The organism is Aromatoleum aromaticum EbN1, assembly GCF_000025965.1.
Taxonomy (GTDB): Bacteria; Pseudomonadota; Gammaproteobacteria; order Burkholderiales; family Rhodocyclaceae; genus Aromatoleum; species Aromatoleum aromaticum.
In genome coordinates, this window is the sequence record NC_006513.1 from 797,010 (window position 1) to 909,236 (window position 112,227).

The 112,227-nt window shown below is 64.3% G+C and carries 106 protein-coding genes, 2 tRNA genes, 1 other RNA gene and 4 pseudogenes (2 of these 113 running past the window's edge); 54 read left to right on the forward strand and 59 right to left on the reverse strand.

Annotated elements, in window-relative coordinates; translation table 11 throughout:
* The 9 genes from EBN1_RS03785 to EBN1_RS03825 form a co-directional block, all read right to left on the reverse strand.
* A protein-coding gene (locus EBN1_RS03785; RefSeq protein WP_041645691.1) for a helix-turn-helix domain-containing protein crosses the window boundary here: on the reverse strand, positions 1–58 show its 5' portion. The gene continues 170 nt to the left of window position 1, outside the view; 58 of the gene's 228 nt are visible here — the first part of the coding sequence; its start codon is at positions 56–58; its stop codon lies beyond the left edge, outside the window.
* A 487-nt stretch (positions 59–545) separates the two neighbouring features.
* A complete protein-coding gene (gene istB, locus EBN1_RS03790; protein WP_011235973.1) occupies positions 546–1,280 on the reverse strand; it encodes an IS21-like element ISAzo4 family helper ATPase IstB in 735 nt (244 codons plus the stop codon).
* Positions 1,281–1,302: 22 nt separating this feature from the next.
* Entirely contained in the window at positions 1,303–2,871 is a 1,569-nt protein-coding gene (gene istA, locus EBN1_RS03795) for an IS21 family transposase (RefSeq protein WP_011236587.1), read from the reverse strand.
* Between the two features lie 205 nt (positions 2,872–3,076).
* Positions 3,077–3,649: a hypothetical protein gene (locus tag EBN1_RS03800; RefSeq protein ID WP_041645694.1), complete on the reverse strand. Its 573-nt coding sequence runs from the start codon at positions 3,647–3,649 to the stop codon at positions 3,077–3,079.
* 134 nt (positions 3,650–3,783) lie between these two features.
* On the reverse strand, positions 3,784–4,014 hold the full coding sequence (locus tag EBN1_RS03805; protein WP_041645696.1) for a type II toxin-antitoxin system MqsA family antitoxin: 231 nt from the start codon (positions 4,012–4,014) through the stop codon (positions 3,784–3,786).
* The gene (locus EBN1_RS03810) at positions 4,011–4,289 is read right to left on the reverse strand and encodes a DUF4258 domain-containing protein (protein ID WP_041645698.1); all 279 of its coding nucleotides are present in this window, start codon (positions 4,287–4,289) and stop codon (positions 4,011–4,013) included. Before EBN1_RS03810 ends, EBN1_RS03805 begins: the two co-directional genes overlap by 4 nt.
* The gene (locus tag EBN1_RS03815; RefSeq protein ID WP_011236590.1) at positions 4,286–5,521 is read right to left on the reverse strand and encodes a tyrosine-type recombinase/integrase; all 1,236 of its coding nucleotides are present in this window, start codon (positions 5,519–5,521) and stop codon (positions 4,286–4,288) included. Before EBN1_RS03815 ends, EBN1_RS03810 begins: the two co-directional genes overlap by 4 nt.
* 814 nt (positions 5,522–6,335) lie before the next feature.
* Entirely contained in the window at positions 6,336–6,683 is a 348-nt protein-coding gene (locus EBN1_RS03820; RefSeq protein WP_157866569.1) for a hypothetical protein, read from the reverse strand.
* A 318-nt stretch (positions 6,684–7,001) separates the two neighbouring features.
* Entirely contained in the window at positions 7,002–7,280 is a 279-nt protein-coding gene (locus EBN1_RS03825; protein WP_041645703.1) for a hypothetical protein, read from the reverse strand.
* Positions 7,281–7,415: 135 nt separating this feature from the next.
* Here EBN1_RS03825 and EBN1_RS03830 point away from each other — a divergent pair, with 135 nt between their 5' ends.
* Positions 7,416–8,330: a LysR family transcriptional regulator gene (locus tag EBN1_RS03830; protein ID WP_011236594.1), complete on the forward strand. Its 915-nt coding sequence runs from the start codon at positions 7,416–7,418 to the stop codon at positions 8,328–8,330.
* On the opposite strand, the gene rnk is transcribed toward EBN1_RS03830, so the two are convergent.
* Together rnk and EBN1_RS03840 are read right to left on the reverse strand one after the other, a co-directional pair.
* Positions 8,331–8,708 carry a nucleoside diphosphate kinase regulator gene (gene rnk / locus EBN1_RS03835; protein ID WP_041645705.1) on the reverse strand — a complete coding sequence of 126 codons (378 nt, stop codon included), beginning with the start codon at positions 8,706–8,708 and terminating at the stop codon, positions 8,331–8,333.
* Between the two features lie 179 nt (positions 8,709–8,887).
* Positions 8,888–9,796 (reverse strand): LysR family transcriptional regulator, encoded by a 909-nt coding sequence (locus EBN1_RS03840; RefSeq protein WP_241762801.1) that lies wholly within the window; start codon positions 9,794–9,796, stop codon positions 8,888–8,890.
* A 152-nt stretch (positions 9,797–9,948) separates the two neighbouring features.
* On the opposite strand from EBN1_RS03840, the gene EBN1_RS03845 reads away from it, so the two are divergent.
* The 4 genes from EBN1_RS03845 to maiA all read left to right on the forward strand — a co-directional run bounded on the left by EBN1_RS03845 (position 9,949) and on the right by maiA (position 13,700).
* Entirely contained in the window at positions 9,949–10,986 is a 1,038-nt protein-coding gene (locus tag EBN1_RS03845; RefSeq protein WP_011236597.1) for a cupin domain-containing protein, read from the forward strand.
* Between the two features lie 25 nt (positions 10,987–11,011).
* Positions 11,012–11,722, forward strand: a complete 711-nt coding sequence (locus tag EBN1_RS03850) for a fumarylacetoacetate hydrolase family protein (RefSeq protein WP_011236598.1) — start codon at positions 11,012–11,014, stop codon at positions 11,720–11,722.
* Between the two features lie 107 nt (positions 11,723–11,829).
* Entirely contained in the window at positions 11,830–13,026 is a 1,197-nt protein-coding gene (locus EBN1_RS03855) for a 3-hydroxybenzoate 6-monooxygenase (protein WP_011236599.1), read from the forward strand.
* An 11-nt stretch (positions 13,027–13,037) separates the two neighbouring features.
* Positions 13,038–13,700 carry a maleylacetoacetate isomerase gene (gene maiA / locus EBN1_RS03860; protein ID WP_011236600.1) on the forward strand — a complete coding sequence of 221 codons (663 nt, stop codon included), beginning with the start codon at positions 13,038–13,040 and terminating at the stop codon, positions 13,698–13,700.
* Positions 13,701–13,794: 94 nt separating this feature from the next.
* On the opposite strand, the pseudogene EBN1_RS03865 reads toward maiA, so the two are convergent.
* Together EBN1_RS03865 and EBN1_RS03870 are read right to left on the reverse strand one after the other, a co-directional pair.
* Positions 13,795–14,028 (reverse strand): annotated as a pseudogene (locus EBN1_RS03865) (LysR substrate-binding domain-containing protein); the annotation flags it as partial.
* 145 nt (positions 14,029–14,173) lie between these two features.
* Positions 14,174–14,773 (reverse strand): annotated as a pseudogene (locus EBN1_RS03870) (LysR family transcriptional regulator); the annotation flags it as partial.
* On the opposite strand from EBN1_RS03870, the gene EBN1_RS03875 reads away from it, so the two are divergent.
* A complete protein-coding gene (locus EBN1_RS03875; RefSeq protein WP_011236602.1) occupies positions 14,730–15,926 on the forward strand; it encodes a YbfB/YjiJ family MFS transporter in 1,197 nt (398 codons plus the stop codon). The pseudogene EBN1_RS03870 and the gene EBN1_RS03875 sit on opposite strands and share 44 nt — an antisense overlap.
* A gap of 40 nt (positions 15,927–15,966) precedes the next feature.
* Here EBN1_RS03875 and ftsX read toward each other — a convergent pair whose 3' ends face one another.
* The 3 genes from ftsX to ftsY are packed head-to-tail and all read right to left on the reverse strand — an operon-like array spanning position 15,967 to position 18,685.
* Positions 15,967–16,869 carry a permease-like cell division protein FtsX gene (gene ftsX, locus EBN1_RS03880; protein ID WP_011236603.1) on the reverse strand — a complete coding sequence of 301 codons (903 nt, stop codon included), beginning with the start codon at positions 16,867–16,869 and terminating at the stop codon, positions 15,967–15,969.
* Positions 16,866–17,528, reverse strand: coding sequence for an ATP-binding cassette domain-containing protein (locus EBN1_RS03885; protein WP_011236604.1), 663 nt, complete (start codon positions 17,526–17,528; stop codon positions 16,866–16,868). The genes ftsX and EBN1_RS03885 overlap by 4 nt, the downstream gene beginning before the upstream one ends.
* A complete protein-coding gene (ftsY, locus tag EBN1_RS03890) occupies positions 17,525–18,685 on the reverse strand; it encodes a signal recognition particle-docking protein FtsY (protein ID WP_011236605.1) in 1,161 nt (386 codons plus the stop codon). Before ftsY ends, EBN1_RS03885 begins: the two co-directional genes overlap by 4 nt.
* Before the next feature lie 140 nt (positions 18,686–18,825).
* On the opposite strand from ftsY, the gene EBN1_RS03895 reads away from it, so the two are divergent.
* From EBN1_RS03895 to EBN1_RS03915, 5 genes are read left to right on the forward strand one after another with little or no spacing between them, the layout of a single operon-like run.
* The gene (locus EBN1_RS03895) at positions 18,826–20,199 is read left to right on the forward strand and encodes a M16 family metallopeptidase (protein WP_011236606.1); all 1,374 of its coding nucleotides are present in this window, start codon (positions 18,826–18,828) and stop codon (positions 20,197–20,199) included.
* A gap of 1 nt (position 20,200) precedes the next feature.
* Complete coding sequence (locus EBN1_RS03900) at positions 20,201–21,583, forward strand: M16 family metallopeptidase (RefSeq protein WP_011236607.1); 1,383 nt, start codon at positions 20,201–20,203, stop codon at positions 21,581–21,583.
* Positions 21,580–22,119 carry a 16S rRNA (guanine(966)-N(2))-methyltransferase RsmD gene (gene rsmD, locus EBN1_RS03905; protein ID WP_011236608.1) on the forward strand — a complete coding sequence of 180 codons (540 nt, stop codon included), beginning with the start codon at positions 21,580–21,582 and terminating at the stop codon, positions 22,117–22,119. Before EBN1_RS03900 ends, rsmD begins: the two co-directional genes overlap by 4 nt.
* Positions 22,116–22,607: a pantetheine-phosphate adenylyltransferase gene (coaD, locus tag EBN1_RS03910; RefSeq protein ID WP_011236609.1), complete on the forward strand. Its 492-nt coding sequence runs from the start codon at positions 22,116–22,118 to the stop codon at positions 22,605–22,607. The genes rsmD and coaD overlap by 4 nt, the downstream gene beginning before the upstream one ends.
* Before the next feature lie 14 nt (positions 22,608–22,621).
* The gene (locus tag EBN1_RS03915; protein WP_041645708.1) at positions 22,622–22,876 is read left to right on the forward strand and encodes a YfhL family 4Fe-4S dicluster ferredoxin; all 255 of its coding nucleotides are present in this window, start codon (positions 22,622–22,624) and stop codon (positions 22,874–22,876) included.
* Positions 22,877–22,954: 78 nt separating this feature from the next.
* On the opposite strand, the gene EBN1_RS03920 is transcribed toward EBN1_RS03915, so the two are convergent.
* Both EBN1_RS03920 and mutM read right to left on the reverse strand, forming a co-directional pair.
* Positions 22,955–24,931, reverse strand: a complete 1,977-nt coding sequence (locus tag EBN1_RS03920; protein WP_011236610.1) for a dynamin family protein — start codon at positions 24,929–24,931, stop codon at positions 22,955–22,957.
* Positions 24,932–25,087: 156 nt separating this feature from the next.
* Entirely contained in the window at positions 25,088–25,903 is an 816-nt protein-coding gene (gene mutM, locus EBN1_RS03925; RefSeq protein ID WP_011236611.1) for a bifunctional DNA-formamidopyrimidine glycosylase/DNA-(apurinic or apyrimidinic site) lyase, read from the reverse strand.
* 194 nt (positions 25,904–26,097) lie between these two features.
* On the opposite strand from mutM, the gene EBN1_RS03930 reads away from it, so the two are divergent.
* The 7 genes from EBN1_RS03930 to pth all read left to right on the forward strand — a co-directional run bounded on the left by EBN1_RS03930 (position 26,098) and on the right by pth (position 31,684).
* Complete coding sequence (locus tag EBN1_RS03930) at positions 26,098–27,819, forward strand: tetratricopeptide repeat protein (RefSeq protein ID WP_011236612.1); 1,722 nt, start codon at positions 26,098–26,100, stop codon at positions 27,817–27,819.
* Entirely contained in the window at positions 27,816–28,400 is a 585-nt protein-coding gene (locus EBN1_RS03935; RefSeq protein ID WP_041646900.1) for an outer membrane lipoprotein LolB, read from the forward strand. Before EBN1_RS03930 ends, EBN1_RS03935 begins: the two co-directional genes overlap by 4 nt.
* Positions 28,382–29,236, forward strand: coding sequence for a 4-(cytidine 5'-diphospho)-2-C-methyl-D-erythritol kinase (ispE, locus tag EBN1_RS03940; RefSeq protein WP_011236614.1), 855 nt, complete (start codon positions 28,382–28,384; stop codon positions 29,234–29,236). The genes EBN1_RS03935 and ispE overlap by 19 nt, the downstream gene beginning before the upstream one ends.
* A gap of 19 nt (positions 29,237–29,255) precedes the next feature.
* Positions 29,256–29,332 (forward strand) — tRNA-Gln (locus tag EBN1_RS03945).
* Positions 29,333–29,407: 75 nt separating this feature from the next.
* Positions 29,408–30,358 (forward strand): ribose-phosphate pyrophosphokinase, encoded by a 951-nt coding sequence (locus EBN1_RS03950; protein ID WP_011236615.1) that lies wholly within the window; start codon positions 29,408–29,410, stop codon positions 30,356–30,358.
* Positions 30,359–30,437: 79 nt separating this feature from the next.
* Complete coding sequence (locus tag EBN1_RS03955; protein WP_011236616.1) at positions 30,438–31,043, forward strand: 50S ribosomal protein L25/general stress protein Ctc; 606 nt, start codon at positions 30,438–30,440, stop codon at positions 31,041–31,043.
* Positions 31,044–31,093: 50 nt separating this feature from the next.
* The gene (gene pth, locus EBN1_RS03960) at positions 31,094–31,684 is read left to right on the forward strand and encodes an aminoacyl-tRNA hydrolase (protein ID WP_011236617.1); all 591 of its coding nucleotides are present in this window, start codon (positions 31,094–31,096) and stop codon (positions 31,682–31,684) included.
* 133 nt (positions 31,685–31,817) lie between these two features.
* On the opposite strand, the gene EBN1_RS03965 is transcribed toward pth, so the two are convergent.
* A tRNA-Leu gene (locus EBN1_RS03965) sits at positions 31,818–31,904 on the reverse strand.
* A gap of 47 nt (positions 31,905–31,951) precedes the next feature.
* Here EBN1_RS03965 and queA point away from each other — a divergent pair.
* The 5 genes from queA (at position 31,952) to secF (ending at position 37,466) form a co-directional block, all read left to right on the forward strand.
* The gene (gene queA, locus EBN1_RS03970; RefSeq protein ID WP_041646901.1) at positions 31,952–32,989 is read left to right on the forward strand and encodes a tRNA preQ1(34) S-adenosylmethionine ribosyltransferase-isomerase QueA; all 1,038 of its coding nucleotides are present in this window, start codon (positions 31,952–31,954) and stop codon (positions 32,987–32,989) included.
* Positions 32,979–34,091 (forward strand): tRNA guanosine(34) transglycosylase Tgt, encoded by a 1,113-nt coding sequence (gene tgt / locus EBN1_RS03975; RefSeq protein ID WP_011236619.1) that lies wholly within the window; start codon positions 32,979–32,981, stop codon positions 34,089–34,091. The genes queA and tgt overlap by 11 nt, the downstream gene beginning before the upstream one ends.
* A 98-nt stretch (positions 34,092–34,189) precedes the next feature.
* A complete protein-coding gene (gene yajC / locus EBN1_RS03980; RefSeq protein ID WP_011236620.1) occupies positions 34,190–34,516 on the forward strand; it encodes a preprotein translocase subunit YajC in 327 nt (108 codons plus the stop codon).
* Positions 34,517–34,595: 79 nt separating this feature from the next.
* Positions 34,596–36,461, forward strand: a complete 1,866-nt coding sequence (gene secD / locus EBN1_RS03985) for a protein translocase subunit SecD (protein WP_011236621.1) — start codon at positions 34,596–34,598, stop codon at positions 36,459–36,461.
* 72 nt (positions 36,462–36,533) lie between these two features.
* Complete coding sequence (gene secF, locus EBN1_RS03990) at positions 36,534–37,466, forward strand: protein translocase subunit SecF (protein WP_011236622.1); 933 nt, start codon at positions 36,534–36,536, stop codon at positions 37,464–37,466.
* A gap of 95 nt (positions 37,467–37,561) precedes the next feature.
* Here secF and EBN1_RS03995 read toward each other — a convergent pair whose 3' ends face one another.
* Both EBN1_RS03995 and purB read right to left on the reverse strand, forming a co-directional pair.
* Positions 37,562–37,879: a DUF2322 family protein gene (locus EBN1_RS03995; RefSeq protein ID WP_011236623.1), complete on the reverse strand. Its 318-nt coding sequence runs from the start codon at positions 37,877–37,879 to the stop codon at positions 37,562–37,564.
* 78 nt (positions 37,880–37,957) lie between these two features.
* Positions 37,958–39,325 (reverse strand): adenylosuccinate lyase, encoded by a 1,368-nt coding sequence (gene purB / locus EBN1_RS04000; RefSeq protein ID WP_011236624.1) that lies wholly within the window; start codon positions 39,323–39,325, stop codon positions 37,958–37,960.
* A gap of 132 nt (positions 39,326–39,457) precedes the next feature.
* Between purB and apaG the strand changes: the two genes are divergently transcribed.
* Positions 39,458–39,841: a Co2+/Mg2+ efflux protein ApaG gene (gene apaG / locus EBN1_RS04005; RefSeq protein ID WP_011236625.1), complete on the forward strand. Its 384-nt coding sequence runs from the start codon at positions 39,458–39,460 to the stop codon at positions 39,839–39,841.
* A gap of 49 nt (positions 39,842–39,890) precedes the next feature.
* On the opposite strand, the gene EBN1_RS04010 is transcribed toward apaG, so the two are convergent.
* The 7 genes from EBN1_RS04010 to secA form a co-directional block, all read right to left on the reverse strand.
* The gene (locus EBN1_RS04010) at positions 39,891–42,962 is read right to left on the reverse strand and encodes an EAL domain-containing protein (RefSeq protein ID WP_049780170.1); all 3,072 of its coding nucleotides are present in this window, start codon (positions 42,960–42,962) and stop codon (positions 39,891–39,893) included.
* Positions 42,963–43,655: 693 nt separating this feature from the next.
* Positions 43,656–44,156: a hypothetical protein gene (locus EBN1_RS04015; RefSeq protein ID WP_011236628.1), complete on the reverse strand. Its 501-nt coding sequence runs from the start codon at positions 44,154–44,156 to the stop codon at positions 43,656–43,658.
* A gap of 271 nt (positions 44,157–44,427) precedes the next feature.
* The gene (locus EBN1_RS04020; RefSeq protein WP_041645714.1) at positions 44,428–44,835 is read right to left on the reverse strand and encodes a hypothetical protein; all 408 of its coding nucleotides are present in this window, start codon (positions 44,833–44,835) and stop codon (positions 44,428–44,430) included.
* 122 nt (positions 44,836–44,957) lie between these two features.
* Positions 44,958–45,413, reverse strand: a complete 456-nt coding sequence (locus EBN1_RS04025) for a hypothetical protein (RefSeq protein WP_157866571.1) — start codon at positions 45,411–45,413, stop codon at positions 44,958–44,960.
* On the reverse strand, positions 45,373–46,620 hold the full coding sequence (locus EBN1_RS04030) for a tyrosine-type recombinase/integrase (RefSeq protein ID WP_011236632.1): 1,248 nt from the start codon (positions 46,618–46,620) through the stop codon (positions 45,373–45,375). The genes EBN1_RS04025 and EBN1_RS04030 overlap by 41 nt, the downstream gene beginning before the upstream one ends.
* A gap of 195 nt (positions 46,621–46,815) precedes the next feature.
* Positions 46,816–48,054: a bifunctional glutamate N-acetyltransferase/amino-acid acetyltransferase ArgJ gene (gene argJ / locus EBN1_RS04035; protein WP_011236633.1), complete on the reverse strand. Its 1,239-nt coding sequence runs from the start codon at positions 48,052–48,054 to the stop codon at positions 46,816–46,818.
* A 155-nt stretch (positions 48,055–48,209) separates the two neighbouring features.
* Entirely contained in the window at positions 48,210–50,933 is a 2,724-nt protein-coding gene (gene secA, locus EBN1_RS04040) for a preprotein translocase subunit SecA (RefSeq protein ID WP_011236634.1), read from the reverse strand.
* Positions 50,934–51,104: 171 nt separating this feature from the next.
* On the opposite strand from secA, the gene EBN1_RS04045 reads away from it, so the two are divergent.
* Positions 51,105–51,539, forward strand: a complete 435-nt coding sequence (locus EBN1_RS04045) for a DciA family protein (protein ID WP_041646905.1) — start codon at positions 51,105–51,107, stop codon at positions 51,537–51,539.
* 82 nt (positions 51,540–51,621) lie between these two features.
* On the opposite strand, the gene EBN1_RS04050 is transcribed toward EBN1_RS04045, so the two are convergent.
* The 20 genes from EBN1_RS04050 to rsmI all read right to left on the reverse strand — a co-directional run bounded on the left by EBN1_RS04050 (position 51,622) and on the right by rsmI (position 72,627).
* Positions 51,622–51,810 (reverse strand): hypothetical protein, encoded by a 189-nt coding sequence (locus EBN1_RS04050; protein ID WP_041645719.1) that lies wholly within the window; start codon positions 51,808–51,810, stop codon positions 51,622–51,624.
* 8 nt (positions 51,811–51,818) lie between these two features.
* Positions 51,819–52,739, reverse strand: coding sequence for a UDP-3-O-acyl-N-acetylglucosamine deacetylase (gene lpxC, locus EBN1_RS04055; protein WP_011236637.1), 921 nt, complete (start codon positions 52,737–52,739; stop codon positions 51,819–51,821).
* Positions 52,740–52,976: 237 nt separating this feature from the next.
* Positions 52,977–54,116, reverse strand: coding sequence for a cell division protein FtsZ (ftsZ, locus tag EBN1_RS04060; protein WP_011236638.1), 1,140 nt, complete (start codon positions 54,114–54,116; stop codon positions 52,977–52,979).
* 139 nt (positions 54,117–54,255) lie between these two features.
* Positions 54,256–55,485, reverse strand: a complete 1,230-nt coding sequence (gene ftsA, locus EBN1_RS04065; RefSeq protein WP_011236639.1) for a cell division protein FtsA — start codon at positions 55,483–55,485, stop codon at positions 54,256–54,258.
* Positions 55,482–56,318, reverse strand: coding sequence for a cell division protein FtsQ/DivIB (locus tag EBN1_RS04070; protein WP_041645720.1), 837 nt, complete (start codon positions 56,316–56,318; stop codon positions 55,482–55,484). The genes ftsA and EBN1_RS04070 overlap by 4 nt, the downstream gene beginning before the upstream one ends.
* The gene (locus EBN1_RS04075) at positions 56,311–57,225 is read right to left on the reverse strand and encodes a D-alanine--D-alanine ligase (protein WP_041646906.1); all 915 of its coding nucleotides are present in this window, start codon (positions 57,223–57,225) and stop codon (positions 56,311–56,313) included. Before EBN1_RS04075 ends, EBN1_RS04070 begins: the two co-directional genes overlap by 8 nt.
* 11 nt (positions 57,226–57,236) lie before the next feature.
* Complete coding sequence (gene murC, locus EBN1_RS04080; RefSeq protein ID WP_011236642.1) at positions 57,237–58,652, reverse strand: UDP-N-acetylmuramate--L-alanine ligase; 1,416 nt, start codon at positions 58,650–58,652, stop codon at positions 57,237–57,239.
* A complete protein-coding gene (gene murG, locus EBN1_RS04085; protein ID WP_011236643.1) occupies positions 58,649–59,722 on the reverse strand; it encodes an undecaprenyldiphospho-muramoylpentapeptide beta-N-acetylglucosaminyltransferase in 1,074 nt (357 codons plus the stop codon). The genes murC and murG overlap by 4 nt, the downstream gene beginning before the upstream one ends.
* Positions 59,719–60,951, reverse strand: a complete 1,233-nt coding sequence (gene ftsW, locus EBN1_RS04090) for a putative lipid II flippase FtsW (protein ID WP_011236644.1) — start codon at positions 60,949–60,951, stop codon at positions 59,719–59,721. Before ftsW ends, murG begins: the two co-directional genes overlap by 4 nt.
* Entirely contained in the window at positions 60,948–62,348 is a 1,401-nt protein-coding gene (gene murD / locus EBN1_RS04095) for a UDP-N-acetylmuramoyl-L-alanine--D-glutamate ligase (protein WP_011236645.1), read from the reverse strand. The genes ftsW and murD overlap by 4 nt, the downstream gene beginning before the upstream one ends.
* Positions 62,345–63,433, reverse strand: coding sequence for a phospho-N-acetylmuramoyl-pentapeptide-transferase (gene mraY, locus EBN1_RS04100; protein WP_011236646.1), 1,089 nt, complete (start codon positions 63,431–63,433; stop codon positions 62,345–62,347). The genes murD and mraY overlap by 4 nt, the downstream gene beginning before the upstream one ends.
* 3 nt (positions 63,434–63,436) lie before the next feature.
* A complete protein-coding gene (locus EBN1_RS04105) occupies positions 63,437–64,840 on the reverse strand; it encodes a UDP-N-acetylmuramoyl-tripeptide--D-alanyl-D-alanine ligase (protein WP_041645722.1) in 1,404 nt (467 codons plus the stop codon).
* On the reverse strand, positions 64,837–66,345 hold the full coding sequence (locus EBN1_RS04110) for a UDP-N-acetylmuramoyl-L-alanyl-D-glutamate--2,6-diaminopimelate ligase (RefSeq protein ID WP_011236648.1): 1,509 nt from the start codon (positions 66,343–66,345) through the stop codon (positions 64,837–64,839). The genes EBN1_RS04105 and EBN1_RS04110 overlap by 4 nt, the downstream gene beginning before the upstream one ends.
* Positions 66,342–68,096 carry a peptidoglycan D,D-transpeptidase FtsI family protein gene (locus tag EBN1_RS04115; RefSeq protein ID WP_011236649.1) on the reverse strand — a complete coding sequence of 585 codons (1,755 nt, stop codon included), beginning with the start codon at positions 68,094–68,096 and terminating at the stop codon, positions 66,342–66,344. The genes EBN1_RS04110 and EBN1_RS04115 overlap by 4 nt, the downstream gene beginning before the upstream one ends.
* A 10-nt stretch (positions 68,097–68,106) precedes the next feature.
* Positions 68,107–68,400 (reverse strand): cell division protein FtsL, encoded by a 294-nt coding sequence (gene ftsL, locus EBN1_RS04120; protein WP_049780171.1) that lies wholly within the window; start codon positions 68,398–68,400, stop codon positions 68,107–68,109.
* Positions 68,397–69,335 carry a 16S rRNA (cytosine(1402)-N(4))-methyltransferase RsmH gene (rsmH, locus tag EBN1_RS04125; protein ID WP_011236650.1) on the reverse strand — a complete coding sequence of 313 codons (939 nt, stop codon included), beginning with the start codon at positions 69,333–69,335 and terminating at the stop codon, positions 68,397–68,399. Before rsmH ends, ftsL begins: the two co-directional genes overlap by 4 nt.
* Complete coding sequence (mraZ, locus tag EBN1_RS04130) at positions 69,332–69,775, reverse strand: division/cell wall cluster transcriptional repressor MraZ (protein WP_011236651.1); 444 nt, start codon at positions 69,773–69,775, stop codon at positions 69,332–69,334. Before mraZ ends, rsmH begins: the two co-directional genes overlap by 4 nt.
* Before the next feature lie 282 nt (positions 69,776–70,057).
* Positions 70,058–70,485, reverse strand: an RNA gene (gene rnpB / locus EBN1_RS04135) — RNase P RNA component class A.
* Between the two features lie 152 nt (positions 70,486–70,637).
* A complete protein-coding gene (gene pyrC, locus EBN1_RS04140) occupies positions 70,638–71,672 on the reverse strand; it encodes a dihydroorotase (protein ID WP_011236652.1) in 1,035 nt (344 codons plus the stop codon).
* A 94-nt stretch (positions 71,673–71,766) separates the two neighbouring features.
* Entirely contained in the window at positions 71,767–72,627 is an 861-nt protein-coding gene (gene rsmI, locus EBN1_RS04145) for a 16S rRNA (cytidine(1402)-2'-O)-methyltransferase (RefSeq protein ID WP_083782930.1), read from the reverse strand.
* Between rsmI and EBN1_RS04150 the strand changes: the two genes are divergently transcribed.
* The 3 genes from EBN1_RS04150 to EBN1_RS04160 all read left to right on the forward strand — a co-directional run bounded on the left by EBN1_RS04150 (position 72,626) and on the right by EBN1_RS04160 (position 74,379).
* On the forward strand, positions 72,626–73,045 hold the full coding sequence (locus EBN1_RS04150; protein ID WP_041645727.1) for a YraN family protein: 420 nt from the start codon (positions 72,626–72,628) through the stop codon (positions 73,043–73,045). The genes rsmI and EBN1_RS04150 overlap by 2 nt on opposite strands.
* 99 nt (positions 73,046–73,144) lie before the next feature.
* Entirely contained in the window at positions 73,145–73,741 is a 597-nt protein-coding gene (locus EBN1_RS04155; RefSeq protein ID WP_011236654.1) for a phosphoheptose isomerase, read from the forward strand.
* Positions 73,738–74,379, forward strand: coding sequence for a BON domain-containing protein (locus tag EBN1_RS04160; RefSeq protein WP_011236655.1), 642 nt, complete (start codon positions 73,738–73,740; stop codon positions 74,377–74,379). The genes EBN1_RS04155 and EBN1_RS04160 overlap by 4 nt, the downstream gene beginning before the upstream one ends.
* A 43-nt stretch (positions 74,380–74,422) precedes the next feature.
* Here the strand turns inward: EBN1_RS04160 and mpl are convergent, their stop codons facing one another.
* A complete protein-coding gene (gene mpl, locus EBN1_RS04165; RefSeq protein ID WP_011236656.1) occupies positions 74,423–75,778 on the reverse strand; it encodes a UDP-N-acetylmuramate:L-alanyl-gamma-D-glutamyl-meso-diaminopimelate ligase in 1,356 nt (451 codons plus the stop codon).
* A 97-nt stretch (positions 75,779–75,875) separates the two neighbouring features.
* Here mpl and EBN1_RS04170 point away from each other — a divergent pair, with 97 nt between their 5' ends.
* The 9 genes from EBN1_RS04170 to EBN1_RS04210 all read left to right on the forward strand — a co-directional run bounded on the left by EBN1_RS04170 (position 75,876) and on the right by EBN1_RS04210 (position 83,320).
* Positions 75,876–76,478 (forward strand): hypothetical protein, encoded by a 603-nt coding sequence (locus EBN1_RS04170; RefSeq protein WP_041645730.1) that lies wholly within the window; start codon positions 75,876–75,878, stop codon positions 76,476–76,478.
* Positions 76,475–77,023, forward strand: a complete 549-nt coding sequence (locus EBN1_RS04175) for a TlpA family protein disulfide reductase (protein WP_011236658.1) — start codon at positions 76,475–76,477, stop codon at positions 77,021–77,023. Before EBN1_RS04170 ends, EBN1_RS04175 begins: the two co-directional genes overlap by 4 nt.
* A gap of 62 nt (positions 77,024–77,085) precedes the next feature.
* Positions 77,086–77,577, forward strand: coding sequence for a type II 3-dehydroquinate dehydratase (gene aroQ / locus EBN1_RS04180; RefSeq protein WP_011236659.1), 492 nt, complete (start codon positions 77,086–77,088; stop codon positions 77,575–77,577).
* Between the two features lie 49 nt (positions 77,578–77,626).
* Complete coding sequence (accB, locus tag EBN1_RS04185) at positions 77,627–78,079, forward strand: acetyl-CoA carboxylase biotin carboxyl carrier protein (protein ID WP_011236660.1); 453 nt, start codon at positions 77,627–77,629, stop codon at positions 78,077–78,079.
* A 129-nt stretch (positions 78,080–78,208) separates the two neighbouring features.
* Complete coding sequence (gene accC / locus EBN1_RS04190; RefSeq protein WP_011236661.1) at positions 78,209–79,573, forward strand: acetyl-CoA carboxylase biotin carboxylase subunit; 1,365 nt, start codon at positions 78,209–78,211, stop codon at positions 79,571–79,573.
* A 22-nt stretch (positions 79,574–79,595) separates the two neighbouring features.
* Positions 79,596–80,501: a 50S ribosomal protein L11 methyltransferase gene (prmA, locus tag EBN1_RS04195; protein WP_011236662.1), complete on the forward strand. Its 906-nt coding sequence runs from the start codon at positions 79,596–79,598 to the stop codon at positions 80,499–80,501.
* Complete coding sequence (locus EBN1_RS04200) at positions 80,501–81,580, forward strand: DUF3426 domain-containing protein (protein ID WP_041645732.1); 1,080 nt, start codon at positions 80,501–80,503, stop codon at positions 81,578–81,580. Before prmA ends, EBN1_RS04200 begins: the two co-directional genes overlap by 1 nt.
* Before the next feature lie 62 nt (positions 81,581–81,642).
* Positions 81,643–82,035, forward strand: a complete 393-nt coding sequence (locus EBN1_RS04205) for a diacylglycerol kinase (protein WP_011236664.1) — start codon at positions 81,643–81,645, stop codon at positions 82,033–82,035.
* A gap of 256 nt (positions 82,036–82,291) precedes the next feature.
* Positions 82,292–83,320: a nucleotidyltransferase family protein gene (locus EBN1_RS04210; RefSeq protein WP_011236665.1), complete on the forward strand. Its 1,029-nt coding sequence runs from the start codon at positions 82,292–82,294 to the stop codon at positions 83,318–83,320.
* 302 nt (positions 83,321–83,622) lie between these two features.
* On the opposite strand, the gene EBN1_RS04215 is transcribed toward EBN1_RS04210, so the two are convergent.
* From EBN1_RS04215 to EBN1_RS04225, 3 genes are all read right to left on the reverse strand, one after another.
* Complete coding sequence (locus EBN1_RS04215; protein ID WP_049780347.1) at positions 83,623–84,105, reverse strand: outer membrane lipoprotein; 483 nt, start codon at positions 84,103–84,105, stop codon at positions 83,623–83,625.
* A gap of 5 nt (positions 84,106–84,110) precedes the next feature.
* Positions 84,111–85,046: a carbohydrate kinase family protein gene (locus EBN1_RS04220; RefSeq protein WP_011236667.1), complete on the reverse strand. Its 936-nt coding sequence runs from the start codon at positions 85,044–85,046 to the stop codon at positions 84,111–84,113.
* Positions 85,047–85,147: 101 nt separating this feature from the next.
* Entirely contained in the window at positions 85,148–85,558 is a 411-nt protein-coding gene (locus EBN1_RS04225) for an HIT family protein (RefSeq protein ID WP_011236668.1), read from the reverse strand.
* Positions 85,559–85,668: 110 nt separating this feature from the next.
* On the opposite strand from EBN1_RS04225, the gene EBN1_RS04230 reads away from it, so the two are divergent.
* Positions 85,669–86,172, forward strand: coding sequence for a hypothetical protein (locus tag EBN1_RS04230; RefSeq protein ID WP_011236669.1), 504 nt, complete (start codon positions 85,669–85,671; stop codon positions 86,170–86,172).
* Here EBN1_RS04230 and EBN1_RS04235 read toward each other — a convergent pair.
* The 3 genes from EBN1_RS04235 to EBN1_RS04245 form a co-directional block, all read right to left on the reverse strand.
* The gene (locus EBN1_RS04235) at positions 86,169–87,401 is read right to left on the reverse strand and encodes a type II toxin-antitoxin system HipA family toxin (protein WP_011236670.1); all 1,233 of its coding nucleotides are present in this window, start codon (positions 87,399–87,401) and stop codon (positions 86,169–86,171) included. The genes EBN1_RS04230 and EBN1_RS04235 overlap by 4 nt on opposite strands.
* On the reverse strand, positions 87,401–87,652 hold the full coding sequence (locus EBN1_RS04240) for a helix-turn-helix domain-containing protein (protein ID WP_041645734.1): 252 nt from the start codon (positions 87,650–87,652) through the stop codon (positions 87,401–87,403). The genes EBN1_RS04235 and EBN1_RS04240 overlap by 1 nt, the downstream gene beginning before the upstream one ends.
* A gap of 342 nt (positions 87,653–87,994) precedes the next feature.
* The gene (locus EBN1_RS04245; protein WP_157866573.1) at positions 87,995–89,257 is read right to left on the reverse strand and encodes a lipopolysaccharide biosynthesis protein; all 1,263 of its coding nucleotides are present in this window, start codon (positions 89,255–89,257) and stop codon (positions 87,995–87,997) included.
* 73 nt (positions 89,258–89,330) lie between these two features.
* Here EBN1_RS04245 and EBN1_RS04250 point away from each other — a divergent pair, with 73 nt between their 5' ends.
* The 16 genes and pseudogenes from EBN1_RS04250 to EBN1_RS04325 all read left to right on the forward strand — a co-directional run bounded on the left by EBN1_RS04250 (position 89,331) and on the right by EBN1_RS04325 (position 109,309).
* Positions 89,331–90,521, forward strand: coding sequence for a Wzz/FepE/Etk N-terminal domain-containing protein (locus EBN1_RS04250; RefSeq protein ID WP_011236674.1), 1,191 nt, complete (start codon positions 89,331–89,333; stop codon positions 90,519–90,521).
* A 166-nt stretch (positions 90,522–90,687) separates the two neighbouring features.
* Positions 90,688–92,178, forward strand: a complete 1,491-nt coding sequence (locus EBN1_RS04255; RefSeq protein WP_011236675.1) for an ATP-binding protein — start codon at positions 90,688–90,690, stop codon at positions 92,176–92,178.
* Between the two features lie 37 nt (positions 92,179–92,215).
* Positions 92,216–93,988 carry an ImmA/IrrE family metallo-endopeptidase gene (locus EBN1_RS04260; RefSeq protein ID WP_241762802.1) on the forward strand — a complete coding sequence of 591 codons (1,773 nt, stop codon included), beginning with the start codon at positions 92,216–92,218 and terminating at the stop codon, positions 93,986–93,988.
* Between the two features lie 202 nt (positions 93,989–94,190).
* Positions 94,191–95,444 (forward strand): polysaccharide pyruvyl transferase family protein, encoded by a 1,254-nt coding sequence (locus EBN1_RS04265; RefSeq protein WP_041645739.1) that lies wholly within the window; start codon positions 94,191–94,193, stop codon positions 95,442–95,444.
* A 10-nt stretch (positions 95,445–95,454) separates the two neighbouring features.
* The gene (locus tag EBN1_RS04270) at positions 95,455–96,666 is read left to right on the forward strand and encodes a hypothetical protein (RefSeq protein ID WP_241762803.1); all 1,212 of its coding nucleotides are present in this window, start codon (positions 95,455–95,457) and stop codon (positions 96,664–96,666) included.
* Between the two features lie 10 nt (positions 96,667–96,676).
* Entirely contained in the window at positions 96,677–98,059 is a 1,383-nt protein-coding gene (locus tag EBN1_RS04275) for a Coenzyme F420 hydrogenase/dehydrogenase, beta subunit C-terminal domain (protein ID WP_011236679.1), read from the forward strand.
* A 21-nt stretch (positions 98,060–98,080) separates the two neighbouring features.
* Complete coding sequence (locus tag EBN1_RS04280; protein ID WP_011236680.1) at positions 98,081–99,355, forward strand: hypothetical protein; 1,275 nt, start codon at positions 98,081–98,083, stop codon at positions 99,353–99,355.
* Complete coding sequence (locus tag EBN1_RS04285; protein WP_011236681.1) at positions 99,355–100,440, forward strand: glycosyltransferase; 1,086 nt, start codon at positions 99,355–99,357, stop codon at positions 100,438–100,440. The genes EBN1_RS04280 and EBN1_RS04285 overlap by 1 nt, the downstream gene beginning before the upstream one ends.
* Positions 100,437–101,549: a DUF1972 domain-containing protein gene (locus EBN1_RS04290; protein WP_011236682.1), complete on the forward strand. Its 1,113-nt coding sequence runs from the start codon at positions 100,437–100,439 to the stop codon at positions 101,547–101,549. Before EBN1_RS04285 ends, EBN1_RS04290 begins: the two co-directional genes overlap by 4 nt.
* 12 nt (positions 101,550–101,561) lie before the next feature.
* The gene (gene rfbB / locus EBN1_RS04295) at positions 101,562–102,578 is read left to right on the forward strand and encodes a dTDP-glucose 4,6-dehydratase (RefSeq protein ID WP_011236683.1); all 1,017 of its coding nucleotides are present in this window, start codon (positions 101,562–101,564) and stop codon (positions 102,576–102,578) included.
* 112 nt (positions 102,579–102,690) lie between these two features.
* Positions 102,691–104,604: an acyltransferase family protein gene (locus EBN1_RS04300; RefSeq protein ID WP_011236684.1), complete on the forward strand. Its 1,914-nt coding sequence runs from the start codon at positions 102,691–102,693 to the stop codon at positions 104,602–104,604.
* A 24-nt stretch (positions 104,605–104,628) separates the two neighbouring features.
* Positions 104,629–104,763: pseudogene (locus tag EBN1_RS04305) on the forward strand (sugar phosphate nucleotidyltransferase); the annotation flags it as partial.
* Between the two features lie 14 nt (positions 104,764–104,777).
* Positions 104,778–105,125, forward strand: a complete 348-nt coding sequence (locus tag EBN1_RS04310; RefSeq protein WP_011236686.1) for a PIN domain-containing protein — start codon at positions 104,778–104,780, stop codon at positions 105,123–105,125.
* A gap of 116 nt (positions 105,126–105,241) precedes the next feature.
* Positions 105,242–106,669: a hypothetical protein gene (locus EBN1_RS04315; protein WP_011236687.1), complete on the forward strand. Its 1,428-nt coding sequence runs from the start codon at positions 105,242–105,244 to the stop codon at positions 106,667–106,669.
* Positions 106,662–107,762 (forward strand): glycosyltransferase, encoded by a 1,101-nt coding sequence (locus EBN1_RS04320; RefSeq protein ID WP_041645745.1) that lies wholly within the window; start codon positions 106,662–106,664, stop codon positions 107,760–107,762. The genes EBN1_RS04315 and EBN1_RS04320 overlap by 8 nt, the downstream gene beginning before the upstream one ends.
* A gap of 119 nt (positions 107,763–107,881) precedes the next feature.
* Positions 107,882–109,309: an undecaprenyl-phosphate glucose phosphotransferase gene (locus tag EBN1_RS04325; RefSeq protein ID WP_011236689.1), complete on the forward strand. Its 1,428-nt coding sequence runs from the start codon at positions 107,882–107,884 to the stop codon at positions 109,307–109,309.
* 43 nt (positions 109,310–109,352) lie between these two features.
* Here the strand turns inward: EBN1_RS04325 and EBN1_RS04330 are convergent, their stop codons facing one another.
* From EBN1_RS04330 to EBN1_RS04345, 4 genes and pseudogenes are all read right to left on the reverse strand, one after another.
* On the reverse strand, positions 109,353–110,099 hold the full coding sequence (locus EBN1_RS04330; protein WP_011236690.1) for a YdcF family protein: 747 nt from the start codon (positions 110,097–110,099) through the stop codon (positions 109,353–109,355).
* 18 nt (positions 110,100–110,117) lie between these two features.
* Positions 110,118–110,528, reverse strand: a pseudogene (locus EBN1_RS04335) (cupin domain-containing protein); the annotation flags it as partial.
* Positions 110,529–110,570: 42 nt separating this feature from the next.
* On the reverse strand, positions 110,571–110,909 hold the full coding sequence (locus EBN1_RS04340) for a DUF2304 domain-containing protein (RefSeq protein WP_041645746.1): 339 nt from the start codon (positions 110,907–110,909) through the stop codon (positions 110,571–110,573).
* Positions 110,906–112,227: the 3' portion of a glycosyltransferase gene (locus EBN1_RS04345; RefSeq protein ID WP_241762804.1), read on the reverse strand. Its footprint extends 460 nt past the window's final position; only the last 1,322 of its 1,782 coding nucleotides appear in the window; its start codon lies beyond the right edge, outside the window; the stop codon is at positions 110,906–110,908. Before EBN1_RS04345 ends, EBN1_RS04340 begins: the two co-directional genes overlap by 4 nt.

A 112,227-nucleotide genomic window follows, 5' to 3' on the forward strand; every position in this document is an offset into this window, starting at 1 on the left:
TGTCGTCGAGCAGATCAGCGCCCGCCGCGATCAGGTTTTGCAGGTTTTGGGTTGTCATGGTTCGCATCCATTAAATCCCGCTGGGGTGCGGGATGGATGCGAACTTTGGGGAAAGGCTTGCAGGCGAAACAGTGAAAGGGTTTCACCGTTAAGGGCGTCATCGTCCCGAGTGCCCGGCGTTGCTGGCTTCGGGTACGTCGCCCATTAAACGTCGGGCTTGCGCCCGGTATGCGCCCATTCCGGTCGAATAAGTGACGCCGCTCTCTCAGCTTGCGACTTTGATAGCCCGCGCTCGATCAGCCATGCCGCTACCGTTGCGTTCGTCGGATGCGTCGAAGGTGCGCATTCCGACGAACGTGACCGCCTGCACCGACGAACGTGACCGGGGGGTCTGCGCGCGAAGCGTGGTGTTCAGATTCTAACCGCGTCGGTCACGATCACGGTCAATTCGAGGCACGGCGCAGGCTTATCCACAGGCGGCCGCCAGCGCGCCTCATACGCTGGCGGGCGGGCGCCTGTGGGTAAGGCGTCTCGCGCGCACGGCCTCATGCCTTTTCCTTTCTTCTCATCGACTCGCCCTTGAGGGCGAGCTTGTGCGCGGCGTGCACGACGCGATCGAGGATCGCATCGGCGAAGGTCGGGTCGCCCAGGTAGGTGTGCCAGTGCTCGATCGGCAGCTGGCTGGTGATCACGGTCGAACGCGTGCCGACGCGGTCGTCGAGCAGCTCCAGCAGGTCGCTTCGCTCCTGCGCCGACGGCGCGGCCAGGCCCCAATCGTCGATGACGATGAGATCCATGCGCGCGAGCTGCATGAGGCGTCGGCTGAAGCTGCCGTCGGCATGCGCGATGCGCAGCTCTTCGAAGAGCCGCGGCAGACGCACGTAATAGGCCGCGAGGCCCTGCCGGCACGCGGCATTGGCGAGCGCGCAGGCGAGCCAGGTCTTGCCGCTGCCGGTGGGCCCGGTGATGAGGCAGTTCTGGTGATGGCGGATCCATTGCCCGGTGCCGAGCGCGGCGATCTGGCTGCGCTCGAGCCCGCGCCCGGCGCGGTAGTCGACGTCCTCCAGGCAGGCTGCAGCGGCTTTGATGCGGGCTGCCTTGAGCAGCCGGTCGATGCGTTTGCCGTCGCGCAGCAGGATCTCGCGATCGATGAGCTGGGCGAAGCGCTCCTCGAAGCTGAGCGCGGTGATGGCGGGCTGGGTGAGCTGCTCCTCGAAGGCGCGCGCCATGCCTTCCAGGCGCAGGGCATGCAGTTGTTGCAGGCTGTGTTGCATCAGCATCGATGTTCTCCGGTGGGTGGAATCAGTGGTAGTAGCGCGCACCGCGCAGGTTCTCGTGCACGGTGGGAAGCGCCAGTTCGGTTTGGCTAGCGGCAGTGGGAGTGGGAGTGGGGAGCGGTGCGCGGTCGAGCCCGCTCTTGAGGATCGAGGCGACGTTGCGGTAACGCATCGCCCCGAGGGTGACGGCGCGGGTCGCCGCGGCTTCGAGCCGTTCGTTGCCGTATTGGCGACCGAGGCGCATCAGCCCGAGGCACGCCCGGTAGCCCTGCTCGGGGTGCGGCATGCGTTCGAGTTGGTGGCTGACCACCTGCTCGGTGTGCGGGCCGACGGTGGCGCCCCAGGCGATGAGTTTGCCGGGCGACCACTGGCGATGCGCCTGATGGGATGCGGGCATGTGTTCGGTGAGCGTGGAGTAGACGCCGGGCCGGTGGCTTCTCGCATGCACCGCGACGCGACGGCCCGCGGCAAAGCATTCGATGCTGCTCGCGGTGATGCGCAACTCCACCGCTTGGCCGGCGAGCGCATACGGCACGCTGTAGTAATGCCCGTCGAACTCGACGTGGTAATCGATATTGGGCTTGGCCCGTTTCCACTGGGCGAACTGGAACGCGGTGGCGGGCAACGGGCGCAGCGCCGGCCGATCGAGCGTCTCGAACGCTTCGTGGCGCGAGCCTGGCAGGCGCCGGAAGGCACGCGTGTTCAGCGGCTCGAGTAACGCGGCGATCGCCTCGTTCAACTCTCCCAGCGAGAAGAAACGTCGATGCCGCAGCCGCGCCAGAATCCAGCGCTGCACGATCTGTACGCCGACTTCGACCTTGGCCTTGTCCTGCGGCTTGTAGGGGCGCGCGGGCAGGATCGCCACGCCGTAGTGCGCGGCGAACTCGGCGGTGGTGCGCTGCAGTTGCGGCTCGTAGCGGTCGGCCTGCCCGACGAGCGAGCGCGTATTGTCGGGCACCACGAGCTCGGGCACGCCGCCGATGAAGGCCAGCGCCCGGGCGAGCGAGCCCAGCCAGTCGGCCTGCGACTGCGTCGCCGTGGCGCAGGCGAACGTATAGCTCGAGGCGCCGAGCACCGCGACGAAGATCTGCGCGCGCGAAATCTCGCCCGTGTCGGCGTCGACGATCGGCACCGTGTCGCCCGCGTAATCGATGAAGAGTTTCTCGCCGGCGCGGTGCACCTGGCGCATCGAGCGCTTGAGCGTGCGGGCGAACGCGCGGTACAGGTCGCAAAAGCGCGAGTACTGATAGCTCGGCCCGTCGGCCGTCTGCACGTACTCTTCCCACAGCAGCGCCAGCGTGACGTTCTTTCGCTTGAGCCCCTGATGCACCGCCGCCAGATCCGGCGGCACATTCGCGACGCTCGCGCCACGTCCACGCCGGGCGACCCCCAGCACCCGGCGCAACTCGGCCTCGTCGGCCGCCGACAACTCGGCCCACGGCCGGCCGCACTCCTCGGCCGCCTTCACATACTTGGCGACCACTCCTTTGGAAATCGACAGCGCGCGGGCAATGCGCTCATGCGACAGCGCGCAGTCGTATTTGAGCCGTAACAGCTCCCTGATCTTGTGCATGGCAATCCGCTCCGCCGGCATCCTCGGTCTCCGCGCAAAGCGCGCGAGGGTAGCCGGCCTGACAAACGACGTTGCCACGCTTGGCCTCACAAACCCGTTCCGATTTGATCGTGACCATTGATTCCGACATCGTGACCGCCCATTCCGACAACTCGCCGAAATCGGTCACGATCAAATCGGAATCCGCGGTCACGACCGCGGATTCACCGGTCACACTATTTCGGAATCAGCGGTCACGTTGGGTCGGAATCCGCATCGAAGGGTCGCATTTGTCGACATTCCCCCACCAGCGCCGCGCCGCCTGATTCACGCGCGCAAGATCATCGGAAACGTGCGAACGGTCAGGCGGGGGAGGCGGTTCGCTCTCCGCTCGGGGTTGGGGTGCGGTGTTCTTGCTGCGGATTCCTTCAACGTCCGCACGCTTGAGAAACACATGCGCTATCGGGATGCGATCTTTAACCGGATCGCGCTCCCCCCAATCACACTCGCTCCAATACCGCCCCTTCTCATCGTTCTCAGACAGGGCAGCTATGCACGCGAAGCCTGCCTGCATCAAATAGCCCGCACCGTGTCTGTCGATAGGCACCATCCAGAACCACATCTGCTTTTCTTCGACAGGATAGGAAAAACTGTTGCCTTCCTCATCCTCGTCCCATTCCAGCTTCTGGGCTTTGCGAAATTGATTCAGCAGCCCATAAAGCCGAACCCGCCCCTCATATGCAGCGATCAGCAGCGTATCGGTATCGGCACCCAGCATTTCCGCTGCGCGCTCCAGCCGGATATAAGTCGTTTCGATCATCAGCGCCCCCTATTGCGCTTCGCCCTTGCAACAGGTGCCGCGCCAGCCGGGCAAGGGAACCCGGTTTTCCTCCCGTCGGAGTAGGCGCGGCAGAGCTCAGGTTTTCTCAGGTCATGCAGCCCGCTGCGCCTGCCTCACGCAGCCGCCGCAAAGCGCCGCACGTCGACCTCCACGCCCGCCGCCGCCGCTTGCTCGGCCTGCCGCAGCAGTGCAGCGGTCACGGCCTCGTCATGGAAGGCTTCGCCGCAGTTGTCGCAGACCTCGGCAGGGACGGCCCGGAACACAACGGCCATACCGCCGCGCTCAAGGGTCACGGTCGCGGTGCCCGGCTTGGTTTCGCCGTGCTTGCAGATCGGGCATTTCATGGTTTCTTCCTCGTCGCAAAGTCCGCCATCCACAAGGCGGGATCAGGTTCATAAACAGTCACGATGATGCGCTCGCCGTCGTCCTGGTTGTCGGCATAGACGACATGCAGCGGCCTTGCTCCCGCGTAGCCCAGCCATAGGCAGCTTGGATAGGGCGTGTCAGTCGGGTAGTCCTCGATCGCCCGGCCACCAGCCAGAGCCGCCGCCACGTCGTTTGTCGATATGCCGCGCTCGAACATCCTGCGCACGGCGTGCTGCCGATAGATCAGCCTCACGCTGCACTCCGCTTGTTCGGCAGCCTCACCACGTCCGCGCCATCCTTCAGGCCCGCCGCTTCGAGCATCGCACTCGTGGCGGTATTCACGGACTGGCGAACCGGATCAAGGTCGAGTCGCGCATAGATCGCGGTCGCCTGCTGGCTCTTGTGGTTCAGGCTCTTGCCGATGATCGCCAACGATGCGCCGGTGCGCGCCTGCCAGCTCCCCAGCGTGCGCCGCAGGTCGTGCAGCGTTGCCCCGTTCGGCACGTCGCGCCCGTAGGGAATGCCCGCCCGCGCCATGACGCGCTCCACCGCCTTCTTCGGCTCAACAACGTGGCCCGTCCGCCCTGTGCCGGGAAACACGAAACCGCCACCCGTCGCATCCTTCCGCGCTTCAAGGATCATCACCGCTTCCGGGCACAGCGTCACAGTTTGCGGCTCGCCGTTCTTCGTTCTCGGGATTCGCCACACGCCCGCCGCCAGATCAAGCTCGTGCCAGTGCATCGCGCACACGTTCGCCCGCCTCGCGCCCGTCAGCAGCGCCAGCAGGATGAAGTCGCGCATGGTGTCATCTTCTTCCGCCACCGCCGCGAAGAATCGCGGCAGTTCATCGGCTTGCAGGAAGCGGTCGCGGGAAACCTTCTTGCCCGCCACCTTCACCCCTTGCGCCGGGTTGAAGTCCAGACGGCCCCACTCCACCGCCTTGCCGAATACGCCAGACGCCAGCGCCCGGATGTTGCGCACGGTCGCCACGGACTTGCCCGCCTTCTCCGCATCGCTCAGAGCCTTGGCGATCATGGCCCGGTCGATTTCAGACAGCCTCTTGTTGCCCATCGGCTTTTGCAGGTAGTCGCGGAACCGTTGCACGTCAGCCGGCCATGCCAGCTTCTTTTCCCCGTGCCGGGTGCCGTACTCAGCGAAAAACTCGGTGAGCGTCGGTTCAGCCTTGAATGCGCGCTTCGTTGCGGCTGGATTCGCGCCGCTCTCAATCTCGGCATTCACCAGCGCCGCCGCCTTTCGTGCTTGCTCCACCGTCATCGCCGGGAACTTGCCCAACGTCACACGCTCGGGTTGCCCGGCCTTCAGCCGCCGATAGACGGAAAAGCTTTTCACGCCGGTCGCTGATACGCGAAGTTGCAGGCCGGTCGTCTTGGTGTCGTGATAGGTGTCACGCTTCCCAGCATCGGGCGTGGGCAGGGCGGCCAATCGCTCTTTGGTGAAAGGGAACCGCGTTTTGTCGTCAGCCATGATCTCGCCTCTATGCAAACCGGATCGCGTGGGGTTACGCCGGGGTTACATCGGGGTTACGTTTTCGGTCAAAAACCGTTATTTTTCGTGTAACCCCGTTAAGGCGAGTATGCTTTAAGTATGCTGTTTCGTAAAGGTTTATTAATGTTGGTTAGCCCATAGGTTTCCCGCGAAACTCGGATTCATAACCCATAGGTCGGCGGTTCGATTCCGCCCATCACCACCACGTTTTCGAGAGCCGTTGATCCGCAAGGTTCAACGGCTTTTTCATGTCCGGAGCCCGCTGGGCAGGGGGAGTACATTCGCCTTTGACCGGCCCGGGAATTCACTTCTCACTCACTTCTCACTCACTTCTCACTTCTTCCCCGCCGCTTCGGAGTCGAGCCAAGAGATGCCCGACGGACCGGTCCCTTGAAGCTGGAGGATCGTCTCCTCGGCGGTCGTACAGGCAAACATCGACAAACATCGACAGGCCCGCCGGAATCATCGTCACCCGCCTTCAGAAAGCGTGCAGCGCGACGAGGAAGTGAATGTGTTTGGCTCGCGCACGAAAAGGCCATTCAATTCAAGCACGCGAGCAGGGGAAATCCAGCTTTCCGACAGGGGATTGGAGCGGACGCAGCACAAAACAAATCGTGTCGTTACGGTCGGTTTTTGTGCGCAGGCAGACCTGCATGTACTGCCGGGGTACCTGTCGCAGAGACTGGAAGATGGACAGAAACTCCATCAGCCAGCCGCTGCTGCGCCCCATCGGCAGTAAAAGAGCGCACGGGCGGTGCGGCCGGTATCTGCAGCACCGCCTCGTCGCTCCGCGTCAGGCGACGACGAACTCCTGCTTCCGACCCAGCCGCTCCGCCCGCTCGCGGCTCAACTCACGCCCGTAATCCAGGACCGCACGCCACAACTCCGGCAGGGGCACGTAGATGCCATCGCCGTGGCCGCCGCGCCAGTCGCCGCGCCGCAGCCACAGGACGATCCCGCACAGGGCATCGAACTCCTTGTCGTCGCCTCGATCCGCGCCGCGGTCGGCAATGATACGGTGCGCCGCGTCGCACAGCCTCGCGAGCCAGGCGTCGGGAAGCCGCTCCGGCCGCAGGCCGTCGGCCCCTACGATGTTCGCGAAATCGGCCAACTCCCCGAGACTCCAATCCATTGGTTTCATCGCGACCTCCGTTCACTCATCCATCATTTCTCCAGCACGAAAACAGCCCCGCCACAACCGATCCGTCAAGCCGCATCAGTCGCATCTTCGCGTCGCAACCGCACGTCGCCCCCCTCCCCAACCGGCGCTTCCGCCGCCGGCGCAGAAGCCTCGTACACCGGGTACAGCAACACCAGGCTACCGATGCCGCCGAGCCTGTGGAAGCGCGCACTCGGTCTCACCGCGATCAACATTACCCTACTGTCATGGCTCGCCGGGCCGTTCGAATTCCGCTCTCGCATCGCTTGCCTCCTTCAGTCCACAAGTTTCCGCTGCGCATCAGGCGCTGGCCGGCCGCTTCACCCACACCCTGACGCCCGGCGGCGGCAGCGGCCGGCGCCGCAGTATTGCGAGCTTCGCGGCAGGACCAGGCGCGACCTCCCGCTCCGGCACCGGAGCGTCGCCGTCTTCCACCGGAGCGGCAGGCGGGTAATCGCGCCGCTTGATGTCGCCGGCCCGGCGTGCCGGATGCACGCCCGCCTCGCGTTCGACCGGAACGGACACCGCCGCCTCGTACTCCCGCCACACCCACACCATCTCGAGCCGTTCGTCAGCCATTTCACCCTCCTTCGACCCTCCGCGTCGTCTTGCAGTCCGCCCTCAGGGTCACCCTCATGTTATGCGCAAGGAAGCGGCGGGATAAGCAAGCCAGATCGCACCAAGTTGTTTCCGGACGCTCTACAATAACCGGCCATGGAAGATCTCAATCTGATGGCCACCTTTGCGCGCGTAGTCGAGGCGGGAAGCTTCTCCGAGGCGGCCCGGCGCCTCGACGTCTCCCGCTCGGCGGTGAGCAAGGCCGTGGCCAAACTGGAGAAAGCTTTCGGCGCGCGCCTGCTCAACCGCAGCACGCGGGCGCTCAGCCTGACCGAGGTGGGAGCTGCAGTGGCCGAGCATTGCGCGCGCATCGTCGACGAAGCGGAACAGGCGGAACAGGTCGTGATGAGCTTTCATGCCGAGCCGCGCGGCATCCTGAAGGTGAGCGCCTCGGTCGCGTTCGGCACGCTGCATGTTGCGCCGGCGCTGGCCGATTTCCTCGGCCGCTACCCGGAGCTTGCGCTGGATATGATGATCACCGACAAGCTGGTGGATCTGGCCGAGGAAGGCTACGACCTGGCAGTGCGGGTCACCGGCGAGCCGCCGGGAAGCCTCGTCGCGCGCCGCCTCGCGCCGGTGCGCCGGCGGATCTGCGCGACGCCCGAGTACTTCCGCCGCCGAGGTGTGCCCCAGACGCCCGAGGATCTGGTGCACCACCACTGCCTCAGCTATGCGCACTCGGGCGAGAAAGGGCAATGGCGCTTCAGCGGGCCGGAGGGCGAGATTGCGGTGCCCGTGAAAGGCCCGCTGCACATCGACGACGACGAGGCGCTGTCCCAGGCGGTTCTCAGCGGCCTGGGGGTCGCGCTGCTGCCGACCTTCATCGTTGGCGGAGATCTGCAACAGGGGCGGCTGCAGGCAGTGCTCTCCGAGTACCTCCCCGTGCAGCAGCACGTCTACGCCCTGTACCTGCCAACGCGCCATCTGCCGGCGAAGGTGCGCGCCTTGATCGACTTCTTCGTCGCACGCTTCGGTCCCGAGCCGTACTGGGACCGCAGTCCCGCGCGTTAGTCAGCCGGCAGCGCGCAGGCGGGACTGATGGAGAACTTCCTCGACTCGCAGGCGCCGCCTGGGCCCCCTTGGAAAGTCCCATTCGATAACCTGATCGACCGATAGCCCGAGCAGCGCCGCGCCCACCGGCGCAAACACCGACACCTTGCCGGCGGCAACATCGGCCTCCTCGGGATAGACGACCTGTATCTCGCGCTGCTCGCCGCTGGCCTCGTCGAGGTAGCGCACGCGCGAGTGCATCGTGACTACGTGACGGGGGAGGAAGTCGGGCGGCACGACGACCGCGCGCTCGAGTTCCGCGCGCAACTGCGGGCCGGGCTGCATCGCCATCAGGCGCACGAAGTCGTTGTCGGTCAGGATCAGGTGTTCCGAATTCATCGCAGCATCCTCCAGTTGGCCGAACCCCGCGCCGGTGACGGCAGCTGGCGCAGATGCCCCGATGGTAGGCCGGCAGCCGGATCGCGATAAGTCCGTCAAACCGAACCAGCGTGGTGCCTCCCCGGCAACGATCGCCGACTCAAGAGCCGGAGGCGACCGTCCTGCTCCCGGCGCCTCCGTCAATGCCCCAGCGGGCTCGACAGCAGCTCCTGGATCAGTGCGCGCAGCCAGCGGTTGCCGGGATCGTTGTTGTAGCGCCCGTGCCAGTGCTGCTTGACGGCATATTCGGGCAGCGGGAAAGGCACCGGGTACACGCGCAGCCGCTCCTCGTCGGCGAGCAGTTCGCCCAGGCGCTGGGGGATCGTCACGAGCAGCGCGGTGCGCTCGACGACGTAGGCGATGCCGACGAAGCTCGGGATGCGCAGCACGACGCGGCGTTTGATGTCCTGGCGCGCGATCTCGCGGTCGATGATCAGGTGGCCGGTGCCGGAAGTGCTGACGACGGCGTGCTCTTCGGCTTCGAACTGCGCAAGCGTCAAGCCGCGGCGAATGCGCGGGTGCGTCGCGCTCGCCATGCAGACGTAATGCTGGCGGAACAGCGCCTGCTGGTAGAAGCCGGCCTCGAGCTGCGGCATGAAGCCGAGCGCGACGTCGACCTCGCCCGATTCGAGCATGCCGGCGGTGTTCGCCGAGAGATTCGCGATGTCGATATGGATGCCCGGTGCGACAGTACGCAGCCGTTCCCACAGCCGGGGCAGCAGCACGAGCTGGCTGATGTCGGTCATCGCGATGCGGAACGTGCGGCGAGCCCGCGTCGGATCGAACTCGGCACGGTGGCCGGAGGCAGCGGAGACCGCCGCCACGGCCACCCGAATCGGCTCGGCCAGTTCCTCGCCGAGCGGCGTCGGTTCCATGCCCGCCGACGTGCGCACGAACAGCGGGTCGCCGAAATGCTCGCGCAGCTTGCCGAGCGCGATGCTCACTGCCGGCTGGCCGAGCCCGAGATTCTCGGCCGCGCGGCTGACGCTGCGCGTCTTGTAAATTTCGTCGAAGACGCTCAACTGGCGGATTTCGAGAGTTTCCATCATTTCACTCTATTCCATTTTCGAATGAATGGCATTCGATACAACGAATGGATTGAATGTCTGCTGTTCAGTACATTTCGCCCACCGATAACAATTTTGTTGATCCAGATCAAAATAACTGATCGAAAATCGATATCCAAAGGAGGAATGCAGTCATGTCGGAACTCGGAACCCTTGAAGATCTGCCGGCCGATTACCGGCAGGCGCTGGCCGCGCAGAACCTCGTGCCGCTGTGGCCGAGCCTGCGTGCGGTGCTGCCGCATGGCCAGCCCGGCCCGCGCACCCACGCGACGATGTGGTCGTACGAGAGCCTGCGGCCGCTGCTGATGCAGGCCGGCGAGCTGACGCCGATCGAGAAGGCCGAACGCCGCGTCCTCGTGCTCGCGAACCCCGGCCACGGCCTCGAGAAGATGCAGGCGAGTTCAAGCATGTACCTTGGCATGCAGTTGCTGCTGCCGGGCGAATGGGCGCCCGCGCATCGCCATACGCCGAACGCGGTGCGCATGATCGTCGAAGGGACCGGCGCCTACACGACGGTCAATGGCGAAAAATGCCCGATGCAGCGCGGCGACCTGATCCTGACCCCGACCGGGCTGTGGCACGAGCACGGCCATGACGGCGACGAAGCGGTCGTGTGGCTCGACGTGCTCGACCTGCCGCTGGTCTACTACATGGAAACGTCGTACGCCGTCGAAGGCGAGAAACAGGACGTCGTCCCGCGCCGCGGCGACCGCGAATACCTGCGCGGCGGCGTCGTGCCGAGCCCGGTGTTCACCCGCGACACGTCAGCCTATCCGATGCTGCGCTACCCGTGGGTCGACGTGCGCGCGGCGCTCGAAGCGCTCGCCGCCGAGCGTCCCGGCGGCGACGCGGTGCAGGTCGCGTACGTGAATCCCGAAGACGGCAGCGACTGCCAGAACATCCTCGGTTTCTCGGCGCTGATGCTGCGGCCGGGCGAGACGCTCGCGCTGCCGGCGCGCTCGCCGGCGATGGTGTTCCACGTCATCGAAGGTGGTGCGCTCGTTTCCGCCGACGACACCGCGTTCACGCTCGCCGAGGCCGACACGTGCTGCGTCCCCGGCTTTGCGCGCGTAACGTTGAAGAACCGCTCGACGAGCGAACCGGCGTTCGTCTTCATCGCCGACGAGTCTCCGCTGCACCGCAAGCTGGGACTCTACGAAGTCCGCGCCTGACCGCCCTTTTCCTGGAGAGATCACGATGAGCCAAGCAAAATACGCATTCACCCCGCCGCCGGTCCAGTCGCTGCCGATTCGCGGCACTGACGCCCGCTTTCCGATCAACCGCCTGTTCTTCGTCGGCCGCAACTATTACGCGCACTCGGTCGAGATGGGGAACCCGGTCGACAAGGCGACCTCCCGACCGTTCTACTTCACCAAGGCACCTTCGACGCTGACCGAATCCGGCGCGACCGTCGCGTATCCCCCCGGGACGAAGAACTTCCACTATGAGATGGAGCTCGTCGTCGCGATCGGCGCGCCCGGTTTTCGCGTTGCCGAAGCCGATGCGGAAAAGCTCATCTACGGCTACGCCTGCGGCCTCGACATGACGCGCCGCGACCTGCAGCTCGTCGCGCGCGAAGCCGGCCGGCCCTGGGATCTGGGCAAGGACGTCGAGCAGTCTTCGGTCGCGTCCGAAATCGTGCCGAAAGGCGAACTCGGCGTCGTATCGCAGGGTGCGCTGACTCTCGTCGTCAACGGCCAGACGAAGCAGTCGTCGGACGTGTCGCTGCTGATCTGGAGCATCCCCGAGATCATCGCCGACCTGTCGCAGTTCTATCACCTGCAGCCGGGCGACCTGATCTACACCGGCACGCCCGAAGGCGTCGGCGCCGTCAATCCGGGCGACCGGCTCAGCGGGCGGATCGAGGGCATCGGCGAGATCAGCTTGCTGATCGGCCAGCCGGAATAAGAAAAAGAGAGCAAGACAACCGAGAACCACTTCCGGACCGGGAACAGTCGGGCCAGAACCTGCGGACCGCAGAGAACGGCCCGCGCATCGACACAGAGGAGACGAACATGAGCGAGACACTTCCCGTAATCGTCGCCGGCGGCGGCATCGGCGGCCTGGCCGCGGCACTGGCGCTGGTGCGCCAGGGGTTTTCGGTCAAGGTGCTGGAGCAGGCGGCGGAGATCGGCGAGATCGGCGCCGGCATCCAGCTCGGCCCCAACGCCTTCCACGCGTTCGACGCGCTGGGCGTCGGCGACAAGGCGCGCGCCCGCGCGGTCTATACGGACGAGATGGTGATGCACGACGCGCTCGACGAGAGCCTCGTCGGGCGCATCCCGACCGAGGAAGCGTTCCGCAAGCGCTTCGGCAATCCCTACGCCGTGATCCATCGCGTCGATGTGCACCTGTCGCTGCTCGAAGGCGCGCAGGAGACCGGCCGCGTCGAATTTCTGACGTCGACCCGCGCCGAGCGCGTCGAGCAGAACGAGCACGGCGTCACGGTGTTCGACCAGCATGGCAATGCGCACCGCGGCATCGCGCTGATCGGCGCCGACGGCGTGAAGTCGGCAGTGCGCGCGCAGTACGTCAATGACCCGCCGCGCGTCACCGGCCACGTCGTCTATCGCGCGGTGATCGACAAGAAGGATTTCCCGGAAAACCTGCAGTGGAACGCCGCGAGCATCTGGGTCGGCCCGAACTGCCACCTCGTGCATTACCCGCTGCGCGGCGGCGAGCAGTACAACGTCGTCGTGACTTTCCACAGCCGCCAGCAGGAAGAGTGGGGCGTCACCGAAGGCAGCCGCGAGGAGGTGCAGAGCTACTTCCAGGGCATCTGCCCGAAAGCGCGCCAGCTGATCGACCTGCCGAAGAGCTGGAAGCGCTGGGCGACTGCCGACCGCGAGCCGATCGGCCAGTGGTCGTTCGGCCGCGTGACGCTGCTCGGCGATGCGGCGCACCCGACGACCCAATACATGGCGCAGGGCGCGTGCATGGCGCTTGAAGACGCCGTGACGCTCGGCGAAGCGCTGCGCGTCCATGACAACGACTTCGTCCGGGCTTTCGAGCTGTACCAGCGTTCGCGCGTCGCCCGCACCGCGCGCATCGTGCTGTCGTCGCGCGAGATGGGTCGCATCTACCACGCCAAGGGCGTCGAGCGTCTCGTCAGGAACGACCTGTGGAAAGGCCGCACGCCGGAGCGCTTCTACGACGCAATGGAGTGGCTGTACGGCTGGAACGTCGATAACTGCCTCGCCGCGGCGGCATGAGGGAACGAGCGATGCAGCTCTACAACTTCTTCCGCAGCGGAACGTCGCATCGTCTGCGCATCGCGCTGAACCTCAAAGGGCTCGACTACGAGTACGTCGCGGTCGACCTGCGCAGCGAGGAACACCTTGACGCCGCCTTCAGGGCGGTGAATCCGCAGGCGCTGGTGCCGGCGCTCGTGTCGGAGTCCACTGAGGGCGACCTGACGCTGATCCAGTCGCCGGCGATCATCGAGTGGCTCGAGGAACGCTACCCAACGCCGGCGCTGCTGCCCGCCAGCGCCGAGGATCGCGCCCGCGTGCGCGCGCTCGCCGCGATCGTCGGCTGCGACATCCACCCGATCAACAACCGCCGCATCCTGGAATACCTGCGGAAGACCCTCGGCTGCGACGAGGCGGCAGTGCTCGCGTGGTGCGGCACGTGGATCAAAGCCGGTTTCGACGCGCTCGAAGCGCTGCTCGCGGCCGACAAGTCGCGCGGCCAGTTCTGCTTCGGCAACACGCCGACGATCGCCGACGTCTATCTGATCCCGCAGGTGGAGAGCGCACGGCGCTTCAACGTCGATTTGTCACCGTACCCGAACATTCTCGCGGTCGACGCGGCGTGCGGGCAGCTCGACGCCTTTTGCCGCGCAGCACCGGCCATGCAGCCCGACGCCCCGCCGCCGACGGTCTGAACACCGGCGCCGTACAGGCCTGGAGATGCGCACGTGCCGCTCCCGGCGCCTGACTCGCCGCCTCCCGGTGCCTCGCCGGACCCGGCGGCGCTCGTCACGCGCTGTTCGTCACCGCGTCGGCAAGCGTCTTCAATGCTGCCAGCGGTCGCGCGTCGCGCAGGCGAACCATCCCGGTCGGCACGCGGCCGACCTCCGCCGGCAACGCCTCGATGACGAGTTCGGCGGCAAGCGGCGAGCGTTCGACGACGCGCCGCGGCATCAGCGTCCAGCCCAGCCCGACCGACACGCAGCCGAGGATTCCTTCGAGCGTGCCGAATTCCATCACGTCGGCGCACGCCTGCCCGCTCGCACGCTGCCAGGCAAGCGCCCGAGCGCGGTATGCACAGCCTGATCAACGGCAGCGCCTGCGGGCCCGCGCCGTCGGCGCACACTTGCACGAGTTCCTCGACGACAAGCTCGTCGAACTGAAGATCGGGGTGCTTCACCGGACCGGCAACGAACGCGCAGTCGAGCTTGTGGTCGAGCACCTTCTCGGTCAGCGCGGCACTGGTGTCCGCCTGCACCCGCAGTTCCAGCGCCGGATGTGCGGCGCGCACGGCCTTCAGCGCTGCGGGCAGGTGCAGCGCGGCGAAAGTCTCCATCGTGCCGATCCGCAATTCCCCTGCGCTCTCGCCGACCTGCCGCATCGCTGCGGTCGTCTGGCGTTCGAGCAGCAGCATCCGGCGCGCGTATTCGAGCAGCACCCGCCCGGACGGCGCGAGCTCGATCCCGCGCCCCTTGCGGAAAAAGAGTTCCGTTCCCAGCTCTTCCTCGAGCCGGCGGATGCGGCTCGTGACATTCGACTGTACGGTGTTGAGCTTGCGCGACGCAGCGAGGATGCCGCCCTCTTCGACGACGGCCTGGAAAGTCCGCAGCGCGACAAGTTCCATCACCCATCTCCAAAACAGAATTTTTCGTTCAGAACAAATCGTTTGTTTCGATAGATTATCCTGTCTATCGTGTCCGGTCGGAAGAACTGACGAGCCTCTGATGAACGAACAGAAAGAACGCATCAGGATTTTGTGCGCAGGCATCTTCAGCCTGATTCTCGTGCTCGGCGTCGCGCGCTTCGCGTATACCCCGCTGCTGCCGCTGATGCAGCAGCAGGCGGGGCTCGGGATCGCCGAAGCCGGCTGGCTGGCGGCCGTCAACTACGCCGGCTATCTCTCCGGCGCGGTGCTCGCGGCGATGATCAGCGACCTCGTGCTCAAGGACCGCCTGTACCGGATCGGGATGGTCGTCGCGGTCCTGAGCACCGCGATGATGGGCGTGACGACCGACTCCACCGTCTGGGCGGTGTCGCGCTTCGTCGCCGGGCTGAGCAGTGCCGCGGGCATGCTGTTCGGCACCGGGCTGATCCTCAACTGGCTGATCCGTCACAACCATCGCAGCGAACTCGGCATCCACTTCGCCGGAATCGGCCTCGGCATTGCCGGCTGCGCGGCAGCGGTCGCGCTGATGAGTTCGTGGCTCGACTGGCGCGAGCAGTGGTTCGCGTTCACCGCGTTCGGCTGCGTGCTCCTGGTGCCGGCGCTGCGCTGGCTGCCGCCGCCCGATCGCAGCGCGGTGACGAAAACCGGCGAAGTCATGGCCGACCGGCCGCCGACGGCGCTGTTCATGCGCCTTTTCATGATCGCGTACTTCTGTGCTGGGATCGGCTACGTCGTCAGCGCAACCTTCATCGTCGCGATCGTCGACCAGTTGCCGGGACTCGCCGGTCGCGGCACGCTGGTGTTCCTCGCGATCGGCGTCGCCGCGGCGCCGGCCTGCATCGTCTGGGACTTCGTCGCGCGCCGCACCGGCGACCTCAATGCGCTGATCCTCGCGGCAGCGCTGCAGATCGGCGGCATCCTGCTGCCGCTCGCCGGCGGCCTTCCGGCGGCGCTCGCCGGCGCGCTGCTGTTCGGCGGCACGTTCATCGGCATGGTCAGCCTCGTGCTGACGATGGCCGGCCGCTACTACCCGACGCGACCGGCGAAAATGATGGGCAAGATGACGGTCTCGTACGGCATCGCGCAGATCGCGGCCCCCGCGCTGACCGGCTGGCTCGCCGCGTCCCTCGGCGGTTACGCGGCCGGCCTGTATCTCGCCGCCGCAGCGATGGTCGTCGGCGTCGTGCTGCTGCTGGTGCTGAAAGCCGTCGACAGGCGCGAAGCCGCGGGGGCCGTGCCGGCATTCGAAGCCTGACCCGGACCGGACCATTCCGTCTCCGCAGTCCCCCGGAGCCTTACGTCAGGCGTTCGGCGAGATGACGGCGTACCGAGATCGCGCTGCCGAGCCAGCCGAGGAACGCGGCGAAGCCGAGGATCGCCGCACTCTCCTGGAGGCCGGGCCCGCTCAGCGTGAACAACGCGCCGTAAGTTTCGGCAAGGCTCGCGACCGGCCCGCGCAGCGCCTGCACCGTTGCCCACACCGTCGCCAGCGCGACACCGCCGCCGAGCAGGCCCTGCAGAGTGCCGAACCAGTAGAACGGGCGGCGAATGAACGGATCGGTCGCGCCAAGCAGGCGGCTGACGTCGATCTCGTGGCGCTGCGTGAGGATCTGCAGCCGGATCGTGTTGAACGTGACGATGGCGAGCGCGAAGCCGAGCAGCCCGGCGAGCAGCAGCACTGCGGACTGCCCGAGCCCGAGCAGCGCATGCAGGCGCTTGACCCACGCCGAATCGAGCTGCACGTGGGCGACTTCCGGCCATGCGGCAAAGCGCGCGTGCAGCGCCTCGTACGCAGCCGGATCGTCGCTGCCAGGCGTGACGATGAACGCGTCGGGCAGGGGGTTCGACGTCAGGCCGCCGAGCACGTCGCCCAAGCCGCTGTGCTCGAGTTGCCGCAGCGCTTCGTCCTTGGGCACATGGCGGTGGCCGGCGAGTTCGCCGTCGGCCCGCAGCCGCGTCTCGATCGCGGCGATGTCGGCGTCGGACGCATCCTGCGCCATGAACACGCTGATCTCGGGCGTCCCGGAGACGCCGCGTGCGAGCGACGCGACGTTGTCGAGGAGCAGGTAGCCGGCCGCCGGCAGCGACAGCGCGATGCCGACGACGAGCGCCGACAGCAGCGTTCCGAGCGGTTGCGCGACGAGGCGCCGCAGCGCCAGCGCGAACGCGCGCAGATGCAGCGAGAACCAGTTGATCATGCAGCGGCCTCGATCAGCAGGCCTTTGCCGAGCACGATCCGGCGCGGCTGGTGCCTGGCGAACAGGCGGTCGTCATGGGTCGACACCAGCACCGTGACGCCCGCCGCGTTGAAGGACTTGAAAAGGGTCGCGATCTCGGCGGCGTAGGCGGTGTCGAGGTGCGCGGTCGGCTCGTCGGCGATCAGGATCGAAGGCCGGTTGACGATCGCCCGCGCGATCGCGACCCGCTGCTGCTCGCCGCCGGACAGCCCGGCCGGCATTTCGCGCTCGCGCCCTGCGAGGCCGACGCGGTCGAGCGCAGCGGCAACGCGCTTTGCGGCATCACGCGGCGGGTGGCCGGTGATCACCAGCGGCAGCATCACGTTGTCGAACACGTTGCGGTCGTACAGCAGCCGGCTTTCCTGCAGCACCAGCCCGAGACTGCGGCGCAGGTACGGAATCGCGCGCCGCCGCAGGCCGGACACGTCCTGGCCGCTGATGCGCACCGTACCCGAAGTCGGGCGCTCGATCGCGGCGATCAGTTTCAGCAGCGTGCTCTTGCCCGCACCGGAGTGGCCGGACAGCACCGTGAGTTCGCCGGCAGGGATCTCGAAGCTCACGCCGGCGAGTGCGGTGTAGCCGCCGGGATAACGCTTCACGACCTCTTCGAAGACGATCATGCCGCGCTGCCGGCTCCATTCGTGTCGAACAGCGCGTCGACGAACTCGCGCGCCTTGAACGGCTGCAGGTCGTCGATTCCTTCGCCGACGCCGATGAAGCGCAGCGGCCGCGGGTACTGGCGTGCGATCGCCGCGACGACACCGCCTTTCGCAGTGCCGTCGAGCTTCGTGACGACGAGGCCGGTGACGCCGATCGCGCTGTCGAAAGCCTTCACCTGCGCCAGCGCGTTCTGGCCGATGTTGGCGTCGAGAACGAGCAGCACTTCGTGCGGCCCGCTCGGGGAAGCTTTCGCGATGACCCGTTTGACTTTCGCGATCTCGTCCATCAGGTGCAGCTGCGTCGGCAGCCGGCCCGCAGTATCGGCGAGCACGACATCGATGCGGCGTGCCTTGGCCGCGTTGATCGCGTCGAAGATCACCGCCGCCGAGTCGCCCCCGTCCTGCGCGATGACCGTGACGTTGTTGCGCTCGCCCCACGTCATCAGCTGTTCGCGCGCCGCGGCGCGGAACGTGTCGCCGGCGGCGAGCAGCACGCTCCTGCCCTGCGCCTGGAAATATTTCGCGAGCTTGCCGATCGAAGTCGTCTTGCCCGAGCCGTTCACGCCGGCGATCATGATGATGTAGGGGCTGTGGCCGGACACGTCGAGCGGTTCCTCGAGCGGCAGCAGGATCGCGTGCAGCTCGTCGGCGAGCGCCTTCTGCAGCTGGTCGGCAGTCTCGAGCCGGTCGCGCTTCCAGCGCTTGCGCAGTTCGCCGAGCAGGTGCTGCGTCGCCTCGACGCCGCAGTCGGCCATCAGCAGCGTCGCTTCGAGCTCCTCGAGCAGTTCCTCGTCGATCTTGCGCCGGCCGAAAAGGCTCGCGAGCCCCCCGCCAAGCTGCTGACGGGTGCGGCTGAGTCCCGCCTTGAGCCGCTCGGACCACGAACGTTTCGCGCCCGGCTTCGCGATCTCCGCGCCGAGCGGAACGGGAGTTTCAAAAGGAGCTTCGAGGGAAGCTTCAAGATCGGGACCGACCTCGGCAGGAGGTGCCGGCTGCACCGCTTCGGCGACCGGTTCGGCCTGATCGAGCGCAGGCTCCGCGGCCGGGATCTCGTCCGGCTGCGCCTTGTCTTCCACTGCATCGGGCTTCGCGGGCTTTTTTCTCAGGAAACCAAACATGGGTATTCGGGTCTGTTGTGACGTTTGAACTTCGGCGGCGCCGAAGTCCCAATAACGCTAAGATGCGGCTGCACGTTCGAGCGGCGCCGGGTTTCGCCCGGGCCGCGAGCCGCGAATTCTACCAGATGCAGGACATCTCCATGTTTCGCCAGAACTTTCCCCGCATCGCCCTGCTTGCCGCCGCGCTGTTCGCCACAGCGGGGCCGCTCCATGCTAATCCGTTCGAGACGACTCTCGACAACGGCATGCAAGTCATCGTCAAGGAAGACCGCCGCGCTCCGTCGGTGGTTCATATGGTGTGGTACGACGTCGGCGCGATGGACGAACCGGCAGGCGTCTCCGGCATCGCGCACCTGCTCGAACACATGATGTTCAAAGGCACGGAGAAAGTCGGCCCGGGCGAGTTCAACAAGCGCGTCGCCGCGGTCGGCGGGCGCGACAACGCGTTCACGTCGCGCGATTACACGGCCTATTTCCAGCAGATCCCGCCGGCCGAGCTGGACGACATGATGATGCTCGAAGCCGACCGGATGGCGAACCTGAAGATCACGCCTTCGCTGTTCGCACCGGAGCTCGACGTCGTGCGGGAGGAACGGCGCCTGCGCACCGAAGACGAGCCGCGCGCGCTGGTGCATGAACAGCTGATGGCCACGACGTTCCAGGCCCACCCGTATGGCCGTCCGGTGATCGGCTGGATGACCGACCTCGCCTCGATGACGGCCGAGGACGCGCGCACCTGGCACCGGAACTGGTACGCGCCGAACAACGCGCGCCTCGTCGTCGTCGGCGACGTCGACCACCAGGCGGTGTTCGACCTCGCCCGCCGCCACTACGGCGCGGTGGCCGCGCGCGACCTGCCGAAGCGCCGCGTCACGCCCGAACCGGAGCAGCTCGGCCCGCGCCAGAGCGTCGTCAGGGCGCCTGCCGAACTGCCGTACGTCGCGCTGGCATGGCGTGCGCCGACGCTGCGCGATCCGGCGAACGACCGTGACGTGTATGCGCTGCAGGTGCTCGCGGCGGTGCTCGACGGCTATGACGGCGCGCGCCTGCCACGCCGGCTGGTGCGCGAGACGCGCGTCGCGGTGTCGGTCGGCGCCGGCTACGACGGCACGGCACGCGGCCCGTCGCTGTTCACGCTCGACGCCGCTCCCGCAGTGGGTAAGACCGTGGCCGACGTCGCCGCGGCGCTGCGCGACGAGATCGCGCGCATCCAGAAGGAAGGGATCGCCGAGGACGAGCTCGAGCGGGTGAAGACGCAGACCATCGCCGGCGAAGTCTACAAGCGCGATTCCTTGATGGGGCAGGCGATGGAGATCGGCTTCCTCGAGGCGAGCGGCCTGTCGTGGCGCGACGAGGCGGCGCTGCTCGAAGGCGTTCGGCGCGTCACCGCCGCGGAGGTCCAGGCGGTCGCGCGCAAATATTTCACCGACACCACGCTGACCCGGGCACAGCTCGACCCGCTGCCCGTTCCTGCCGGACAGCCTCGCCCCGCGGCGCCGGCGACGAGGCACTAGCATGAACCCCACCGCCCTGATCCGGAAGATCGCCCCTGCCCGCGCGACGCTGCTCGCACTGGTGGCCTTCGCAAGCGTCGGCACGGCGATCGCCGGCCCGGACATCCAGCACTGGACCGCCCCGACCGGCGCCCGCGTGTTTTTCGTCGAAAGCCACGCGCTGCCGCTTGTCGACTTGCAGGTCACGTTCGCTGCCGGCGGCGCGCTCGACCCGGCAGGCGCGGCCGGCGTCGCGAGCCTGACGCGCAGCCTGCTCGACGCCGGCACGGAAAACCTGAACGAACAGCAGATCGCCGAACGGATCGCCGACACGGGCGCGCGCATCGGCGGCGGCACCGACAAGGACATGGCGACGCTGTCGGTACGCACCCTGTCGAGCGAAGCCGAGCGCGAAGCGGCGATCGGGCTCGCCGCGCGGCTGCTCGCGAAGCCGACATTCCCGGCGGAGATCCTAGAACGCGAGCGCGCGCGCAGCATCGCCGGCCTGCGCGACGCGCTGACGCGCCCGGACACGCTCGCCGCGCGCAGCTTCACCCGCGCGATCTACGGCGATCACCCCTATGGCCGGCTCGTCACCGTCGAATCGCTGCAGCGGATCACGCGCGACCAGATCGAAGCGTTTCACCAGGCGCACTACACCGCGCTCGCGGCCAGTGTCGCCATCGTCGGCGACGTCAGCCGCGAGCAGGCCGAACGGATCGCGGTCCGCCTCACCGAGGCCCTGCCCGCCGGGACGCCGCCCGCCCCGCTGCCCCCGCCGCAGCTTCCGCCCCGACTGATCGAACATATCGAACATCCGTCCGCACAGGCCCACATCCTCATGGGGATGCCGGGAATCTCGCGCGACGACCCGGATTACTTCCCGCTGGTCGTCGGCAACTACGTCCTCGGCGGAGGCGGCTTTGTGTCTCGGCTGACGAAGGAAGTGCGCGAAAAACGCGGCTTCGCGTACAGCGTCTTCAGCTCGTTCCAGCCGCTGCGCGTCGCCGGGCCGTTCGAAATCGGACTGCAGACGCGCGGCAGCCAGGCCAGGGAAGCGCGGCAGGTGACGCAGTCGGTGCTCGACGAATTCGTCGCCGCCGGCCCGAGCGCCGACGAACTGCAGGCGGCCAAGGACAACTTCATCAACGGCTTCGGGCTGCGGCTCGACTCGAACCGCAAGATCCTCGACTACGTGTCGATGATCGGCTTCTACGGCCTGCCGCTGGACTGGCTCGACACCTATCCGGAGCGCGCCGCCGAAGTCACCGTCGAGGCCGTGCGCGACGCTTTCTCGCGCCGCATTCGCGATGAACACCTGGTGACGGTGGTCGCTGGCGGCGACGGCGACGTGGTCGCGAACGGCGAACGTGTGCCGGCGGCCAGGGCGGAACCTTCCAATTGAGCAGGGTGCGGATCGTCGGCGGGGCGTGGCGCTCGCGCCTCATCGACGTCGCGAAAGTCCCGGGATTGCGGCCGACTCCCGACCGTGTGCGCGAAACGCTGTTCAACTGGCTCGGCCAGGACCTCACCGGCCTGACGTGCCTCGACCTGTTCGGCGGCTCGGGCATCCTCGGCCTCGAAGCGGCTTCGCGCGGCGCGTCCCGCGTGACCATCATCGAGCACGACGCTCGCGCGTTTGCCGCATTGCGACAGGCGGCCAGGGCGCTCGACGCGGAGCAGGTAGAGGTGATCCGCAGCGATGCGGTAAGATTCGCGCAAACAGCGCCGGAACCGTTCGACGTGGTCTTCCTCGATCCACCCTACAATCAAGGCTGGCTTGAGCGGTTGGAACCCTGGCTCGACCGGGTTCTGAAGCCGGACGGATGGCTCTACGCGGAGTCGGAAACGCCGGTAGGCGGACTTGGCGCCTGGCGGACGACGAAGCAGGGTCGTGCCGGCCAGGTCCATTTCCATCTCTTGCAAGGGAGGCAAGAATGAAGGAAGGGGTCGCTATTTATCCGGGAACGTTCGATCCGTTCACCCGGGGCCACGAGGATCTGGTGCGTCGCGCGTCGCTGCTGTTCAACAAAGTCGTCGTCGCGGTGGCCGAGAGCCACGGGAAAGCACCGATCTTCACGCTCGCCGAACGCGTCGAGATCGCCCGCGACGTGCTGGCGCCGTTCCCGAACGTCGAAGTCACCGGCTTCGACGGGCTGCTGATGGATTTCCTGCGGCAGCGCGACGCACGGCTGATCCTGCGCGGACTGCGTGCGGTGTCGGACTTCGAGTACGAATTCCAGATGGCCGGGATGAACCGGAAGCTGTTTCCCGACGTCGAAACGGTGTTCCTGACGCCGGCCGAAGAATACATGTTCATCTCGGCGACGATGGTGCGTGAAATCGCCCGCCTGGGCGGCGATGTCAGCAAGTTCGTGCAGCCTGCCGTAAATGAACGGTTGCTGCAGAAAGTGTCTTTGAAGCGATAGCGAGGAAGTGAAAGATGGCTCTGATGATTACGGACGAATGCATCAACTGCGATGTATGCGAACCGGAATGTCCCAATGGCGCGATCTACCAGGGGGATGAAATTTACGAGATCGACCCGAACAAATGTACCGAGTGCGTCGGCCATTTCGACGAACCGCAGTGCCAGCAGGTCTGTCCGGTCGACTGCATCCCGATGAATCCGGATGTGGTCGAAACGAAGGAACAACTGATGGAGAAGTTCGTCCGCCTGACCAGCCAGAAGGTCTGAGCAGGCGCTTCGCACTGCGAGGATCGGGCAGGCAAAGCGCACCGCAAGGTGCGCTTTCTTTTTTCCGGGCTGCGATGTTCAGGCGGCGCAGGGAACCGGCCCCCCGGACTGGGCAGACACCGGCAACACCGGCGCGCCGAGTATCGTCCGGATCGTTGCCTCGAGCCCCGCCAGTTCATCGAGCTGCGCAAGCATCGCGACTTCGGCCTGTTCGAGTTCGGCGATCCGCTCTTCGAGCGTGTCGGTCGCCTGGTGGATGCGCTTGACGCTTTCGAGCCGGCGCTTGAGCTGGAGTTGGTATTCCCGCACCTGCGTCTCGAGCGGCGACATCACTGCGCGCAGCCAGCGCTCGACGTCCCGGTTGGCGACTTCGAACGTGCGCCGCGCCTCGACTGCGACCGTTTCGAAGAATCGCTGCGTCAAGGTGTGCTTTTCGGTCGTCACGAGCGTGAGCGCCGTGTTGATCTGGCGATTGAAAGCCGCTTCGAGCCGTTCGAGTTCGCGCTCGTAACGCAATGTCGAAAACGCTTCGGGCGCGGCCAGCTTGAGTCCGTGCTCGACGCTGAAACGCTTGTACATGCTGTCGAGCATGCGCGTGATCTCGGCGATCTCGCCCGCCGATCGCGCCAGGCTGCCGCGCAGGTTTTCGAAGAAACCTTCCATCGCCGCGCTCAGGCCTTTCGAGAACGTGGATTCCAGCATGGCTTCGCGGGTGCGGCGCGTCTCGTCGCGCAACATGTCCATGCCCAGGTGGGCGAGCAGGTTGTTCGTCAGGTTCGAGAACACGCTGCGCACTGCGTAGTACTTCTGCAGCCCTTCCTCGAACTCGGTTTTTTCCGTGCGGATCTTGCGCATCATGTATTCGATGACGCTCTGGTTCTTGCCCCGCAGATCGGTGAGCTCGTGCAATTGCTCGCGCAGCCCGGAAAGCCGCGCGCCGAGGAGTTCGCGCGCCTGCAGGATCAGGTCGTCGGTTTCGCCGAGCGCACCATCGCGGACGATTTCCTGCTTCGTCGGCAGCAGCTCCTCGCCGAGCGCGCGCTCCAGCGCGCCGAGGCGACTGCGTTCGAGCAGCGCTTCGTCATCGTGGATCCGCGCGACCAGCCCTTTCTGTGCCGACACCGGGAAGACACTTTCCGCAGGCACTCCCAGCGCGCCCGCGACCGAGCGCAGTTGCCGGTCGATTTCCTCGTCGATGCGGGCCTCGTCGCGCAGACCGTCCCACAGACCATCGATCTTGTTCAGCACGACGAGTCCTCCCCTCCTCCCTCCGCCCGGGCCGCCGCGCACGTATTCGCGCCACACCGCGAGGTCGCTGTGCGTGACGCCGGTATCGGCTGCGAGGATGAACAGCACCGCGTGCGCATTCGGCAGCAGCGACAGCGTGAGCTCGGGCTCCGCACCGATCGCGTTGAGGCCCGGCGTGTCGAGCACGACCAGCCCCTGTTCGAGCAGCGGGTGCGGAAACTGGACCACGACGTGCCGCCAGCTCGGGATTTCGACGAGGCCGTCGAGGCCGGCCTTGAGCCCGTCCGCGCTGGCCGGATCGACTTCGAAGCCCAGCTGCCGTGCCTCGGTGGGCGACACCCGCTCGGTGTCGCCGACCCGCGAGAATCCCTGCTGCAGACTGCCGACCGAGCCGACGTCGAGCGGCAGCACGAGCCATTCCTGCGGGAACCGCTTGAGCTCGCTGACGTTCGCGTGCGTCGCCCGGGTACGGATCGGCAGCAGACGGATCTCGGGGCATGCATCCGCGCTCCATTGCAGTTCGGTCGGGCACATCGTCGTGCGGCCGGCGCTCGACGGCAGCACGCGGTCGCCATAGCCGGAGAAAAAAAGCGCGTTGATCAGTTCCGACTTGCCCCGCGAGAACTCGGCGACGAAAGCGACGGTGAGCTTGTCGTCGCGCAGGCGTTCGAGCACACACTGCAGCCGCAGGTCGCCCTGCGCATCGCCGATCTCGCTGTGCGACAGCCATTGGCGCAAGCGGCCGACAGCAGACGAGGCTGCGGCCCGCCACTGGCTGTAAGCCGAGAATTGGTCAACCAGGGTCATGTCGGTCTCGCTCGCACGCGGAGGTTCACCGCGCAAATATTACACACGGCGCCAGCATAACCCCGATTCCGGCACCATCCAATTTGGGACTGGCGCCAGGTAACGGGTGCATCCCGCCGGTATCGCTCCAGCGGGGAAAGGGTTTCCCGGAACCGCTCAGCGCCGCTGGCAGCGCGGGCAGAAAAAAGTCGAGCGCTGGCCGATCACGACACGACGAACGGGCGTTGCGCATACCCGGCACGCCAGGCCTTCACGCCCGTACACGAAGTACTGCTGCTGGAAATACCCGGCGCGCCCGTCCCCACCGACGAAGTCCCGCAACGTGCTGCCCCCGGCGTCGATCGCCGCGAGCAGCGTTTCGCGCACCGACGCGACAAGGCGCGCAAGGCGCTGCGGCCCGATCGCGCCGGCCGGTGCGAGCGGATGGATGCGGGCGCGGAACAGGCTCTCGGACGCGTAGATGTTGCCGACTCCGACGACACGGTGCGCATCCATCAGCGTCTGCTTGATCGAGAGCCGCACTCCACGCGTCGCTTCATGCAGCCAGGCGCCGGTAAAACCGCGCTCGAGCGGCTCGCGCCCGAGCGCCGCGAGCAGCGGGTGGGACAAGCCGTCGCCCGCATGCCACAGCACGAGGCCGAACCGGCGCGGATCGCGCAGCCGCAGCGCCTCGGCACCGAACACCAGGTCGACGTGATCGTGCACGCCCGCGGGCTCGTCGGCCGACACCACCCTGAGGCTGCCGGACATGCCAAGATGCACGAGGACGCTGCCGTGCGGAAAATCCAGCAGAAGGTATTTCGCACGGCGCCGCACGCCCTGCAGTCGCTCGCCGACGAGCGTCTGCGCGAGATCCGCGGGCACTGGCTGGCGCAACCGCGGATTGCGCACTTCGAGCGCAGTCAGGGTCCGCCCGGCGACGAGCGGGCGAATGCCGCGGCACGTGATTTCCACCTCCGGCAATTCCGGCATCGGCAATCCTTCTTCGAATTCCTCGCGCAAGCGCGTGCTTGCTCATGCGACGTGAAACTGCATAACATGGGGCGAACGGAATCGCCTCCGGCCCTTCTAATCCACCACCACCTCGTTGGCGGACCCCAGCATACAGCCGGATACGGCGGCTTGCTGCGTCCGCAGCTTCACGGAATCCCCCTCGGGCATCAACCATGAATCGCACTCTTTCCCTGCTCACTGCCGGCCTCGGGCTGGCGATCGCGTTTGCGTTCCCGGCATTCGCCCAGACGGCCGACGCCGAAGCTGATGCCCCCTCGGCGGAGTCGACCGGCATTCCCGGGCAGACACTGACTGCGCAGATGCTGTACACATTCCTGCTGGCCGAGATTGCCGGGGCCCGCGGCGAAATCGGCATCTCGGTGCAAGCCTACCTCGATCTGGCGCAACGCACGCGCGACCCGCGCATCGCGCGGCGCGCAGTCGAAATCGCGCTGTTCGCGCGCAACCTGTCCGCCGCCACCGAAGCTGCCAGGATCTGGATCGACGTCGAGCCCGAGTCCGCCGAAGCCCGGCGCGTGATGGCCGGAATTCTCTCCGGCGGCAGCGGGCAGCTCGAGCAGGTGCAGATCCAGCTCGCGCGCCTGCTGGCAGAGTCGCCGGACCAGATCGAAAACCACCTGATGGGGCTCAACCGCGCATTCGCGCGCATCGACGACAAGCAGGCGGTGAAAGGCATCATCGACCGCCTGACCGAACCGTACCTCGACCTCCCCGAGGCGCAATTCGCCCGCGCCCAAGCCGCGATCGCCGCCGACGACGCGATCGCATCGCTCGCCGCGATCGACCTCGCGCTCGGGCTTCGCCCGGATTGGGAGCTTGCGATCCTGTTCAAGGCGCAGCTGCTGGCGCAGTCCGATTCGCCCGACGCGGCGCTGCAGCTCATCAAGGAGCATATCGACCGTCACCCCGAGAGCCAGAACGCGCGCGTTGCCTACGCGCGGGGCCTTGTTTCGGCACGCCGCTTCGAGGCGGCACGCGACGAGTTCCGCAAGCTCCTCGACAACGCGCCAAACGATCGCGACCTGATGTACGCGGTCGGCCTTCTGTCGGCCCAGCTCGACGATTTCGACGCCGCCGCGCCACTGCTCGAGCAGGCGCTGAACGCCGGCCATCCGGAAGCGGACGGTATCCGCCTCAACCTCGGCCAGATCGCCGAACGCCGCGACGACAGCGAAGGCGCGCTGCGCTGGTACCGCACAGTCGAGCACGGACGCCACCACACCGACGCCCAGATCCGCATCGCGGCGCTGCTCGCGCAACAGGGGAAACTGCAGCAGGCGCGCGAACATCTGCAGTCGGTGCAGGCCGGACCCGACACGATCAAGCGGCTGCGGCTCGCCGAAGCGCAACTGCTGCGGGCCGAAGGGCGCGAAGCCGAAGCGCTCGAACTCATCGACGGCGAACTGCGCAAGGCGCCTGAAGACCCGGACCTGCTCTACGAGTCGTCGATGCTCGCCGAACAGCTCGGGCAGCTCGACGTCATGGAAGGGCGCCTGCGCAAGCTCATCTCCCTGCAGCCCGACCACGCCCACGCCTACAACGCGCTCGGGTATTCGCTGGCCGACCGCGGACTGCGCCTCGACGAAGCCGAAGCGCTGATCGGCCGCGCGCTGGAACTGACGCCCGGCGATCCCTTCATCCTCGACAGCATGGGCTGGGTCAACTTCCGGCAGGGCGACGCGGCCACGGCGCTCGCACATCTCGAAAAAGCCTACAGCCTGCATCCCGACCCCGAAATCGCCGCCCACTTGGGCGAGGTATTGTGGAGCCTGAACCGCCAGGCCGACGCCACGCGGATCTGGAACGAAGCCTTGCAGGCTCACCCCGACAGCACGGTGTTGAAGAACATCATGCAGCGTTTCGGCCAGCGATGAACCGGCCTCTTGCAGGGTTTGTGGCGATCGCGGCGCTCACGACCGTCGCGCTGACCGGCTGCGCGATCCAGCCCGCCCCGCCGGCGGCGACAGTCGCGCCGCGGCCGATCGCCTCCGCGTTCGAACTCGAAGGCCGCATTTCGGCGACCGATGGCGAGCGCGCTGCGAACGGCGGGTTGCAGTGGTTTCATTCGCCGGCCGTGGACGAATGGACCGTCCTGAGCCCGCTCGGCCAGATCGTCGGCCAACTCGTCACGTCCGCGGAAAGCGCCCGACTACGCACCGCTGACGGGCGCGTCGAGCACAGCGACGACGCCGCTGGCATGCTGCACCGGTTGCTCGGTGTCGCCGCACCGCTCGACGGGCTTGCCTACTGGGTGCAGGCGGCGGCACGCCCTGACGCCCGCGTGCTCGGCACAGATGAGCGGGGCCGTCCGGCGCGCATCACCGACGCCGGCTGGACGATCGACTACGTCGAATATGCCGGCGCTGCGGTCGACGCGGTGCCACGCCGGATCGATGCCCACTGGGGCGACGCCCGTATCCGGCTTATCATCGATCAATGGACACCGCTGAACTGACCCGTCTCGCCGATTGCCCGGCGCCGGCGAAGCTGAACCTCTTCCTGCATGTCATCGGGCGCCGTCCGGATGGCTACCACCTGCTGCAAACGGCGTTTCGCCTGCTCGACTGGGGCGACGCGCTGTCGTTCGAGCTGCGCCATGACGGCGTCGTCGCACGCGCCACCGATCTTCCCGGCGTTTCTGCCGAGCATGACCTCGTCGTGCGCGCCGCGCGGCTGCTGCAGTCATACACCGGCTGCCGCCTCGGCGCCGACATCCGCGTCGACAAGCGACTGCCGATGGGTGGCGGTCTCGGCGGCGGCAGTTCGGACGCCGCGACGACGCTGATCGCGCTGAACCGTCTGTGGCGCACCGGCGTCCGCGGTGAAGAGCTCACCGCGCTCGGGCTGCGGCTCGGCGCCGACGTCCCGTTTTTCATCTTCGGCCGCGACGCGTTCGCCGAAGGCGTCGGCGACGAACTGCGCCCGCTCGACCTCCCGCCAGCCTGGTACGTCGTCGTCGCGCCGCCGGTCACGGTACCCACCGTGGAAATTTTTGCAGCAGGGGAGTTGACGCGGGATACCGAACCCATCAAAATTACGGACTTCGCAGCGAGCACCACTCGTAACGATCTGCAAGCAGTTGCCTGCAGCCGTTATCCCGAGATCGGTGCAGCAATCGACTGGCTGGCGCAGTTTGCGCCGGCGCGAATGACCGGTTCGGGCGCCTGCGTATTTGCGCAGGTGGCAAGCGAGGACGACGCCGAACGCATCGTCGCAAGCTGCCCGGGGTCGTACCGGGCATGGAAAGCGCGCAGCGTGATGCAGCATCCGCTTCGTGGCTGGGTCGGTTGAGCGGGCGAAAAGGTTTTACTGGGGAGTCGCCAAGTTGGTCAAGGCACCGGATTTTGATTCCGGCATTCGAAGGTTCGAATCCTTCTTCCCCAGCCAGTAAATTACGGGCAGGCCGCGCGCCTGCCCGTATCGTTTCATCCTCGCCATCCTATCGGCATCGGAGTTTCGGACATGGCCTACGGCAGCCTGATGGTCTTCACCGGCAACGCCAACCCCAAGCTTGCCGCGGACGTCGTTCGCAGACTGGGCATTTCGATCGGGGCGGCCACGGTGGGCCGGTTCTCCGACGGTGAAGTCAATATCGAACTGCTCGAAAACGTCCGCGGCAAGGACATCTTCGTGCTGCAGCCGACCTGCTCGCCGACGAACGAGAACCTGATGGAACTGCTGGTCCTCGTCGATGCGCTCAAGCGCGCGTCCGCAGGCCGCATCACCGCCGCGATCCCGTACTTCGGCTACGCCCGCCAGGATCGCCGCCCGCGCTCGGCGCGCGTGCCGATCACCGCGAAAGTCGTCGCCAACATGCTGCAGGCCGTCGGGGTGCAGCGCCTCCTGACGATGGACCTGCACGCCGACCAGATCCAGGGCTTTTTCGACATCGCGGTCGACAACGTCTATGCCGCACCGGTACTGCTCGCCGACCTCGACAAGCAGAAATACGACGACCTCCTGGTCGTGTCGCCCGACGTCGGCGGCGTCGTGCGCGCCCGCGCATTCGCGAAGCGCATGGAATGCGATCTGGCGATCATCGACAAGCGCCGCCCGAAGGCGAACGTGTCCGAAGTGATGAACATCATCGGCGAGGTCAAGGATCGCACCTGTGTGATCATGGACGACATCGTCGACACCGCCGGCACGCTGTGCAAGGCTGCGACCGCGCTGAAGGCAAACGGCGCCCGCCGCGTCCTGTCGTACTGCACCCACGCGGTGCTGTCGGGGTCGGCAGCGGCGCGTATCGCCGATTCCGATCTCGACGAGCTGGTCGTCACGGACACCATCCCGCTGCGCGACGACGCCAAAGCCTGTCCGCGCATCCGCCAGGTCTCGGTCGCCTCGCTGCTCGCCGACACCGTGCTGCGGATCAGCAACGAGGAATCGGTCAGCTCGCTGTTCATGGAATGAATCTTCGCTGCCGGCACGAGCCGGCGGCCCAACCCATCCGCCTGGTCGCGGGCGGATCGTTTCAACCAGGAGTCACACAATGCAAATCGTATTCAAGGCCACCCAGCGCGTGGAACAGGGCACGGGTGCGAGCCGCCGCCTGCGTCGCGCCGGCCAGATCCCCGGCATCATCTACGGTGCCGACACCGACGCCCAAGCGATCACTGTCGACCACAACGAGCTCTACCACCTGCTGAAGAAGGAAACTTTCCACGCTTCGGTGCTGATGATCGAGCTCGAAGGGGCAAAGCACACCGTCGTGCTGCGCGACGTCCAGTGGCATCCGTACAAGCAGCAAGTGCTGCACCTCGACTTCCAGCGCATCGATGCAGGCCACCAGCTCCACCTGAAGGTGCCGCTGCACTTCATCAACAACGACACCAACCCTGCGGTCAAGCTCGGCGGCTGCATGATCTCGCACACGATGACCGAACTCGACATCGCGTGCCTGCCGGCGAACCTGCCTGAATTCATCGAAGTCGACCTGCAGAGTCTCGAAGCCGGCCAGTCGATCCACGTCTCGCAACTCAAGCTGCCCGAAGGCGTCGAGGCCGTCCACCACGGCGAAGGCGACCCGGTCGTCGCGACCGCGCTGACCGTCAAGGGCGGTGCAGCCGAAGCCACGGAAGGCGAAGTCGCGGCCTGAAGCTGCGATTTCTCGCTCGCCGCCCGCCAGGACACGGGGACACCGATCCGATGAGCGCCGCAGCTCCGCGCCTTGTCGTCGGCCTCGGCAATCCCGGTGCCGAATACACCGAAACCCGGCACAACGCCGGGTTTCGGTTTTGTGAGCGGCTCGCCGACAAGCTCGGAGTGCGCTTCAGCCACGAGTCGCGTTTTCATGGCTTCGTCGCCAATGCACGCGACGCCGGCGTGTGGCTGCTGATGCCGCAGACCTACATGAACCGCTCGGGCCAGGCGGTCGGGGCGTTGGCGCGCTTCTACCGCATCGCACCAGCCGAGATTCTCGTCGTGCATGACGAGCTCGACATTCCTCCGGGCCAGTTGCGCCTGAAATTCGGCGGCGGACTCGGGGGCCACAACGGACTCAAGGACACGTCTGCCCACCTCGCCACCAACGATTACTGGCGGCTGCGCATCGGTATCGGCCATCCCGGCGACCGCAACGAAGTCGTGAATTACGTGCTGAAACCCGCGCGCCGCGAAGAACAGGGGCAGATCGACGAAGCGCTCGACCGCGCGCTCGCCGCATGGCCGATGATCGCGCGCGGCGAATGGAACGCTGCCACCACCCGCCTCAACGCCCGCCCGGCGGCACTGAAGTAGGCGGAAAAATGGCGTCCGACGTTTCGCCCCCTGCCGACGGCCGTTCGCATGGCGAGTTACCGCGAAATTGCCGCCGCCCACAGGCCACTTCAATTGCAAGCCATTGATTCTACAATTAGAATCATGCCTTGACTGGTGCCGGGAGAGGGACTCGAACCCTCACAGTGTTACCACCGGCGGATTTTGAATCCGCTGCGTCTACCGATTCCGCCATCCCGGCAGGGAAGCGCCGCATTATCCATGAAACTGCCCGCGAGCAGCAAGCGCATGTCACTGACTCTCGACGATTTCGATTACCTACTCCCGCCCGAACTGATCGCCCAGGCGCCGCTCGCCGAGCGCTGCGCCAGCCGCCTGCTGGTGCTCGACGGCGAGCGCCTCGACGATCGCGGTTTCTGCGACCTGCCCGAACTGGTGCAGCCTGGCGATCTGCTGGTATTCAATGACACACGAGTCATCCACGCGCGCCTGTACGGTACGAAGGAAACCGGCGGCCACATCGAAGTCCTCATCGAACGCGCGATCGGCCCGCACGAAGCGCTCGCCCAGGTCCGCGCGAGCAAGTCGCCGCGCGCCGGCAGCCGCCTGCGCCTGGCCGACGCGTTCGACGTCACGGTGCTCGGCCGCGTCGGCGAATTCTTCCACCTGCGCTTTCCCGACAGCCACGACGTCCTCGATCTGCTAGAACACCACGGCAAGCTGCCGCTGCCGCCGTACATCGACCGCAGTGCCGACGAGCACGATGAATCGCGCTACCAGACCGTGTATGCGCGCGAGCGCGGTTCGGTCGCGGCACCGACCGCCGGGCTTCATTTCGACCAGCCGATGCTCGCTGAACTGGCGAAGAAAGGCGTGCACGGTGCATGGCTGACGCTGCACGTCGGCGCCGGCACTTTCCAGCCGGTACGCGTCAATGACCTGGGCGAGCACCGCATGCACCGCGAACGCTACGTGATACCGCAGGAAACCGTGGCTGCGATCGCCGCGACGCGCGCCGCCGGGCGCCGCGTCATCGCAGTCGGCACGACGAGCTTGCGCGCGCTCGAGGGCGCCGCACAGGACGGACCGCTCGAAGCGGGCACCGGCGAAACCGAACTCTTCATCCTGCCCGGCTACCGCTTCCAGGTCGTCGATGCGTTGATCACGAATTTCCACCTGCCGAAATCGACGCTGCTGATGCTGGTATCGGCGTTCGCGGGCCTCGAGCCGATGCGTCGCGCCTACACGCACGCCGTCGGTCACTCCTACCGATTCTTCAGCTACGGCGATGCCATGTTCATCACCCACCGCAACGATGCAATTTGAACTCCTCGCCCAGCACGGCGCCGCGCGCCGCGGCCGCCTGACACTCGCCCACGGCACCGTCGACACTCCGGCGTTCATGCCGGTCGGCACCTATGGCACCGTCAAGGCGATGACCCCCGCCGCGCTCGCCGACACGGGCGCGCAGATCTGTCTCGGCAACACGTTCCACCTGTGGCTGCGCCCCGGGCTCGACGTCGTCGCGGCGCACGGCGGGCTGCACCGCTTCATGAACTGGGACCGGCCGATCCTCACCGATTCCGGCGGCTTCCAGGTGTTCAGCCTCGGCGCGCTGCGCAAGATCAGCGAGGAAGGGGTGAAGTTCGCGTCGCCGATCGACGGCGCGAAGCTCTTCCTGACGCCGGAAGAGTCGATGCGCATCCAGACGGTGCTGAATTCAGACATCGCGATGATTTTCGACGAATGCACGCCGCACCCCGCGACGCACGACGAGGCGGCGAAGTCGATGCAGCTGAGCCTGCGCTGGGCGCGGCGCTCGCGCGACGAGTTCGACCGGCTGGCGAACCCCAACGCGCTGTTCGGCATCGTCCAGGGCGGCATGTTCGAAGACCTGCGCGATGAATCGCTGGCCGCGCTCGATGCGATCGGCTTCTCCGGCTACGCGATCGGCGGCCTGTCGGTCGGGGAACCGAAGGAAGACATGGCGCGCATCCTCGCCCACACCGCACCGCGCCTGCCCGCCGGTCGGCCGCGCTACCTGATGGGAGTCGGCACGCCGGAGGACATCGTCGCCGGCGTAGCAGCCGGGATCGACATGTTCGACTGCGTGATGCCGACCCGCAATGCGCGAAACGGCTGGCTCTTCACCCGCTACGGCGACATCAAGATCAAGAACGCGACGCACAAGCAGGACACCCGCCCGCTCGATCCGTCGTGCGACTGCTACACCTGCCGCAACTTCAGCCGCGCCTATCTGCACCACCTGCACCGTGCCGGCGAAATCCTCGGCAGCATGCTGAACACCATCCACAACCTGCGCTATTACCAGACGCTGACAGCGGAACTGCGCGCAGCGATCGCCGCCGGCGACCTGGATAGCCACGCCGCGCGCTTCCGCGCGGATCGTTCGACCGGCGCCTGTTGACAAACGAACGGCTGCGGCACCCGCCGCGCCGTCGCGACGGGTCGCGACTTATCCTGCTGCTATAATCGGCCGCTTTACGCAACCATCCGGAGTCCCACGTGTTCATTTCCAACGCTTACGCCCAGGCCGCACCTGCGGGCGATCCGACCGGCGGCCTGATGGGCATGCTGCCGCTGATCCTGATGTTCATCGTGCTGTGGTTCCTGATGATCCGCCCGCAGATGAAGCGCGCGAAGGAACACAAGGCGATGGTCGCTGCGATCGCGAAAGGCGACGAAATCGTCACCCAGGGTGGCATTGCCGGTCGCGTGACCCAGGTGGGCGAAAATTTCCTGCACGTCGAAGTGGCCGACAACGTCAATGTCGTCGTCCAGGCCCAGTCGGTCACCAACGTGCTGCCGAAAGGCACGCTGAAGACCCTGTAAGGCCCGCGCGGCGGCGCGAGCGTGCCGCTCCGCCGTCGTGCCCGCGCCCGGCGCCTCCCCACCCCATTTCATTCAAGTCATGAACCGCTACCCGCTCTGGAAGAACATCCTCATTGGTCTGGTCCTGTTCTTCGGCCTGATCTACACCCTTCCCAACTTCTACGGTGAAGTCCCCGCAGTTCAGGTCTCCAGCGGCAAAGCCACGCTCAAGCTCGACCCCGCGCTGGTCGCCCCGATCGAACAGACGCTGCGCGACGCGGAAGTTCCCTACGACGGCCTGTTCGTCGACGGCAACAGCATCCGCGTGCGGCTCGGGAGCACCGAAGATCAGCTGCGCGCGAAGGACTCGATCGAGAAGCGGCTCAATCCCGACCCCAGCGATCCTTCCTATATCGTCGCGCTGAACCTGCTGTCGGCTTCGCCGACCTGGCTCACCGCGATCCACGCGCTGCCGATGTACCTCGGCCTCGACCTGCGCGGCGGCGTGCATTTCCTGCTCGAAGTGGACATGCCGGGCGCGATCACGAAGCGTCTCGACGCGACCGCCGGCGACCTGCGCACGCTGCTGCGCGACAAGGACGTGCGCCACGCCGGCATCGTGCGGGAAGGCAATACCGTTCAGCTGCGCTTTCGCGACGCCGCACAGCGCGAGGCGGCTCGCAACGCGATCCTCAACAGCACGCGCGACCTCCAGCTCGTCGACCGCGACGATGGCTCGACCGACCTGAAGCTGATCGCGACGCTGACACCGGTCGCCCAGCAGACGATCCGCGACTTCGCGATCAAGCAGAACATCACGACGCTGCACAACCGCATCAACGAGCTCGGCGTCGCCGAACCGGTGATCCAGCAACAGGGCGCCAACCGTATCGTGGTGCAGCTACCGGGCGTGCAGGACGTCGCGAAGGCGAAAGACATCCTCGGGCGTACCGCGACGCTCGAAGTGCGCATGGTCGACGACAGCCCGGGCGCACTCGAAGCCGCACTCGCCGGCAACGTGCCGTTCGGCACCGAGCTCTACACCGAGCGCGGCGGCTCGCCGCTGCTGGTGCGCTCGCAGGTCGTGCTGACCGGCGACCGCCTCACCGATGCGCAGCCCGGCTTCGACGGACAGACCAACGAACCGGCCGTGCACCTGACGCTCGACGCCGCCGGCAGCCGCATCTTCCGCGACGTCACGCGCGAGAACGTCGGCAAGCGCATGGCGATCCTGCTGATCGAAAAAGGCAAGGGCGAAGTCGTCACCGCACCGGTGATCCGCAGCGAGATCGGCGGCGGCCGCGTGCAGATCTCCGGCAGCATGACGACGACCGAAGCGAACGACGTCGCGCTGCTGCTGCGCGCTGGCAGCCTCGCCGCGCCGATGGAGATCATCGAGGAACGCACCGTCGGCCCGAGCTTGGGCGCCGACAACATCGCCAAGGGGTTCAATTCGACGCTGTGGGGTTTCATCGCGATCGCAGTGTTCATGATCGCCTACTACATGCTGTTCGGCCTGATCTCGGCGATCGCGCTGGCAGCGAACCTGCTGCTGCTGGTCGCGCTGCTGTCGCTGCTGCAGGCGACGCTGACCCTGCCCGGCATCGCGGCGATGGCGCTGACGCTGGGCATGGCGATCGACGCGAACGTGCTGATCAACGAACGGATTCGCGAGGAACTGCGCAACGGCGTGTCGCCGCAGGCGGCGATCCACACCGGCTACGATCGCGCGTTCGACACCATCCTCGACTCGAACATCACGACGCTGATCGCCGGCATCGCGCTGCTGGTGTTCGGCTCCGGCCCGGTGCGCGGCTTCGCGGTCGTGCACTGCCTCGGCATCCTGACGTCGATGTTCAGCGCGATCCTGATCTCGCGCATGCTCGTGAACCTGATCTACGGGCGGCGCCGCAAAGTCGAGAGCCTGTCGATCGGCCAGATCTGGAAACCCGGCAAAGCCGGCTGAACGAGCACCGGACGAACACGCAAGGAACGCGGCGCCCGGCCGCCGCCCCTGACGCAACCAAAGGCTTGAGAAATGGAATTCTTCCGCATCAAGAAAGATATCCCGTTCATGCGCCATGCGCTGACGTTCAATATCATCTCACTCATCACTTTCCTGCTCGCAGTGTTCTTCCTCGCGACCAGCGGCCTGCACCTGTCGGTCGAATTCACCGGCGGCACGCTGGTCGAAGTCACCTACCCCGAGGCGCCCGAACTGGAACCGATCCGCGAGGCGCTCGGCGATGCCGGCTACCCTGACGCCCAGGTGCAGAATTTCGGCAGCGCCCGTGACGTGCTGATCCGTCTGCCGAACCGCGACGATCTGGACACCGCGCGGGTTTCCGAGCTGACCCTAGCGACGTTGCAGTCGGTCGCCGGCCCCACGCCGGAGCTGCGGCGCGTCGAGTTCGTCGGCCCGCAGGTCGGCAAGGAACTCGCAACCGACGGCGCAATGGCGCTGCTGCTGGTGATCTTCGGCATCGTCGTGTACCTGGCGATCCGCTTCGAATGGCGCTTCGCGGTGTCCGCGATCATCGCCAACCTCCACGACGTCATCATCATCCTGGGCTTCTTCGCGTTCTTCCAGTGGGAATTCTCGCTGCCGGTGCTCGCTGCCGTGCTGGCAGTGCTCGGCTACTCGGTGAACGAGTCGGTCGTCGTGTTCGACCGCGTGCGCGAAACCTTCAAGAAGCGCCGCAACCTCTCGACGCCCCAGGTGCTCGACCACGCGATCACTTCGACGATCTCGCGCACGGTGATCACCCACGGCAGCACGCAGATAATGGTGCTGTCGATGCTGCTGTTCGGCGGCGCGACGCTGCACTACTTCGCGATGGCGCTGACGATCGGCATCCTGTTCGGCATTTACTCATCCGTGCTCGTCGCGAGCCCGCTCGTGATGTGGCTCGGCGTATCGCGCGAGCAGTTCGTCAAGCCGAAGCGGGAAAAGGAAGAAGCGGTCGTGTGATCGCCACGCGAGGCGATGCCGGTCCCTCGCAACGCAATACCACTCCGGGGGCGCCTCGACGCGCCCCCGCCCGGAGCACTTTCAACGCGCGAGCGTCATACCGCGAAAACCTGCTTCACGCGCAGCGTTTCGCCGCGCTCGATCAGGCCGATCAGGCGGTCGATGTTCGGATGCTTGCCGGGATTCGCGCGGGCGTCCTCGCTGTGCTCGGCGTACAGCTCGAGCCCTTTCCGCGCCGCTTCGACACCGATCGCGCCGTAAAGCTGCGCGAGGTGGTTATAGACTGCCAGCGAGCCGGCCTGCCCGGCCTTGTTCTCGATTGTGGCGACGATCGAATCGTCCACGTCGATGAGGTTCAGCGCGGCCAGGTGCGAGATTTTCGGCAACTGCTTGAGGTTGTCGGCAAAAGCCATTGGAACTCCAGTCGATTGCGATGGCGGCAGAACGCCGCCCGCAGGCGGCGCTCGTCAGTGCCCGTTGCGTGAGAACGGTCAGATGCGTTTTGCCAGCGTCGCCGCCTTTCCGACATAGCTGGCGGGCGTCATCGCCAGCAGCCGCGCCCGGTCGGCTTCGGGAATCGCAAGCCCGCGAATGAACTCGTGCAGCGCCTCGCGCGTGATGCCCTTGCCGCGCGTCATCGCCTTGAGCTGTTCGTAGGGGTTCTCGATGCCGAAGCGGCGCATCACCGTCTGCACCGGCTCGGCGAGCACTTCCCAGGCGCCGTCGAGGTCCGCAGCCAGCCGTGCCGGCTCGGCTTCGAGCTTGTTCAGCCCGCGCAGGCACGAATCGAGCGCCAGCACCATGTGGCCGAAACCGACACCCATGTTGCGCAGCACCGTCGAATCGGTCAGGTCGCGCTGCATCCGCGACACCGGCAGCTTTTCCGAGAAATGACGCAGCACACCGTTGGCGATGCCGAGGTTGCCTTCGGCGTTCTCGAAATCGATCGGATTGACCTTGTGCGGCATCGTCGACGAACCGACCTCGCCTTCCTTGAGCTTCTGCTTGAAATAACCCAGCGAGATATACATCCAGAAGTCGCGGCAGGCATCGATCAGGATCGTGTTCGTGCGCGCCATCGCATCGAAGAGCTCGGCCATCGCGTCGTGCGGCTCGATCTGGATCGTGTACGGGTTGAATTCGAGACCGAGGGATTCGATGAAGCCGCGGTTGAAGCTTTCCCAGTCGAATTCGTCCCATGCCGACAGGTGCGCGTTGTAGTTGCCGACAGCGCCGTTGAACTTCGCCGTCAGCGACACGCGGGCGATCGCGGCGCGCGCGCGGATCAGACGCGCGGCGATGTTGGCCATTTCCTTGCCGAGCGTCGTCGGGCTCGCCGGCTGGCCGTGGGTGCGGGACAGCATCGCCAGGTCGGCGTGCTGGTGCGCAAGCTCGCGCACCCGGGCGATGACGCGATCGAGCGCCGGCAGCAGCACCGCGTCACGCCCCTCGCGCAGCATCAGCGCGTGCGAGGTGTTGTTGATGTCTTCCGAGGTGCACGCGAAATGGATGAACTCGGAGACTTTCGTGACTTCGTCGTTATGCCCGAGGCGTCCCTTCAGCCAGTACTCCATCGCCTTGACGTCGTGGTTCGTGGTCGCCTCGATGGCCTTGACTGCTTCGCTGTCCGCGGTCGAGAAATCAGCGACCAGGGCCTCGAGCTCGGCGACGGTCGCAGCGGAGAACGGCGCGATCTCGGCGAGGCCCGGCTCGGCGGCGAGCGCCTTCAGCCAGGCGACTTCGACTTTGACCCGGTTGCGGATCAGGCCATGCTCGGAGAAGTGTGCGCGCAGGCCCGCGACCTTGTCGTGGTAACGGCCGTCAAGCGGAGAAAGAGCAGTCAGGGGCGAAACGGGCATAAGGGAATTTCCGGGCAAAGGTGCTATTTTACCCTTCCGGGCCCGTGGCGAGCGTTCGCCGGCGACGATGTTCGCCGCTCGTCCGAACAACTTGTCGAACCCTCAAACCCGCCCCAGCCGAGAGACCAGACTATGAGCGAATCCGAAAAATATCGCATCGAGGTGGAAGCCATCGCCGAGTTCGTACCGGGACAATCCGACCCGGACGAAAACCGCTACGTTTTTGCATACCACATCACGCTGACGAACACCGGCGAAGTGCCCGCCCAGTTGATCAGCCGGCACTGGGTCATCACCGACGGCGCGGGCAAGGTCCAGGAAGTTCGCGGCCTCGGAGTGATCGGCGAACAGCCGATGCTCGCGCCGGGACAGCAGTTCAGCTATTCGAGCGGGTCTGTCCTCGAAACCCCGGTCGGCACGATGCAGGGCAGCTACCAGATGGCGGCCGAGGACGGCCACCGTTTCGACGCCGAAATCCCGGCCTTCATGCTGGCGATGCCGCGCGTGCTGCACTGAGCGAAGCCTCCGGCTACCCGCGACGGGAGGAAATTCGGGGATTCCGAATTCATTTCGCCGCCAGTTCCGGACGCCACGCCCGCAGCCACACAGCCAGTTCGTCGGGCGGCAGCGGCCGGCTGAACAGGTAGCCCTGTACCTCCTGGCAGCCGCTCGCGCGCAGAAAGGCGAGCTGTTCCGGTTTTTCCACGCCTTCCGCGATCGTGCGGAACCTCAGCGTGCGGGCGAGGCTGACGATCGCCTCGACGATGGCTTCGCCTTCGGGGTCCTGAGTCAGGTCGCGCACGAACGACTGGTCGATCTTGAGCTTGTCGATGCGGAAGCGCTTGAGGTAGTTGAGCGACGAATACCCGGTGCCGAAATCATCGATCGACATGCGCACGCCATCCCGGTGCAGCGCGTCCATCATCGCCACCGCCGCGACAGGATCGTCCATCATCGCGCTTTCGGTCAGCTCGAGTTCCAGGCAACTGGCGGGCAGGCCGGCTTCGGCGAGAATGCGTGCCACGGTGGCGGGCAGGTTCTGCTGGCGGAACTGGTGCGCCGACAGGTTGACCCCCACCTGGCCCAGCTGCAGCCCGGCGAGCTGCCACGCCTTGAGTTGCAAGAGCGCAGTCTGCATGACCCACTCCCCGATCGGCAGGATCAGCCCCGTGCTCTCCGCAATCGGAATGAACTCCGCCGGCGACACCAGCCCGAACTCCGGATGTTGCCAGCGGATCAGCGCCTCGACGCCGGCCACCCGCCCGAAGTCGACGAGATCTATCTGCGGCTGATAGTGCAGCACCAGTTCATTGCGCTCCAGCGCGCGCCGCAGCGCGGTCTCGAGCCGCAGCGTGTGCGCCGAACGCAGCTGCATCTCCGGGGCAAAGAACCGGTAAGTGTTGCGCCCGTCGCTCTTCGCCCGGTTCGTCGCGGTATCCGCCCTTTGCAGCAGCGTCTCGAAGTCCTCGCCATCAGCCGGATACATCGCGATGCCGATCGACGGCGTCACCAGCATCTCGTGATCTTCGATGAGCATCGGATCGGCGGCTGCGACGATCAGCTTCTCGGCCACATGGGCGGCGCACTCGACCTGCGCATGCGGCAGCAGGATCAGGAACTCGTCTCCGCCGAGACGTGCCAGCGTGTTTTCCGCGCACAGCGCGTTGCGGAAACGCCCAGCGATCTCGACCAGCAGCCTGTCGCCGATGCGATGGCCGAGCGTGTCGTTGATATGCTGGAAGTGATCGATGTCGATATACATCACGCTCAGCGACTCGCCGCTGCGCTGCGCGTTCCCGATCGCCTGGCGCAACAGGTCCGCGAACAGGCTGCTGTTGGGCAGCCCGGTGAGGGTGTCGAAATGGGACAGGCGCCGGATATGCTCCTGCGCCTCGTCACGGCGCGACAGGTCGCGCACGAACAGCGAAAAACAGGCTGCGCGCCCGGCATCGAACGTGACGCTGACTTCGACCGGCTTGAGTTCGCCCGACTTCGTGCGGTGCCGGGTCTCGAACGTGGCGTTGCCGTCCTCGACGGCGGATGCGATATGCCGCGCCATTTCCGAAGCGTCGGAGGCATCGAGCTGCGTGACGTGCATGCCGACCAGCTCTTCGCGGCGATAGCCCGAAAACTCGATGTAGGCGTCGTTGACTTCGGTCAGCAGCCAGTCGCGGTTGAGCAACCAGAACCCGTCCTGCGACGTTTCGAGCACTTTGCGGTATTTCACTTCGCTCTCGCGCAGCGCCGCGCTCGTGCGCGCCTGCTCGGCGACCAGGTCGATGCGGTCGAGCGCGTAGCCGATGTCGGCCACCATCTCGGTGATCAGATCCCGCATCTTCACATCGAACCCCTGGACGTTCGTGTCGTAGAGGTTGAGCACCAGATGCACCTGCCCGCCGCGCAGGATCGGAAACGCTGCGGCCGAGCGCCATCCGAATTTGCGCGCCCCCGCATGCCAGGGACGTGTCGTACTCTCGGCGAGATAATCCTCGACGATCACGGGCTGGTTGCTGCGCCACGCAGTGGCAGTCGGTCCGGCTGACTCGGGGCCGCACGGCTCGAGCGGAATCACCAACCCATCGACATACCCGCCACCCTCGCCAAAACGCGCCACCGGGACGAGGTTGCCGCTATCCGGATCGCGACGTCCGATCCATGCCATCGCCACCCCGCCAAGTTCCACCGCGATTTGACAAGTGCGCCGCAGCAACTCGGGTTCGCTGTCGACGCGCACGATCATCTGGTTCGTCGCCGAGAGCGCCGCGTAGATCCGGTTCAGCCGGGCGTATTGCGCGTCGTGGCATGCGAGCGCTGCCGCCATGTCGTTGAAACTGGTCGCCAGTTCGGCGACCTCGTCGCGCCCGGATACGACGGCGCGGACCGACAGCTCACCCTGCGCGACTTGCTGCGTCACGGTGCGCAACTCGCGCAACGGCCGCACGACGAGCCGCTGCAGCAGCGCGCCGAGCAGGACCAGGAGCAGCGCATAGCCTCCGCTGCGCAGGCCGAATTGTTGCCACCAGATCTCCGCCGCGCGAACCCGCACCTCGTCCATCGGCAGCTTGATGCTCATGAGGCCACGCAGGTCGCCGACCTTGTAACCGTAGGCCTCCTCATAGGTGTCGCGAATCGTCGCGGGCGCGGTGTCGCGCTCGCCGTGGCAGCGCAGGCAATAGGGTTCGAGCCAGATCGGCGCGCTGAAGTGATAGACATCCCGCCCGCCCTCGTCGCGGATTTCGGCAATGCGTTCGCTGACCGCCGGATGCTGACGAAACCAGTCCATCGCCGCCATTTCGTGCGCGTCAGCCCGGTTATCGGGATTGCGTGGACGGTCGGAGACGTTGTTGAACCACAAGCCGGTGCTGATCCACCGGGGAAATTCGCCCGAGATGCACGACAGCGCATGCGCCGGCAGAAAGCCGAGGGTTCTTTCGTCAACGGGCAGGCCGCTGGCGAGGAACTGCTGCTGATAGACCCGCCGCGTCGCCATCAGCAGCGCCCGCACGACGCGCGCGTGCTCGTCGAGCCCGGCGCGCACCTGCGTTTCGATGCCGCGATAGCCGAGGTACAGATCGGCGCTCATGATCGTGAGGATCACGGCAGCGACGCCCAGCCAGATTTTCAGTTGCAGGTTCATGCGATCATCTAAGCCATTCGAGCTCCCGGACCGCGACGTGGTCCGAGGGGCATCCGTCATTTATCATGCCATCAGCATCACGCCGATGGCATGATAAACGTCATTATGGCTTCGCCGCTGGCTGAAACACGTGCACAAATCAACAGGCGAGGGATGATTTGCCGAGCACAGCGAGGCGCCGCGAGCGCGGCCAGCGGTTCTCGTCTGTGACCGCCCCGAGCAGCGGGGCGGGCTACGGTAGTCACACAACAGATATGCAACCCGATGACGACGCTACGTTTTCAGCCAGGCTAAACCGCCTTGTTACTCTCAACCTTACTCACATTCGCCATCGCTGCCTTCAAAAACCCCCTCACCCGCTCTATACCTCCGCCCGATCACAAAAGAGCTAAGGCGCGCCGTCGATTTCCTTGTGCGTGCCGATCCGGCGGAGAATTGCAGTACCCCCGTCGATTTCGAACGAGAGCTTGTGCGAATGATTCGGGGTGACGTGGACCGTGTGGATGCTCGGCCTTCGATACCCACCCAACTTCTCAAAGCGAAGCATGGGAGACCGGGGATTCTTAGTGAGGTTGAGGAGCACAGTATCAACCTTCCCCTGGAGGCCGTGATCGAGGCGCTTATAGTCACGCTCAAATCGCCCGGTCATGGCAAGGCGGCGGATGACGACTCCGCCGTTTTGGTGCTCCTGCCTCATCCCGCTTTTAGCAGGGAGAGCATTTGTTCAACTGAACTGAACGGTCCGCTAACTGGTGACAAGTCGGCGTCGTGCTCCATGATCGCCCAGCGAAGCGCGGTCATGGCGGAGTGGAGATGTTGAAATGCCTCGATGGTCTCGTCGTAAGCGCTAAGGACGCAGGCCTCGTGCTCACCCCCGAGTTCGCGATCTTTGACCCCTGATTGTCGCCGAATACGAAATTGCTCGATCAGACGCTCGATGGCATTTTCGGCGTTGTGAATGGTATCGGCCGTAATGTCATCGGGGTCAATCTCGTCTTGTGGCTCTGCCTTGCAGATCAGGTCGGCAAAACGCTCAGCCTTTGCTGCAGCAGTTTGAGCCTCATCGGAAAGAGTGGTGAGCCAGTCGACGACGCCATCGACGGCGCGCAGCAGTGTGAGGTTCGCAGTGCAACTATCTGACACCACGTCGCAAAACTGGTGCACAGCCTCCGGACCTCTTAGCTTAATGTTCATTCGCATTCACTCCATATCACCGTCCTACACGGGCGGTTCCGCTTTCGATTGAGCGGATTTGGTCACTACTCATCCCACAACAAGGCCCGCAAAGCGCGGGCCAATCGGGAAGGTCTTGCCATACTTGAGAGTATAGCCACCGACTCCGATGACGTCAGCTCAGTGTTGCGGATGGACAACGGAAGCGACGGCCAGTTCTGGAATGTTGAAACGTCTTAAGCCGAACCATACGTAGTTCTTTCTGGAGAAAAACGTGGCGCTCTTTCTACCCTCACCCACCCCACGACGCCCGGCCGCTCACCCGTCGCGCTACACCCCGCGGCGGCACATGCACGGCCGGCAGCAGCGGGTTGCGGCTCGTCACCTCGCCGAAGCGATAGCGCCGCGTCTCCTCTTTCGTGCGCGCGGTACCGCGATAGGTGACGATTTCCTCCTGCACGATGCCGCGTGCGACCATGCGGCGAAAGGCGAAGGCAAGGGGGCGCCACTTTACCCGCAGCGCCTCGGCCGCAGCGACGGCGCCGACCCATTCCCCCTCATGCGCGACCAGCACCGCCAGTGCCGCGATCTCGACTTGACGGCGGTTCTGCTGGGTGCGACGACTGCGCGGCGCGCCGCCGGGTTCCGTCGTTGCAGTCGTCGGCGCGGCCGACTGGCGAAGGTGGGCGGCTAAGGACACGGGAAACCTCCTGCTCGATCCCGGACGCGCGCCGGCGGACATAGCGGATTTTCCGGACGATGGGAGTGAGGGGGGCCCTTGCCTGACATGCTGTTTAGGCGGCAAGCGTGAGATACCCTCAACTAGAGCCAATCGGGATACAGCGCCTTCGGCATCGCGTGGAAGGCGTCGGGGCCTTTCCCGTCTCGCCTGAGCTTCTCGAGCTCATCCTTCCCGTCTTGAATCGCAGCGTCGACGGCGCGCTTGGACCGGCCCGACGCGGAGGCTAGCTCCTTCGAAATCGACGTAGCGGAACCGACCCTCAGCGAGGCCGCGAGCGCGTGGCCAACCGGGCTGCCGATGCCGCGGCGGTTGCCGGCTTTCAGGCTGAGGAACTCGCCCAGGGTGCTGGTACGAGGGTGCTTCTTGTCCGAGTTGCGCGGCTGCCCCGCGGCTGCCCGGAACGCGGTGGCGAAATGCAGCGCGAGCGCCCCGGGCAACGCTTCGCCCCGCTCGAGAAATCCAGCCGCGTGCACGAGCAATCGCCCCGCGGCGTCCTCATCGTATGGCGCCTGTGCAAGATCTGTCTCCCAGCTCATGCGGCCACCCGCTTGAACGCCACCACCGTCCCGCCCCGCCCCGCTTCGCCTGGTCTGACAGATCACCCCACCACTGCAGGAGCTCGCGCCGCTCGTCGAGCAGCTGCGCGTGGTTGTACGCGCGGCGGATCTGGTTGCGTTCCTGGTGCGCGAGACACAGCTCGATGACATCGGCTCGCCACCCGGCGCCGTTGGCGATGGTCGAGAACGTGCCGCGCACCCCGTGCGGCGTGAACTTCCCCGCGTAGCCGGCGCGCCGGAAAAGATCGCGAACCGCCTCCCCGCTCATCGGGCGCTTCCGGTCGGAGCGGTGGGGGAATACGTGCTCGAGCGTGCCGGTATGAACCTGCACCCGGCGCAGGATCTCGACGGCTTGCCGGGTGAGCGTAACCACGTGCTCCTGTTTCGCCTTCATGCGCCCGGGCGGGATCGTCCAGAGCCCCGCGTCAAGATCGATTCCCGCCCAGCGTGCGCCCGTCACCTCATTGATGCGGCAGGCCGTCGCCCACATCAGACCGACAGCCTCTTTCACGGTCACTTCCCCGGGGGCGGCCGCGATCGCCCGCAAGAAGGCGCCGATCTCGTCGTTGCGCAGGATCGCGTGATGATTCACCTGAGTGGGTTTCACAGCGCGACGGAGCGGAAACGTCGGATCGTCCTCGCGCAGCTGCTCGACCACGGCGAAGCGGAACACCCCGCCCACCCATGTCTTGACTAGCGCGGCCTGTGTGGGCGAGCGCTTCTCCACCTTGCGCAGCATCGCCAGAACGTGCGCCGCTTTGAGGTCGGCGATCGGGTACTGCCCGATCTCTGGAAACACGTCACCGGCCATTCGGGCGCGAACCTGCCGAATGTAGTTTGCCGACCAGTCCGGGCGGTTGCGCTCGATCCATTCCGCCGTCACCGTCTCGAACGTTGAGCCCAGCGCGAGGATGCGCTCGGCCTTTTCCAGCCCGCGATGGTGTGACGGGTTGATGCCCTTGCGCACGAGCTCTCGTGCCTCATCGCGCGCCCGCCTCGCATCCTGCAGCCCCATTGCCGGGTATTCGCCCAAGGCGTGCATGTTCTGCTTGTCGGCCAGGCGGAAGCGATAGCGCCAGAACTTCGCCCCGGAAGGCCTTACCTCGAGGCACAACCCATGCGAGTCGGCCACGCGATATGTCTTGTCCGTGGCTTTGACAGCCCGGCATTTGGCATCGGTGAGCATGACGTATCCGTCCAAAAAGTGAGTAATCCGGGCGTTACTCACACCCGAACGAGAGTAACGCTGCTCGTTACTCGCTACCTTACTCACTTTTTAGTCGGAAGCACACGGAATAAATCGGAAGGGCATGGAACGAAAAAGCCCGGCAGTACCGGGCTTTTGTTCTTACGCTGCATTCCGCAGCATTACGTAACCGGGCTAGCTACGGTAGTCGGCGTTGATCTTCACGTAGTCGTACGAAAAATCGCATGTCCATACGGTTGCCCGTGCACGGCCCCGTCCGAGATCGACACGCACGGTGATCTCGGCTTCCTTCATCACCCGGACGCCGTCCTCCTCGCGGTAGGTCGGGGCGCGGCCGCCGAGTTCGGCGACAAGTACCTCTTCGGCGGCGGTTCCAAGCCACACCCGTAGGCCTCCGACGTCCAGGTCCTGGATGCCGGCATAGCCGATCGCGGCGAGAATGCGGCCGAGGTTCGGGTCCGAGGCGAAGAACGCGGTCTTGACGAGCGGCGACTGGCCGATCGCGTACGCCACTTTGCGGCATTCAACGACGTCGAGACCGCCTTCGACAGCGATCGTCATGAATTTGGTCGCGCCTTCGCCGTCGCGGACGATCGCCTGCGCGAGCCGGATCGACACGTCGATGACTGCGTCGCGCAGCGCGTGGAAATCCGACCCGAGCGGGTCGGCGATCTCGGCGTTGCCGGCCTGGCCGGTGGCGACGACGATGAACGAGTCGTTGGTCGAGGTGTCGCCATCGACCGTGATGCTGTTGAACGACAGATCCGCGGCCTCCTTCGTCAGCGCATCGAGCAAGGCCTGGGAGACGGCGGCGTCGCAGGCGAGAAAGCCGAGCATCGTCGCCATGTTCGGCTTGATCATGCCGGCGCCCTTGCTGATGCCGGTCAAGGTGACGGTGCGACCGCCGATCTCGACCTGCCGCGACACCGCTTTCGCCAGCGTGTCGGTCGTCATGATGGCGTGCGCCGCGTCGAACCAGCCGTCCTCGCGCAAATCCGCGTGCGCCGCGGGCAGCCCGGCGATCAGGCGGTCGACAGGCAGCGCTTCGAGGATCACGCCGGTCGAGAACGGCAGCACCTGCTCGGGCGCGACGCCCAGGGTGCGGCCGACCGCGACGCAGGTCGCGTGGGCGTCCGCCAACCCCTGTTCGCCGGTGCCCGCGTTCGCAACGCCGGTATTGATAACCAGCGCGCGCACGTCGCCGCCGGCGATGTGCTGCTTGCACAGCTGCACCGGCGCCGCGCAGAAGCGGTTGAGGGTGAACACACCGGCGACGCGGCTGCCGGCGGCAAGTTCGATCAGCGTCAGGTCACGCCGGTTGGCCTTGCGGATCCCGGCCTCCGCGACCCCGACGCGAACGCCGGGCACCGGAAGGAGATCGGACGGCTGCACAGCGATCAGATTCACAGGCATGGTTTTCTCCGTGGAACAGGATACGAGGTGGAAGGCCGCCCGTGGCCACGGTCAAAACGATCGGCCATGCCCGGAATAACCGGAATCCGGGTCGTGGCACGCGATTGCGCGAGCGCTCCGGGGGCGAATCCCGGCAACTCCTCGCGCATCGCATCTCAGCTCAGCTTGCCGTGGCAATGCTTGTATTTCTTGCCCGATCCGCACGGGCACGGATCGTTGCGCCCGATTTTCGGTCCGGCGGGCGCTGCTGCCTGCGCGGCCTCCGGAGCAGTAGCGACCCCGAGGGCCTCGTCGAAAGCGGCATGCTGGTACTGCACGTTCTCGAGCTCGGGGGGCACTTCCGCCTCCTCGAGCTGTGCTTCGGTGCGCACCTGGACCGTCATCAGGAGTTTGGAGACGTCGTTGCGCACGGTATCGAGCAGGGTCTCGAACAGCTCGAAGGCCTCGCGCTTGTATTCCTGCTTGGGATTCTTCTGCGCGTAGCCGCGCAGGTGGATGCCCTGCCGCAGGTGATCGAGCGCCGCCAGGTGCTCACGCCAGTGGGTGTCGAGGCTCTGCAGCATCACGTTGCGCTCGAACTGGTGCCATGCGACCGGATCGACCTGCGCGGTCTTCACCGCGTACTGCTCCTCGGCAGCGGCGAGGAGGCGCTTGAGGATCGTCTCGTCGTCGAGATTCGGTTCCGCCTTGAGCCATTCGCCGATCGGCAGCCGGAGCTGGAACTCGGACGCGAGCGCCTGTTCGAGCGCCGCGATGTCCCATTGCTCCTCGACGCTGTCGACCGGCACGTGGACGCGGAAGCTGTCGTGCAGCACGCCCTGGCGCATCGCGCGGATCGTCTCCGAGATGTCGTCGGCTTCGAGCAGTTCGTTGCGTTGCTGATAGATGACCTTGCGCTGGTCGTTCGCGACGTCGTCGTATTCGAGCAGCTGCTTGCGGATGTCGAAGTTGCGCTGCTCGACCTTGCGCTGCGCCGATTCGAGCGAGCGCGTCACCATCGCATGCTCGATCGCCTCGCCCTCGGGCATTTTCAGCCGCACCATGATCGCGTTCAGGCGTTCGCCGGCGAAGATTTTCATCAGCGGGTCTTCGAGCGACAGGTAGAAGCGCGAACTGCCCGGATCGCCCTGGCGTCCGGCGCGGCCGCGCAGCTGGTTGTCGATGCGGCGCGACTCGTGCCGCTCGGTGCCGATGATGTGCAGGCCACCGTTGGCGAGCACCTGCTCGTGCACCGGCTTCCACTCTTCGCGCAGCGCGGCCGTGCGGGCCTCCTTCTGCTCGGGCGTCAGCGTCTCGTCGTCGCGTACTGCGGCGAGCTGCCGCTCGATGCTGCCGCCGAGCACGATGTCGGTGCCGCGCCCGGCCATGTTCGTCGCGATCGTGATGACTCCCGGGCGCCCCGCCTGCGCGACGATCTCCGCTTCGTGCTCATGCTGCTTCGCGTTCAGCACCTGGTGCGACAGATCGACGCGGTTCAGCTCGCCCGACAGGAACTCGTTGATCTCGATCGACGTCGTGCCGACCAGCACCGGCTGGCCGCGCTCGACACATCCGCGGATGTCCGCGATCACCGCGTCCCATTTTTCCTTCGCGGTGCGATAGACCTTGTCGTTCTCGTCCTTGCGGACCATCGCCCGGTTCGTCGGCACGACGACGGTTTCCAGCCCGTAGATCGAGTGGAATTCGAACGCTTCGGTGTCAGCCGTACCGGTCATGCCGGCGAGCTTGCCGTACATGCGGAAATAGTTCTGGAAGGTGATCGACGCAAGCGTCTGGTTTTCGGCCTGGATGCGCACGCTTTCCTTCGCCTCGACCGCCTGGTGCAGGCCGTCGGACCAGCGCCGGCCGGCCATCAGGCGGCCGGTGAACTCGTCGACGATGACGACTTCGTTGTTCTGCACCACGTAATGCTGGTCCTTGTGGTACAGCGAATGCGCGCGCAGCGCCGCGTACAGGTGATGCACGAGCAGGATGTTGCCCGGGTCGTAGAGGCTGGTGCCTTCGGCAAGCAGGCCCATCCGGGTCAGGATCTGCTCGGCGTTCTCGTGGCCCTGTTCGGTCAGCAGCACCTGGCGCGCCTTCAGGTCGAGCGTGTAGTCGCCCGGCTTGATGACGTTGTCGCCTTCGCCTTCCTGCTCGGCGAGCATCGGCGCGACCTGGTTGAGCTTGAGGTAGAGGTCGGTATGGTCTTCGGCCTGCCCCGAGATGATCAGCGGCGTGCGCGCCTCGTCGATGAGGATCGAATCGACTTCGTCGACGATGGCGAAGCTCAGCCCGCGCTGCACCCGCTCGCCGGTCGAATAGACCATGTTGTCGCGCAGGTAGTCGAAGCCGAACTCGTTGTTCGTGCCGTAGGTGATGTCGGAGGCGTACGCGGCCTGCTTCGCCTCATGCCCCATGCGTGACAGGTTGCAGCCGGTCGTGAGGCCGAGAAAACCGTAGATGCGGCCCATCCAGTCTGCGTCACGGCTCGCGAGGTAGTCGTTGACGGTGATGACATGCACGCCCTTGCCGGTCAGCGCGTTGAGATACGCGGGCAGCGTCGCGACGAGCGTCTTGCCTTCACCGGTGCGCATTTCCGAAATCTTGCCGTTGTGCAGCACCATTCCGCCGATCAGCTGCACATCGAAGTGCCGCATGCCGTGGACCCGCTTGCCGGCCTCGCGCACGACGGCGAACGCTTCCGGCAAGATGCTGTCGAGCGACTCTCCGTTCGCGACCCGCTGCTTGAAGTCGGCAGTTTTCGCCTGCAAGGCCTCGTCCGACAGCGCGGAGATTTCCGGCTCGAGCGCATTGATCGCACGTACGGTCTGGGAATACTGGCGGATCAGGCGGTCATTGCGACTGCCGAAAATTTTCTTGAGTAGGCCGGAGATCATGGATGGTGGGGTCGGACGATTCGGCAAAGGCGCAAGTTTAGCATGTGGGTGGAATCGATCCGTATTGCAAGTCACGCTGCGCCGCAAGGGCGTGACCACGTCCCGCCCTTGCGGCGCTTGCAGGCGCAGGGCGTGAAACCTACCATGGGGAATGATCGCGAGCGCACTTCCATGACCCAGCTTATCCAGCGATTTCTCGGCAGCGGCGACGCGCTCGCACGTTTGCGCGACCACGCTGCGCGCCTGCGCAAACTTCAGGCGGTGCTGGAACAGCATCTTCCCCCGGCCCTGGCGTCCGCGTGCGCAGTCGCCAATGTCAAGAACGACACTCTCGTGCTCTTGGCCCATGGCGGAGCGGTCGCCGTGCGGCTCAAGCAGATCGCACCGACTCTCGCGGAACAGTTCGGTGCGGCCGGCATGCCGATCCGGACGATCCAGGTCAAGGTCCAGGTGATCGAGGAGCGCGAAGCGCCGCGCCCTGCCCCGGACCGGACGCTGTCGGACGCGGGGCGGCGCAGCCTCGCCGATTTTTCATCGAGCCTGCCGGCCGATTCGCCGCTGCGCGAATCGCTGGAGCGACTGATAGATCGCAGCCGGGCCGGCTGAAGCGCTCGTTAGAGCACCCTCGCGCTACGCGCGGTCCCGCCATGCGGGACTGAGCGCTTCTTGGGACGGCCCGGCGAAGCGCTCACGCGAGCGGCAGGAACACCCGCTCGAGCGCGAGCAGCGCGAGGAATACGAAGACGACGACGAGGCCGGCGCGAAGGAAATTCCACGCCCAGCGGCGATAACGAGGATTGCCGGTCAGCATCCATGCGATCAGCGAGGCGCCGATGCCGATCGCCGCAAGGACTGCGAGAAGACGAATGGCCAGCATCGTCGTGATCAGGTCGCCGGCGCGAGCTCGAACTGATGACTCACCGCGGCGGGAGTCATTCCCGGCTGCTCGAACGTGGCGATTTCCCACGCCGAGCGGTCCTCGAGCAGGACGCGCAGGATCTGGTTGTTCAGCGCGTGCCCCGCCTTGTGCGCGCTGTAGGCCGCGAGCAGCGGGTGGCCGCACAGATACAGGTCGCCGATCGCGTCGAGCACCTTGTGCTTGACGAACTCATCGACGTAGCGCAAGCCGTCGGAATTGAGCACGCGGTATTCGTCCATGACGATCGCGTTATCGAGGCTGCCACCGAGGGCCAGTCCGTGGGCGCGCATCGAATCGACATCCTGCATGAAACCGAAAGTACGGGCGCGGGCGACGTCGCGCACGTACGAATGTTCGGCAAAATCGACGGTCACGCTGGTCGAGGTCTTGTCGATCGCCGGGTGGTTGAAAACGATCGAGAATGTCAGCCGGAAGCCGTCGTGCGGCTCGAGCCGCACCCATTTGTCGTCCTCGCGGTACTCGACCGCCTTTTTCACGCGCAGGAAGCGCTTCGGCGCCTTCTGCTCCTCGATGCCTGCCGACTGCAGCAGAAACACGAACGGGCCGGCGCTGCCGTCGAGGATCGGGAGCTCGGGCGCATCGACGTCGACGTGAAGATTGTCCACGCCCAGGCCGGCCACCGCAGACATCAGGTGCTCTACGGTGCCGACTTTCGCCCCGTTGCGCTCCAGTCCGGAGCACATGCGCGTGTCGCACACGGAATACGGATCGGCAGGCAGGTCGCACGGCGGATCGAGATCGACGCGGTGAAAGACGACCCCCGTGTCGGGCGCTGCCGGCCGCAGCACGAGCTGGACCTTGCGTCCCCCGTGCAGCCCTACCCCGGTGGCCTTGACGATCGATTTGAGGGTGCGCTGCCTGATCATTTTTGAATTATTCCTGTTTCCGGCCAGCAGTTTAACACGGCAACCGGCGCCTTCCGGGACCCTGCGCGCCGGGCGGGTCCACGGGCGGCACTGCCTGCAACGGTTCATTGGACCGCGGCAGGAGCGTTTCGCTCCGGCGGAAATCTGGGGCGGGAGCGCGAGGCCACAGGCGCCCTGACGCCGACCGGAGGCAGCGGTCTACGGGGCGCCTGTCGAACGGGACGAAACGCCGGTGCGTCAGTCGGCCTGCTTGCGCAGGAAAGCCGGGATGTCGTAAGTTCCCATGCCGTTTGCACTCATCGCTTCGACGGTGGTGCGCCGGGTGTGGCGGATCACCGCCGGGACGTCGAGATTGGCCATGTTGACGTTGCCGCCGAGCGCGCCGTAAGTGCCCGTACCCTGCACGACCTGCATCACTGGCTGGCGTCCGGTGCGTGGCGCGCCGAGGCCGGTCGCGACGACGGTCACGCGCACGCGGTCTTCCATCGCCTCGTCGAACACGGTGCCGTATTTCACGAAGGCTTCGGGGGCAGCGAACGCCTGCACCGTTTTCACTGCATCGCGCACTTCCGACATCTTCAGCGAGCGGCTGGCGGTGATGTTGATCAGCACGCAGCGCGCGCCCGACAGTTCCGTACCTTCGAGCAGCGGGCTGACCGCGGCCTGCTCGGCAGCGATGCGCGCCCGATCGAGGCCATCGGCTTCCGCCGAGCCCATCATCGCCCGACCCATCTCGCCCATCGCGGTGCGCACGTCCTGGAAGTCGACGTTGACGAGGCCGGGAACATTGATGATCTCGGCAATGCCGCCGACCGCACTGCGCAGCACGTTGTCCGCCGAGCGGAAGCAGTCCTCGAAGCCGGCGTCGTCGCCATACACTTCGAGCAGCTTGTCGTTGAGCACGATGATCAGGGAATCGACGTAGCGCGTCAGTTCCTCGATACCGCTCTCGGCCACCCGCAGGCGGTTTTCGAAGTCGAACGGCTTGGTGACGACCGCGACGGTCAGGATACCCATCTCCTTCGCGATCTCGGCGACCACCGGGCCGGCACCGGTGCCGGTGCCGCCGCCCATGCCGCCGGTGATGAAGCACATGTGCGCGCCGTCGAGCGCCGCCGCGATGGCATCGCGCGAATCCTGCGCGGCAGCCCGGCCGGCTTCGGGTTTCGATCCCGCGCCGAGCCCGGAGCTGCCGAGCTGGATCTTGTTCGGCGCGAGGCAGCGGCTCAACGCCTGGGCGTCGGTGTTGGCAACGATGAACTCCACGCCCTGCACATTCTCGCGGATCATGTGGTCGACAGCGTTACCGCCGGCCCCGCCGACACCGATCACCTTGATCACCGTGCCGGTCTGTTCCTTCTCAACGATTTCGATCATTTGCCTCGTCTCCTGAATATCAACCGTTTTGCGCACTGCGTTCCCGGCCACTGCATTTAGTGTCAAACGCAAATTTTATAACTAAATAGCAGGTTAACGCGGGCGCACCTTCAAATTCGACGGATGACTCCCCATCCGCTCAGAAATTCTTCTCGAACCATGACTTCATCCGCCCGAACACCTGGCGGACACTGCGCGTTTCACGTGCCAGCATGCCCCGCCGGCGCTGCGCGGACCCTTCCATCACCAGCCCCATCGCGTTCGCGTAGCGCGGCTGGCACACGACGTCGGCAAGCCCTCCTGCATACTGCGGCGAGCCGATGCGCACCGGCATGTGGAACACTTCCTCGCCGAGCTCCACCATGCCCAGCATCATGGAGGAACCGCCGGTCAGCACGACCCCCGACGACAGCAGCTCCTCGTAGCCGCTGCGGCGCAATTCGGCCTGCACCAGCTCGAACAGTTCGGAGACCCGCGGCTCGATGACGTCGGCGAGACGCTGGCGCGACAGCGGCCGCGGCGGCCGGTCGCCGACGCCGGGCACTTCGATCATCTCCTCGGGATCGGCGAGTGTGTGCAGCGCGACGCCGTGGCGGATCTTGATCTCCTCGGCTTCGGAGGTCGGCGTGCGCAGTGCCATCGCGATGTCGTTGGTGACCTGGTCACCGGCGATCGGGAGCACCGCAGTGTGGCGGATCGCGCCATGAGTGAAGACGGCGATGTCGGTCGTACCGCCGCCGATATCGACGAGGCACACACCGAGGTCCTTCTCGTCCTCGGTCAGCACCGCGTAGCTCGACGCGAGCGGCTGCAGGATCAGGTCCATGACCTCCAGGCCGCAGCGGCGCACGCACTTGATGACGTTCTGTGCCGCCGACACCGCGCCGGTGACGATATGCACCTTGACCTCGAGCTTGACGCCGCTCATGCCGATCGGCTCGCGCACGCCGCCCTGGCCGTCGATGATGAACTCCTGCGTCAGGATGTGCAGGATCTGCTGTTCGGCCGGGATCGGCATCGCGCGCGCGACCTCGATCACGCGCTCGACGTCCAGCGGCGTGACCTCCTTGTCCTTGATCGCGACCATCCCGTTGGAATTGAAGCTCTTGATGTGGCTGCCGGCGATCCCGGTATAGACGTCGCGGATCTTGCACTCGGCCATCTGCTCGACTTCCTGGATCACGCGCGCGATCGCATCGACGGTGGCCTCGATATTCACAACCACGCCGCGTTTGAGACCGCTGGTCGGCTGCGTCGCGAGCCCGATGACATTGAGGCGCCCGTCCGGACGCGACTCGGCCACCATGCAGGTGACCTTGGCGGTACCGATATCGAGACCGACGACCAAGTCCTTGTATTCCTTGCTCATTGCTTGCCTTTCGTTGCTTTCAAGTCGCCCACCGGAGTGAGCGCGAATCCGCTCGGATAGCGGAGATCCGCTACCGCAACCTGTACTCCGACGCTGTCGCGCGCGTTCGGCCACGCATGAACGAAGCGCGCCAGCCGCTGATCAGTCGGGGCCTTTTCATGGTCCCGGCCGAGCACGATGACCAGGCCGTCGTCGAGGCGCAACTGCCACGCCTGGCGCGCCGACAGCGCCAGGCTGACGAGACGGCGACCGAGCGGCTCGAGCACGCGCTCGAACTCGCGATGCCGCGACTGGATGTATGCCGCCGAGCCCTGCGGGCCCGAGAAAGCCGGGATGTCGGCGTTGCTGGCGGCGATGAACACTTCGCCGTAGCGATTCACGAGCTGCGATTCGCCGCTCTCCGAAACCGTCCAGTACGCCGCCGCCTGGTGCTCCTCGAGCCGCAGTTCGAGGACGTCCGGCCAGCGCCGCCGTACTTCCGCACGGCGTACCCACGGCAGCTTCTCGAACACCCCCCGCACCTGCTCGAGGTCGACCGAGAAAAAATTGCCGCGGATCGCGGTGCGCGCGACGTATTCGAGTTGCGCTGTCGTGACCTGTGCCGGCGGCGTCAGCACGACGACTTCGCGCAGCGGAAAAAGCGGCCGCGACAGGAACCACACCACGAGCGCGTAGCCGAGCGCGACCGCCGCGAACAGCATCAGCACCTCCGAAATCAGGTTCAGCGTCGCCGGCCTGTCCCACAATCCTTCCTTTTCGCGGGCGCGTGCCGGCGCCCGGTTGCCGCCGAGGCCGCCGTGACGCAACGCGGTGCCGGGACGGAAGTCAGCCAAGACGCGCGTCCTCGAGGATCGCCAGGCACAGCGCGGTGAAGTCCAGCCCGACGGCTTTGGCCGCCATCGGCACCAGCGAATGGCCGGTCATGCCGGGCGAAGTGTTCATCTCGAGCAGGTACGGCCGGCCGTCCCCGGTCAGCATCAGATCGGCGCGACCCCAGCCGCGGCAGCCAAGCGCGCGCGCGCTCTTCATCACCAGCGCCTGCAGCGCCTGCTCCTGTTCGGCGGGCAGGCCGCTTGGGCACAGGTAGCGGGTTTCATCGGTGAAATACTTGTTCTGATAGTCATATTTCCCGCCCGGCGCCTCGATGCGGATCACCGGCAGCGCACGCTCGGCGAGGAAAGGCACCGTCAGCTCGGCGCCGACGATGAATTCCTCGGCCAGCACGAGGTCATCGAAGCGCGCCGCGCGCTCCCACGCCGCCTTGAGCTGGCTCGCCGCGGTGACTTTCGTCGCGCCCATGCTCGAGCCTTCATGCACCGGCTTGACGAAGATCGGCAGCCCCAACTCGGCGACGACGGCCTCCCAGTCGGTATCCCCGGCGAGGATCGCGTAGCGCGGTGTCGGCAGGCCGCATGCGGCCCACACCATTTTCGTGCGCCATTTGTCCATGGCCAGCGCGGAGGCCATCACGCCGCTGCCGGTGTAAGGGATCTTCAGCAGTTCCAGCAGCCCCTGCACCGTGCCGTCCTCGCCGCCGCGGCCATGCAGCGCGATGAACGCCCGGTCGAAGCCCTGCTCCTTGAGGATGTGCAGGTCCTGCTGCGCCGGGTCGAAGCCATGTGCGTCGACCCCAGCTGCCTGCAACGCTGCCAGCACCGCACCGCCGGACATCAGCGAGACTTCCCGCTCCGCGGACGTGCCGCCGAGCAGCACTGCGACTTTCCCGAATTTTGCCCCCACGCCGTTGCCCCTCACACCAGTTCCTCGCTGCTTGCCAGTTTGCCGGGCACCGCGCCGATCGAGCCCGCCCCCATCGTGATCACCACGTCACCGTCCCGGACTGCCGCGAGGACCGTCGCCGGCATCTCGTCGATGTCCTCGACGAACACCGGCTCGACCTTGCCCGCGACGCGGATCGCCCGCGCGAGCGAACGCCCGTCGGCGGCGACGACCGGCGCTTCGCCCGCGGCATAGACTTCAGCGAGCAACAGCGCATCGACCGTCGACAGCACTTTGACGAAGTCCTCGAAGCAGTCGCGCGTGCGCGTGTAGCGGTGCGGCTGGAAAGCGAGGACCAGCCGCCGGCCTGGGAAGGCCCCGCGCGCCGCGGCGAGCGTCGCCGCCATCTCGACCGGGTGGTGGCCGTAGTCGTCGATCAGCGTGCAGCTACCTTGCGGCGTACCTTCGGCGTCGCGCAGCGCCACCTCGCCATAGCGCTGAAAGCGCCGTCCAACGCCGCGGAATTCGGCCAGCGCCTTGATGATCGCCGCGTCCGGCACCTGCACTTCGGTCGCCACCGCGATCGCCGCCAGCGCGTTCAGCACGTTATGCACGCCGGGCAGGTTCAGTTCGATCGGCAGCCGGCTCACCGAGCCGTTGGTACGCACGACGTCGAACAGCATCCGCCCGCCTTCGGCACGGACGTTCTCGGCGCGGATGTTGGCGCTCTCGGACAGGCCGTAGCGCACGACCTGCTTCGACACCAGCGGCATGATCGAGCGCACGTGCGGGTCGTCCTCGCACAGCACCGCGACGCCGTAGAACGGCAGGTGCTGCAGGAAGTCGACGAACGCCTGCTTGAGCCGCGCGAAGTCGTGCCCGTAGGTGTCCATGTGGTCCGCGTCGATGTTCGTGATGACTGAAATCACCGGCGTCAGCAGCAGGAAGGACGCGTCGGACTCGTCGGCTTCGGCAACGAGGAAATCCCCTTTGCCAAGCCGCGCGTTCGCGCCGGCGGCATTGAGCTTGCCGCCGATGACGAAAGTCGGGTCCATGCCGCCTTCGGCGAGGATGCTCGCGACCAGCGAAGTGGTCGTCGTCTTGCCGTGCGTGCCGGCGATCGCGATGCCGTGCTTGAGGCGCATCAGTTCGGCGAGCATTTGCGCGCGCGGCACGATTGGCACATGGCGCGATCGCGCCGCGACGACTTCCGGGTTGTCGTTGCGCACCGCGGTCGAGATCACCACTGCGTCGGCGCCGGCGACATTCTCGGCCGCATGGCCGACTCTCACCTGCACGCCGAGCGCGGCGAGCCGCCGCGTCGCGGCGTTCTCGCCCAGGTCCGAGCCGCTGACCATGAAACCAAGGTTCGCCAGCACTTCGGCGATCCCGCTCATGCCGGCGCCGCCGATGCCGACGAAGTGGATGCGCTTGACCTTGTGCTTCATTTCTTTTTTCTCCCTGCGGCGAGTTCCTCGCAGACCTGTGCAACCGCTTCGGCGGCGCGCGGCTTCGCCAGCGCCCGCGCCTTCGTCGCCATGTCGAGCAGGTGGTCGCGGGCGAGGCTCTCGATAATGCCTGCCAGCCGTTCCGCATCGAGCTGCGGCTGCGGCAGCAGGTAGGCGGCGCCACGATCGGCGAGAAACTGCGCGTTTCCGGTCTGGTGATCGTCGACGGCGTGCGGGAACGGCACCAGCAGGCTCGCCGCGCCGACCGCCGCGAGTTCTGCGACCGTCAGCGCTCCGGCACGGCAGACGACGAGATCGGCCTCGGCATATCTGGACGCCATGTCGTCGATGAACGGCAGCAGTTCGCCCTCGACGCCGGCTTCCGCGTACGCCGCGCGCAGCGCTTCGAGCTGCTTCGCGCCGGCCTGGTGCGTGACGATCGGCCGCTGCGCCTTGTCAATCCGCGCGAGCGCTTTCGGCACGGTGTCGTTCAGCACCGCGGCCCCGAGGCTGCCGCCAACGACGAGCAGCTTCAGCGGCCCGCTGCGCCCGGCAAAACGTGCGTCGGGCGGCGCCACGGCGGCGATGTCGGCGCGCACGGGATTGCCGACCCAGCCGGCTTTCTTCAGCGTATGCGGAAAACCCGACAGCACGCGGTCGGCGACGCCGGCGAGCACGCGGTTGGCGAGGCCGGCGACCGAATTCTGTTCGTGCACCACCAGCGGGCGGCCGAGCAGCGCTGCCATCATGCCGCCGGGGAACGTGACGTAACCGCCCATGCCGAGCACGACATCGGGGCGGATGCGCCGCAGTTCGCCGAGCGCCTGCCAGAAGCCGCGCAGCAGGTTCAACGGCAGCAGCAGCTTGCGCAGCAGGCCCTTGCCGCGCAAGGCGCCAAAGTGCACCCACGCAGTCTCGTAGCCGTGCTGCGGCACGATCCGCGCTTCCATGCCGTCCGGGTTGCCCATCCACACGATGCGCCAGCCGCGCCCGCGCAATTGCTCGGCGACGGCAACGCCGGGGAAGATGTGGCCGCCGGTGCCGCCCGCCATCACAAGCAACGTCTTCATGCTCCGCACCCCCGCTTCAACTGGCGCACTTCCCAGTCGACGCGCAGCAGAATCGCCAGCGCGAGGCAGTTCGCGACGATGCCCGAGCCGCCGAAACTCATCAGCGGCAGCGTCAGACCCTTGGTCGGCAGCAAACCCATGTTGACGCCCATGTTGATGAACGACTGGACACCGAGCCACAGCCCGATGCCCATCGCGACGAGGCCGGAAAAATAGCGTTCCAGCTTGACCGCCTCGCGCCCCAGGACGAGCGCGCGATGAATCAGGATCGCGAACAGCGCGATCACCGTCAGCACTCCGGCGAAGCCGAGCTCCTCGGCGATCACCGCGAGGAGGAAATCCGTGTGCGCCTCAGGCAGATAGAACAGCTTCTCGACGCTCGCGCCGAGCCCCACGCCGAACCATTCCCCGCGGCCGAACGCGATCAGCGCGTGCGACAGCTGATAGCCTTTGCCGAACGCGTCCTGCCACGGGTCCATGAAGCCGAAGATGCGGTCGCGGCGATACGGCGACAGCCAGATCAGGAGCATGAAGCCGATCACCGCGACGAGCGCGAGCAGCGCGAACACCCGCACGTTGATGCCACCGAGGAACAGCACGCCGAACGCGATCGCGGTGATGACGACGAAAGCGCCGAAATCAGGCTCGCCGAGCAGCAGGAAGCCGACCAGCAGAATCATCGCCGCCATCGGCAGGAAGCCGCGCCGAAAACTGCCCATGTCGGGCAACTTGCGCACCGTGTAGTCGGCGGCATACAGCGCGACGAACAGCTTCATCAGCTCCGACGGCTGCAGGTTCAGCGGACCGAGCGGCAGCCAGCGCTGCGCGCCGTTGACCTCGCGGCCGACGCCCGGGATCAGCACGACGACGAGGAGCATGACGCCAATGAGGAACAGCCACGGCGCGAAGCGCTGCCACTGGCGCATCGACAGCTGGAACGCGGCGAGGCCGGCCCCGATTCCGACCGCCAGGAACATCGCGTGCCGCAGCAGGAAGTAATGCGACTGGTGGCCGGTGAAGCGGCTGCCTTCGGCAGTGGCGATCGACGACGAATAAACCATCACCAGCCCGATCAGCAGGAGCCCGGTCGCCGACCAGATCAGCAACGGATCGAGTTCACGCAGCGAATCGGCCGGGCGCATCAGGCGGTCGACGGCGCGGCTCGTCTGCGTGCCGCCGTTTTCGCGGCGCGTGGCAAAGAAACCGGCGAAGGTGCTGGCGAACTTCATGACGCGCGCACCTCCGGCAGCCGCCGTGCCGCGGCGATGAACACTTCGGCGCGATGCGCGTAGTTGCGGAACATGTCGAGGCTCGCGCAGGCGGGCGACAGCAGCACCGCGTCGCCGGGCTGCGCCTGCTCGCTGGCGCGAACGACGGCGGCATCGAGATCGGGTGCATGTTCGAGCGCGACGGCCGACCCTTGCAGCGCGGACTCGATGCGCGGGGCATCCCGCCCGATCAGCACCACCGCCCGCGCACGGCGCACAACGGCTTCGCGCAGCGGCGAAAAATCCTGCCCCTTGCCGTCGCCGCCGGCGATCAGCACGACCGGGCAGTCCATCCCGTCGAGCGCAGCCACGGTAGCGCCGACGTTGGTACCTTTGGAGTCGTCATAGAAGCGCACGCCGTCGCTGCGCTCGGCGACCAGCTCGACCCGGTGCGGCAGGCCGCGAAACGCGACGACAGCGCCTGTCAGGCGTTGCGGCGCGATGCCCAGGCCGCCTTCGCACAAGGCCAGCGCGGCCAGCGTATTGGCGGCGTTGTGCCTGCCGGCAAGAGGCAGGTCGGCCAGCGCGAGCAGGCGCTCCCGGCCGCGCACCAGCCACGCTGCGCCGGCGACCTCCACGAGCCCGTAGTCGTCCGTCGCCGCCGGCGCCGAAGCGCCGAACCGGATCAGCGAGCGTCCGGGCAAGGCCATCGCCGCCACCCGTGCGTCGTCGCGGTTGAGCACCTGCACGCCGCGGCCCTCGAAGATCGCGGCCTTGGTGGCAGCGTATTCGTCGAGGCCGGCATAGCGATCGAGATGGTCATCGGTGACGTTGAGCACTGTCGCGGCTTCGGGATCGAGCGCATGCATCGTCTCGATCTGGAAGCTCGACAGCTCGAGCACCCAGCATTCGGGCAGCGGTGCGCCCTGTGCCAGCCTGTCCATCAGCACGTCGAGAGCGGCCGGGCTGATGTTGCCCGCCGCCACCGCGTCCAGCCCTGCCGCTTGCGCGAGAGCCGCGGTGAGCGCGGTAGTGGTGGTCTTGCCGTTCGTGCCGGTGATCGCAAGGATGCGAGTCTGCGCACGCACCCCGAGTTCGTCGAGCGCCTGGGCGAGCAGGCTCATTTCGCCGGTGAGCGGCAATCCGCGGTGGCGCGCTTCGGCGGCGATGCCGATACGCGGGTCGACCCCCGGACTGAGCGCGACCAGGTCGATACCGCTCAGCACCTCGGCGCCAAAGTTGCCGACGACGATCTCGGCCAGCGGGGCATCGGCACGCAGCGTGTCGAGGCCGGGAGGTGTCTGCCGGCTGTCGGCAACCCGCAGGCGCGCGCCGCGCAGCGCGCACCAGCGTGCCATCGCCAGCCCGGACTCGCCCAGCCCGAGAACCAGAACGTGTTTTCCGGTCAGTGCGCTCATCGCAGCTTCAGCGTCGACAGGCCGAACAGCACCAGCATGATCGTGATGATCCAGAAGCGGACCACGACCTGGGTTTCCTTCCAGCCGCCCAGCTCGTAGTGGTGATGAAGCGGCGCCATGCGGAAAATGCGCTTGCCGCCGCTGGCCTTGAAATACAGCACCTGGACCATCACCGACAGTGTCTCGGCGACGAACAGCCCGCCCATAATGAACAGCACGATCTCCTGCCGCACGACGACCGCGACCGTGCCGAGCGCCGCGCCGAGCGCGAGCGCGCCGACGTCGCCCATGAACACTTCGGCCGGATACGCGTTGAACCACAGGAAGCCGAGCCCGGCGCCGGCCAGCGCGCCGCAGAACACCGCGAGTTCGCCGGCGCCGGCGATGTACGGCACGCCGAGGTATTTCGAGAACCCGGCATGGCCGGCGACATAGGCGAAGATCGCCAGAGCGCCGGCGACCATCACCGTCGGCATGATCGCGAGGCCGTCGAGGCCGTCGGTGAGGTTCACCGAGTGGCTCGTGCCGTTGATGACGAAATACGACAGCGCGACGAAGCCCAGCATCCCGAGCGGGTACGACACGGCCTTGAAGAACGGCACGATCAGCTCGGTCTGCGCCGGTTCGTTGGCCGTCAGGCCGAGGAACAGCGCCGCGGCGAGCGCGATCAGCGAGGTCCACAGATATTTCCAGCGGCTCGCGAGCCCTTTCGGATCGCGATGCACGACCTTGCGCCAGTCATCGACCCAGCCCACCGCGCCGAAACCGAGCGTCACCAGCAGCGTCACCCACACGTACTGGTTGCGCAGGTCGCCCCACAACAGTGTCGTGACGGCGATCGCGATGATGATCAGCGCACCGCCCATCGTCGGCGTGCCGGCCTTCGTCAGGTGGGATTTGGGCCCGTCGTCGCGTACCGCCTGGCCGATCTTCTTCGCCGCGAGCCAGCGGATCACCGCCGGACCGCACGCGAACGAGATCAGCAGCGCGGTCATCGCGGCCATGACCGTGCGCAACGTGATGTAGCCGAACACATTGAAGGCGCGGATGTCCTGGCCCAGCCAGAGGGCGAATTCGAGCAGCATCGATTACTTTGTTTCCGTTGAGGGGGCGCCATTGTGCACCGCCGCAAGGGCGTCCGCCACCCGTTCCATGCGCATGAAGCGCGAGCCTTTGACGAGCACCACGGTGTCACCATCGAGCTTTCTCGTCAGCGCCGCGACCAGCGCTTCGACGCTCGCGAAATGATGCCCGCCGCCGCCGAAGTTGCTCGCCGCCACCGCGCTCATTTCGCCGAGCGCGAACAGCGCGTCCACGCCCTTGCTTTTGGCATAGCCGCCGATCTCGTCGTGCACCTGCGCACTGGTCCAGCCGATTTCGCCCATGTCGCCAAGGACCAGGATCTTCTGCCCCGGAGTGGCCGCGAGCACGTCGATCCCGGCGCGCAGCGAATCGGGATTCGCGTTGTAGCTGTCGTCGAGGACCACCGCGCCGTTCGGCCCGGCCCGCCGCTGCAGCCGTCCCCGTGTGCCCGTGTAGGCCGCGAGTCCTTCAGCGACCGCTTCGGGACTCGCTCCCGCGGCGAGGCACGCCGCAGCGGCCCCGGTCGCGTTCCTGGCGTTGTGTTCGCCCGGCACCTGCAGGTCGACGGCGATGCGCCCCGCCGGAGTCGTCATGACGAGGTGGGAGCCCAGGCCGCGCAGCGTGCATTCGCCGGCAACATCGGCGCGGGGCGTGAGCGAAAAGACCAGCGTGCGCCGCGCCGCGTTGAGCTCCCGCCAGTACCCCGCCTGCGTATCGTCGGCGTTGATGACTGCGACACCGTCCGGCCCGAGCGCCTCGTAGATCGCGCCCTTTTCGCGGGCGATCCCGATCACCGTGCCCATCCCCTGCAGATGCGCGCGCTGCGCATTCGTCACGACCGCGACGGTGGGCCGCGCGAGGCCGGCGAGGTAGGCGATTTCACCGGGGCGGTTCATGCCCATCTCGACGATCGCCGCACGGTGACTGCTGCGCAGTTCGAGCAGCGTCAGCGGCAGGCCGATGTCGTTGTTCAGGTTGCCGGCCGTCGCCAGTACCGCTTCCGCGCCGTGGCCGTCGCGCCGGGCCTGCGCGCGCAGGACCGCGGTGCACATTTCCTTGACCGTGGTCTTGCCGTTGCTGCCGGTGACCCCGATCACGGGCAGTTCGAAGCGCGCCCGCCAGTGTGCGGCGAGCCGTCCGAGGGCCAGCCGCGTATCCTCGACGACGAGCAGCGGCAACGGCGACGGCACGGGTTGCGTGCCGGCCCATCGCGCATCGACGAGCGCCGCTGCGGCCCCGTCGGCCGCCGCCTGAACGACGAATTCATGCCCGTCGAAGCGTTCGCCGCGCAGCGCAACGAAAAGCTGCCCGGCTTTGATCTTCCGGCTGTCGGTTCCCACCGAGCTGAAATTACCCGGCATCGTCGCGACGACACCCAGAGCTTGCGCCGCTTCGTGCAGCGTCATCATTGGTCTGCTCCCTGGCTTCGATTCCATGCATGCACCGCAAGTCGCGCCTGCTCGACGTCGGAGAACGGCAAGCGCACGCCCAGCACCTCCTGGTAAGGCTCATGCCCCTTGCCGGCGAGCACGATCACGTCGTTGGCTCCCGCTTCGCCGACCGCGATGCGGATCGCCTGGGCGCGATCGACGATCCGTTCGGCGTTGGGACCAGCGCCCCGCACGATCGCGTCGATGATCTTCAGCGGATCCTCGCTGCGCGGGTTGTCGCTGGTGACGATGACGCGGTCGGCAAGCGCGCGCGCGACATCTCCCATCATCGGCCGCTTGCCCGCGTCGCGGTCACCCCCGCAGCCGAACACGCACACCAGGCGCCCGCCCCGCCCCTGCGCCGTGCTGCGCACCGCTTCGAGCACCTGGGCGAGCGCGTCGGGCGAGTGCGCGTAGTCGATGACCACCAGCGGCTCGCCGACGCCGCCCACCAGCTGCATGCGCCCGGCAGGCGGCGTCAGCCGCGACACGCTCCGCACGATATCGTCCATCGGCACATCGCGAACCAGCAGCGATCCGATCACCGCCATCAGGTTCGAGACATTGAATGGTGCGACCATGCGCACCTGCACTGTGTGGTGCCCGCCGTCCCAGCCAAGCACGAAGCGCAGGCCCGACGGAACGTTCTGCTCACTCGCGGCGACCAGCACGCGCGCGCCCGGCACCGCGTCGGCACGCTCGACGAAGCGCGTATAGCCGATCACCGGCATGCCGCTCGCCGCGAGCCGCCGCGCCTGGGCGAGGCCGAAGTCGTCGTCGAAATTGATCACCGCAGCACCGATGCCCGGCAGGTCGAACAGCCGCGCCTTGGCAACGGCATAGCTTTCCATGCTGCTGTGGTAATCGAGATGATCGCGGGTCAGGTTCGTAAACACCGCGACGTCGAACTCGACGCCATTGACGCGCTCCTGGTCGAGCCCGATCGAGGACACTTCCATCGCTGCCGCGCCGGCACTCTCCGCGACGAACGCGGCGAGCATGCGGTGCACTTCGAGCGCGTCGGGCGTCGTGTTGCCGCTATCGACGAGCTCGCCGGGGAAACCGCAGCCCAGCGTGCCGATGACGCCGCAGCGCAGGCCGAGCCCGGCGAGCGCGGCGGCGAGCCACTGGCTCACTGTCGTCTTGCCGTTGGTCCCCGTCACCCCGGCGACCCACAGCTTGCTCGACGGACAGCCGTGGATCTCGTGCGCGAGGAAGCCGCCGAGGCTGCGCAGGCCCGACACCGGCAGGGCCGGCACCGACAGCGCTTCGAGCCGCATGCCGTCGCTGTCGTCCCACAGCACCGCGGCAGCGCCGCGCTCGATCGCGGCGGCAACGTAGCGCCGGCCGTCAGCTGCGAATCCGGGCCACGCGGCAAACAGCTCGCCGGGTTGCAGGCGACGCGAGTCGGCGGTGATGCCGTGCGCGACGACACCGGACAGCCGCAGCCGTTCGAGGATTTCACGGGCGCGGGCGGCGCTCACATGCCCCCCCGTGCAGTTCGTGCCTGTTCCGCCTTGCCGGCGACCTGCAGCGGAACGAGCGGCGCATCCGGCGCCACGCCCAGAACTCGCAACGCCCCTTCGGTGATCTGCGCGAAAATCGGCGCCGCGACCGTCCCGCCAAAATATTGACCGGCAGAAGGTTCATCGATCATCACCGCTACGATAATTCGCGGATCGGACGCCGGGGCGAAGCCGACAAAGGACGATACATATTTGTTCGCGTATCGCCCGCCTTCGAGCTTGTGCGCCGTGCCGGTCTTGCCGGCCACGCGGTAGCCGCGGATCTGCGCGCGCGGCGCGGTGCCTCCGGGGCCAGCCGCGAGTTCGAGCATGTAACGCATCTCGCGCGCCGTGTCGACCGAATACACGCGTTTGCCGGCAGCCAGAGGGGTGTCGACGCGCGTCAGCGAAAGCGGCAGCAGTTCGCCGTCGCGCGCGAACGCGAGATAGGCATGCGCCATCTGGATGAGGCTGACGGATATCCCGTGGCCGAACGACATCGTCGCCTGCTCGATCGGCTTCCACGTCTTCACCGGACGCAGCCGTCCGCTCGCTTCGCCGGGAAACCCGAGATCGAGCGGAGCGCCGAAACCGAGCTCGTTGAACATGCGCCACATTTCCTCCGGCGCGAGGTTCATCGCCATTTTGACGGTGCCGACGTTCGACGATTTCTGGATCACTTCCGCGACGGTCAGCGGGCCGTGCCGGTGCGAGTCGGAAATCGTCGACCGCCCGATCGACACTCGCCCCGGCGTGGTGTCGATGACGGTGGTCGGCTCGACCTTGCCGCGATCGAGTGCGAGTCCGACGATGAAAGGCTTCATCGTCGAGCCGGGCTCGTATGTGTCCGTGAACACGCGGTTGCGCAATTGCGCACCGCTGAGGTTGGTACGGTTGTTCGGGTTGTAGGTCGGCGCATTGACCAGCGCCAGCACTTCGCCGGTGCGCACGTCGAGCACCACCGCGGCGCCCGCCTTGGCCTTGTGCGTCTGCATCGCCTGGTTCAGCGCAGAGTGGGCGAGATACTGGATCTTGGCGTCCATCGCCAGCACGAGGTCCTGGCCGTCGTGCGGCGGACGGATCGCCTCGACATCCTCGACGACCTGGCCGCGCCGGTCGCGGATGACCCGCCGCGCTCCCGGCGTGCCGGTCAGCAGCTTGTCGAACGCGAGCTCGACGCCTTCCTGGCCCTTGTCGTCGACACCGGTGAAACCGAGCACATGCGCCATCACTTCGCCGCCCGGGTAGTAGCGTCGGTATTCCTGCTGCTGGTGGATGCCGGGAAGCTTCAGCGCGGCCACTTCCTGCGCCAGTTCGGGCGGCAACTGGCGCTTCAGGTAGACGAAGTCGTGACTGGTCGCGAGCCGTCCGTTCAGCTCATCCACACTCGTCTCGAGCAGCTCGGCGAGCTTGCGCGCGTCGGCCGGCGACAGCCGCGCATCCGACGGAATCGCCCAGATCGAGCGCACCGGCGTGCTGATCGCCAGCACGTCGCCATGGCGGTCGATGACGCGGCCCCGCGTCGCCGGCACCTCGATCGCGCGGGCGTAGCGCGATTCACCCTTCGCCTGCAGGAACTCGTTGTTGAACCCCTGCAGATACAGCGCACGCCCGACCAGCGCCAACAGGCAGGCGAGAAGGCAGGACATCACCAGCCGCGAACGCCAGGCCGGAAGGCCATTCTTCAGCAGCGGATTGTGGTTGAAGGGCAACGGACGCTGTTTCCTCATGCGTACGTCCTCACTTCGGCAGCCCTGGGTCGGCGGACTCGTGCCCTCCCCCCACCGTGAGCACCTGTCCCGGTGCAGGAGGACGCATGCCGATCCGTTCGCGCGCGATCTTCTCGACCCGCGCGTGCGCGGCCCAAGTGCTTTGTTCGAGCTGCAGTTGCCCCCACTCGACTTCCAGGCCCTGGGCGCGCGCATGTTCCCGCTCGAGCTCCGAGAACAGCTTGCGCGCCTGATGCTGGGATGCGACCACCCCGAGCGCGCTGCTCACGACGAGCGCGACCAGAAAGGCGTCCACGCGAATCATGCCGCGCCCCCGGTCCGCTCGGCGACGCGCATCACTGCGCTGCGCGAGCGCGGGTTGGCCGCGACTTCGCCCGGCCCCGGCCGCTGGCTCTTGCCGACGAGCCGCAGGCGCGGCTGCGGCAGCTCGGCCGCTCGCAGCGGCAGACGCGACGGCAGCTGCGGCGGACGCGATTCATCCCGCATGAAGCGCTTGACGATGCGGTCTTCGAGCGAGTGGAAACTGATCGCCACCAGCCGGCCGCCGGGCTTGAGCCGCTCGACCGCAGCCGGCAGCACTAGCGACAGCTCTTCGAGCTCCTGATTGATGAAAATCCGTAGAGCTTGAAAGCTGCGCGTCGCCGGGTGCTGCCCCGGCTCGCGTGTACGGACCGCTTTTTCCACGATCTCGGCAAGCTGTCGAGTGCTTGCGACAGCCCCCCCTGCCCGAGCAGCTGCAATCGCCTTTGCAATCGCATAAGCAAACCGTTCTTCCCCATAATCCCTCAGCACCTCGGTGATTTGCGCGACCGATGCATCGGCCAGCCATTGCGCCACGGTCTGCCCGCGGCTCGTATCCATCCGCATGTCCAGCGGCGCGTCGAAACGAAAACTCATGCCCCGCGCCGCCTCGTCGAGCTGCGGCGACGACACGCCCAGATCGAGCAATACACCGTCGACGTGTTCCAGCCCGAGCCGGTCAAGCTCCTCGGCGAACGCGCTGAACGGCGCGTGGACGGCGGTCAGTCGCGGATCGGGCAACGCGCGGGCGACCTCGATCGCGCGCGGATCGCGATCGAACGCGATCAGCCGTCCGTCGGCATCGAGCTTCGCAAGAATTGCCCTGCTGTGGCCGCCCCGGCCGAACGTGCCATCGACATAGACGCCGCCCGGCCTGATCGCCAACGCCTCGACGGCCTCCGCGAGCAGCACGGTGACATGTTGCGGAGCGGCACTCACAGCGCCAGGCTCTCGAATCCGGGGGGTAGCGCGTCGCCCGTCAGCGCCAGCATCGCCTCCTGCTGCGCCTGCCAGCCCGCATCGGACCAAAGCTCGAAATGCGCTCCCTGACCGACCAGCCAGACCTGCTTTTCGAGTTGCGCCCATTGCCGCAGCGATCCGGCGAGCAGCACCCGCCCGGCGGCATCGAGGCCTTCCTCCTGGGCAAAACCGACCAGCAAGCGCTTGAATGCAGAGGTGCGCGGATCGAAGCCGGGCATCGCCGCAATCCGGTCGCGAATCGGTTCCCATGCCGACAGCGGATAAACGAGCAGGCACTTGTGGGGGTGGGCGGTGATCACCAGGGGCGCGCCGTCAGGGACGAGTGCGTCACGGTGCCGAGCCGGAATCGCGAGGCGACCCTTCGCATCGAGACTGAGCGCAATGGCTCCCTGGAACATTCATCCCCCGCAATTCTTCTTCGAGTGAAACGTCGTATGACACTTTGACCCACCAATCCCCACCGGTTCCCACTCTAGAGGAAAGGTAAACCCCGGTCAAGCCGCGAGAACGGACTTTTCCGTTGCGACACAATGACTTATGGAAAATATGAAGACTCCGTATAAACCCTGAAAAATCAAGGCCTATAACGGATTTCAATGAATAATGGATAAAATGCAGGTAGGAATTACCCGATGTAGGGCTACCCCTTAACGGGGATGACAAGGTACTTGCCCGAAGGGATGGGAAGTTCGCCGATAAGCCGGGTTCTGTCGAGCGCCTGCGACTCGCATCACAGGCACCGGGCAGTCATTCCTCTGGGCGCCGCGTTGCCGCGGCGCTCAAGCAGCCTACCCGGGAACAGCGCGAGCCACGCCATTGCTCCCCTATTTGGCCTTGCCCCGGATGGGGTTTGCCGTGCCAGTCCTGTCGCCAGTCCTGCGGTGGGCTCTTACCCGACGAGGCTTGCACCCCGTCCGCAACGACGCTCGACGCGCGCTGCGCACCATTTCACCCTTGCCTGATCTCCTCGCGGAGCCATCGGCGGTTTGCTTTCTGTTGCACTTTCCGTCGCCTCACGACGCCCGGCCGTTAGCCGGCATCCTGCTCTGCGGGGCCCGGACTTTCCTCCACGCACACAAGTGCACGCAGCGACTGCCTGGCGAACTTCCCGCGGCGATTATACGCGCGCGCTCACTGCACCGCGGGGATAAAAGCGGCAGCGCCTTCCTGCAGTTCGAACGTGCCGGCAAGCGGCCCCGGCAGCGTACCGGCGGCGACAAGGGCTCGCAGCACGACGGACGGGCTCATCGCGAGGTCCTGTCAGAGCACGCGCCAAGCGACTGTTTCGCCGGCACGCAGCGGCACCAGCGGGTCGTCGTGCAGGTATTCGTATTCGCCCGGCACTTCCCACGCGTCTTTCGCCAGCGTGATCCGCTCGGCGTTCGGCGCAAGGCCGTAGAACGCCGGCCCGTTCAGGCTCGCGAAAGCCTCGAGCCGGTCGAGCGCTCCGGCCTGCTCGAAGGCCTCGGCGTACAGCTCGATCGCGGCGTGCGCGGTGTAGCAGCCTGCGCAGCCGCAGGCGGTCTCTTTCGCGGCGCGCGAATGCGGCGCGGAGTCGGTGCCGAGGAAGAATTTCGCGTTGCCCGACGTCGCCGCTTCAACCAGCGCGCGGCGGTGGGTTTCGCGCTTGAGCACCGGCAGGCAGTAATGATGCGGGCGGATGCCGCCAGCGAAAATCGCGTTGCGGTTGAGCAGCAGGTGATGTGCCGTCACGGTCGCCGCGACGTTCGGTCCGGCGTCCTGCACGAAGCGCGCTGCCTCGGCGGTCGTGATGTGCTCGAAGACGACGCGCAGAGCGGGAAAGCGCGCCACCAGCGGCGCCAGGACCTGCTCGATGAACACCTGCTCGCGGTCGAACACATCCACGTCGCCGTGTGTGACTTCGCCATGCACGCACAGCACCATGCCGAGCTTTTCCATGCGCTCGAGCACGGCGTGGACTTTTTCGATGGCGGTCACGCCCGCGTCGGAGTTCGTCGTCGCACCGGCCGGATACAGCTTGACGGCGACGACCGCGCCGCTCGCCTTCGCGCGGTCGATTTCATCGGGCGAGGTGTTGTCGGTGAGGTACAGGCTCATCAGCGGCTCGAAGTGCTGGCCGGGCGGCACCGCGGCGAGGATGCGGGCGCGGTATTCGAGTGCCTGCGCGGCAGTCGTCACCGGCGGGCGCAGGTTCGGCATGATCAGCGCGCGACCGAAACGGCGAGCGGTGTGCGGCACGACGGTCGCCAGCGCTGCGCCGTCGCGCACGTGCAGATGCCAGTCGTCGGGGCGGATCAGGGAAATCGTCTGCATGATCGTCGATTCGAAAGAGAAGCCCGGATAGGGAAATTCGGAGTCTGGAAACCGGAACGGTTCGGGATGCGGCGCCGGCAAGTATAGGCGCGGCTCAGCCTCCCCTGAGTTCCAGCGCCCGCGCATAGAGCGCATTCTTCGACGCACCGGTGATGTCCGCTGCGAGCCGTGCGGCAGTCTTCACCGGCAGCTCCGCGATCAGCAGCGCCAGCACGCGCTCGGCCTGCAGGTCCAGCCCTTCGCGCACGGGCGCGCCGGACACCACCAGCACGAATTCGCCGCGCACCCGGTTCGGGTCCTCGGCAAGCCATGCCGCCGCGTCGCCGAGCGGCACCCGCACGATCTGCTCGAACAGCTTCGTCAGTTCGCGCGCAATCACGATCTCGCGCTCCGCTTCGAGCACTGCCGCGAGGTCCGCGACGCACTCGGCGATGCGGTGTGGCGACTCGTAGAACACCAGCGGCACCGCGACGGCGCGCAGCGCGTCGATGTCAGCGCGGCGCGCGGCGGACTTCGGCGGCAGGAAGCCGACGAAATGGAAGCCGTTATCGACAAAGCCGGCTGCCGACAGCGCGGCGATCGCGGCGCACGGGCCGGGAATGGGCACCACCGGGAAGCCCGCCTCGCGCACTCGCGCGACCGCGCGCGCCCCGGGGTCGGAGATCGCGGGCGTGCCGGCGTCGCTGATCAACGCGACGTGCTGCCCCGCCTGCAGCATGCGGATCACCTGCCCGGCGGCCGCCTGCTCGTTATGCTCGTGCAGCGCGACGAGCCGCGTTGCGATGCCGAGCGCATCGAGCAGGCGCTGGCTGTGGCGCGTGTCCTCGGCCGCGATGACCCCCACGCCCGCCAGCACCGCTTGCGCACGCGCGCTGATGTCCTGCAGGTTCCCGAGCGGCGTCGCCACCACATACAATGACGGCGTACTGGAAAGGGGCGAGGAGCCGTGAGCCATGAAGGGTGACCGGAATGTGAAGGAAGGCGCCATTGTCGGCGCCTCCACGACCCGGAAGCAAGCGTCGGGAGCGGCGGCCGAAGCGCTCGCCGAACGCTTCCTCGCGCGTCGGGGGCTCATCGTGCTGGCGCGCAACGTGCGCTGCCGGGGCGGCGAGATCGATCTCGTGTGCCTCGACCATGGCATCGTCGTGTTCGTCGAAGTGCGGCTGCGCACGAACGCTCGCTTTGGCGGCGCCGCAGCCAGCATCACGCCGGCCAAGCAGCGACGCGTCATCCTCGCCGCGCGGTGGTGGCTGGCCGGCGCCGGCCGTCGTCATGCCGGACGGCCATGCCGTTTCGACGCGGCGCTGCTCGCCGACCTCGACGAGGACGGCGTCGAATGGCTGAAAGCCGCTTTCGACGCCGATGGATCGTAAGCACGACGCCCGCCGCTTCACCGCTCGCCCGTGCGACACGGCGTCCGCGCGCCCCCATGCTAGACTTTTGCCCCCGACGAAGTGACCCGAAGGCCATCCATGGACCTCATCCATCGCATCTCCAGACAGTTCGAAGACAGCGCGCGCATCAAGCTCGAAGCGCTCGAAGCGCTCGCCGCGCCGATTGCCGGGGCTGTGGAAATCATGATCGGCAGTCTGTTGAACAACGGCAAGATCCTGGCGTGCGGCAACGGCGGCTCGGCCGCGGACGCGCAGCATTTCGCGGCCGAACTGGTCAATCGCTTCGAGATGGAACGCCCTCCGCTCGCGGCGATCGCGCTGACGACCGACACCTCGACGCTGACGTCGATCGCTAACGATTACGACTTCACGCAAGTATTCTCCAAACAGGTGCGGGCTCTCGGACATCCCGGCGACGTGCTGCTCGCGATCTCGACGAGTGGAAACTCGCCCAACGTCATCGAGGCGATCGCGGCCGCGCGCGAACGCGAAATGCGCGTGATCGCGCTGACCGGCAACGACGGCGGGCAGATCGGCGCACTGCTCGACGACGGCGACGTCCATCTGTGCGTTCCGGCGCAGCGCACCGCCCGCATCCAGGAAGTTCACCTGCTGACCCTGCACTGCCTGTGCGACGGCATCGATTGTCTGTTACTCGGAGTAGAAGACCAATGAGCGAATCACGCCCGCAACTCACTCGCCGCACCTTCCTCCTCGGCCTGACCGCCGCCGCTGCGCTGCCGGTCCTGCAAGGTTGCTTCCCGCTCGTCGCCGGCGGCGTCGGAGCCGGAGCGGCGATGGTGGCCGACCGGCGCACGTCGGGAGCCTACGTCGAGGACGAAGGGATCGAATGGCGCGCCGCAAGTGCGCTGCGCGACCGGATGGGCGACGCCGTGCACGTCAACATCACTTCGTTCAACCGCAACGTTCTCCTTACCGGCGAAGCGCCGAGCGAAGCGCACCGCGCCGAAATCGAACGCGTCGTCAGCGGCGTGTCGAACGTGCGCGGCATCACGAACGAAGTGCAGGTTGCCGGCATCGCATCGCTGACTTCGCGCAGCAACGACTCGGTCATCACGTCGAAGGTCAAGGCCCGCTTCGTCGACGCCGCGACCTTCGGTGCGCACCACGTCAAAGTCGTCACCGAAGCCAGCACCGTCTATCTGCTCGGCCTGGTCACGCGCCGCGAAGCCGATGCCGCGACTGACGTGGCGCGCACGACGTCCGGAGTGCGCAAGGTCGTGCGGGTGTTCGAATACATCACCGACCAGGAAGCGCGCCGGCTCGACGGCCAGCGCAGCAGCGGCACGTAACAGGCGTTTTGCGAACCGGCGGTGGCCGCGCTGCGGCCTGCGCCTAGCGTCCCGTGCGCGCGAGCGCGGCGAGCAGCCTGTCATGGACGCCGCCGAATCCCCCGTTGCTCATCACCAGCACATGGTCCCCGGGCCGCGCCGCCGCCGCGACGTCGGCGACGAGCCGGTCGAGATCGTCGTACGTCGCCCCTCGCTCGCCGAGCGGCGCCAGCGCGCCGGCGACATCCCACCCGAGACCGTTTGCATAGCAATAGACGCGGTCCGCCTGCGCGAGACTCTCCGGCAGGCGGTCCTTCATGACGCCCAGCTTCATCGTGTTGGAACGCGGCTCGAGCACCGCCAGGATGCGGCCTGCGGGTTCGCGCCGGCGCAGGCCGTCGACGGTCAGCGCGATCGCGGTCGGATGATGGGCGAAGTCGTCGTACACGGTGATGCCGCGGACCTGTCCGCGCACTTCCATGCGGCGCTTGATTCCCCGGAAGCCGGCCAGGCTCGCGATCGCCTGCGCCGGCGTGACGCCCACATGACGGGCGGCGGCGATCGCCGCGAGCGCATTGCTGCGGTTGTGGCTGCCGCTCATCGGCATCGCCACGCTGCCGACGATTTCGTCGCGCAGGCGGAATACCGCCTCGCGCTCATCCGCGCCCGCTGCCGCCGACCATTGCGCCCCGTCGCCGAACCATTCGAGCTCGGACCAGCAGCCGCGCGCGGCCACGCGTTTCAGGCTCTCCTCGTCCGCGTTCGCAATGATCCGGCCCGACGCGGGAATCGTGCGCACGAGATGATGAAACTGGGTTTCGATCGCGGCCAGATCACTGAAGATATCGGCATGATCGAACTCGAGGTTGTTCAGGATCGCAGTGCGCGGGCGGTAATGGACGAACTTCGACCGCTTGTCGCAGAACGCCGTGTCGTATTCGTCGGCTTCGATGACGAAGAACGGAGAATCGGTCAGGCGCGCCGAAACGCCGAAGTTCCCCGGCACGCCTCCGACGAGGAAACCGGGCTCGAGACCGGCGTCCTCGAGCATCCACGCGAGCATCGACGTCGTCGTCGTCTTGCCGTGCGTCCCGGCGACCGCGAGCACCCAGCGCCCCTGCAGCACGTTCTCGGCCAGCCACTGCGGCCCCGACACATACGGCAGGCCGCGATCGAGAATCGCCTCGAGCAGCGGATTGCCGCGCGACACCGCGTTGCCGATGACGTAGACGTCCGGCGCGAGATCGACCTGCGCCGCGTCGTAACCTTCGGTCAGGCCGATTCCCTGGGCCTCGAGCTGAGTGCTCATCGGCGGGTAGACGTTCGCGTCGCAGCCGGTAACGGTGTGCCCCGCCGAGCGGGCCAGCAGCGCAACGCCTCCCATGAAGGTGCCGCAGATGCCGAGAATGTGGATATGCATGAAAACTCCGGGAGCCGGGCGGCGTCTCAAGGTGATTGAAACCCGCCCGTGTAGAATGGGCGGCATTCTACATCGACCGTCTGCCGGACTCGCGACCATGACTTCCCGCGCGAATGCTTCCCGAAGCGGCAACCTGAGGCGCGGTGTCGCCGCGCTTGCCGCGCGCATGATGGCCGAGGACGGCATCAGCGACTTCGGCTTCGCGAAACGCAAGGCAGCCCGCCAGCTCGGCATCTCCGAGTCCGAAGCCCTGCCCAACAACGCCGAGATCGAAGCCGAGCTGCGGGCGTGGCAAGCCCTGTACCAGGACGAAGAGCAGCCCGAGCGGCTGCTCGAAATGCGCCGCGCGGCGATCGAGGTGATGCGCCTGCTGGGCGAGTTCCGGCCCTACCTCACGGGCGGGGCGCTCGACGGCACTGCGGGACGCTACACCGAAGTCGACATCGAGCTGTATCCCGAAAGCGCCAAGGACGTCGAGATCTTCTTCCTCAACCACGACATCGGCTACGAACACCGCGAACCCCGGCGCGGCGCCGCGAACGCTCCGGAAGCGATCCTGAGTTTCGACTGGAACCGCGTGCCGATCAGGCTTTCGCTCTACACCGCCCAGGCCGAGCGCGTCAGCCGCCGCAACATCGAGCGCGCACGCCTGCCGGCGGTCGAAGCGCTCGTTCAGGCGAGCGAAGGTCCGAGCGCATGAAAGGGATCGCCGGGCGTCACCTCATCATCGTCGCCGTCGCAGTGTTCGCGGGGGTGGCCGGTTTCCTGGTTTCCCGCGGCACGTCCGATCCGGTCCCTGCCGCGCAGGTCGATCCGGCGGCCGGGAACGCGATTCTCGCGCTGACGCTGCCTGATTCGAGCGGCGAGCTGCAGGCACTGCAGCAATGGCGCGGCCGCGTGCTGGTGGTCAACTTCTGGGCGACGTGGTGCCCGCCGTGCCTGACGGAGATTCCGGACTTTGCCGCGGTCAGCCGCGGCTTCGCCGATTCCCCGGTCCAGTTCGTCGGCCTCGGCATCGACAAGGCCGAGAGCGTGCGAAAGTTCCGCGAAGAGCATGACGTCCCGTATCCACTCCTGATCGGCACGCCGCAAACGCTGGAGCTGACGAGGGCGCTCGGAAATGCCGTGCAGGCGCTGCCTTACACGATCATTTTCGATCGTGCCGGAAAGATCGCGCACATCAAGCTCGGCACCTTGAATCGTAGTGAACTAGAAGGCAAAATCCGCGCACTCCTCGACCAGTAATTCACCGGAGCGCGCCGCGTGGCACTGGACAAAATGCGCCTAATTGCGGCAAACTTGCCGGCATGACGCGCCAAAAACGCAGTAAAAACCCAGATGCCGCGCCCCCGCCGCAGCCCCGGATCCTGGTCCTGCACGGACCGAACCTCAACCTTCTCGGCACCCGGGAGCCTGACGTCTACGGCCACACGACGCTTGCCGACATCCACTCCGCGATGGAAGCCCGCGGACGCGCCGAAGGCGTCCTGGTCGAGTCGTTTCAGAGCAACCACGAAGGCCAGCTGATCGACCGGGTACAGGCATCGCCGTTGGAAGAGATCAGCTTCATCATCCTCAATCCGGCCGCTTACGCTCATACCAGCGTCGCGCTGCGCGACGCCCTCCTCGCGGTCGCGATCCCGTACGTCGAAGTGCATCTTTCCAACATTCATGCCCGGGACACTTTCCGGCATCACTCCTATTTTTCCGACTGTGCAGCCGGCGTGATCTGCGGACTGGGGCCGTACGGCTACCTCGCGGCGCTCGAATACGCGCTGTCGCAGCTGCGGAAACCCTGACACAAACCCCCGGGCGCCCCGTGCGGCGGCGCCCCGCTCGGAGAACAGCATGGATCTGCGCAAGCTGAAGAAGTTGATCGACCTCGTCCAGGAGTCGGGCATTTCCGAACTGGAAGTCACCGAGGGCGAAGAGAAAGTCCGTATCGCCAAACACAGCACCGCCCCCGTTTCGAACTACCTCGCGCAGATGCCGGCGAGCGTGCCGCAATTTGCGGCTGCCCCGGCTCCGGCGATCGTGCTGACCCCGCCGGTCGATGACGCACCCGAAGGCATGATCGTGAAATCGCCGATGGTCGGCACGTTCTATCGCGCCTCGGCGCCGGGTGCGAAACCCCTCGTCGACGTCGGCCAGGCCGTCGCCATCGGCGACCGCCTGTGCATCATCGAAGCGATGAAGCTGATGAACGAAATCGAATCCGAGTTCACCGGGACGGTGAAGGCGGTCCTCGTCGAAAACGCCCAGCCGGTCGAATACGGCCAGCCGCTCTTCATCATCGCCTGAACGCCCTCATGTTCGAAAAGATACTGATCGCCAACCGTGGTGACCAGCCGCCGGCAGGCGGCGCAGCGGCGCAGCCAAATCGCGCGGTACGCGCAGCGTCCGAGCGCGATTTCGCCGCGGAGGCACCCCATGTTTGAAAAGATCCTGATTGCCAACCGCGGCGAAATCGCGCTGCGCGTGCTGCGCGCGTGCCGCGAGCTGGGTATCCGCACCGTTGCGGTGCACTCGGTCGCGGACACCGAAGCGAAGTACGTCAAGCTCGCCGACGAGTCGGTGTGCATCGGTCCGGCGCAATCGGCGCTGAGCTACCTGAACGTCCCCGCGATCATTTCGGCAGCCGAAGTCACCGACGCCGAAGCCATCCATCCGGGCTACGGTTTCCTGTCCGAGAACGCCGACTTCGCCGAACGCGTCGAGCAGTCCGGCTTCGTCTTCATCGGCCCGCGCTCCGACACGATCCGGCTGATGGGCGACAAGGTCAGCGCCAAGGATGCGATGAAGGCCGCCGGAGTGCCGTGCGTGCCGGGTTCGGAAGGCGCGCTGCCCGAGGAACCGAAGGAGATCGTCAAGATCGCCCGCACCGTCGGCTACCCTGTCATCATCAAGGCGGCCGGCGGCGGCGGCGGTCGCGGGATGCGGGTCGTCCACACCGAGGCGGCGCTGCTCAACGCGGTCGCGACGACCCGTGCCGAAGCCGAGGCGGCGTTCGGCAACCCGATCGTCTATATGGAAAAATTCCTCGAGAACCCGCGTCACATCGAGATCCAGGTGCTCGCCGACGAACATGGCAACGCGGTCTATCTCGGCGAACGCGACTGCTCGATGCAGCGCCGCCACCAGAAAGTCATCGAGGAAGCTCCTGCGCCGGGCATCGATCGCAAGGCCATCGCGAAAGTCGGCGAGCGCTGCGCCGAAGCCTGCCGCACGATCGGTTACCGCGGCGCGGGCACGTTCGAGTTCCTCTACGAGAACGACGAGTTCTACTTCATCGAGATGAACACGCGCGTGCAGGTCGAGCATCCCGTCACCGAGATGATCACCGGCATCGACATCGTGCAGGCGCAGATCCGCATCGCGACCGGCGAAAAGCTGTGGTTCCGCCAGCGTCACGTCGAATTCCACGGCCACGCGATCGAGTGTCGCATCAACGCCGAGGATCCGTTCAAATTCACGCCCTGCCCGGGAAAGATCACGAACTGGCACACGCCGGGCGGACCTGGCATTCGCGTCGATTCGCACGTCTATAACGGCTACACGATCCCGTCGCATTACGATTCGATGATCGGCAAGCTGATCGCGTTCGGCGACACGCGCGAACAGGCGATCCGACGGATGCGGATCGCGCTGTCGGAAATGGCGGTCGAAGGCATCAAGACGAACGTGCCGCTGCACCAGGAGCTGATGCTCGATGCACGTTTCGTCGAGGGCGGCACGAGCATCCATTACCTGGAGCACAAGCTCGCCGAACGCAACGAAGTCAAGAATCTTGCCTGAGCAGGCCGCGGACGCGTACATCATGTGGATCTCGGTAACTTTGCAGGCCGAAGCGCACAAGGCCGAAGCGCTGTCCGAGGCGCTGATGGACGCCGGCGCGCTGTCGATCAGCATCGAGGACGCCGACGCCGGCACCGACGCCGAGAAGCCGCAGTTCGGCGAACCCGGGCATCATCCGGTCGGGCTGTGGGATCACAGCCGCGTAATCGCGCTGTTCGATGCCGACGCCGACCTCACCGTCGCCCTCGCCCGCGCGGCTGCCGACGCCGGCTTCGATGCGGTGCCGCCTTTCACGCTCGAAGAGATCGCCGAGCAGAACTGGGTGCAGCTCACCCAAAGCCAGTTCGAGCCGATCCGCGTCACCGATCGGATGTGGATCGTGCCGTCGTGGCACGCCGCGCCCGACCCGGCGGCGATCAACATCGAGCTCGATCCCGGCATGGCTTTCGGCACCGGCTCGCATCCGACGACGCGCCTGTGCCTGGAGTGGCTGTGCGACGCGGTGCAGCCGGGCGACAGCGTGCTCGACTACGGCTGCGGCTCGGGCATTCTCGGCATCGCGGCAGTGCGCCTCGGGGCGGGCGACGTGCTCGGCATCGACATCGACGACAAGGCGCTCGACGCCGCGCACGATAACGCCGCGCGCAACCACGTCGCGCTGCGGCTGCAGCACTCCCGCCAGCCACTCGACGCGCGCTTCGACGTCGTCGTCGCCAACATCCTGACGAATCCGCTGTGCGTGCTGGCGCCGCTGCTCGCCGCCCGGGTCGCTCCCGGCGGCAGAATCGCGCTGTCCGGCGTGCTCGAAACCCAGACCGAACAGGTGATCGCGGCATACGCGCCGTTCCTGCCGTTGCGCGTCGGTGCGGTACATGAAGGCTGGGCGCGGCTCGAAGGCGGCTCTCCGCGACAAACCGGGAGCCAGTGATGTTCGCGCGCTGCCCGGCCTGCCAGACGGTATTCCGGGTGCAGCCCGAGCAACTGCGCGCGCATCGCGGCGAAGTGCGCTGCGGACGCTGCTATGCGTCGTTCAATGCGCTCGATCGCGTGCTGCACGTCGCGCCCGCCGTATCGGCACCCACCCCACCCGCAATTTCCCAACCGCCCGCTGCCGCAGCGCCCCGCCCTGTCGAATCGGTTCCGGAGCGCGACGACCGCTTCTTCATCCTCGACGACCTGCCTTCGGCTCCGGAAGTGACACGACAGGGGGCTGATGACCGAACAGAGTTCGAGGCACGCGATCACCGCGAACCCGTCGTGCCACGCGACGGGCATTTTTCCAGCGCAACGGACGCCACAGCGGCCGAAGGTCACCCCGTGCCGCCGATCCGGCGCACGCGCGTCGTCGGCATCGCGCCGACACCGCTCGGCGCCCCCGCTGCGCCCGCAAGCGCGGCACTGCCGAAGCGCCAGGATGACGAACCGCCGACCGCATCCGCTTCCTCCCGCGCGGGGGCAACCGATGCGGCGCACGACCGCGAACATCTCGACGCGACCTACGGCCCGCCGGCTTCGTCCGGCAGGCGCTGGCTGTCCGGACTGGGAGTCGGCATGCTGCTTGGCACGCTGGCGGTGCAGAGCGCCTTTGTCTTCCGTGACGACATCACCCGCAAGTGGCCGCAGTTGCGCCCCGCCTATCTCTCCGCGTGCGCGCACCTGAAATGCACGCTCCCGCTGCCGCGCCTCGCCGGTGCGATCAGCATCGAAGCTTCCGAACTGCAGTCGGAGCCGGGGCGCGTCGCGCGCTTCGTGCTGAACGCGACGATCCGCAACCGCGCTCCTCACCCTCAGGCGTATCCGCATCTCGAACTGACGCTGACCGACGTCCAGGACCAGCCGCTCGTGCGCCGCGTGCTCGGGCCGGCGCAGTGGCTCCCCGCCGGCTTCCTCGAACAGGGAAGCGCCGAACAAAAATTCGACACCGGACGCGACATCGTCGTGCAATTGCCGTTCGAGGCACCGGGCGTCGAAGCCACCGGTTACCGGGTCTATGCTTTCTATCCGTGAACCGGCCTGACCGCACGCGCTCGAGCGGCTGCCGAGCCCGTCTTCGACAACCTGGAATCCCGATGCAACATCTCTCCCCGGACACCCGCAAAAGCCCGTTCAAAGGCAAGACCGGCCTGATGCGGATCTGGAACGCCTTTCGCTACTCGTTCGCCGGCCTGCGCGCCGCATTCGAGCATGAAGACGCGTTTCGCCAGGAATGCCTGCTTGCCGCAGTGCTGATCCCGCTCGCGCTCTTCATGCCGACCGGCGGTGCGGGCAAGGCACTGCTCGTCGGCAGCGTGCTGCTGCTGCTGATCGTCGAACTCGTCAACTCCGCGATCGAAGCGACCGTCGATCGCGTCTCGCTGGAGCATCACCTGCTGGCCAAGCGAGCGAAAGACATCGGCAGCGCGGCGGTGCTGCTCGCGCTGGTCAATCTCGCGATAGTCTGGGGACTGGTGATCTTCGGTTGAAGCCGCTGGGCAAGGAGTGCGCGCGGCATGGCAGTGGCCAAGAGGCTGTTTGAGCGAAAGGTGGCGTGAGAAGAAACACCCGTGCTACAGGCGCCGGGCGCTTGCCACGCGGCGACAGCCACGGCCGGTTCTTCACCACGGCACTCGACTTGATATGTTTTTAATATTAAAAACGTATCAATCAGATATTGATTCCATTGTTTTTCCAGCAGTTTTCCTGCTATTTTGATTTTTACACTTTTACAGGAAAACGCTCATGAAGGCGCTTGATCATCAGCAACAGCTCTTCATGGTCGAATCCGACCAACTTTACCGTACGTGGATCGAAGCGCTCAGGCACGCCCGCTCCTATCGCTACGGCATGCGCTGGGTGTCGTCGAAAGGGCGGCAATACCTCGTGCGACGACACGACGCACGCGGCAATGGCAAGTCGCTCGGCCCACGCAACACCGAAACAGAAGCCACCTTTGCCGCGTTTACCGAAGGCAAGGCGCGCGCCGATGCGCGTTTGCAGCAGTTGTCGCGACGCATGAAGGAACAGGCCCGGTTAAACAAGGCCGCCCGGCTGGGCCGGCTGCCGACCATCGTCGGCGAGGTATTGCTGGCACTGGCAGCCTCGAATGTGGCGCGGGATTTCTGCGTGGTCGGCACACACGCGATTCACGGTTACGAGGCCATGGCCGGTGTGCACTGCCAGATGGAGTTGCTGGCGTCGGGCGATGTGGACCTCCTTTACGACCCGCGCCGACGACTTGCCCTCGTGACGGACAAACTGGAGGGTGACGGCCTGCTGGGCCTGCTGCAGAAGGTCGACGCCAGCTTCGAAAGGCTGCCGGACACCCGCTTTCGCGCTGCCAACAGCAATGGTTTCATGGTCGATCTCATCATCCCCGAACGCGACTTGCAGATCACGGAGGCCGTCACCTTCGGCGCCGACGATCTCGTCGCGGTCGAAGTCCCCAACCTGCACTGGCTCGTCAATGCACCAAAGCTGGACGTGGTCGCCATCGCCGCCAATGGCGCACCGGTAATGATGCGCGTCCCCGACCCGCGCGCCTTCGCCCTGCACAAGGCCTGGCTATCGCAGCAACCGGACCGCGAACCGGTCAAGAAGCGCCGTGACCGTGCACAAGCCGTGATGGTTGCAGCACTGGTGCAGACCCACCTGCCGGCGCTGCCCTTCGACACCGCCAGTCTCAAATTCTTCAGCGTCGACATGCTCGCCCGCGCGCGCAGCGCCATCGAGCAGGATTCAGACATCCGACTACCTGGAATCGATTTTTAGAACATGACCACGCTCATCAGTTTCTCGGCAGGGGCCGTGCTTTCTTCGTGCGCGCTTCGTCGTTTGAACGTAACCGTTCAGACCTCACCCGGATTTTCATTGGTTGCCCGGCGTAGTCTTGCGGGATAACGCCGGCTTCGAAGACGGCGTAATGCGATAAAGCTGAGCGATCATGACCTGCGACAGATGGACGAGGGGGCGCGATCGGGGCAAGAATGAGACGGGGGTGTCATTCGGCTGCAACCCCTCCCGGGCCCCGAGTGGCTTGCCGACCCGGGAGCGAAAAGACGCCACCGATGGCGTCAGCGCGTGACCCGCGTCGTGCCGGCGTCCCGCACCAGGCGAACACGTTCGCCGAGGCGGAAGTTCTCGCCGCCGTCCTCCTGCACCACTGCGAGCACCTGGCCGTTCTCGAGCCGCACGGTGACTTCGACGCCCGCCTGGCGCGTCGCACCTTCCTCGACCGCAGCACCTGCCAGACCGCCCGCCACCGCGCCAATCACCGTCGCGATCGCCTGCCCCCGCCCGCCGCCGACGCCGCTGCCTGCGATTCCGCCGACCGCCGCACCCGCAACCGGCCCCACCGGCGTCTTCGTGCCTTCGAGCTTCACCGCCCGCACCGCTTCGACCGTTCCGTACTGGACGACCATCGTGCGCCGCGCCTCGCCGCGCTGGTACGCGCCCCCGCCGAGTCCCGACGCGCAACCCGTCACACCGAGCGCCGCGACCAAAGCCGCGACCAGCGCCAGCCGTTGCGTTTTACTACGATTCAGATTCACTCTCATCCCGCTCACCATAACGCCTCTCCAAATGCTGCCGCATACCGTTCGGCAATGTCGTTGCGCGCGGGCGCATGGTTCTGCCCGCCGCGGTACCCGATCTTGATCGCCCCCATCACCGACGCGAGCCGCCCCGTCCGCTGCCAGTCGTAGCCGTTCGCAATGCCGTAAAGAAGCCCCGCGCGATACGCGTCGCCGCAGCCGGTCGGATCGACCAGCTGGTCGGGCGCGACACAGGGAATCGCGACGCACCGGCCTTCCGCGTAGATCTGCGAGCCTTCCGGCCCGAGCGTCACAACCAGCGCTTCCACCTCTTCGGCGAGCTCGGCGAGCGTGCGCCCGGTCTTCTCGCTCAGCAGCTTCGCCTCATAGTCGTTGACCGTGCAGTAACGAGCCAGTTTCAGGCATTCCAGCAGCTCGCCGCCGGAAAACAGCGGCATCCCCTGCCCCGGGTCGAACACGAACGGGATCCCCGCCTCGGCGAACTGCGACGCGTGGTTCAGCATGCCGTCGCGCCCGTCCGGCGAGACGATGCCGAGCTTCACGCCCGCAGCGTCCTGCACGCGGTTCAGGTGCGAATGGTTCATCGCCCCCGGGTGGAACGCGGTGATCTGGTTGTCGTCCAGGTCCGTCGTGATGAAAGCCTGTGCGGTGAATGTGGCGGGCACGTGCGTGACGTGATCGTCGCACAGCCCGAGCTCGCGCAGCCGTTCCCGGTACGCTCCGGCGTCGTCGCCGACCGTCGCCATGATCAGCGGATCGGCGCCGAGCAGCTTGAGGTTGTAGGCGATGTTGCCCGCGCAGCCGCCGAACTCCCGTCGCATGTCGGGCACGAGGAACGACACGTTCAGGATGTGGATCTGTTCGGGGAGAATGTGGCTCTTGAAGCGATCATGAAAGACCATGATCGTGTCGTAGGCGACGGAGCCGCAAACGAGAATGGACATGGCGCACCTGCCGGACGGAAAAGGCGGCCATTATAGAACTCTTGCGCCCCCGCCCGCGGACCGACCCACAGGCGCAGGCGCATGCCAGAACAGCGGGACGCTCAGATCACCGCGCGCAGCTTCGCCGCCATCTCTTCGAGCGCCTCGCGCGGCGGATTCTTCGCCGGCCACGCCAGCGCCAGCCCGTCGCCTTCCCAGCGCGGCAGCACGTGGATGTGGAAATGGAACACCGTCTGCGCCCCGGCCGGCTCGTTCGCCTGGAGCAGCGTCACGCCCTCGCAGCCATACGCCTTCTTGACCGCCCGCGCCACCCGCGCCGCCGTGCGGAAAACCGCCGACGCCAGATCGTCATCGAGTTCGTAGATGTTGGCGCGATGCGGCTTGACGACCACCAGCGCATGGCCGGGATTGACCGACTGCAGGTCCATGAAGGCGAGCGTCGAAGCGTCTTCGAAGACTTTCGAGGCGGGCAGCTCGCCTTTGGCAATGCGGCAAAACACACAGCTTTCCATCCTTCGTTCCTCCTGTCGATACATGGTCGGGCGCATCCTAACGGTGACGCCGCGCCACTGCAATCGCCGCTGAGCCAAGACCGATCGAGTCCGGCGACAACTATCTTGACTTGTTCCGGATCCTGTTCTGGACAACGCTGCTGGGCGCCATCGACGAGCTGATCCAATACCTCTGGATCACCATCAGCTACAGCGAATACCTCGACTTCAACGACATCCTGGTGAACATGCCGGGAGGTGCAGCGGGCGTGCTTATTTACTATGGGTCCAGCCGTCCGCATCAGCTCCCCGCCTCACGCCCGCCCCGCCTGGAACTGTTCACCGCACTCGTGCTGTCCAGCGCCATCATGCTCGGCGTTCACACCGAACGCGTCGTCACCACCCCGAAAGTCAAGGTGCCTGCTGGCGGCTTCGTACGCGACAAAGGGGAAGCCGCCACGCTGCGCTTCTATCTTCAGCGCACGGTACCGCCCCGCTACGCCAGCTACAACCAGAGCCCCTACCGTGGCCAATACTGGATTCTCGACCCGGCAAGCGGTATTGCACTGACGCTGCTCGGTGGCGTCCTGTTCGGCGTACTCGTACGCCAAGCCATCCAGATCCGTCCAGACTAGGCTTCTTGTACCAGACTGCGCTTCACACCCTGGTCCCAGATCCGTCGCATTTCCCTTGCGATCGGAGCAAACCCTTCGCGCTGTTTCGCCTCGGCCAGCATTCCGGCACCGATATCCGCCACCGCATCTGCCACCTCGCACAGGATCTCACGCGCACGCGTGGGGTCGAGCGCGCAGTGGCCTTGAGCGAACCGCGTCAGCACCTTCGTACTCGGCCAGGATTTACGGCCATCCAGCATCAGTGCCATCACATCCCCCGGCAAATAAACCTGTGTGGTGACGATATCGTAGGCGGGGGCACAGGTTACGGGCATGCCGGGCGCGGCATACACCACCCCGAAATTCTTCAGGTGCGCATCGCCATTGCGCACCGCACAGCACACCGCAAGCAGACGGAACAGGAATTCGAGCGTCTGCACACGCGCGGTCGGGGTCACGAAGCAGGCAAGCGTTTTCGCGAGCCCCTCGTAACTGTCATCGTACTTTGCCTTGACCGGCAACCCTTGCAAAACACAGGTATCCTCGAAGCCGAGGTACTGCCCATCGACATCGAGGTCGAAACGCTCGACCACCAGGAATCGTCCGTTTTCAGACAAGGCATGTCCGGGCACCGCCAAGCCGGCCCGCTCCGCCACCTGTAGACAATAGAACTCGTTTGCGGCCAGCTCGGGGAACTCGTCTTTATCCCAGGTCTTGATGATATGGGTGGCGCCGCGTACGGTCAGGCTGCGCCGCCCGTCACCCGACAACGACCACGCGCGCTCATCACGCACCAGCACTTTGGGCTGGACACCAGAGATGCCGCTCGACGCGGCGAAGCGCTCGACAAGGTCGGCGAACAGGTCTTCAGAGCCCTCATAGGCCAAAATCTCCGCCACGCTTTGCGTGGCCTGCCCGCCCTCGGCAAGGTTTCCAGGCTCGCCGTATCGCAGGCGACCGATCTGCGCCGGACCCACGATCTGGAGCAAGGAAAGATCCTGAAACCCCGGCATAAGCTTGCGAAAGCGCCGCTCCAGCACTTCACGCAGCCGCCCTTCCGGAAGGTTCATCTGGAACACAGGATGGAGTCCATCCGGATACTCGTAACCACCAAGCTTGAGCGGCATGGTCAGCGAAACGGCCTCGCGCGGACCCGCACCCGGATCGTAGGCGAAAACGCAGCCAGCAGAATCCGCCGCCGCACGATCGAGTCGACCGCTCAAGGCCTTGTCCGCCCACACTTTCAGCATCAACGCCTCCCGCGTGCCGCCAGCAGATCGTCCAGCGTCGGCAGACGGCTCTCGGGCACCGCCTGCAGCTCGAGCCCCAGCACTGCGCAGACGCGGAGCAGCTTGCGAATGCCGATGTCGCCGATACGGCCGTTCTCCAGTTGGGACAGACTGGTGCGCCCCACGCCTGCAAGACGCGCCACCTCTTGCTGCGTGAGCCCCCGCGCCTGTCGCATCTCTCGCACTGTTGAGCCGATTTTGATCACATCCATGTTCGGAATATTAAACAATATGTGAATCCAAGCATATTTTGTTTAATAAAGCGAACAGGATCACAGCTCGATCGGTACGCTTGGCACCGGGCACCATGAAGTCTTGGGGCATCGCTCCATGGTGTCTGTTTTTCAGGGGCAACTCCACACCCTCACCCCCGGAGGCCTGGCAGCAGGGCCAGCACCAGCAGGATAAGGACCGCCCACTGCCATGCCCGCAAGCCAGACCACGGCCGGCGCGGAAGATCCGATTTCGGCCGCACTGGGTTGGCGGCCGCGAAGCGTTCGCGCAGCTGCCGCGTTCGCGCCTCCTTCACGTCTTCCGGCAAGATGAACCGATCTTCAGGCCTTTTTTCCCGCATCTGCCGCCATCGCCTCCCAGGCCAGCCCCCAACCCGTAACAAAAACCACCGCGTGCGCCAACATCATCCCCAGCGCACCGCCCCGCACGCCCCAGGCCATCGCCATCCACGGCATGGCCAGCAACAACACCGCCCCCCCGGCCGCCATACATACCGCCAGCCCGCGCTCGCACTCCAGGCTGTTCAACAGGGGCACCAGCACGACGTTACCCAAGGCGAAGGGCAGCACCCCGAGCACCCAGGGCAACAGCGCGCCCGCCGAAGCAAAAGCCTCGCCGAACATCCGGGTCATCAGCCATTCGCCGCTCGCCGCCGTGATCGCCACCACCACCGCCCCCATCGCGAAAAGCCCCACCGTCAGCCAACCGGACAGCCTCCGCAGCTGCCCCCGGCCCGCCATGCTGCCACCTTCGCCCATCGCGCCCATGCTCCCCAACTGGCTGAACCGCCCCAGCAGCACATTGCCCAAGGGCGCGGCGAGCAGCAGGCAGGCCTCGGTCAGACGGGTGCCCGCAGCGTAGAACGACAGATCCTGCGCATCGACGAGGCCCCCGCGCCAGCCACCCAGCACCACCACATCCCCCTTCAGCAGCCACATCGCCAGTCCACCCATCAGCAGGAAGGGCCACACCCGGCGATACGCCACGCTCGCACCCGCAGCCGACGGCCATACCAGCCACGCGCGCCCCCAGAGCACGATCACCACCACCAAGCCCAGCGCCCAGGCCGCGAAGATCCAGCCCAGTTCCCGCCACGCCAGGCCCGACACAACCAGCACGATCAGGCCAGCGGACACCAGGCGCCCCGCGCTCTGCCACGCGGCCTCGACCCCGAACGAGCCCGCCGCACGCATCCGGCCCGAAACCAGGTTCATCACCGCCACGCCACCCATGCAAGCCAGCGCTGCGGACAAGGCCGCACCGCGACCGCCGCCAAGCACGAACGCCGCCACCGCCAGCCCCGCGGCCACCACCAGGACATGCAGCAACGCATTCGCCATCAGCCCACGCAGCTCGCGGCCCGCGGCGCCACCCCGCACGCCGGCGCGATACAGCAGGGTCGGCCAGCCCCCCTCGATCAAAACCAGGCCCAGCGTGCCCAGATTGAGCAAGAGCACGTAAACGCCGAAGGCCTCGGTGCCCAGGACCCGCCCCAGCAGCAGCAGCAAGCCGAACGACACCCCGGCGCAAAGCCCCGCCCCCAGCGCCTGCCAACCCACCGCGCGTAGCAAACCGAAGCTCATGTACTCCCTTACCTCAACTGATCGGCGGATATGGTGAGATAATTCCGCCTTTTCCGCAAAACCAGACGCCTCCATGCAATCCACGCCCAACAACCCGCCTGCCCACGAAGACAACGAAATCGACCTGCGCCAACTGGTCTCGGTGCTGTGGAAGCAGAAGCTGCTCATCGTGGGCGCAGGCGTCCTCTGCGCGGGCGTGGGCGTGGGCGCGAGCCTGCTCTCGACCAAGTACGTCGCCGAGGGCCTCTTCCTCACCCCCGGCGTCTCCGCGACCAACTACAAGCGCTTCGTCAGCGTGTTCTCCAACGGCCCCCGCCTGCAGCAATACCTGCAGGACACCGGGGCGCTGGCGACGCGCGACGGAGCGCTGCTCTTCGGTCTCGCGGAAAATCAGGACAGGCTCGTCGAAACCCTCAGACCCGAGTTCGCCTTTACCGACAAGGACCAGAAGGCCTTCGGCGTCAAGGTCGCCGAAGACGACGAACCCGGTGCCATGATCGGCGTTCGCATCCAGTTCTCGCACAAGGAGCCCACCGGCGGCACCCCCGTCACCCTGCTCGCCGAATACGTGCGCGACACCGTCATCCGGGTGAACTTCGAGAAAGCATTGCTCGCGCGCTGCGCCGACTTCCGCACCCGCGAACAGGAGTTACGCAACGCCCAGCTCAGCAACGACTTCGCCATCACCCAGGAAGAGCGCCGCGCCGCCACCCTGCGCGAGATCATCGCCCGCAACCCCGGAGCTGCCGTCAGCGACAACCGCCAGATCGTCTCGCTGGAAAAAGGCAGCGAGCGCTTCCTCTCCCCCGCCGCGCAACTCGTCGCGTCCGAGATCCAGATCGCCGACATGAAGCTCGCCGAAGTGCGCCGCGAGCGCGAGCGCACCGCCAGCGCGCTCAAGCGCGACTACTACTGCCAGGCCCAGCAGGCGCTGCAGCAGCCCACCACCGGCCCCACCTTCCTTCAGGGCCTGCCGAACATCCAGGCCGCTGCCTTCCAGGGCCAGGACAAGTCGGTCGACATCATCGAGCAGACCTGGAACGAACTCGACGTCGAGCGTGCAACCTGGACCAACACCTACCTGCAGTCCATGCGCTTCGTCGCCTCACCCGAAGGCACCGAGGTGAAGGAACGCAAGCCGGGTCTGGCGCTCGGCCTGGTGCTCGGCGGGCTGCTGGGCGGCATGCTTGGGGTGTTCGGCGCGCTGGCACGGGCGTGGTGGCGCGGGGACGGAGGCGAGAAGGGCGAGAAAACCGGGGCCTGACCCCAATTTCCCCAACCTCCCACTCCACGATCGCGATATTCGAGTCCTGGAAAAACGACGAAATAAATCAAAAAATTTTCACTTTGTGATTTATAAACAAATACTTAAACAAAACATCAAACTAACGTAAAACTCTTTATATTAGTAACGTAAATACAATCCAACCATGCAACCTTGGGGCTTCTACGGTCGACAACGCGAACTTGCGGATCTGCGCGCAATTCTTGAGCGTGGGCGCTGGTTTTTCGTGCAGGTGTCGGGGCGGCGGCGCATCGGAAAGACCTCACTCATCCAGCAAGCGCTCAACCAGGCCGGGCGCCAAAAGCGGCTCTACATCCAGATCCCGGACTCGGACCCCACGGGCGTGCTCGTCGCCTGCAACGATTACCTTGAGACCTTTGGCATCAAGGACCGTGTCCGCAGCCTTGGCGAACTTGCCCAGTTGATCGCAAAGCTTGCCGAACAAGGCTATGTCATCGCCCTGGACGAGTTTCAGTACTTCAGCCGTAAGCCCCTGTTCGACTTTTGCTCGCTGCTACAGGCCGAGATCGATGCCCTTTCGGCGCGCGCCGACCGCGTCCAAGGGGGGCTGATCGTTCTTGGCTCCCTGCACGCCGAAATGGCCGCCTTGCTCGAAGACCGTGCGGCCCCGCTTTTCAACCGCAGCACCGACAAGCTCATGCTGGACCACCTGGATGTCGCATCCCTGCTGGAGATGCTCGAAATCCACGCCGACTGCGAGCCCGAGCGCCTGCTCTTTCTGTGGAACCTGTTCGAGGGCGTGCCCAAGTTCTATCGGGACGCCTACGAGCAAGGCGTGCTCAACGCCGACCGCCCGGCTTTGCTCCGCGCGCTGTTCTTCAGCAGCTCGTCGCCGCTCAAAGGCGAGGCAGACAACTGGTTTCTGCGCGAATTCAGGGGGCGCTACGACATGCTGCTCCAGCACATCGCGCGGCACCCCGGATGCACCAACGCTGATATCGAAGCCGCGATCACCAACGTATCCCCTCAAGAAGGGAAGCAGGTCGGTGGCTACCTCAAAGTGCTGAGCGAGCGTTACGCCATGATCGAGCGCCGCCTGCCCATCTTTGCCAAACCCAAGGCGCGCAGCGGTCGCTACTACATCCGCGACAACTTCCTCAGAAGTTGGCTCGCAGCCCTGCAGCGCCCCGTTTCGGCAGTGCATTTCAGCCCGGAAGCACAGCTCATCGCCCAGGCGGATCAACTGCTGGCAGAAGCAGAGGGCTCGGCTCTGGAAGAGTTGGCAGGTCGGCTTTACGAAGAGACCAGCCGCAAAGGGCTGAGTGACTTCCCATTATCCGAGCGCATCAAGGGCTACTGGGATCGCGCCGGCATCGAGATCGACCTTGTTGCCGTCAGTGAAAGCACACGCCGCATCCGCTTCGGCACCTGCAAACGTAACCCCGACAAACTGCTCCCCAGTCTCGCCAGTCTGCGCAGCAACGTTGACGCCTTCATAAGACATCACACGCAGTATGAGAACTGGACGGTCGAATACTGCGCGATCGCGCCACGGATCTCGCCTGCGCTTGAGGACAAGCTTGCCGCCGAAGGGGTAATCGCGCAATCACTGACAGATCTTTGGCAGCCATTGCTGCCCACACACGCAGTGCCAAGCGGGAAAACCGGGGTCTGACCCCAATTTCCCTATTTCCGTTTCCCTCCCAGCACCCATGAAAACACGCTACAAGCAGTTCAACCCCAAGCGACGCATCGCCTCTTCGGGCCATGCGTCGCAGGTGGCGTTGGACGCGCTCGCGCAGCGTGTGCGCTACGGCGGCAATCCGGAGCACAAGCGGAACCCCGGTGATTTTGGCCTGACGCCACCCGCTGATCCTCGCCCGGGCAAGTCGCTGTGCGATACCGCAGCGCTGTTCCGCAGAAGCGAGGCGCTACACGTGTTGCAAGCCGGCGTTCGCAAAGGCTTGATCAGCGATCGCCACGAAGGCGAATGCCTCAAGAACGTGTGGTCGGTGACCTCTCGAGCGGCATTCCGCTCGAAGCCCAGCTCGAGAACGCGGCCAAAGGGGTCTATCACGGCTACCCTATGCCCGAAAGCGACCCGCTCGCCGCCGAAGTCCTCTCACGGTGGAGCATGCATGACTGAGTTTCGTCTCGACCTCGACTGGCAAGCCACCGGCGACGCAGACCCGCTCCTGCGTGACAGGTCGGCGTGGCTGGCGATTCGCCTTGGCGACGCCTGTCTCACGCGTAATCTGGACACCTGGTCCAGAACCGTGCGCGACAACATCCTGGTCTCCGCATACCCGCTGGCGATGTGGCTCGCCGCGTCCTGGTGGCGGCTCAGTTTCGAGCCCCTTCCGGCGCCCGGCCCCCAGCCAGACGTCGATTGGCGCATGGCCCACGAGCTCGGCGCGGCCAACCACGGCTACGTGTGGCCGCGAGTCGTCTTTGCGGCAGACGGCCAGTCGATCAACGTCTGGGCGCATCAAGCCGACAATCCGAAACAGTCCGCAAACTATCTCTGCAATCTCGATGCCCCCCGCGCTGTGCTGCTTGCCGACTTCCAGCTTGGCGTCACCCGGTTCATCGAAGATGTCATCTACCGCGCCGAGGCGTGCGACCATCGGAGCACAGACCTCGCTGCCCTGTGGGCAGCGGTGCGCGAAGACATGAGCGACGAGCGCGCCCGCGCGCGCCGCACCCTCGAAGCCGAACTGGGCTTCGAGCCCGAAGAATGCCCCGCCGAACACATCACCCACGCCTTGCGCCTGCAAGAGGCAACCGGCACCAGCGCGATGTCCGAACTCGCCCCTATTTTCGGCAAAAGCCGTCACGGCACGGCGCTCGACCAGCTTGAAGCGCTCAAGGACGCGCGCGGTCTGATGGGCGCGCCGCAGATCACACCCAGCCCCCACACGCCAAGCCCCACCACACCCCCGTGGCAGCGGGGCATGACCGCAGCCCGCGCTTTGCGCAAACAGCTCGGCAACTGCGGCGCCCCGATCAACAACGCTCAACTGCTCGACCTGCTCGGCATCACCCAAAGCCAGGAGGCTGCCTGGCAGCCTCAGCAAAAACACCCCGTCGGGATTGCCAAGCCGACTGCCCGAGGCTTGATCGACTTCCTCCCGCGAAAGCGGCACCCCATCGGCAAACGCTTCGAGCTTGCCCGCCTGGTTGGCGAATACATGATGCGGACGGGCGCAGAATCCGACTGGCTGGTCGAATCCGACCTCGCCACCGCCACGCAAAAACGCCAGCGCGCCTTCGCCGCCGAACTGCTGTGCCCGATCGACGCCTTGGTCGAGTTTCTGGACGGCGACTACTCCGAGTCCGCCCAGGAAGACGCTGCCGACCACTTCGAGGTCAGCGAGACCACCATCGCCGCGCTACTGGCCAACAATGCATGCCTGCCGATCGCCGAAAGCGCACGCCTGCCATATCGCGTGCAGACCCAGGCATTCCAGAGGCTCGATACATGAGGAATGCGAAAATCGAGGCCGAGGAGTTCGGGGAAAACCGGGGGCTGACCCCAATTAGAACGCACCGAGGCCGGCGTGCGCATCTTCGACCAGCGAAAACCGGGGTCTGACCCCAATTTCCCTCCGCGGCACTCAGGTGGCAGCCAAACTGAAATCGTCGTAAGCGTAGAAACGATGCAAGCACACAAGCACAGGCAATAACATGAAGAAAACGCAAAACCAACCAACCATATTGATGATTGATGCTTTTAGCACACTCCACGTTGGGAACGGCGCGCTCATCGACAATACCTACAAGCTCTGCAAGCAATACCTAGGCGAAGATGTCGAGATACTTTCCATTGACGCCCCTACAAACGAAGGTCGATTTCCCGTAGTACGTGCTGATATCTTCACCGATTACGGTGGCACTTTTATCCAAAAACTTAAAAAAGCTTTGTCGATTATATTTTTCTTCTTTATTGAATACCTCAACACAATCCTATTCCGAAACAAACTCCGTCTCCCTTGGCCGAAGCGTTTCGCGGACTTCCTTTCTGCAGTAGACCAGGCCAATATCTGCGTGTCACTTTCAGGAGAGACGATTAATGATCACTACCGTCCGCACATGTATCTTCGTCTGCTGACGTACTACTTGACTATCGTTAAAGGCAAGAAATTCATTGTCTTTCCTCAGAGTATCGGACCAGTTTTCCGCCCGACATCAAAGTGGCTGCTGCGCAAGACTCTTGGCGACGCGCATACAATCTTTGCGAGAGACATCCCATCTTTTGAGCTCGCCCGCGCTCTTTGGGCAGACAAAGCAGTAAGCATCGTTTTCTGCCCCGACGTTGCCACAACGCAAGAATCGACACCGCACCCCCTACCGACACCAAGCGAAAAGAAGACGATTGGACTAACTGTCTCCGATATTCCAAAGGCAGAAATGGGCGTCACAAATGACTACCTTCCTGAGCTACTCGATGGCATTACGAGCACTCTCGACCAGGAAAGCTTCAACATACTACTGATGCCTTCAAATTACAGACACGGTTCACGAAGCGCTGATTACGCTACATGCCTGGAAGCGAAGAAGTTCCTTGAGGAAAGGGGCTTCTCTGCATCAATCCTCCCAGACCAAATCGTTCACCCCGACACTTACCAAGGACTCCAGAAGAACCTTTATGCATTCCTGAGCACCCGAATGCATGTAGGAATACTGGCAACTAGCGCCGGGATCCCCACCATGATGATCAACACGCAGCACAAAATTCGTTCCTACATGTCACTCATGGGAATGGAAGACTTTACGGTCGAACTTGACCAACTACACACCATACCCGAGAAACTGAATCGCCTTATCAACGAAAACAAAGAGCTTCGCTTCCGTTTGAAACAAGGCAATGAGCATCTTCGTCAACAAGTAACAGACGCGATGATTACGATGAGCAAATCCGTACTTGAAGAGCAGAGCTGATTAACTGACCGTGCTGAAGACTGGACTGATACTCGCCTTCGCATCATTATGCGGCTTTCTAGCGAACTTCGTTTTCTCTGCAGTTCTCGACAAACTCGCATATGGCGAACTTGTCGCCGTCTTCGCGATCGTCAGCATTTTGGCCCTGGTCGCCCCCCTAGGCACCAACGCCTATTCGTTAACAAACCCGACTCATTACCAGAGGCATGCCAATGCCACAGTTGTCGTCCCAGCTCTAATTGCCACCACGATCGGATTAGCGATATTTCTGAAAAATACGTCTCTTCCATACTTCGCCCTCGTCACGATGCTCGTGGCCAGCACTCTCTCAGTGCAGGGCATAATGTCATGCCAGATAAATAAAAACGGGCCTGGCGCAGCAGTTTTTCAGTCCATCCAATCTTTCATAAAAATCGGTGCGGCGCTCATTGTCTTTGCTTTATTCTTCACAGACCTAAGCCATCAGAACCGCCACTACGCACTTTTTTTAACGCTTGCAGCACTGAGCGCCCTGTCTATACCGCTGATCTTGAAACAGCTCATAGATGCAAGGCGAGACGGACCTTTAATTAGTCTAAACTTCCTTAAAGAACTAGACAAAAAAGAAAGAAAACGACTTTTTTCGTTCTGGCTGTCATCAAACCTCGGCACCGCCTATAGCCTCGGAATAATTCCGCTTGTTGCTTACTTCCACGGCAAGGAGCATGCCGCCTATTTAGGCATTTATTTTATCTACTGGTCCGGCGCAAACATTCTCATCAACATAGTCATCAACCACCACTATTGGCCAAGATACTGCTCAGCCCAGTCCCAAGAGCTTAACGCCCGGCCACTTCTTGTACGGTCATTAGTCGCTACCGTCACTGCAAGCATCCTAGTTTATTGTGCGTTAACCCTTACAACCCTTTTCTTCAGTGAACGTCTTTGGCCCGAGTACGCGGGCCTTCAAACATTTTTGCTTATAACCACATGCGCAGTTTCCATTCGAATATTGAGCGCATGGCTAAGCATGATGATCCTGAGCTTCGGTGACCTCATAGTCCGTAAAACTAAGGTCCAATTTCTTATACTACTGGCTATGCTTGTAGCCGTTCCGGCTCTTAACGAACCATCTTACGCAACAATTGGCTGGCTTGTTTTCTCCCTGGAGACCACATACTTTCTCGCTTATGTTCTCTCCTCAGCCAAACCCCTCCACAAAAAGCTCATAAAGCAAAAGTAAAATACACCTTATGAACAGCACGCCAAAACTGGGGATTACAGAGTTAATCAGCGAAGGGCTGTGCATCGGGTGCGGCAATTGTGCCGCATACGAGCCGAAACGCTTTTCAATCGTCGAGACCGCACATGGCCTCTTGCAAGCCGAAGAGCATCAAGGGAACCCCTCCAGCGATAGCGCCGACATTTGCCCTTTTCTTAACGACACCCACAACGAAGACTACTTCAACAACCACTACAAATCCGACTCGAATCATTTCGACCCGGAGATTGGCTTTTTCAAGAATGTATTTGCGGGCTATGCAAATAACGAAAAGCGTAGACATGAAAGCAGCTCTGGCGGCTTAACCACCTATTTGTTAGAGCAACTTTTTAAGCGAAATTTAATTACTGGTGCAATTGTTGTTCATCCCGCTCCAGGCAAGAATGGACGCCTTGAGTACAGAATCGCCCGAAACCAGCTCGACCTTGAGGGCAGCAGGAAGTCTAAGTACCACATGGTCTCGCACGACTCAGTGATATCAGAAATCCTGGCATCTCACGAGGACGAACGTTTTATTTATGTCGGCATTCCGTGCGGCGTCAAGGCTATAAAGCTGCTTTGCAAGAGAATCCCACATTTAAACGATCGCATCATTTACACAGCTGCAATTTTTTGCGGACATCAGAAATCCCATGCGTTCACCGAATTTGTTGGCTGGCAAATGGGTGTACATCCTACAAAGCTTGACGCTCTCGACTATAGAGTCAAAAAGCCCACCAACGATGCCTCGCGCTATTTCTACAGAGCAATCAGCTCGGACGGCGCGCATGAGCAGCGCGTAGATAGGTTGAAGTGGATGGATTGGGGACTTGGTCTCTTCAAGCCAAAGGCATGTGATTTCTGTGATGACGTAACTGGCGAAGCCGCAGACATTATTTTTGGAGATGCCTGGCATCGGAAATACGCTAGGGACTATCGCGGAACAAATTTAGTTATTACTCGAAGCGCCGAGCTTGAGAGGATCTTAATTGACGGCAGTGATTCTGGAGAGATAACACTTTCCAGCGAGGGAAAAAGCCTCATCTACGCAACCCAAGGTGGAAACTTTAGACATAGGCATGAAGGCCTTCTCAGTCGGATTCGGCTATACGAAAGCAAGAACTTAGTGACTCCGCCTAAAAGTATTATGAGACTTTCCAGATACGTAAGCAAAACAAATAGAGATAGAATCTATACAACTAGGCACTATATTTCGAAGAAGAGCCATGACGCATTTTTACTCGCAAAAGAAAGCGACAACCTTAATGTTTTCTATAATGAAATGCGAGTCAGCATTTCCGAGTATTATCGTGAAACACGAACACTAAGAAGCGCCATAAGAGCAGCGATCCGCAGATTACTCAGAGTATTCTGAAAAATAGTTTAATCTCATTATATGAAAGACTACCTGAGGCTCCGCCCTGATCTTGTTTTGGTGGTTATGGCTTGCCTCCTGTTTGCTGTTGAACCCGTCCAGGGCTATCTATTTGGTGGCGATCTATCGAAATCCGGGACAAATCTCATTGCCATTGCGTTCGTTTTCGCGATGACGGCCATCTCATTCGTGGCACCCAACTATCAGCGGAACTTACTCAACACGAGCAACGTTTTCATCGTGGTCGTTTCGCTACACACTTTAACCTATATCGTCATTTCCGGCTCGCTGAACGGTGCCGTTCGATACGACATCTTCGCACTCCTCCGATCCATAGTATTAGGTTACCTGCTCTACAACTTTTGCAGAGCGATCCCACACGAGAATCGTGAGCCAACACTTAAGAGGATAGCCTTAATAGTTTGGTGGACTGTATGCATTACGATCCTAGCCGGCAATCTTTCTGGCAAAGGGCTTTATACATATGCGGAACACTCGTCTGGTTATAAGTTCTTTTATCCATCTCTCAATGAATTGAGCTTTGTTTTCTTCTCCAGCTTCCTAGTACTGCTGGCGACACACCAAAATAACACTCGCAAAGCAATCTATACCTTATTAACTTTATTAACCTTTCTTGTAATCGGAAACAAGTCGTTTATTGCTTTATTTTCGATTAGCCTTACCGCGTATTTCTTCCTAAATCGCGGAACTATTGCGCGCATTACAATTCTTCTCATCCTCTGCGCCATATTGATTGCTCTTGCCAGCACGAATATAGCTGAGACTTTGATCGATAAATCCTTTGCTTTAATTATTTACATCCTTACTGAACACAGCTCTGGATCATCTAAACTACTCGTAAAACTCTCCTATCTTAATCCCTTCTCCGCTTTAGTTAGCGAGCGCGATACGCTTCTTTCGATCGCAGCTGATATCTACCGCACAAACTACGGTTTATTTGAGACAGTTTTCGGACTCGGATACTCAACCTACGGATCAATCTACGGCATAGCGCGGGGTAGCGGTACGTTTTCTTATTCCGAGATGGATCCAGTCGACATTTTTATGTCTTATGGAATCCTTGGCCTGCTCATCACATTTGCTATCGCTATTTCCGTTTATTCCGAGCACAACGAGATCTCGAATCGTTTTTACATGCTGCGCAGAATTTTAGTCATATTGTTTTTTTCAACCGGGGCTCTGACAGGACACTTATATCTCATGGGCTTTCCAGCATTCTTTTTCGCATGCTATGCGGGACTCTGCGCCTCACCGTATAGAAATTTGGCCCCGTAATGAAGGTTCTCGTTATCTCCAATATGTACCCGACGCATGAAAACCCCGGCTACGGCGTCTTCGTCAAGAACTTTGTTGACGCCCTAAACGTGCAGGGGGAACAGATTGATCTTGCGGTCGTTCGAGGGAGAGGCAAGGGCAAGCTCAGCAAGTTACTAAAGTACTTGACTTTTGGCGCGGCGGTTTTGGTGAAAGGATTCACGAGGCGTTATGACTGCATTTACGTGCATTACGTAGCGCACTCCATGCTACCGGTGCGGGCATTAATGGGATTGAAGCGTACAGTCCTGATCTGTAATGCTCACGGCGAAGATCTTCTCCCCGCAAGTAGGGGCGAGAAGCTAATTTTCGGAATGGTCAGACCTGCCATCGAGAAGGCGAGACTTATCGTTGTGCCTTCTAGTTATTTCCAGTCCATTGCTAAGGACCTTTTCCCGAGCAACGAGGTTTTTATTTCGCCGTCGGCTGGAGTGGATCTCGAGGTTTTTAAGCCTCATGAGCCAAAGCAGGAACGTTCCCATGGCACCCCTCTGAGAATCGGTTTCGTCTCGCGAATCGATTCAGGAAAGGGTTGGGATGTGCTCTTGGATGCTGTTGCGCTTTTACGTAAGCAGAGTCCTTCGTTGGAGCTAGAGGTTGCCCTCGTCGGCGAAGGCTCTGAGACCGCTGCCTTGACAAGGCGAATTAAGGAGTTGGGTCTTGAAGGTGTAGCGACTCACATTGGAGCAATGCCTCAGCGGCGTCTGCCCAGCTTTTACTCATCTCTCGATGTATTTGTATTTCCAACGCTGCGCGCAGCTGAATCTCTCGGACTAGTAGGCATTGAAGCGCTTGCCTGCGGCATCCCAGCGATTTGCTCCGACATAGGGGGTATCCAAAGCTACATGCGTGACGGGGTGAACGGCTATCTTTTTCCGCCGGGAGACTCTAGCGCGCTCGCTCAGAGGATCATTGCTTTTTCACAGTTGAGTGCTGAAGAAATGTGTGCAATGCGCTCAGCTGCGCTGGCGACGGCACAGCAATATGGACGGGAGAAAGTCGGCGCGGAGCTACACGCGAAGTTAGTTGAGGTTATAGGGCATTGACGAAATACACACTAAATATCCTTGGTATTCGCGGCGTACCTGCGCAACATGGCGGATTTGAAACCTTTGCGGAGAAGCTTTCTCTTTACCTGTCCAAACGCGGCTGGGCTATCACGGTTTACTGCCAGGAGGATGGGGCGGGCATGCCTTGGGAGAGTGGTTGGCAGGGGGTGCGGCGGATTCACATCCCGGTTAAACGTCAGGGCGCTGCAGGTACGGTTATCTTCGATTGGGTCGCAGCACGGCATGCAAAGACGCAGGAAGGGCTGTTCCTTACGCTGGGCTACAACACGGCAATCTTCAACTTGCTTCAACGCGTAAAGGGGCAACTCAACGTCATCAACATGGACGGCATCGAATGGCGCCGCGACAAGTGGGGCCTGATTGCCAAGACATGGTTCTGGCTCAACGAACGCGCTGGCTGTTGGATCGGCAACCATCTCGTCGCCGATCACCCGCGCATCAAGGACCACCTTGCCACGCGGGTCCGTGCAGACAAGATCACGATGATTCCTTATGGGGGCGACGAGGTTCTCTCCGCTGACGCTGGGCTGCTTACCGCGTACGGCATCGAACCAGGCGCATTCTCGGTAATCATCGCGCGCCCTGAGCCCGAGAACTCCTTCCTCGAGATGGTTCGCGCCTTCAGTTCAAAGCGGCGCGGCCACAAATTGGTGGTGCTGGGCAATTTCAGCCCGGAACTCAACGCCTTCCACAAAGAGGTGATGAACGCGGCGAGCGGAGAGGTGATCTTTCCCGGGGCGATCTACGAGGCTCCCGTAGTCCAGGCCCTGCGCTTCTACAGTCGGTTCTATTTGCATGGGCACAGGGTCGGTGGCACGAACCCCTCCCTCGTTGAGGCCTTGGGTGCGGGCTGTGCAGTGATCGCGCACGACAACCACTTCAACCGATGGGTGGCGGGGCCGGAAGCAGCCTATTTCAAGGACGAAGCCGAGTGCGCTTCGCTTTTCGACCGCCTGCTCGCAGACGATGCAGCCGTGCAGCGCATGAAAGCTGCCAGCCGCGCACGCTTCTACGAGCGTTTTACCTGGGAGCAGGTGTTGAGTGAGTACGAGGAACTGCTCATACGCTGGTATCCAAAGGACTGAACGAACTTTCCCATGACTCATCGCATTCTCGTTACCGGCGGAGCCGGCTTCATCGGCTCGGCCGTGGTTCGGCACTTGACCGACAGCACGACGCACCACGTCGCCAACCTCGACAAGCTCACTTATGCCGGCAATCTCGAATCGCTGAACTCGGTCGCGAACTCGTCTCGCTACCAGTTTTACCAGGTCGATATCTGCAACGCTGCGGCCTTGGACAAGGTCTTCGCCGAATTCCGACCTACTGCAGTGATGCACCTCGTCGCGGAGTCCCATGTGGACCGCTCGATCGACGGTCCGGCCGAGTTCATCCAGACCAACATGGTCGGCACCTACACGCTGCTGGAGGCCGCGCGGCGGTACTGGAATGCGCTCGCCGATGACGCGAAGGCCGCGTTCCGCTTCCACCACATCTCCACCGACGAGGTGTATGGCGACCTGGAAGGCACGGACGATCTGTTCACTGAAAGCACGCCCTATGCGCCCAGTTCGCCGTACTCCGCATCCAAGGCCAGCTCCGATCATCTGGTGCGGGCGTGGCAGCGGACCTACGGCCTGCCGACGCTCGTGACCAACTGTTCGAACAACTACGGGCCCTACCATTTCCCGGAGAAGCTCATCCCGCACATGATCCTCAACGCCTTGGCGGGCAAGCCGCTGCCGGTGTATGGCGATGGATCGCAGATTCGGGATTGGCTCTATGTGGAGGACCACGCGCGGGCGCTGGTCGAGGTGGTGACGCGGGGGAAGGTTGGGGAGACATACAACATCGGGGGGCACAACGAGAAGCGAAATCTCGAGGTGGTTGAGACGATTTGCGATCTCCTCGATGAGATGGTGCCGTGGGTTGTTCGCGGGCAAGCCTGCTCCTACAGGGAGCTAATCACCTTCGTGAAGGATCGGCCGGGGCATGATCGGCGGTATGCGATCGATGCGTCGAAGATCGAACGCGAACTGGGTTGGATGCCGCAGGAAACCTTCGAGAGCGGCATTCGCAAGACGGTGCGGTGGTATCTGGAGAATCATCAGTAGTGAGAGCGCAACTTAAGCAAAGGTCATACAGCAGCCACGACCTCAGTATGAATGCACTATTTTTTAAAGTTTAAAGTTAATTTTTCGACGGACGACACAGCCGTATTTTCCAATGCACAACAAAAGCATAGAAGAAGAGCATATCGGAGCATCTTACCGCCCCGACATTGACGGACTGCGTGCAATTGCAGTCTTGCTGGTTATATTATTTCACTTTGAGTTCAAAGCTATAAGCGGCGGCTATATAGGGGTCGATGTTTTTTTTGTAATCAGTGGATATCTGATAACAAACATTCTGTACATACAGCACAAAAAAACAGGAACTATAAATCTCCTTGAGTTCTATAACAAAAGAGCGAGGCGATTACTTCCAGCATTATTTTCAACATTGGCGGTCACAACAGCTGCTTCTTTTGTTATTTTCAGCCCAATTTTTTTGTCTCAGTATTTAAGCTCTTTAACGTACTCAACCCTCCAACTTTCAAATATTTATTTCTACATCTCTAGCGGCTACTTTGATATTGACTCAACATTTAAGCCACTTCTTCACACTTGGTCGCTAGCAACGGAAGAGCAGTTTTATATTTTTTGGCCGCTGTTGCTTCTTGCAGCGTTTAATTTTAAATCACCAAGTCGCATAGTTTTAGCACTCTCAGCGATAAGTCTTTTATGTAACTTTTGGGCCTTAAACTCAGAGAACACAATTGCAGAACCTCGTTCAGCCATCTATTTTCTAACACCATTCCGCGTTTTTGAGTTTGGATTAGGCGCTCTCCTTTGCTGGGCCCCGAAAAATATACACTTCAACCTTAACGCGATATCAGTAACTGGCCTTTCTTTCATTCTTGTCGCCGCCTTTCAATTTGACAACAACACAACCTTCCCTTCGTACAACGCGCTTCTTCCTTGCTTTGGAACTGCACTTCTAATTTACGCCGGGAAAAATAGCATTATTGGGAAGATCCTTTCGTTAAGACCATTCGTCCATCTTGGCGTCCTAAGCTATTCTCTATACCTTGTTCATTGGCCTATATTTGTATTTTACAAATATAACACAGGATCATTGACACCCATTGACAAAGGTGGATTGCTACTCGCGACCCTAGGAATGGGGTACCTTCTGCACAAGTTCATCGAAGTTCCCTTTCGCTATGGAACTCGTTTCGCTATTTTCTCAAAAGCCACCCCTCTCTTGTATGCCATATTGCCCCTCGCATTTGTTGGCATAAGTATCTATGCTAGCACCACTCCAGATGTTGCGGACACCGAACGGAGTCGCTTTGATTACCTGAATGAAAGCGGCTGCTATATTCTTAGAGAGATAAACTGCAAGGCAGATGCACCGCTTCAGATCCTAACCTTCGGCAATTCGCATGAACTAGACGCTTACAATTCGATGATTCATGTGTATGGCGACAATCCAGCCATCAACATTACCTCCTTCGGAACGAGCTATGGCTGCTCATTTAGGGTGGATGGCAACATGGTCGTTTCCAACTCCCCACAAGACAATCCAAAATCAAACTGTAAAGAGCGGGTAGAAAAGCTCAACGACAGGGAATTCATTGAAAACCTTGACATTATTGTATTCAGCGCCCACAAACCGCTGTCATGGGGAAAACCCCTGATAAATATACTTAGCCACCTGAGATCAGTAAAGCCAAATTTAAAGATTATTTTCTTTAGCGGCTACATTGGCATCAGACCTCACCGATGTGACGACATTATTTCCAGGTTTGGTTCAGCTGACTTTTGCAAATCTCCTGAGTTCGTTGATTATTTCTCCGGAGAGGAAAAGGATAAAATACTTGGACTCCCTATAGCAAAAAACGATTTCATATATATTGACAAGACCACTCTACTTTGCCGTGATCGCGAGATCTCCACTTGTGTAATGTCGATTAACGGAACCCCGGCATTCTTGGATGGCGACCACCTTACCGTTGCCTTCGCGAATCTTGTGGGCGAAAGAGCTTCGGCAATATACAGGAATGAACTTCGAAAATTCGGCCTTAATTCGCGTTAATAAGTCGCGATATTGGAGTACGGCATGTTCGATAATTTAAACAGAATAGGCATCATCCTCGCCGGCGGTTCCGGCACCCGCTTGCATCCGATTACGTGCGGCGTCTCCAAGCAACTGCTGCCGATCTACGACAAGCCGATGATCTACTACCCGCTGTCGGCCACCCGGCGAACATGATCGAACGCTTCACGAGTCTGAACCGCGACGACCTGTGGCTCTCGGCGATTGTGGCGGCCGAGTTGCGTTTTGGTGCGGCCAAGCTGGCGGCACCCCGATTCAAGGCTGCAGTGGAGGCTTGGCTGGCCGGTTTTGACGTACGGCCCTGGCCGCTTGAAGCGACACACCATTACGCAGATATCCGGGCCCGGCTGGAACGCGCAGGCAAACCCACCGGCGGGATGGATCTGATGATTGCGGCGCACGCGATGGCAGAGGATAGCGTCGTCATCACCAACAACGCGCGTGAGTTCCTCCGTGTGCCGGGACTCGCAGTGGAAGAATGGGCGATCGAATCGCCGTAATATTCTTGTCAATTTTTGAAGGGAATGACATGCCGACCTATGTCGAATTGATGACGCAGATCGAAGCGCTGCAGGACGAGTTCCTGATCGATGCGGGCTGAGCCCATTCACGCACGATGCAGTTGACGATCTTTGGCTTGGGCTTTGTTCCGCTTGCGCTGTTCGTGGCGCTGTTCGCCCGTGCCTGGCTACCGGCGCTGGTGGTGTTCTCTGCAGTGTTTCAGGCCGCCTCGGTGCTCAACGTTCCAGTGGGCAAGGGCGCTTTTGGTGTCTCGCCCTACAACCTGGTCGCACTGCTGGCGGGGGTCGTGCTCGTGGCCCGCGTCGCGCGCGAGCGGTCGCTGAACTTCCTGCGCTCTGCCCCCCGGGGCGCCTCACTTTCGCTCGCAGGCTATGTGCTTGTTGCGCTCATCGGCGCGCTGCTGCTGCCGCATCTCTTCGAAGGCACGCTCGTCAACCTGCTCATCGAGCGCCACGGCATGGATCGTGCGCCGGTGCCGCTCACTTTCACGCTTGCCAATGCCGTGCAGGCGGTTAACCTGTGCGTGCATGCCGTGGTGCTGCTGTTTCTGCTGCAGGCGGCCGCGCGCAGTGACTGGCGGGGCTCGAGACTGCTCTGGGCGCTTGCCCTGGCAGCCGCATTGATGCTGGGGATCGGGGTGTATGAACGGCTGGCCCCGCTGTACGGTTGGCCCTCGGCGGTGAAGTTCTGGATGAACAACCCAGGTTACGTGCAGTACCACGGGGCGAAGATCGCCGGTTTCCTCCGCATTGCCGCACCGATGTCCGAAGCGTCGTACGCCAGCACATTTGTCGCGGCGCTGATGAGCGGCCTGCTCGCCGTGATGTTTTTCGGTCCGCGTCGATCTGCACCCCATTGGGGCGCGATGCTCGTGAGCACACTCCTTTTGGCCCTGGTGCTGATCAACACGCTCGGCTCCACCGGCTGGGCAGCAGCGGGGATCGGCGGCACGGCAATCGTACTCTGGCTGAGCGTCTCCGCCATCCGCGGCCCGTCCGCGCCACGCTTGCGTCCTCGCGCGATTTCCGCGTGGATGGCTGTCTTGCTGATTGCGGCCACCTGCACATGGGTCTGGAAAGCCTCGCCCGCTGCGCCGCAGGCTGCAAAGGTCGTGGATAACTTGTTGCTGAAAAAGCTGGACGGCGGCAGCGCGAGAGTTCGCAATCGATCGAACGACCATGCCCTGCAGGTCGTAGAAGCTACCCGCGGATTGGGCGTCGGCCTCGGCAGCAACCGCGCATCGAGCTTCTTAGCAAGCCTGGTGAGCAACACGGGCATACCGGGCGCGCTGCTCTTTATTGCGATGCTGGCGAGCCTGCTTTTGCGGTATGCGCGTGCAGCGGTGCTCTCCGACGCGCAGCGTTTTGTGGCCGTCGCGCTCGCCACCGCCACGCTGGCCATGGGCCTCGCCATCCCCGACCTGAACCTGCCGGTGTATTGGATCTTCATCTTCCTGGCGTTCCTGTTCTGTCCGCCGGCGGTGCGCCCCGCCCCTGCACCGAACGCCCGTTCGCATGGCTGAAACGGCGCGGACAGACCTGCTGCTGCTCTACGACTTTCTGCAGACGCGCGGAGGGGCGGAGCGGGTGCTGCACTGCCTGCATGCCCACTTCGCGGCACCGGTGTGCGTTGGTTTTGTGGAGGAGGCGTCGTTCGGCAAGCTGTTTGCCACCGACGACCTGATCGACCTCGGTGCGGGCAGCAGGCTTCCGGCACTGGCCATTGCCCGCGTGCTGCATGCCTTCCATGGGCGTGGCGCCCGTGTGGCCGCGTCGTACCCAACGCGACTGTTCTCGGGGAGCTACGCCCCGCTGGCAAACCGTGGCTTCGGTCATGGACGCTCGATTTATTACTGCCACACGCCACCGCGCTTCCTGTACGACCTGCGCGATCACTACCAGGCGCACTTCCCCCCCTGGCAGCGCCCCCTGCTGGCGGCACTGCGCCGCTGGCTGCAGCCGCGCTATGAAGCGGCGGTGCGGTCGATGGACGTGGTGCTCGCCAACTCGCGCAACGTGCAGCGTCGGCTGCAGGACTACCTTGGGGTGGCGTCACGCGTGGTCTATCCGCCGGTGGACACCGACCGTTTCCAGTGGTTGGCGGATGACGGCTACTTCTTGTCCACGGCGCGACTCGAGCCGCTCAAGCGCGTGGACATGCTGGTCCGCGCCTTCAAACGCATGCCATCGAGGCGGCTGGTGGTCAGCTCGGGCGGCAGCGAACTGGCCAGGCTCAAGGCGCTGGCCGCGGATGCGCCGAATATCCAGTTCCCGGGCTGGCTCGGTGACCGCCAGCTGGCCGAGCTCATCGGCCGCGCTCGGGCAACCATCTATGTACCGGTGGACGAGGACTTCGGCATGTCGCCAGTCGAATCCATGGCCGCGGGCAAGCCGGTAATCGGCGTCGCCGAAGGCGGTCTGCTCGAGACGGTGGCGGATGGGAAGACCGGCATCCTGCTGTCTCCGCAGTTCGGCGAGGAAGACGTCGTCGCGGCCGTATTGGCGCTGGACCCAAACCGCGCAGCTTCGATGCGAGCTGCATGCATACATCGGGCAGAACGTTTTTCAAGCACGCGATTCCTGAAAGAAATCGGGGCTGTGCTGCACTGCGGTTAAAATGCCTCTTTCCCGTTTGCATAATCCCCAACACAGATGTTTTCTTCTGCACCCTATCGCTCTCGGCTTGGAAGCCGCTTTTCCCCTGAGTCCCTGGCTCAACACAGGCGGTTGAGCACATGAATCGACAGAATCCAAATCGAAGCCTGCTACGGGATGGGCATGCGCTCTCCGTCTATGGATTAAAGGCAGCTGATGTCCTGGTTGTGGGTACGGCGGGCACTCTGGCTCATGTGCTGCGCTTTGGCGGCACAGACGTGCTGGGGCCGACACGCTACCTCTACGCCATGCTGGCCAGCGTTTTGCTGACTCTGGCAGTGTTTTCGGAGCTCGGCGTGTATCGGACCTGGCGTGCGGGTTCCCGCAGTGCCATGTATGGCCGCTTGTTCCTGGGCTGGGTGGTTGTGCTCGGAGTGCTTGCATCAATCAGCTATCTGAGCAAGACGGGGGAAGATTTTTCGCGGCTCTGGTTTGCTTACTGGGCAGGAATCGGCTTGGTCGGCCTGGTTGCGGTTCGCCTGCTAGGCCGCACCTTGCTTCAAGCGCTGCACCAATACGGCCTGGGCGTGCGGCGCGTTGCAATCGTGGGGCCCGCCGATGCGGTCAAGTCGGTAAGGCAGCGAGTATCGAGCTTGCCGTGGGTCGGCTTTCAGGTGGTGGCGCTCTGTACGCCCGATTCAGTTCCCGACGTGGAAAATTCAGGGGCACTCCCCCATGTACCCGATCTTAAAACCTTGTCAGCATCCGTCGAAGCGCAACGTATCGATGAGATCTGGCTGACCTGGCCCATGCGAGAAGAGGCGCACATTCGCACGGCCACCCAGTTGCTAAGCGACAGCGTGGTGAACATCCGCTGGATACCGGATATTTTCTCGTTCCGCCTGATTAACCATGGCGTGACCGAGCTGGCGGGCATGCCGATGCTCGATTTATCGGTAACCCCAATTTCAGGTATCAACTGGCTCGTCAAGGAAGTTGAAGATAAAGTGCTCGCCAGCCTGATCCTGGCGATGATCAGTCCGATCCTGCTGATAGTTGCCATCGGCGTAAAATTATCCAGCCCGGGACCAGTATTGTTCAAGCAAGTGCGCCATGGATGGGATGGGCGCAGGATCGAGGTGTGGAAATTTCGCAGCATGAAAACGCACGATGAGGCATCCGGCCAGGTTACGCAGGCAAAGCGGGGCGATAATCGAATCACGCGTTTCGGTGCATTCTTGCGCAAGACCAGTCTTGACGAGTTGCCGCAGTTCTTCAACGTGCTGCAGGGGCGGATGTCCATCGTGGGCCCCCGTCCGCATGCGGTTGCGCATAATGAGCAATACAAGCAGCTGATTCCACATTACTTACAACGCCACCGGATGAAACCCGGCATCACAGGTTGGGCGCAGGTCAACGGCCTTCGCGGGGAGACCGACACGCTGGACAAAATGCGCGCCCGCGTTGAGTACGACCTGTACTACATCGAACACTGGTCGGTATGGTTCGACCTGCGCATCATCGCGCAGACCGCATTGAAAATGTTCTTCGATCGCAGTGCGTACTGATGTGCGGTCTGTCTACGGCGCTTACCGCCAGGCTCGGCGACTTTCAGAAAGGCTTGAGTCCGGCAAGCGTCTCGTAGATCCAGCCACGGTTACGGGCCACGCCTTCGAAGCTGGGCAACCAGGACAGCACGGTGTCCGGCTGCGGCCGGACGAAGCCCGTGGCCATCGGCACCACCTCCAGCCCGTGCTTGTGGAACTGTGCCGCGGCACGATCGATATGGAAGCCATGGGTGACAAGGTAGATGCACGTTACGCCCTCAGCGCGCAATAGCGCGGCCGAGCGTTCAGCGTTCTGCTGTGTATCCTCGGAATCAGGTTCGACCCAGCGCACGGGGACGTGGAATTCCTGCTCGAGGATATCCTGCATGATCTCGGCTTCGGAGCGCGTGCCGATGTCACCTGGGCGACCTCCACTGACCAAAATGGGAAGACCGGTCTCGCGATAGAGCTTGGCCGCATAGCGCACACGTTCGAGCGAGCCTGCGGCGGCGGTATCTCCGTCATATTCAGGCGCCTGAAGATATCGCCCCGCACCCAGCACCACAATGGCTTCCGCCCGCGGATACGGAAGCGCAATCCGTTCGGGAACTTGTGGCCAGGGCGAGCGCGCGAAATTGTCAAACCCGACCAAAGAAAACGCGATCATCCCACCGCAGGCAACGACAGCCAGGCTGGAACCAGTCCGTTTCCAGTTTTTGGCGTACAACACAAAGCCCAGCAATAACAGGCCAAAAGGGCTAAAGGGCGGCAGGAGCAGTTCGCTGATGATGCGAATGATTAAATGGTCCATGCTACAAGCACTGGCTCGTCATCCGCCCGCAGGAGCACGGCCGTAGGTGTCTTCGAAGCGCACGATGTCGTCTTCGCCCAGGTAGCTGCCGGACTGGACTTCGATGATTTCCAGCGGCATCTTTCCGGGGTTGGAGAGGCGATGGACGTGGCCGAGCGGGATATAGGTGGATTCGTTTTCCGACAATAGCAGCACCTTGTCGCCATTGGTGATTTCGGCGGTACCGCTGACGACGACCCAATGCTCGGCCCGATGGTGATGCCTCTGCAGGCTGAGGCTGGCACCGGGCTTGACGACGATGCGCTTGACCTGGAAGCGGTCACCGGCATCGATGGAGTCGTACCAGCCCCAGGGTCGATGCACCTTGCGGTGAGTGTCGGTCAGGGTATGGCCTTCGGCCTTGAGCCGGGTGACGATTTTCTTGACGTCCAGTAACAGGGTCCGAATCACGTGTAGCTTGCTCAAGGAATTTCAGTGTTGTTCACGCTCGGCTTCGTACAAAGCCAGACGCTGGTTGAGCCGCCGGATCTGACGTTCGATGCGGGTCTTCTCGATATCGGACAGCAAGGCCTTGATCAGCAATACGATCACAGCCACCAACAGCAGCAGTGCCGGCGGATAGCTGATACCGACGACGACCGCCAGGCGGTCGATCAGTGCCGGCCATGTGCCCAGCAAGGCGGCGATGGCTGCGATGGTCAGCCAGAACGCACCATGGCGGAGGTGTAGATGATCACGCCGCACCAGGATCAGGATGACGGAGGCAAGACCGATGCCGAGGAGCGTTGTTGTCAGATTGAGTGTAGTCATCGGCCGAAATGATGCTTGGGATGCCAGCGCGCCAGGCACAGCAGAGTGCTCTCAAGCATGTAGCGCGCCACCTTCGGCCAGCTGGCGAAGATGCGCGAAGGGCCGGTGAGGCGCGGGTACATTTCCACCGGTACTTCGACGATACTCAAACCCGCATGACGCAGCATCAGCAGCACCCCGAGGTCCTGGTAATCGAGCAGGGTGGCTTCTTCGTCCGCGAGGATTTCGCAGGCGGCGCGATTGTAGCAACGGAAACCGGAAGTCAGGTCTTCGATGGCGAAGCCGCTTATGAGGCGGAAGAAACGCCAGGCCAACTGGCGCGCGGGGCTGCCGCGTTCCGGGTAGGCGCCGATGACGACATCGTGTTGGCGGGCGGCGTCGAGCAATGCGGGGATGAAGGCCGGCTCGTGCTGGCCATCGGCATCGATGGTGATGACCTGCCGGTGTCCGTGACGCAGTGCGTAGCGAATGCCGGTCTGCATCGCCCCCCAGGCACCGAGCGGCAGTACCGGACTGAGTACGGTGGCACCGGCGGCGCGGGCGATGGCTGCGGTATCGTCGGCGCTCTGGTCGTTGACGACGACAATGTGGTGCCAGCCTTTTTCGCGCAGCGAGGCGATGACGGCGGCGACGGTGGCGGCTTCGTCGCGCGCGGGGATGACGATGAGCGGCGGCTGCACGGGCAAGGCCGGCGGCGGCAGAATTGCGTCGTAGATCGAACCGATTTCGGCGCTGCACGTACGGATGTCAAAGCGGTTGTGCAGTGCGAGGCGGCCCGCGATACCCCACTGGTCAGCCTGGGCCGTATCGGCGGCGAGTTCACGGATCGCCGCCTGCCAGGCCGCGACCTTGCCCACCGGCAGCGTGCGCCCTGCCCCGCTGGTCAGCACCAGCCACGGCAAGCCGGAGCCCGGCAGGTCGCTCACGAGGCATGGCTTGGCATGGTGCATGGCTTCCAGGACAGCGATACCGAAGGCTTCGGTCCGCTCGCAGGAGGCCAGAGCAAACGCATCGCATCCGGCCAGCAAGGCTGCTTTTTCCGCTTCATCGACCGCACCGGCGAACGTAACGCGCGGTTCGCCGCCGGCCGGAGTAAGTTCTGCAACCAGATTTGCAAGCGCTTCGTGGAGTTCACCGCTACCGACGATCACCAGGTGCACGCCGGGCAGTGCGGCAACGGCGCGGATCAGCGTATCGAAGCCCTTGTAGTAGGTCAGGCGTCCGATCGACAGCAGCCGGAAGGCCCCCGCCGGCCATGGGGCCGACGCGGGGTCGGGCTGCGCCGCGGCCAAGCGTGAACGCGCGATGCCGAGCGGCA

What these genes read in the sequence shown, in the direction of transcription:
- istB (WP_011235973.1), bottom strand. Translation starts at nt 1,280, where the DNA reads ATGCTGATGCAACACAGCCTGCAACAACTGCATGCCCTGCGCCTGGAA.
- istA (WP_011236587.1), bottom strand. Translation starts at nt 2,871, where the DNA reads ATGCCGGCGGAGCGGATTGCCATGCACAAGATCAGGGAGCTGTTACGG.
- EBN1_RS03800 (WP_041645694.1), bottom strand. Translation starts at nt 3,649, where the DNA reads ATGATCGAAACGACTTATATCCGGCTGGAGCGCGCAGCGGAAATGCTG.
- EBN1_RS03805 (WP_041645696.1), bottom strand. Translation starts at nt 4,014, where the DNA reads ATGAAATGCCCGATCTGCAAGCACGGCGAAACCAAGCCGGGCACCGCG.
- EBN1_RS03815 (WP_011236590.1), bottom strand. Translation starts at nt 5,521, where the DNA reads ATGGCTGACGACAAAACGCGGTTCCCTTTCACCAAAGAGCGATTGGCC.
- EBN1_RS03820 (WP_157866569.1), bottom strand. Translation starts at nt 6,683, where the DNA reads ATGAAACCAATGGATTGGAGTCTCGGGGAGTTGGCCGATTTCGCGAAC.
- EBN1_RS03825 (WP_041645703.1), bottom strand. Translation starts at nt 7,280, where the DNA reads ATGGCTGACGAACGGCTCGAGATGGTGTGGGTGTGGCGGGAGTACGAG.
- EBN1_RS03830 (WP_011236594.1), top strand. Translation starts at nt 7,416, where the DNA reads ATGGAAGATCTCAATCTGATGGCCACCTTTGCGCGCGTAGTCGAGGCG.
- rnk (WP_041645705.1), bottom strand. Translation starts at nt 8,708, where the DNA reads ATGAATTCGGAACACCTGATCCTGACCGACAACGACTTCGTGCGCCTG.
- EBN1_RS03840 (WP_241762801.1), bottom strand. Translation starts at nt 9,796, where the DNA reads ATGATGGAAACTCTCGAAATCCGCCAGTTGAGCGTCTTCGACGAAATT.
- EBN1_RS03845 (WP_011236597.1), top strand. Translation starts at nt 9,949, where the DNA reads ATGTCGGAACTCGGAACCCTTGAAGATCTGCCGGCCGATTACCGGCAG.
- EBN1_RS03850 (WP_011236598.1), top strand. Translation starts at nt 11,012, where the DNA reads ATGAGCCAAGCAAAATACGCATTCACCCCGCCGCCGGTCCAGTCGCTG.
- EBN1_RS03855 (WP_011236599.1), top strand. Translation starts at nt 11,830, where the DNA reads ATGAGCGAGACACTTCCCGTAATCGTCGCCGGCGGCGGCATCGGCGGC.
- maiA (WP_011236600.1), top strand. Translation starts at nt 13,038, where the DNA reads ATGCAGCTCTACAACTTCTTCCGCAGCGGAACGTCGCATCGTCTGCGC.
- EBN1_RS03875 (WP_011236602.1), top strand. Translation starts at nt 14,730, where the DNA reads ATGAACGAACAGAAAGAACGCATCAGGATTTTGTGCGCAGGCATCTTC.
- ftsX (WP_011236603.1), bottom strand. Translation starts at nt 16,869, where the DNA reads ATGATCAACTGGTTCTCGCTGCATCTGCGCGCGTTCGCGCTGGCGCTG.
- EBN1_RS03885 (WP_011236604.1), bottom strand. Translation starts at nt 17,528, where the DNA reads ATGATCGTCTTCGAAGAGGTCGTGAAGCGTTATCCCGGCGGCTACACC.
- ftsY (WP_011236605.1), bottom strand. Translation starts at nt 18,685, where the DNA reads ATGTTTGGTTTCCTGAGAAAAAAGCCCGCGAAGCCCGATGCAGTGGAA.
- EBN1_RS03895 (WP_011236606.1), top strand. Translation starts at nt 18,826, where the DNA reads ATGTTTCGCCAGAACTTTCCCCGCATCGCCCTGCTTGCCGCCGCGCTG.
- EBN1_RS03900 (WP_011236607.1), top strand. Translation starts at nt 20,201, where the DNA reads ATGAACCCCACCGCCCTGATCCGGAAGATCGCCCCTGCCCGCGCGACG.
- coaD (WP_011236609.1), top strand. Translation starts at nt 22,116, where the DNA reads ATGAAGGAAGGGGTCGCTATTTATCCGGGAACGTTCGATCCGTTCACC.
- EBN1_RS03915 (WP_041645708.1), top strand. Translation starts at nt 22,622, where the DNA reads ATGGCTCTGATGATTACGGACGAATGCATCAACTGCGATGTATGCGAA.
- EBN1_RS03920 (WP_011236610.1), bottom strand. Translation starts at nt 24,931, where the DNA reads ATGACCCTGGTTGACCAATTCTCGGCTTACAGCCAGTGGCGGGCCGCA.
- mutM (WP_011236611.1), bottom strand. Translation starts at nt 25,903, where the DNA reads ATGCCGGAATTGCCGGAGGTGGAAATCACGTGCCGCGGCATTCGCCCG.
- EBN1_RS03930 (WP_011236612.1), top strand. Translation starts at nt 26,098, where the DNA reads ATGAATCGCACTCTTTCCCTGCTCACTGCCGGCCTCGGGCTGGCGATC.
- EBN1_RS03935 (WP_041646900.1), top strand. Translation starts at nt 27,816, where the DNA reads ATGAACCGGCCTCTTGCAGGGTTTGTGGCGATCGCGGCGCTCACGACC.
- ispE (WP_011236614.1), top strand. Translation starts at nt 28,382, where the DNA reads ATGGACACCGCTGAACTGACCCGTCTCGCCGATTGCCCGGCGCCGGCG.
- EBN1_RS03950 (WP_011236615.1), top strand. Translation starts at nt 29,408, where the DNA reads ATGGCCTACGGCAGCCTGATGGTCTTCACCGGCAACGCCAACCCCAAG.
- EBN1_RS03955 (WP_011236616.1), top strand. Translation starts at nt 30,438, where the DNA reads ATGCAAATCGTATTCAAGGCCACCCAGCGCGTGGAACAGGGCACGGGT.
- pth (WP_011236617.1), top strand. Translation starts at nt 31,094, where the DNA reads ATGAGCGCCGCAGCTCCGCGCCTTGTCGTCGGCCTCGGCAATCCCGGT.
- queA (WP_041646901.1), top strand. Translation starts at nt 31,952, where the DNA reads ATGTCACTGACTCTCGACGATTTCGATTACCTACTCCCGCCCGAACTG.
- tgt (WP_011236619.1), top strand. Translation starts at nt 32,979, where the DNA reads ATGCAATTTGAACTCCTCGCCCAGCACGGCGCCGCGCGCCGCGGCCGC.
- secD (WP_011236621.1), top strand. Translation starts at nt 34,596, where the DNA reads ATGAACCGCTACCCGCTCTGGAAGAACATCCTCATTGGTCTGGTCCTG.
- secF (WP_011236622.1), top strand. Translation starts at nt 36,534, where the DNA reads ATGGAATTCTTCCGCATCAAGAAAGATATCCCGTTCATGCGCCATGCG.
- EBN1_RS03995 (WP_011236623.1), bottom strand. Translation starts at nt 37,879, where the DNA reads ATGGCTTTTGCCGACAACCTCAAGCAGTTGCCGAAAATCTCGCACCTG.
- purB (WP_011236624.1), bottom strand. Translation starts at nt 39,325, where the DNA reads ATGCCCGTTTCGCCCCTGACTGCTCTTTCTCCGCTTGACGGCCGTTAC.
- apaG (WP_011236625.1), top strand. Translation starts at nt 39,458, where the DNA reads ATGAGCGAATCCGAAAAATATCGCATCGAGGTGGAAGCCATCGCCGAG.
- EBN1_RS04010 (WP_049780170.1), bottom strand. Translation starts at nt 42,962, where the DNA reads ATGAACCTGCAACTGAAAATCTGGCTGGGCGTCGCTGCCGTGATCCTC.
- EBN1_RS04015 (WP_011236628.1), bottom strand. Translation starts at nt 44,156, where the DNA reads ATGAACATTAAGCTAAGAGGTCCGGAGGCTGTGCACCAGTTTTGCGAC.
- EBN1_RS04025 (WP_157866571.1), bottom strand. Translation starts at nt 45,413, where the DNA reads ATGAGCTGGGAGACAGATCTTGCACAGGCGCCATACGATGAGGACGCC.
- EBN1_RS04030 (WP_011236632.1), bottom strand. Translation starts at nt 46,620, where the DNA reads ATGCTCACCGATGCCAAATGCCGGGCTGTCAAAGCCACGGACAAGACA.
- argJ (WP_011236633.1), bottom strand. Translation starts at nt 48,054, where the DNA reads ATGCCTGTGAATCTGATCGCTGTGCAGCCGTCCGATCTCCTTCCGGTG.
- secA (WP_011236634.1), bottom strand. Translation starts at nt 50,933, where the DNA reads ATGATCTCCGGCCTACTCAAGAAAATTTTCGGCAGTCGCAATGACCGC.
- EBN1_RS04045 (WP_041646905.1), top strand. Translation starts at nt 51,105, where the DNA reads ATGACCCAGCTTATCCAGCGATTTCTCGGCAGCGGCGACGCGCTCGCA.
- EBN1_RS04050 (WP_041645719.1), bottom strand. Translation starts at nt 51,810, where the DNA reads ATGCTGGCCATTCGTCTTCTCGCAGTCCTTGCGGCGATCGGCATCGGC.
- lpxC (WP_011236637.1), bottom strand. Translation starts at nt 52,739, where the DNA reads ATGATCAGGCAGCGCACCCTCAAATCGATCGTCAAGGCCACCGGGGTA.
- ftsZ (WP_011236638.1), bottom strand. Translation starts at nt 54,116, where the DNA reads ATGATCGAAATCGTTGAGAAGGAACAGACCGGCACGGTGATCAAGGTG.
- ftsA (WP_011236639.1), bottom strand. Translation starts at nt 55,485, where the DNA reads ATGAGCAAGGAATACAAGGACTTGGTCGTCGGTCTCGATATCGGTACC.
- murC (WP_011236642.1), bottom strand. Translation starts at nt 58,652, where the DNA reads ATGAAGCACAAGGTCAAGCGCATCCACTTCGTCGGCATCGGCGGCGCC.
- murG (WP_011236643.1), bottom strand. Translation starts at nt 59,722, where the DNA reads ATGAAGACGTTGCTTGTGATGGCGGGCGGCACCGGCGGCCACATCTTC.
- ftsW (WP_011236644.1), bottom strand. Translation starts at nt 60,951, where the DNA reads ATGAAGTTCGCCAGCACCTTCGCCGGTTTCTTTGCCACGCGCCGCGAA.
- murD (WP_011236645.1), bottom strand. Translation starts at nt 62,348, where the DNA reads ATGAGCGCACTGACCGGAAAACACGTTCTGGTTCTCGGGCTGGGCGAG.
- mraY (WP_011236646.1), bottom strand. Translation starts at nt 63,433, where the DNA reads ATGCTGCTCGAATTCGCCCTCTGGCTGGGCCAGGACATCCGCGCCTTC.
- EBN1_RS04105 (WP_041645722.1), bottom strand. Translation starts at nt 64,840, where the DNA reads ATGATGACGCTGCACGAAGCGGCGCAAGCTCTGGGTGTCGTCGCGACG.
- EBN1_RS04115 (WP_011236649.1), bottom strand. Translation starts at nt 68,096, where the DNA reads ATGAGGAAACAGCGTCCGTTGCCCTTCAACCACAATCCGCTGCTGAAG.
- ftsL (WP_049780171.1), bottom strand. Translation starts at nt 68,400, where the DNA reads ATGATTCGCGTGGACGCCTTTCTGGTCGCGCTCGTCGTGAGCAGCGCG.
- mraZ (WP_011236651.1), bottom strand. Translation starts at nt 69,775, where the DNA reads ATGTTCCAGGGAGCCATTGCGCTCAGTCTCGATGCGAAGGGTCGCCTC.
- pyrC (WP_011236652.1), bottom strand. Translation starts at nt 71,672, where the DNA reads ATGCAGACGATTTCCCTGATCCGCCCCGACGACTGGCATCTGCACGTG.
- EBN1_RS04150 (WP_041645727.1), top strand. Translation starts at nt 72,626, where the DNA reads ATGAAGGGTGACCGGAATGTGAAGGAAGGCGCCATTGTCGGCGCCTCC.
- rsmI (WP_083782930.1), bottom strand. Translation starts at nt 72,627, where the DNA reads ATGGCTCACGGCTCCTCGCCCCTTTCCAGTACGCCGTCATTGTATGTG.
- EBN1_RS04155 (WP_011236654.1), top strand. Translation starts at nt 73,145, where the DNA reads ATGGACCTCATCCATCGCATCTCCAGACAGTTCGAAGACAGCGCGCGC.
- EBN1_RS04160 (WP_011236655.1), top strand. Translation starts at nt 73,738, where the DNA reads ATGAGCGAATCACGCCCGCAACTCACTCGCCGCACCTTCCTCCTCGGC.
- mpl (WP_011236656.1), bottom strand. Translation starts at nt 75,778, where the DNA reads ATGCATATCCACATTCTCGGCATCTGCGGCACCTTCATGGGAGGCGTT.
- EBN1_RS04170 (WP_041645730.1), top strand. Translation starts at nt 75,876, where the DNA reads ATGACTTCCCGCGCGAATGCTTCCCGAAGCGGCAACCTGAGGCGCGGT.
- EBN1_RS04175 (WP_011236658.1), top strand. Translation starts at nt 76,475, where the DNA reads ATGAAAGGGATCGCCGGGCGTCACCTCATCATCGTCGCCGTCGCAGTG.
- aroQ (WP_011236659.1), top strand. Translation starts at nt 77,086, where the DNA reads ATGACGCGCCAAAAACGCAGTAAAAACCCAGATGCCGCGCCCCCGCCG.
- accB (WP_011236660.1), top strand. Translation starts at nt 77,627, where the DNA reads ATGGATCTGCGCAAGCTGAAGAAGTTGATCGACCTCGTCCAGGAGTCG.
- accC (WP_011236661.1), top strand. Translation starts at nt 78,209, where the DNA reads ATGTTTGAAAAGATCCTGATTGCCAACCGCGGCGAAATCGCGCTGCGC.
- prmA (WP_011236662.1), top strand. Translation starts at nt 79,596, where the DNA reads ATGTGGATCTCGGTAACTTTGCAGGCCGAAGCGCACAAGGCCGAAGCG.
- EBN1_RS04200 (WP_041645732.1), top strand. Translation starts at nt 80,501, where the DNA reads ATGTTCGCGCGCTGCCCGGCCTGCCAGACGGTATTCCGGGTGCAGCCC.
- EBN1_RS04205 (WP_011236664.1), top strand. Translation starts at nt 81,643, where the DNA reads ATGCAACATCTCTCCCCGGACACCCGCAAAAGCCCGTTCAAAGGCAAG.
- EBN1_RS04210 (WP_011236665.1), top strand. Translation starts at nt 82,292, where the DNA reads ATGAAGGCGCTTGATCATCAGCAACAGCTCTTCATGGTCGAATCCGAC.
- EBN1_RS04215 (WP_049780347.1), bottom strand. Translation starts at nt 84,105, where the DNA reads ATGAGAGTGAATCTGAATCGTAGTAAAACGCAACGGCTGGCGCTGGTC.
- EBN1_RS04220 (WP_011236667.1), bottom strand. Translation starts at nt 85,046, where the DNA reads ATGTCCATTCTCGTTTGCGGCTCCGTCGCCTACGACACGATCATGGTC.
- EBN1_RS04225 (WP_011236668.1), bottom strand. Translation starts at nt 85,558, where the DNA reads ATGGAAAGCTGTGTGTTTTGCCGCATTGCCAAAGGCGAGCTGCCCGCC.
- EBN1_RS04235 (WP_011236670.1), bottom strand. Translation starts at nt 87,401, where the DNA reads ATGCTGAAAGTGTGGGCGGACAAGGCCTTGAGCGGTCGACTCGATCGT.
- EBN1_RS04240 (WP_041645734.1), bottom strand. Translation starts at nt 87,652, where the DNA reads ATGGATGTGATCAAAATCGGCTCAACAGTGCGAGAGATGCGACAGGCG.
- EBN1_RS04245 (WP_157866573.1), bottom strand. Translation starts at nt 89,257, where the DNA reads ATGAGCTTCGGTTTGCTACGCGCGGTGGGTTGGCAGGCGCTGGGGGCG.
- EBN1_RS04250 (WP_011236674.1), top strand. Translation starts at nt 89,331, where the DNA reads ATGCAATCCACGCCCAACAACCCGCCTGCCCACGAAGACAACGAAATC.
- EBN1_RS04255 (WP_011236675.1), top strand. Translation starts at nt 90,688, where the DNA reads ATGCAACCTTGGGGCTTCTACGGTCGACAACGCGAACTTGCGGATCTG.
- EBN1_RS04260 (WP_241762802.1), top strand. Translation starts at nt 92,216, where the DNA reads ATGAAAACACGCTACAAGCAGTTCAACCCCAAGCGACGCATCGCCTCT.
- EBN1_RS04265 (WP_041645739.1), top strand. Translation starts at nt 94,191, where the DNA reads ATGAAGAAAACGCAAAACCAACCAACCATATTGATGATTGATGCTTTT.
- EBN1_RS04275 (WP_011236679.1), top strand. Translation starts at nt 96,677, where the DNA reads ATGAACAGCACGCCAAAACTGGGGATTACAGAGTTAATCAGCGAAGGG.
- EBN1_RS04280 (WP_011236680.1), top strand. Translation starts at nt 98,081, where the DNA reads ATGAAAGACTACCTGAGGCTCCGCCCTGATCTTGTTTTGGTGGTTATG.
- EBN1_RS04285 (WP_011236681.1), top strand. Translation starts at nt 99,355, where the DNA reads ATGAAGGTTCTCGTTATCTCCAATATGTACCCGACGCATGAAAACCCC.
- rfbB (WP_011236683.1), top strand. Translation starts at nt 101,562, where the DNA reads ATGACTCATCGCATTCTCGTTACCGGCGGAGCCGGCTTCATCGGCTCG.
- EBN1_RS04300 (WP_011236684.1), top strand. Translation starts at nt 102,691, where the DNA reads ATGCACAACAAAAGCATAGAAGAAGAGCATATCGGAGCATCTTACCGC.
- EBN1_RS04310 (WP_011236686.1), top strand. Translation starts at nt 104,778, where the DNA reads ATGATCGAACGCTTCACGAGTCTGAACCGCGACGACCTGTGGCTCTCG.
- EBN1_RS04315 (WP_011236687.1), top strand. Translation starts at nt 105,242, where the DNA reads ATGCAGTTGACGATCTTTGGCTTGGGCTTTGTTCCGCTTGCGCTGTTC.
- EBN1_RS04320 (WP_041645745.1), top strand. Translation starts at nt 106,662, where the DNA reads ATGGCTGAAACGGCGCGGACAGACCTGCTGCTGCTCTACGACTTTCTG.
- EBN1_RS04325 (WP_011236689.1), top strand. Translation starts at nt 107,882, where the DNA reads ATGAATCGACAGAATCCAAATCGAAGCCTGCTACGGGATGGGCATGCG.
- EBN1_RS04330 (WP_011236690.1), bottom strand. Translation starts at nt 110,099, where the DNA reads ATGGACCATTTAATCATTCGCATCATCAGCGAACTGCTCCTGCCGCCC.
- EBN1_RS04340 (WP_041645746.1), bottom strand. Translation starts at nt 110,909, where the DNA reads ATGACTACACTCAATCTGACAACAACGCTCCTCGGCATCGGTCTTGCC.